This is a genomic window from Bacillus sp. FSL L8-0152, assembly GCF_038006365.1.
In the GTDB taxonomy this organism is placed as follows: Bacteria; Bacillota; Bacilli; order Bacillales; family Bacillaceae_G; genus Bacillus_A; species Bacillus_A cereus.
This window is the reverse complement of the sequence record NZ_JBBOVB010000001.1, coordinates 4162667-4278009: the sequence shown is the minus strand read 5'-3', so window position 1 is coordinate 4278009 and position 115343 is coordinate 4162667. Positions and strand designations below refer to the sequence as shown.

Below are 115343 nucleotides of genomic sequence, written 5' to 3'. Positions count from 1 at the left end.
ATGCAGAGGCTGCAGAACTTTCTGTTAAATCTGTGAGAAATGGTGAGGCAGACGTGCTTATGAAGGGTAACATCCCAACAGCGAATATTTTGAAGGCTGTGTTAAACAAAGAGTGGGGCCTACGTAAAGGTAACGTACTTTCACATGTAGCAGCATTTGAAGTTCCAAATTATGATCGTCTTATTTTCGTTACAGATGCAGCGATGAACATCGCACCTGATGTAACACAAAAAGCTGCTATTATACAAAATACTGTAGAAGTTGCCCGGGCAATAGGAATCGACTTGCCAAAAGTGGCACCAATTGCAGCAGTAGAAGTTGTGAATCCAGCGATGCAGGCGACAATTGATGCAGCGATGTTAACACAAATGAATCGCCGCGGACAAATTAAAGATTGTATCGTTGATGGACCACTTGCTTTAGATAATGCAGTATCACAAATTGCAGCAGAGCATAAAGGCATAGTAAGTGATGTAGCAGGTAAGGCAGATATTTTACTCGTCCCAACGATTGAAGCTGGAAATGTGCTATATAAATCACTCGTATACTTTGCGGATGCAAAAGTAGGAGCAATGATTGCTGGCGCAAAAGCACCGATTGTTTTAACATCTCGTGCTGATTCAGCAGAAACAAAAGTATATTCATTAGCATTGGCAGTTGCGACTGCTTCAAAATAAACCAAAAAGGGTAAAACATTAGGGGGAAACGACAATGACATTAGAAATCTTCGAATACTTAGAAAAATATGATTATGAGCAAGTGGTATTTTGTCAAGATAAAGAATCTGGTTTAAAAGCAATTATTGCAATTCATGATACAACACTTGGACCGGCTCTTGGTGGAACAAGAATGTGGACATATGATTCTGAAGAAGCGGCGATTGAAGATGCATTGCGTCTTGCAAAAGGGATGACATACAAAAACGCAGCAGCTGGTTTAAACTTAGGTGGTGCGAAAACAGTAATTATTGGTGATCCTCGTAAAGATAAGAGCGAAGCAATGTTCCGTGCACTAGGACGTTATATCCAAGGACTAAACGGACGATACATTACAGCTGAAGATGTTGGTACAACAGTAGATGATATGGATATTATCCACGAAGAAACTGACTTTGTAACAGGTATCTCACCATCATTCGGTTCTTCTGGTAACCCATCTCCAGTAACTGCATACGGTGTTTATCGTGGTATGAAAGCAGCTGCAAAAGAAGCTTTCGGTACTGACAATTTAGAAGGAAAAGTAATTGCTGTTCAAGGCGTTGGTAACGTAGCATATTATCTATGCAAACATTTACACGCTGAAGGAGCAAAATTAATCGTTACAGATATTAATAAAGAAGCTGTACAACGTGCTGTAGAAGAATTCGGTGCATCAGCAGTTGAACCAAATGAAATTTACGGTGTGGAATGCGATATTTACGCACCATGTGCATTAGGCGCAACAGTTAATGATGAAACTATTCCACAACTTAAAGCAAAAGTAATCGCAGGTTCTGCAAATAACCAATTAAAAGAAGATCGTCACGGTGACATCATTCATGAAATGGGTATTGTATACGCACCAGATTATGTAATTAATGCAGGTGGCGTAATTAACGTAGCAGACGAATTATATGGATACAATAGAGAACGTGCACTAAAACGTGTTGAGTCTATTTATGACACGATTGCAAAAGTAATCGAAATTTCAAAACGCGATGGCATAGCAACTTATGTAGCGGCAGATCGTCTAGCTGAAGAGCGCATTGCAAGCTTGAAGAATTCTCGTAGCACTTACTTACGCAACGGTCACGATATTATTAGCCGTCGCTAATCATTCATATATAACTTTTACAAAAGGTGTGGTTACCTCTTATGAGGTTTCCACTTCCTTTTGAATTTATTAGTGGAGGTAGCAACATTGTCTGTAAATCGAATTCTTGTTATTAACCCAGGTAGTACATCCACAAAAATTGGTGTTTTTGATAATGAAAGACCCGTTCTAGAAGAAACGATTCGTCATGACGTAGAACAGATTGGAAAATATAAGAGAATTATCGACCAATATGAGTTTCGAAAAGAAACGATTTTAGAAGTTCTACATTCTCATGGTATTAACATTTCAAAATTAAACGCTGTTTGTGGGCGTGGTGGATTACTTCGTCCAATCGAAGGCGGTACGTATACAGTAAACGATGCGATGTTAGAAGATTTGAAAAATGGCTTTAGCGGTCATCACGCTTCAAACCTTGGAGGCATTTTAGCATATGAAATTGCTTCTGGATTAAACATTCCTGCATTCATTGTAGATCCTGTCGTTGTAGATGAGATGGAGCCGGTTGCTCGTATAAGTGGCATTGCTGGTATGGAACGCAAAAGTATCTTCCATGCATTAAATCAAAAAGCAGTTGCTCGTAAAGTAGCTGAACAGTTAAATCACAAATACGAGGATTTAAATTTATTAGTTACACATATGGGTGGCGGTATTACAGTTGGTGCTCATAAAAAAGGAAGAGTAATCGATGTGAATAACGGTTTAAACGGAGAAGGACCATTTAGTCCAGAGCGCGCTGGTACAGTACCAGTAGGGCAACTAGTAGAAATGTGTTTCTCTGGTGAGTATTACCGTGATGAAATGATTAAAAAACTTGTCGGACAAGGTGGACTTGTAAGTTTAATCGGTACAAATGATGCGATTAAAGTAGAGCAAATGGTTGAAAAAGGTGATCCTGAAGCAACTCTTATTTATAAAGCAATGGCATATCAAGTTGCAAAAGAGATTGGCGGAGCTAGCGCTGTACTTCACGGGAAAATCGATGCAATCGTATTAACTGGTGGACTGGCATACAGTAAAATTCTTGTCGATGAAATAAAAGAGCGAGTGGACTGGATTGCAGATGTTATCGTACATCCAGGCGAAGATGAGTTAGAAGCGTTAGCAGAAGGAGCACTTCGTGTATTACGTGAAGAAGAAGCTCCAAAAGAATACGTTGTACGTGAAAAAGAAACGGTAGCTAGGGGTTGAGATAATGGCAAAAGAATATGATTTAGTCATCGTTGGCGGCGGTACTGGTGGATATGTTGCTGCAATTCGTGCATCACAATTAGGGTTAAAAACAGCACTAGTCGAAAAAGAAAATCTTGGTGGTACTTGTTTACACAAAGGATGTATTCCTAGTAAAGCTCTTTTACGTAGTGCGGAAGTATATGCAACTGCTAAAAAAAGCGAAGAGTTCGGAGTTATTGCAAGCAATGTAGAACTAAACTTTGCAAAAGTACAAGAGCGTAAAGAGAAGATTGTAACGCAGCTTCATAAAGGCGTTCAACATTTAATGAAACAAGGTAAAATTGATGTGTTTGAAGGTATTGGTCGTATTCTTGGCCCGTCTATTTTCTCTCCTATGCCAGGGACAATTTCAGTTGAACTTGCAAGTGGAGAAGAGAATGAAATGTTAATTCCAAAAAATGTACTTGTTGCAACAGGTTCTCGTCCAAATTCATTACCAGGTTTAGAATTAGATGGAGAATACGTAATGTCTTCGGATCATGCCCTAAAAATGGAAACGCTTCCTAGTTCGATTATTATCGTTGGTGGCGGTGTAATCGGTATTGAGTGGGCATCTATGCTTGCTGACTTCGGTGTAGAAGTTACAGTATTAGAGTATGCAAAAACGATATTACCACTAGAAGATCAAGACGTTTCAAAAGAAATGCAACGTCTATTCAAGAAAAAAGGTATTAAAGTGGTAACTGGTGCAAAAGTATTACCAGAAACATTGGTAAAAGATAATGGAGTAACAATCCAAGCTGAACACAACGGTGAAAATAAAGAATTTAAAGCAGAAAAAATGCTTGTATCTGTAGGAAGACAAGCGAATACGCAAAATATTGGCTTAGAGAACACAGATATCGTTGTGGAAAAAGGATACATTCAAACAAATGAGTTTTATCAAACGAAAGAATCGCATATTTATGCAATTGGAGATGTAATCGGTGGCCTGCAACTTGCTCACGTTGCTTCTCATGAAGGAATTGCTGCAGTAGAACATATTGCAGGGAAAGAAGTTACACCAATTGATTACTCTATGGTATCAAAATGCGTATATAGCAGTCCAGAAGTTGCTTCTGTCGGTTTAACAGAACAAGAAGCGAAAGAAAAAGGCTATAAGTTAAAAGTAGGTAAGTTCTCATTCCGCGCAATCGGAAAAGCACTTGTATACGGAGAATCAGATGGTTTCGTAAAACTTGTAGTTGATGAAGAGACAAATGACATTCTTGGTGTTCATATGATTGGACCGCATGTAACAGATATGATTTCTGAAGCTGGTCTTGCAAGAGTACTTGATGCAACACCTTGGGAAGTAGCACATACAATTCATCCGCATCCATCATTATCTGAGGCGATTGGTGAAGCAGCACTTGCTGTAGATGGAAGAGCGTTACACGCATAAAAATGTGGATTTAGGAGGTTATGAAAAATGGCAGAAGTAAAAGAAAAGCGCCATGAAGAGCTTGGCTTAAGTGATGAGCAAGTATTAGAAATGTTCCGTACGATGTTACTTGCACGTAAAATCGACGAACGTATGTGGTTATTAAACCGCGCTGGTAAAATTCCATTCGTAATTTCTTGTCAAGGACAAGAGGCTGCACAAGTTGGAGCGGCGTTCGCTCTTGATAGAGAGAAAGATTATGCATTACCATACTATCGTGATATGGGTGTTGTACTAGCATTTGGTATGACAGCTAAAGAGCTTATGTTGTCTGCTTTCGCGAAAGCTGGAGATCCAAACTCTGGTGGTCGTCAAATGCCTGGTCACTTCGGTCAAAAGAAAAATCGTATTGTTACAGGTTCATCTCCAGTAACAACGCAAGTACCACATGCAGTTGGTATTGCACTAGCTGGAAAAATGGAGAAGAAAGATTTAGTAACGTTCGTTACATTTGGAGAAGGTTCTTCAAACCAAGGTGACTTCCATGAAGGGGCAAACTTTGCTGGTGTACACAAACTACCTGTTATTTTTATGTGTGAAAATAACAAATATGCAATCTCTATTCCGGTTGAAAAACAATTAGCATGTAAAAACGTATCAGATCGTGCAATTGGTTATGGTATGCCTGGATATACAATAGACGGAAACGATCCGCTTGCAGTATATAAAGCTGTAAAAGAAGCAGCAGATCGCGGTCGTCGTGGTGAAGGCCCAACTTTAATTGAAACAGTATCATATCGTTTAACAGCACATTCTAGTGACGATGATGATCGTGTTTATCGTGATAAAGAAGAAGTAGAAGAAGCAAAGAAAAAAGATTCAATTATAACATTCGCGGCTTATTTAAAAGAAGCTGGTGTGTTAACTGAGGAATCGGAAAAACAAATGTTAGACGAAATTATGCATATCGTAAATGAAGCAACAGAATATGCAGAAAATGCTCCGTATGCAGCACCTGAAGATGCATTGAAGCACGTATACGCAGAATAGGGGGGAACGTTTCATGGCTGTAATGTCTTATATTGATGCTATTACATTAGCAATGCGCGAAGAAATGGAACGCGATGAGAAAGTATTCGTTTTAGGAGAAGATGTTGGTAAAAAAGGTGGCGTGTTTAAAGCGACACACGGTTTGTATGATCAATTTGGTGAAGATCGTGCGCTTGATGCACCGCTTGCAGAATCTGCAATTGCTGGGGTAGCAATTGGTGCAGCAATGTATGGTATGCGTCCAATCGCTGAAATGCAGTTTGCTGATTTCATCATGCCAGCAGTAAACCAAATTGTTTCTGAGGCAGCAAAAATTCGTTATCGTTCTAATAATGATTGGACTTGTCCAGTTACAATCCGTGCACCATTTGGTGGGGGTGTTCACGGTGCATTGTATCATTCACAATCTGTAGAAGCGATGTTTGCAAACCAACCAGGTTTAAAAATCGTTATCCCTTCTACACCATATGATGCAAAAGGCTTATTAAAAGCAGCCATTCGTGATGAAGATCCAGTATTATTCTTCGAACATAAACGTGCATATCGTTTAATTAAAGGTGAAGTGCCGGAGGATGACTACGTATTACCAATCGGAAAAGCAGATGTAAAACGTGAAGGTGATGATATTACAGTTATCACGTACGGATTATGTGTTCATTTTGCTCTTCAAGCAGCTGAAAAGTTAGCACAAGATGGCATCTCTGCACACATTCTTGATTTACGTACTGTATATCCATTAGATAAAGAAGCAATCATTGAAGCAGCTTCTAAAACAGGTAAAGTTCTTCTTGTAACAGAAGACAATAAAGAAGGAAGCATTATGAGTGAAGTGGCAGCAATTATTGCTGAAAACTGTCTATTTGATTTAGATGCGCCAATCGCACGTCTTGCAGGTCCAGACGTTCCAGCAATGCCATATGCACCAACAATGGAAAAATTCTTTATGGTAAATCCAGATAAAGTTGAAAAAGCAATGCGTGAACTTGCGGAATTTTAATCGGGGGGACTATACATGGCTGTAGAAAATATTACAATGCCTCAGCTCGGGGAGAGCGTTACAGAGGGCACAATTAGTAAATGGCTCGTTAATGTTGGCGATCACGTAAACAAGTATGATCCGCTTGCAGAAGTAATGACTGATAAAGTAAATGCTGAAGTACCATCTTCTTTCACTGGTATTGTGAAAGAGTTAATCGCTGGTGAAGGTGATACGTTAGCTGTAGGTGAAGTAGTTTGTGTGATTCAAGTAGAAGGCGCAGACGAAGTAGCAGCAACAGCTGTTGAGGAAAAAACGAAAGAAGAACCAAAGGCAGCAGCAATTACGCCTGAAAAAGCACCGAAAGTAAAACAACCAACTGATGGAAAACCACGTTTTTCACCAGCTGTGTTAAAACTTGCGGGTGAGCATAACGTTGATTTAGATCTAGTAGAGGGTACGGGAGCAAACGGCCGTATCACTCGTAAAGATATTTTAAAGCTAGTGGAATCTGGAAATATTCCGCAAGCAGGTGCGGCGAAGAAAGATGAAGCTGTAGCGGCGGTAGTAGAAGCTCGCCCAGAAGCACCAAAAGCAGCACCAGTAGCGCAAAAAGGAGAAGCTGCGAAACCAGTTTCTGTACCTACAATGCCTGGAGATATCGAAATTCCAGTCACAGGTGTGCGTAAAGCAATCGCAGCAAACATGTTACGTAGTAAACACGAAGCACCACATGCTTGGATGATGATTGAAGTAGATGTGACAAACCTTGTGTCATACCGTAACTCAATTAAAGGTGACTTTAAGAAGCGTGAAGGCTTTAACTTAACGTTCTTTGCTTTCTTCGTAAAAGCAGTGGCACAAGCGTTAAAAGAGTATCCTCAAATTAATTCAATGTGGGCTGGCGATAAAATTGTTCAGAAGAAAGATATTAACCTTTCTATCGCTGTTGCAACAGAGGAAGAACTATTTGTACCAGTAATTAAGCAAGCGGACGAGAAAACAATTAAAGGTATCGCTCGTGAAATTACAGAACTTGCAGGAAAAGTACGCACGAAATCGTTAAAAGCAGACGAAATGCAAGGTGGAACATTTACAATTAATAACACAGGATCATTCGGTTCTGTTCAATCTATGGGTATTATTAATTACCCACAAGCGGCTATTTTACAAGTTGAATCAATTGTAAAACGCCCAGTAATTATGGATAACGGTATGTTCGGTGCTCGTGACATGGTTAACTTATGTTTATCACTTGATCACCGCGTACTTGATGGTTTAATTTGTGGTAAGTTCTTAGGGCGTGTTAAAGAAATTTTAGAAAACATGTCAGAAAATAATACATCTGTATATTAATAAAAAGCTCGCTTATGCGAGCTTTTTATTATCTTATTTCTTCATCTACATCCTACTATATGTATAAATACCTTTCCCAGTAATCTTACAATAAATGATTATGTATTAGGAATTTACGAAAATACATTGCTGATATATGGTATATGGATATAAAATAAGAAAAGAATAATTTTTTTGGCAAATCTTACTGATGAAACTGTAGTATAATATATTGTATTGTATGAAAAAGAGAGTTATTCTATATAAGTGTTTTATAGATAATGTGTAATCAGTCGTCAAAACATGAAGAATGTTGACTCCTGGTTTTTTATTTTTGCCGTAACAATGTTTCAGGAGGATGTCATGAAAAGAAGTACCGAGTTTCTAAAAAGTTTAGATGTAAAATTAATTTTAATTTTGTGTGCACTATGTGTGACGAGTATAGCTGCTATATATAGCAGTCAGCAAACGGGACAGTATGGAGCTGCAAACTTTGCTATGAAACAAGGTGTTAACTACATAATTGGGGTTGTATTGTTACTTCTTGTTGCAAGCATTGATTTAGATCAGTTACAAAAATTATCTTGGCCGCTTTATATTGCCGGGTTTGCTTCACTTATTCTTTTGAAAGTATTACCACCATCAGGTTTTACACCTGAAAAGTTAGGTGCAAAAAGATGGTTTGTTTTCCCGGTATTTGGACAAATTCAGCCGTCTGAGTTTTTCAAAATTGCATTGCTACTTGTAGTAGCGAGTATAGCAGTAAAACATAATGCACAGTATATGGCAAGGACATTCCAAACAGATTTAAAGCTAGTAGGTAAAATTATGCTAGTGTCACTTCCACCTATGGCGGTTGTATATAGTCAACCGGATACAGGTATGGTGTTCTTATATGCTGCTGCTATTGCATGTATTTTATTTATGTCAGGTATTCAAAAGAAATTGATAGCATTATGTACAGTTATTCCGTTGACCATATTATCTGCTTTAATATTTATTTTCTTTAAGTATCAAGATTTTTTCTATAATAATTTAGTTACTTTACTAAAACCTCACCAACAGTCGCGTATTGTAGGTTGGTTAAATCCATTTGAAAATGCAGATCAAGGTTATCAAACGCAACAATCGATTTTAGCTGTAGGTAGTGGAGGAATGGAAGGTAAAGGGTTTGGGGGAGGAAGCGTCTATATCCCAGAGAAGCATACTGACTTTATTTTCGCTACAATTGCCGAAGAAGGTGGATTTATCGTAGCAGCGTTAGTTGTCTTCTTGTTCCTGTTGCTACTATATCGAACAATTATTATTGGTTATTCCGCTGATAATTTATTTGGTACATTATTATGCGCTGGATCTATCGGTATATTAACAGTTCAAATATTCCAAAACATCGGTATGATCGTTGGGTTAATGCCTGTAAAAGGTATTGCATTACCTTTCTTATCGTATGGGGGAAGTTCCTTATTCTCGAATATGATTATGATGGGGCTCATACTATCGGTACGGAAAACTTATAAAAAATATATGTTTTCAGTTAAGTAAAAAAAGCTGGTTCGTTTTTAAACGAACCAGCTTTTTTTACATATATGCTCATAAACGTTGCAAACTAAAACAGGATAGCAGTTTGAGACGGGTAAGGAGTGCAAAGTGATGCATATGCATATGCATATTTTTGAAGGAGCACGGCATCTTTCTAATAGTGAATGGGTTATTCGGGCTATTATAGCATACATATTTTTAATATTAGTTGCGAAAGCAATGGGGCAAAGGTCTATCGCACAACTTCGTTTTTTAGATGTTGTATTAGTGTTATTGCTTGGTGGGAATGTTTCTAACGCATTGTCTGATGAAAAAGTAGGGTTACTGGGCTCGATGATTACAACGTTCATACTCGTTGTACTTCATATTATAAGCTCAGTTTTAATGCTGAAATGGGATAGATGGAGACGCTTTTTAGAGCCAGCACCTATCATTCTTATACATAATGGTTCCATTGATTTTAGCAATTTGAAAAAGGCGAGAATTACCGTGGAATATTTGTTTTCGGAACTTCGTATGCGAAATGTGAGCGATATTCAAACGATTAAATTAGCATTATGGGAAGCGAACGGTGTCGTTTCTATATTTCGGTATCCAGAATATGAAGCAGTTTCGCGGCTTGATCTTAAAGTGGCGGGAAGAAAATCTCCAGTTTCTTTTGTATTAGTAAAGGATGGGAGGATTCAGAAAGATGTTCTTGCATTATTAGGAAAAACAGAAGCGTGGGCGAGAGAATTTCTAGAGGAGAGTACAGAAGTCGAATCCATTATGTTAGCTACAGTAGATGAATCACATAAAATAAATATTTTGTTAAAAAAATGAAAAATATACGCATTTTGTCGTTTCGTACATATGATACAATAGTGTGGACAACGAAAAAGGAGGCGATACGGTGGGATATGTAGAAGAATTACGAAAAATAGTTGGTCATCGCCCTTTAATTTTAGTTGGTGCTGTTGTACTCGTTATAGATGAAAATGGTTATGTTTTATTGCAGCAGCGGACAGAGCCGTACGGAAAATGGGGGCTACCTGGCGGGCTAATGGAGCTTAGTGAATCACCAGAAGAAACAGCTTATCGTGAAGTATATGAAGAGACAGGAATAAAAGTGAAGAACTTGCGACTAATCAATGTATTTTCTGGAGCGAACTACTTTACAAAATTAGCAAATGGTGATGAATTTCAATCTGTAACAACCGCCTATTATACGGATGAATACGAAGGGGATTTTGTTATGAATAAAGAAGAAGCTGTTCAGCTTAAATTCTTTTCAGTAACAGAACTACCTGACTATATTGTAGGATCGCATAAAAAAATGATTGTTGAATATATGAAGATTATGGAAAAAAAGATATAATAAAAGTGAAATAAATACAAAAACACAGCTCTGGTTGGTAGTCCAGACGCATGATTTCATGTCAGTAACCTTCCCCTCCGGGATGTCCCGTATTTCTAATTTTTTAAAGGAGGGGCTGTCAATGGAGTTGACAGTATATCACGATGGCCAATTTTTTGTTGGAATCATTACATGTAAAGAACAAGGGAAATTGTATGGAGCAAGGTATATTTTTGGAGCGGAACCGTCAGATGAAGAAGTGCTTATGTTTGTGAATAGTTCACTTTTAGAGCATTTTCAGCATTTTGCAAAATGTGGTGTAGAAGTTAAAGAAAAACAGCGTCCTAAAAACATAAAGCGTATCATACGACAAGCAGCAAAAGAAACAAATGTTAAACGTTTTACTAAGGCGCAAGAGGCGATTAGTTTATCTTATGAATTGCATAAACAAGAAAAGAAAGTGCAGTCTAAGGAGAAGCGAGAAGCTGAAAAAGAAAGAAGACGTTTAATTAAAGTACAAAAAGCAAAGCAAAAACATCGTGGTCATTAAAGAAAAGGTGTTAGAGCAATTGCTCTAACACCTTTTCTATACTTAAATACAAGTAAACTTACTTGTATTTCATAAACATTAACTGGTAAGATACAAATAGGTAGTTTTAGAGGAGGGAAAAGAGTGATTAATTTTAACTTTTTTATGAATGATGTTGTCCGCCAAGCGCGTGAAGAGATTGTCTCTGCTGGATATACAGAATTGACGACGCCAGAAGCGGTAGAAGAAGCGTTTAAAAGAAATGGAACAACACTTGTAATGGTAAACTCTGTATGTGGTTGTGCAGGTGGTATTGCTCGTCCTGCTGCTGCGCATTCCGTACATTATGATAAACGTCCTAACCACCTTGTAACGGTGTTTGCAGGTCAAGATAAAGAAGCGACAGCAAGAGCGCGTGAATATTTCGAAGGGTACCCACCTTCTTCTCCATCATTTGCTTTATTAAAAGATGGAAAAATTGTAACGATGGTAGAGCGTCATGAAATTGAAGGTCATGAACCGATGCAAGTTATTGCGAAACTACAATCATATTTTGAAGAGAATTGTGAAGAACTATAAAAAATAAGAGAAAAGGCGGCACGTCCACAATCAAGTGGATGTGCCGCCTTTTTTATTTATTATTAAAATTTCAGAGATATGCATAGTTATGTTATTTTATGCATTGTTTTATACATAACAAATAGCATTTATATTGTTTTATTATTTATTTTTATTTTATATATTGCATAAAAATAAAAGTGCTGATACAATACAAACATCGAATAAATATTCTATTAAACTTTTAAATATACATTATTAGGGGGAAGAAAGATGAAGAAGTTAGTATCAATATCGTTTGCACTTATTTTAATTGTAAGTATATTCAGCGCTTGTAGTAATGGGGAATCGAAAGAAACAAAAGGAAATAAGAAAGTACTCGTAATGGGGACTTCAGCAGATTATAAACCATATGAATACGTGGAAGCTTCAAAAAGTGATGAAATTATTGGTTTTGATGTTGATGTTGCTAAATATATCGGAAAAGAACTTGGGTATGAAGTGAAAGTGAAAGATATGGATTTTGGTGGTTTATTAGCATCTCTTAGTTCAGGAAAAGTTGATTTCGTAATGGCAGGCATGACGCCAACTGCAGAGCGTAAAAATAATGTTGATTTTACAGATATTTATTTTGTTGCGAAAAATATGGTTGTTTCTAAAAAGGATTCTAACATTAAATCTGTAGAGGATTTAAAAGGGAAAAAAGTAGGGGTACAAACAGGATCTATTCAAGAAGAGAAAGCGGCAGAATTTAAAAAACAAGTAGATTTCCAAGTTGAGGGACGTGACCGTATACCAGAAATCGTACAAGAAATTAAAGCTGGTCGTTTTGACGCTGCAATTATAGAAGACACAGTTGCTAAAAATTATTTAGAGAAAATGAAAGATTTACAAGGAATTGAAATTAAAGAAGCGCCAGAAGAAGTTGGAGCAGCAATTGCCCTTCCGAAAAACAGTGATAAAACAGCTGAATTTAATAAAGTAATTAAAAAAATGCAAGAAAATGGAGAAATGGATAAATTAGTGAAGAAATGGTTTGGCAGCGGAAAATAAGCTGCCTTTCACTTTTCTGTGAGGGGAATGAAAAGAATGAACTTAGATTTTTCGGCGATTACGCCTTCGATACCATATATACTAAAAGGTTTAGAGGTTACTTTGAAAATTGTAGCGGTATCAGCTTTAGCAGGATTTATTTTAGGAACGTTATTAGCACTTTGTAAAATTGCTAGAATACGAGCATTAAATATAGCAGCAGATTTTTATACATCAATTTTTCGTGGTACACCACTTGTATTGCAATTAATGATTATTTATTTCGGTGTCCCGCAAATAATTGGTTATGAAATACCAGCATTCTTAGCAGCTGTACTTGCATTTAGCTTGAATTCAGGTGCATACATGTCAGAAGTAATTCGTGCTGGTATTCAAGCAGTTGATAAAGGACAAACAGAAGCAGCAATGGCTTTAGGGATACCATACGGAAAAATGATGAGAAATATTATTTTCCCTCAAGCATTAAAAAATATATTACCAGCGCTTGTGAACGAATTTGCGACACTTACGAAAGAATCAGCTGTAGTAACAGTAATAGGCGCGACTGATTTAATGCGTCGTGCTTACATTGTAGGCGGTGAGACATTTAAATATCTTGAACCATTACTTTTTGTTGGACTGATTTATTATATGTTAGTCATTATTCTTACATTAGTCGGGAAGGCAATTGAAGGGAGAATGAAGAAAAGTGATTAAAATTGAAAACCTTCATAAATCATTTGGTAAAAACGAAGTATTAAAAGGAATTACAACAACGATTGAAAAAGGGGAAGTAGTTGCAATTATAGGACCTTCTGGATCAGGAAAATCAACATTTTTACGTTGTATGAATATGTTAGAAGCACCAACGGATGGTCACATTTGGATTGGAACGGAAGAAGTAACGAATCCGAAAACGAATGTTATGCATGTTCGTGAAAATGTCGGTATGGTATTTCAGCATTTTCACTTATTTCCTCATATGACTGTATTAGAAAATATTACGTATGCCCCTATCAATGTAAAAGGGGTAACGAAGCAAGAAGCTGAAAAGAAAGCTGAGAAACTTTTAGAAAAGGTTGGATTAGTAGATAAAAAAAATACGTATCCGAATCGTTTGTCGGGAGGACAAAAGCAACGTGTAGCAATTGCAAGAGCGTTAGCGATGGAACCGGAAGTTATGTTATTTGATGAACCGACATCGGCGCTAGATCCAGAGATGGTGAAAGAAGTGTTAGAAGTTATGAAATCGTTAGTTACGACAGGAATGACGATGGCTATTGTTACACATGAAATGGGCTTTGCAAAAGAAGTGGCAGATCGTGTTCTTTTCTTGGACGGAGGAAAGCTTGTAGAAGATAGTGCGCCAGAAGAATTTTTTGCAGCGCCGAAAAGTGAACGTGCGCAACAATTTTTACAAAAAATATTGTAATATGAAAAGGTTATGTGAATAATAAGTAGAAAAGGATGACATTGTGTCATCCTTTTTTTATACTAGCTGTAAATACGTTTATACATATAGGAGCAATGATATGTTCAAAATTGGATACCGTACAGTAAAAACAGCAATAGGGACAGGCGCGGCAGTTTTTATTGCTCAGTTATTAGGATTAGAATTTTATAGTTCAGCAGGTATTTTAGTTATTTTATGTGTACAAAATACGAAGCGCAAATCGCTTCAAGTGTCGTTACATCGTTTTCTAGCGTGTGTATTATCAATGGTATTCGCGTTTTGTATTTTTGAAACGATCGGCTATACACCACTTGCAATTAGCATATTGTTACTTACATTTATTCCGACTGCAGTAATGCTTAAAATTCAAGAAGGTATTGTCACGAGTTCAGTTATTGTTATGCATCTATATTCATTGAAGCAAATTACATGGCTTATAGTTGGAAATGAAATTGCTATATTAACAATAGGAATTAGCGTGGCGTTATTAGTAAATATGTATATGCCGAGTAGTGAAAATAAGCTAAAAGAGTATCAGGATAAAATAGAGAGTAATTTTAAAACGATTTTGTTTGAAATGGTTGTGTATTTACGAAATCGAGAAAGTAGTTGGAGTGGAGCAGAACTCATTGAAACCGAGAATATGTTAAATGAAGCAAGAGATTTATCGTTTAAAAAACTTGAGAATGCATTTATGCGAGAAGATGATTATTACTATCGTTATTTTAATATGCGTATGCAACAATTCGAAATTTTAGAGCGAATGATACCATTAGCAGCTTCTTTATCGTGGACGTATGAACAAGCTGACATGATTGCAGATGTTGTTGAAAACATTGGTAATGCTATTAGCCCTGAGAGTACAGGCGTTATTTCCTTAAGGCAGCTTCAAGAAATGAGGGAATTATTTAGAGACATGCCATTGCCAGCTACACGCGAAGAATTTGAGATACGTGCGAAACTTGTTCAACTTGTGTATGAAATGGAACAATATTTACTCATTAAAAGTCGCTTTAAGGGAAAGGATAATATAAAAGAACTTATATAGAAGGTAGGAATTATCTATGCCGTATCTTCTCTCTATCATATTATGTCTTTCTTTATCACCGATTTGGCCTCTTGGGGATAATCCACGTGCCGGAGATCCTTTTATTATTGTAAATAAAGCAACGAATAAATTAGCTTACATTGACGATGGAAAGATTCAAAAGGTTTTTCCAGTAGCGACAGGGAAAACGAATGAATTAACTCCAGAAGGAACTTTTGATGTTGTAATGAAAGCGAAGGATCCGTATTACATTGCGAAGGATATTCCAGGTGGATCGCCAAAAAATCCACTTGGATCCAGGTGGATTGGATTTAATGCAAGAGGAACTGATGGAAGTAAATATGGAATACATGGAACAAACCAACCGAGTTCAATTGGAAAGTATATTTCACAAGGATGTATAAGAATGAAGAAAAACGATGTGGAATATTTGTTTGATCGTATTCCAATTGGAACGAAAGTATGGATTGTGAAATCGAAAAAATCATTTCAGCAATTGGCAAAAGAAAAAGGAGCCGTTGCATATGAAGAAGCCAACGAAAAGGTTGGCTTTTTCTATTGTAATAAGTTGTCTTGACATGTGTACATAACCATGCGTTAATGAAAGTATAGAAAGATAAAATTAGATAAAGGGGTTGCTTATATGTACTTGAATCCAAAACTTTCGTATATGCAGTTTTTTATGGGATTTCTATTTGTTATTACATTCATATTGGCAACTTTTAATATATGTTCTTATCTTGTAGCGATTGTATGTATGGCATTACTTAATCTCACTTTTGTTATTGGGGCATTTCAGCAGAAACAATATACAAGTTTTGTAATAGCACTTGTAATGTCATTTTCCTTTAGTATTGTAGCGATTGTGTTTTATATAAAATAAACCATCTCGATGTCGAGATGGTTTATTTTGTCATGTGTAAAAAGTAAAAAAAGGACGAACACATCGCCCTTTTTACCAAAACATACTCGCGCCAGCAAGTAATGTTGTTACAAGCATAGAAATTAGCATCACATAAACCATAATTTTTTGAGCTTTTTTATGCATCGTTATACCTCCTTGCAAATCAGTACAATTTCATTGTAACGAGAAATGAAATTATGGACAAGGGGAGAGTAAGGACAAAATTCGGGAAGGGGTTGCAAAATATAACAGGAAATTTGAGTGTGTGTAGAGAATATAGTAAAAGGGTATATTGTTAATTTTTAGTTGGGCAAGCTGAAGAATGGAGATACGATGATGAAAATATACGAAACAGATCGTTTATATTTAAAGGAAATTGATGAGTCGTATGCTGAAACAGTTCTTCAATATTACGACAGAAATCGTGAGTTTTTAAAAGCTTGGGAAGAGTATAGACCGGATGATTTTTTTACGCTAGATTATCAAAAGAAAAAGTTGCAAAAGGATAGAAAAGAGTTCGAAGAAGGGAAAATCATCAGACTATGGATTTTTAAAAAGGGTGATGATACGAAAATAATTGGGTGTATTTCATTTAATTTAATCGTTCGTGGCATTTATCAATCTTGTGTACTCGGTTATAAATTAGATAAAGCAGAGTTAAACAAAGGGTATACGACAGAAGCGCTTAGAAAAGCAATTCAAGTTGCTTTTGAGGGATTTCAGTTACATCGTATAGAAGCTCCGATTATGCCTCGTAATTTAGCATCTATACAAGTAGTGACGAAGATAGGCTTTCAATATGAAGGCGTGTCTAGGAAGATGTTAATGGTAAATGGCGTGTGGGAGGATCATATGCGCTGGGTATTGTTAAATGAGTAATAGAAAGCAGATGGTTATCTAGACATGTAAACCATCTGTTTTTTGTCTTGTATTTCGAAACTTTTGCGAAATTCTGTTATAATTAATAGTGTTACATACATAATGGTAGTGCAGGAGGCGCAGTCTTATGATTAATCAAGAACGTTTAGTAAATGAATTTATGGAATTAGTACAAGTAGATTCTGAAACGAAATTTGAAGCAGAAATCTGCAAAGTATTAACGAAGAAATTTACAGATTTAGGTGTAGAAGTATTTGAAGATGACACAATGGCTGTAACTGGTCATGGTGCAGGTAACTTAATTTGTACTTTACCAGCAACAAAAGATGGTGTTGATACAATCTACTTTACTTCTCATATGGATACAGTAGTTCCTGGTAATGGAATTAAGCCTTCTATTAAAGATGGATATATCGTATCAGATGGTACAACAATTTTGGGCGCGGATGATAAAGCTGGATTAGCATCAATGTTCGAAGCAATCCGTGTTTTAAAAGAGAAAAATATCTCTCACGGTAAAATTGAATTTATTATTACAGTCGGAGAAGAATCAGGTCTTGTTGGTGCAAAAGCTTTAGATCGTGAGCGTATTACAGCGAAGTATGGCTACGCATTAGATAGCGATGGAAAAGTTGGTGAAATCGTTGTTGCAGCTCCAACACAAGCGAAAGTGAACGCAATTATTCGCGGGAAAACAGCTCACGCTGGTGTAGCACCGGAGAAAGGTGTATCTGCAATTACTATCGCAGCGAAAGCAATTGCGAAGATGCCACTTGGTCGCATTGACTCTGAAACGACTGCAAACATTGGACGTTTTGAAGGTGGTACACAAACGAATATCGTTTGCGATCATGTACAAATCTTTGCAGAAGCTCGTTCTTTAATCAATGAGAAAATGGAAGCACAAGTTGCGAAAATGAAAGAAGCATTTGAAACAACTGCAAAAGAAATGGGTGGTCATGCAGACGTTGAAGTAAACGTTATGTACCCAGGATTTAAATTTGCTGATGGCGATCACGTTGTAGAAGTTGCAAAACGTGCAGCTGAAAAAATTGGTCGTACACCTTCTCTTCACCAAAGTGGTGGCGGAAGTGATGCAAATGTAATTGCAGGACACGGTATCCCAACAGTTAACTTGGCAGTTGGTTATGAAGAAATTCATACAACAAACGAGAAGATTCCTGTTGAAGAGTTAGCAAAAACAGCAGAATTAGTTGTTGCAATTATTGAAGAAGTAGCGAAGTAATAGAATAGAAAAAGCGTGTAAATCAATTGTGATTTACACGCTTTTTATTTTGATTCGATTGTTTTTACAAGGCGTATAAGCCAATACAAGAAAAATCATAGCAGTATATAATATTAGACGAGAGAAAAATCCAAACGTATTCATGTTGAAAATTGGAAGGAGTAAATAATTATGATGATTAATATAACTACAAGGAACATATAGTTAATTTCACCATAATCAGCCTCTTTCACATGTGTATCCTCTTTATATGGATTATAAAAAAGAACAAGTAATTATTATAACTATTGTGCAAAATTTGATATAATAAAAGAACGAACGTTCTGATTAGGGAGTGAGTACTATGCGAGAAATGTATCCGAAAAATGGTCGTGTAATTTTACATGTAGATATGAATTGCTTTTTCGCATCTGTTGAAATTGCTCATGATCCATCATTACAAGGAAAGCCATTAGCGGTTGCTGGAAATGAAAAAGAGAGAAAAGGAATTATCATAACATGTAGTTATGAGGCGAGAGAATACGGAATACGTACGACGATGCCCCTTTGGGAAGCGAAAAGGTTATGCCCGCAATTAGTTGTAAGGCGTCCTAATTTCACATTATATCGCGAAGCTTCATTTCAAATGTTTCAAGTCCTTTCCCGTTTTACAGAAAAGATACAACCAGTCTCAATAGATGAAGGATATTTAGATATTACAGATTGCTACGCACTTGGTTCTCCTCTTGAAATAGCAAAGATGATTCAACAAGCACTATTAACAGAGTTGCAGCTTCCGTGTAGTATTGGAATCGCTCCAAATCTTTTCCTAGCAAAGACCGCTTCAGATATGAAAAAACCACTTGGTATTACCGTGCTTCGAAAACGCGATATTCCAGAACTGATTTGGCCACGTCCAGTTGGAGCAATGCATGGAATTGGTGAGAAAACAGCTGAAAAATTAAATGATATTCATATACAGACAATTGAACAGTTGGCAAAGGGAGACGAGCATATCATTCGCGCTAAAATTGGCAAGCACGGTGTTGATTTGCAAAGGCGTGCAAAAGGTATGGATGATAGGGAAGTGGATCCGAGTCAAATGGGACAGCATAAAAGTGTCGGTAACTCGATGACTTTTTCAAAGGATATGGATGAAGAGAAAGAATTACTTGATATGTTAGAACGTTTATCAAAGTCAGTGAGTAAAAGGTTACAAAAGCGAACCCTTGTCAGCTATAATATTCAAATTATGATTAAATACCATGATAGACGAACAGTAACACGGAGTAAGCAATTGAAAAATGCGATTTGGGAAGAACGCGATATTTTTCAAGCAGCATCCCGTTTATGGAAGCAACATTGGGATGGTGATTCCGTTCGTTTACTAGGTGTTACAGCTACTGAAATAGAGTGGAAGACAGAATCGGTGAAACAATTAGATTTGTTTTCATTTGAAGAGGATGCAAAAAAAGAACCGCTACTTGCTGTCATTGATCAAATTAATGATAAGTATGGAACACTGCTTTTACAACGAGGTAGTCAACTACTACGTAAGCAAGAGAAGTCGTTTCAACAAAAGTTAGAAAATAAATTTATGTAGAAGGTGTCATGAAGTAGTAAAAATCATGACACCTTTCCTATTTAACTCGCTTCTAAATCTAAAGAAGTCTTCCATCCAGCTCCAGTAACGCCAGATTCTAATAGCATTCTACTTACTATTTTTTCAATTAAGATAGCTGCATTTGTCTTGCAATGTAATATAGCCTGTATACAAACTTTTTGATTAGAATCTACATCTTCACTATACAACTCTTTTAAACTGAGCCCTTCTGTACTTACCATATGCATAAGTAAAAAACGAATATGTGCTTCAGTTTCTTCTGAACAAGTAAGGGAAAGTAAGTAGTTCGTTTGTTCAGGTGATTCTTCTTTTGATTTTTTATTCATAAAAAGAGCAATTGGGCGAAGAAGTATATTTGCTAGTAACACGCCGGCTGCACCTAATATAGCTGCAACGAGGAAACCGGCGCCTGTAAGAGTACCGACAGCAGCTGCACACCATAAAGTAGCTGCCGTATTTAGCCCTCTAATACTAAAACCATCGCGGATAATAACGCCACCCCCTAAAAAACCAATGCCACTAACGACTTGAGCAGCAATGCGTGAGGGGCTAGCATCATGATCAAGCATGACGGATAATAAAACAAATATACAGGCACCAAGTGATACGAGAGCATTTGTCCGTAACCCAGCCATTCGATGTCTCCATTGTCTTTCCATTCCGATGCAAGCTCCTACAATAATTGCTATAACTAATCTGAATATAATGTCGTACCATACCATCATGGTCACCTCCATATATAAATATGTGTTATGTCTTTTAGAATGAGCGGGGAATACCCACTCATTCTTATTTTTACAACCAGCTATGAAACTTTTTAATATAAAGCTTTTTCAGGAATTGTGTTAAAAAAGCGTAGCCTAATAGTATTCCTACTAACCAAGGGAAGTAGCTAAGTGGCAATGCTTGTAAACCAACGGCTGCACCAAGTGGTGAGAATGGAATATAAATCCCGATTGCCATAATAAGAGCGGTTAATAAAACGACGGGTGTTGATGCAGTGCTTTGAATAAATGGAATCTTCTGTGTTCGTATCATGTGAACAATTAAAGTTTGAGTTAACAATCCAACCACAAACCAACCGGACTGGAATAATGATTGCTCGCTCGGTGTATTTGCGCCAAATACATTCCACATGACTACGTATGTGATAATATCAAATATGGAACTAATTGGGCCGATACAAATAATGAAGTTTCGTAAGTTTGCAGTATCCCATTTTCGGGGTTTTTCTAGAAACTCTTTATCCATTTTGTCCCATGGAATAGAAAGTTGTGAAATATCATAAAGTAAGTTTTGAATTAAAAGATGAATGGCAAGCATCGGTAAAAAAGGAATGAAAGCACTTGCTACTAACACGCTAAACACATTACCGAAGTTAGAGCTAGCTGTCATCTTAATATATTTTAAAATATTTCCGAATGTAGTACGTCCTTCTACAATCCCGGCTTCTAATATAGTTAAACTTTTTTCGAGTAGAATAATATCAGAAGCTTCTTTCGCAATATCAGTAGCAGTATCAACAGATATTCCGACATCAGCTTCACGTAATGCTACAGCATCGTTAATGCCGTCTCCCATGTAACCTACAGTGTGTCTGTTTCCTTGTAATGCGTGTATAATGCGAGATTTTTGCATTGGATTAAGCTTCGCAAATACAGTCGTTTCTTCAGCAAGTTTTGCTAATGCTTTATCTGGTAAAGAATCAATCTCGTAACCGAGGATTGGTTCGCCGATATCTAATCCAACTTCTTTACAAACTTTTCGTGTAACAATTTCGTTATCGCCAGTTAAAATTTTTACTTGTACACCATGCTTTTGTAATGCTTGAATTGCAGCTGCTGCAGATGGTTTCGGTGGATCTAAAAAGCCGATATATCCAGCGAGAATCATATCAGTTTCGTCTTTTACTGCGTACTCTTTATCATTTATGTTTCTATCTTTTTTATAAGCCACAGCAATAACCCGCATACCTTCACTATTCAATGTCTCGCTTAGTTTTTTGACATTTGAGCGTATTTCCTCAGTGAGTGTAACGATTTTTTTATCCACTTCAGTGTAGTTGCAAATTGATAAAATTTCTTCTACGGCACCTTTACAAACCATTGTATGTTCACCTGAAATATCTTTTACGATGACTGACATACGCCGGCGGGCGAAATCGAATGGAATTTCATCTAGCTTTTGAAAAGCTGATGGGTCAAATGTATTGTTTTCCTCTGTATGCTTAATAACAGCTTTATCTATTAAGTTTTTCAATCCAGTTTGATAGAAACTATTTAAATAGGCAAATTGCAAGACACGATTGCATTTATTTCCACTAGAATCTAAGTGACGAACAAGGACAACTTTATCTTCTGTTAAAGTTCCGGTTTTATCTGTACAAAGAATGTTCATAGCACCTAAGTTTTGAATAGAATTTAGCTGTTTTACAATTACTTTTTGTTTAGACATGTTAACGGCACCTTTAGCTAAATTAGCAGTTACAATCATTGGTAACATTTCAGGTGTAAGACCAACAGCCACGGCAATAGCGAAGAAGAAAGCTTCTTGCCAATCTCCTTTTGTGAATCCGTTAATGAGAAGGACAATAGGCGCCATAATAAGCATGAATGTAATTAAGAGCCAGCTTACTTTGTTTACACCTTTATCAAAGCTTGTTTCTACCCGCTTTCCGATTATCTTATTTGCTAAAGAGCCGAAATACGTATCAGTACTTGTTGAGATGACAACAGCTTTTGCGCTACCACTTACAATATTTGTTCCCATGAAGCAAAGGTTTTCCATATCGAGTGGATTGTAATTTTTTTTCATGTTTTTCGGTAAGATATGCTTATTTTCTGTATGGTAGCAGTTTTCGTATTTTTCTACAGGAAGTGCTTCCCCTGTTAAAGAAGATTGATTAACAAATAAATCTTTAGCGGATACAATACGCACATCGGCTGGAACGATATCACCTGCTGAAAGGGAAATAATATCGCCAGGTACAAGTTCCTCAATTGGAATTTCTGTTGTGTAATTTCGATTTAAATTCGTTACATTTTTTATTTCATGTACAAATCCATTTATTCTAAATACGCTCGCAGTTGTTCGAACCATAGCTTTTAATTTATCGGCAGCTTTTTGAGAACGAAATTCTTGGGAAAACCGAATCGTTGCACTAAGTAGGACCATTACAGATACGACAATTGTTCCTTGCATATCATCCGTGAAAAAGGAGAGTGCTCCAAGAGCTAATAAAACGAAAATAAATGGATTTTTAAATGCTAACAGAAGCTGAATGTACCACGGTGCCATTTTATTATGAGCTATTTCGTTCGGGCCATATAAAGAAAGTCTACGAGACGATTCTTGTTTAGATAATCCATCTTGAGATGTTTCTAAAAGTTTTAACGCAGAGCTTATATCTTGTGTTGCAACCTCCACTAATAATTCGTTATTTGTTTTCATGCTATCTTGCTCATAAGCATGCTTTGTTTCTTGTCTTTGTAAATTAAACATCGGTAGTTCCTCCTCTGTCATGAAGGAGGAAACAATCTGTTACCTAACTATTTGAAATGGTGAGGAACAGTTTCTTTCCTACCTACATGATGAAATATGAATGTAAAACGTATGGGTATCTGGGCCGAATCATCAATTGCCAACTGTTCCTCACCTCCGTACAATTTAGTAGTTTCTGAATATGCTATGTTTGTTTCATAGTAAGGTGCATATAGACGTAAAAAGACCTTTACTCAAAACGAGTAAAGGTCTGAATTCGCAGTTAAAAGAGTCCACAACAAAGACTGCTAGTAGACATAAATAAAAACAGTTTTTGTGTATGACAAAATACATGCACCTCTCCCTCGTTGAGTTTTAGCACTGTATAGCATAGGTACTGAAACCAGCTACGTTAAAAAAGGCCTTCATTCCGACCTTTCCTGTTGACCCATTGGCGTCTCTCGACATTTTTGGGCAGCAGCGTTTCTCTATACAGGAGCCTCACCTAACAGAGACCATATTCAATTACATGTTGAATGTTAGCACTGTAAAATCGTAGTGTCAATATCTTTTTTATCTGTGTTTTTAAAATATTAAATGGATTTATAATAGATATATGGGATGAAATACATGATATTAATTATAAATAATGTGGAAAATAAATATTTTTATAAAAGGGGAATTTGTAATGGTACCACAAAATTTTATTATAAATATTGAGAATCAAAAGTGGTTGTTTAATGAGCAGGAAGATTTATGTTCTCACGGGGAAATTTATTTAAATGTGGATGGAACGATTATTACACAAACAGGTATGGATGAGGAATGGGGAATAAGTGAATCAGCTTTAGCTCTGTTACGAACTTTAGATAAAGAATATATTTGTGATATTGAAAATGAAGAGGGGCTTATTTTGCATGGATGTGGCACTATGCTCATGTTAGGATGCCCAATTTCAATTCATTGGACTATAAACCATATAGGTGAAAATGTGGTTTTAAAGGATTTTGTCAAAGTTATTTCTACTGATCAAAAGGCTATATACTATGAAGGGCTTCATATAGAAGTAAATGAAAATGAATATAGAAAACAAATTCTTTCTTTTGCACTACAAGCAAAAGAATTATTCAATAAATCAAATGAAAAGATAATTTTAGATGAGTTTGATCAAAGTATGTATACAGACTTTTGGACGGAATATAATCATTTGCTAAATAAGTATAAATAAAAAAGCACTGTAACCAGTGCTTTTTTATTATAGATTACGAGATTGTAGGGTTTTCAAAAATAACAATCTCTGAACTGTTTGTAGTTGAAACGCGTTGGGCGTAATATGTTAAAGCTGAAGAAATATATGCTGGTAACGTATCATTTGTATGTGATGTTGTATATTCATGGATTAATTCCTTTAAAGTTGTCCATTCTAATTGTGCTGGGTGATCAGACACGAAAGAACTTACCCAGCGATCAAATGAAGATGAAAAATCAGTTTGTAAACGAAATACTTCTTTCATAATAAAACGCTCCCTTAAAATGTAGTATAATCATTTTAACACAAAACACGAACGATCGCTAAATTTTTTGAGTATAACGTTCGTGCTATATAGTTGTCTAGATGATTGGTTATGTAAATTCAATTTGCCATTTGAAATAACATTCCGTAAGATGAGAGATAGAGTATATTTAGAGCTGGAGGAAAGAAAGTGGAATTTGTATTTTTAGGAACTGGTGCAGGTGTTCCTTCAAAAGGAAGGAACGTTTCAGCAATTGCTTTACAATTGTTAGAAGAACGAGGACAAACTTGGTTATTTGATTGTGGCGAGGCCACGCAACATCAAATATTACATACATCTGTACGTCCGCGCCGCATTGAAAAAATATTTATTACGCATTTACATGGCGATCATATTTTTGGATTGCCTGGTTTATTAGGTAGCCGTTCATTTCAAGGAGGAACTACGCCTTTAACGGTGTATGGACCGAAAGGAATTAAACAATTTATTGAAGTGGCATTATCGGTAAGTACGACACATGTGAAATATCCACTTGAAGTTGTGGAGATAACAGAAGAAGGTACCGTATTTGAAGATAATGAATTTTATGTAGAAACGAAAAGATTGTCACACGGTATAGAATGTTTTGGATATCGTATTGTAGAGAAAGATATACAAGGTGCTCTTTTAGTTAATAAGTTGCTTGAGATGGGTGTGAAACCAGGTCCAATCTTTAAACGTTTAAAGGATGGAGAAGTAGTTGAATTAGAGGATGGCACGATATTAAATGGAAATGAGTTTATCGGCCCACCTCAAAAAGGAAGAATTATTACTATCTTAGGTGATACGCGATATTGCGAAGCGAGTAGGGAGCTTGCGCAAGATGCAGATGTACTTGTCCATGAAGCGACTTTCGCAGCAGAAGATGAGCAACAAGCGCATGATTATTTTCATTCCACATCTAAGCAAGCTGCGAGCATTGCACTTCAGGCAAATGCGAAGCGATTAATCTTAACTCACATTAGTTCTCGCTATCAAGGAGATACATATAAGGAATTATTGAAAGAGGCAAGAGAGTTGTTTGCTAATACAGAAATAGCGACAGATTTGAAATCATTCCCAGTAGAAAAATAATAATTTTGTAAAAAATGGTAACGATGGGTTACCATTTTTTTATGTCTAAAAAAATTTAAAAATAAAACTGTTATTATTTTATACTTATACTTGGATGATACAGAAAATTAGAATGGTTTGAATATATACGATAAAAATACGAAATAATGATTATTTAGAAAAACTGTTATATAAGTCAGATGACATACAAGTGATACAAATAGCAGGAATGGACTTTTATTCAGAACTTTTAAAATTCAACAAAAGTAAGCGTTTTATAAAAAACAAGCTATAATGAGGGCAGATTATAATTTATGATAAGTCACATGCTTTTTAGTTATTATCGTAACAAGTGAAGTTGACTAAACCATGAGAGAGTAACATGAGAATTATAATAGGAAAGATATCGCTTGTTTATGCTATCCTTGCAATGGCTTCTGTGTTAAACTTTGGATTGCTACCAGACTTTATTGTGGATTATCTTATATCATTTTTTAATGAAAATAATGCTAAGATTCTTATGTATTATTATAACTGGTATTATTTCAGGTTATATTGGATTACTTTTATTTAAAAATTATCCAATTCATACAGCAGAACAAATTCGTGGTACAACTGGAAAAGCGACAGATGTAGCAGGTTAATAGAATAGTAGAATAAATTTTTGCATAGAGGTTTAGGGGGAGTTATGATGAAGTATCGCTCAGTATTTGATATTATCGGTCCAGTTATGATTGGACCATCAAGTTCACATACAGCAGGCGCGGCAAGAATGGGGCAAGTTGCTCGCCAGCTGTTTCGTCATGAACCAGAAAGAGTAAGCATTTCGTTATATGGATCATTTGCAAAGACGTATCGAGGGCATGGTACGGATGTAGCACTAATCGGTGGAATATTAGGATTTGAAACAGATGACTTACGTATTCCAGAGGCGCTAGAAATAGCAAAAGAGCGCGGAATTGAAGTGGAATTCATTGAAGAAGATGCCAATGCACCTCACCCAAATACAGCGAAAATTCGTTTGTATAAAGGTGAAGAAGAAATTGAAGTTGTTGCTTGCTCAATTGGTGGCGGTAAAATTGAAGTTGTAGAATTAAACGGATTCGATCTTCAATTATCAGGCACAAGTCCAGCACTACTTATTGTAAATAACGATCGCTTTGGTGCTATTGCAGCAGTAGCTTCAATCCTTGCTACAAACGAGATTAACATTAGTACAATGAGTGTTTCTCGTAAAGAAAAAGGAAGAAGAGCGCTTATGGTTATTGAAACAGATGAATTATTAGCAGATGAAGTGATTGAAGAAATAAAAGCGCAACAAAATATTTGTCAAGTAACTATTATGGATTAATTGCAGGGGGGACACACCATGTTTCGGAACGCAGCGGAACTAGTGGCGCAAGCTAAAGAACAAAATGTAAAAATCGCAGAAATTATGATTCAATGTGAAATGGAAACAAGAAGTATTTCACGTGAAGAAGTAATTGCTGGTATGGAAAAGAACTTAGTCGTGATGGAACAAGCAGTAGAACGTGGTATTCGCGGCGTGAAATCACCAACTGGTTTAACTGGTGGAGATGCTGTAAAAGTTCAAGCGTATATGAAGAGTGGAAAAGGCTTATCTGGAGATACGATTTTGGATGCAGTAAGCAAAGCTGTTGCAACAAATGAAGTAAACGCAGCGATGGGAATTATTTGTGCAACACCAACAGCAGGGTCTGCTGGAACAGTGCCAGGTGTACTATTTGCGCTAAGAGAAAAATTGCAGCCTACACGTGAAGAAATGATTGAATTCTTATTTACAGCAGGAGCTTTCGGTATGGTTGTTGCGAATAATGCTTGTATTTCTGGTGCTGCAGGAGGATGCCAAGCTGAAGTTGGTTCAGCAAGTGGAATGGCGGCTGCAGCTGCAGTTGAGATGGCTGGTGGAACACAAGATCAAGCAGCTACAGCGATGGCAATTTCATTAAAGAACATGCTTGGTTTAGTGTGTGATCCTGTTGCAGGACTTGTAGAAGTACCTTGTGTAAAACGTAATGCAGCAGGAGCTGCAAATGCGATGATTTCAGCAGATTTAGCATTAGCTGGTGTAACGAGTACAATTCCATGTGATGAAGTAATTGAGGCAATGTTTAGAATCGGACAAACGATGCCAGTAGCACTTCGTGAAACAGCGGAAGGTGGACTTGCAGCAACGCCGACTGGTCGTCGCCTGCAAGAAGAGATTTTTGGGAAGAACAATAACTAAGTGTAATTATAGAAAAAGGAGCTCAAATAAACTTGAGCTCCTTTTTTTATTTTTCTTTTGTTAGTTGTTCTAATGTTTTTCCAAGATTATGTGATCGTTCCGTTGCCTGTGTAATACAAGAAATAAGTGCTTGTTGAAATTTATGTTCTTGTAATACTTCAATACCTGCTTCGGTAGTTCCGCCAGGAGAAGTAATTTCCTTTCGCAAAATAGAAGGGTGTTTGTCACTTGCTTTTAGCATTTCAGCAGCACCAATCATCGTTTGAAGAATAAGTGATTTTGCAACATCTTCTTTTAAACCAATTTTTTTTGCAGCTTCTTCCATAGCTTCCACTACGTAATAAATATAAGCAGGTCCACTTCCGGATAATGCAGTGACAGCATGCATATCTTCTTCCTCTACAACAGAGACGAGACCAATCGTTTCAAATAAAGATGTTGCAGTGCGAATATGTTCCGCTGTTGCATGTTTCGAAGGGGAGATAGCGGTAGCTGATTTTAAAATGGCTGCGGATGTATTTGGCATTGCACGAATAATTGGAACGTCTTTTTGAAGTAGTTTTCTAATTGAGTGAGTAGAAACACCTGCTAGTAATGAAATAATAAGCACGTTATTATTTATGTATTCTTTAAAAGGGATAAGCGCCTCTGCAACATCCTTTGGTTTCATTGCTAGAAAAAGAATATTTGCATCAGTAAGTAATTCTTTTTTATTATGAGTACCTTTGACACCGTATTTTTTATGTAGCTCTTGTAATCTTGTCTCGTTAGAACGATTACTTACAGTAATTTGTTCACCTTTAACAACATTTGCATGTAACAAGCCACCAATAATAGCTTCAGCAATAGAGCCTGCACCGAGAAAGGAAATGTTTTGAATAGACATGATGTTCCTCCTTTAATTTTGGTTAGAAATTCTTATAAATGTACATACATTCGTTTTTTTATAGGAAACACCTCTTTTTATCTGAAAATAATGACAAATATATATAGAAGTTGTAAACTGAAGAAGTATTCATTTTTGAACCGGAAAGAGACAGGGGGGCTAAGCATGACGGCGATTCACCGAATGGAGATTCCTGTACCATTTGCAGTGGAAACTGTGAATGTGTTTTTAGTTGAGGGGGAGACATTAACATTAATTGATACAGGGACGAATACAGAAGAGGCAAGAAATGCGTTAGAAAGTCAATTAGGTACATTAGGACATACGATAGAAGATATTGAAACAGTAGTCATTACGCATCATCATGCAGATCATTGTGGACTTTTAAATATATTTTCTGAGAAGACGAATATTATTGGACATCCTTGGAATGAGCCTTGGATCACACAAAATCCAGAGTTTTTAAAGCGGTATCATGAATTTTTTAGAGAGACGGCCTTACAGTTTGGTGTGCCAGTAGCATTTTTGAAAGACGAGTCGTTATTGACGACGAGGACACTTAAATATTCTTGTAATAGATCGTTAACGCATACTGTGAGAGAAGGAGATCGTATTAATTCTTTGCCTGGATTTACAGTGCTTGAAACACCAGGTCATGCTTCTACTCATATTTCTTTATATAGAGAATCTGATGGAATATTAATTGGTGGAGATGCTCTCATTAGTCATATTTCTTCGAATCCAATACTAGAACCACCATATGAAGGGCAAACAGAACGGGCACGCCCATTACTACAATATAATCAAACATTACAGCGTTTAAGCGAAATGAATATTTCACGCATTTTATCAGGGCATGGGGAAGATGTTCTAAATGTGAAACAACTTATTGAAACGAGATTACAAAAGCAAGAAACACGTGCTTTTAAAGTACTTGAGTTATTAAAGGAAAAACCAATGACAGCATTTGAAGTATGTGTAAAACTATTTCCGGTATTATATAAAGAACAATTACCACTTACTATTTCAGAAACGGTTGGACAATTGGACTATTTAGCATATAATCAACAAGTGATGATTGATGAGTCATCGCAACAATTGATTTATTATGCAAAGTAGGTGACAGCAATGACAGGACGTTTACAAAATAAAGTAATCGTCATTACAGGTGCTTCTAGTGGGATTGGTGAGCAAGTTGCAATGCAAGTTGCAGCACAGGGAGCGACTCCAGTATTAATGGCTCGAACAGAAGAGAAACTACAAGCGTTAGTAGACAAAATTAAAGAAACTTATAATACGCCTTGCTATTATTATGTATTAGATGTAAGTGAAGAGATGGAAGTACAGTCTGTTTTTTCAAAGGTATTACAAGAAGTGGGACGTATTGATATATTAGTAAACAATGCGGGATTTGGTATTTTTAAAACGTTTGAAGATGCGTCAATGGGTGAAGTAAAAGATATGTTCCAAGTAAATGTATTTGGATTAGTAGCATGTACGAAAGCGGTACTACCTTATATGGTAAACAAGAATGAAGGGCATATTATTAATATTGCTTCACTTGCTGGAAAAATTGCAACTCCGAAATCGAGTGCTTATGCAGCAACGAAACATGCCGTATTAGGATTTACGAATAGTTTACGCATGGAATTAGCGAATACAGATATTTATGTTACAGCAATTAATCCAGGTCCGATAGATACAAACTTTTTTGAAATAGCGGATCAATCTGGTACATATGTAAAGAATATGGGACGTTACATGTTAAAACCAACATACGTAGCAGAACAAATCGTAAAGTCGATGCACACGAAAAAACGTGAAGTAAACTTACCGAAGTGGATGGGAATTGGCCCGAAACTTTATGCTTTATTCCCAGGTTTATTTGAACGTGTAGCAGGTAAATCATTAAGTAAAAAATAGGAGATTTCCATATGGAAATCTCCTATTTTTTATTGTTTTCCAGTTACATAATCATAAACAATATCCTCAATTTCCTCGTATAAATCAATTTCAATATTTGAATGAGTCACCGTTTGAATATGTTTCACTAGCATTTCCTGATCTTCTTTTGATATTGGACTGCATTGATATTGTTGAAAACTTTTTATAATCATTTTCTCAATTAATTTTTCGTTCATATTTTTCCCCGCCTGTATGTACGTATGTATTGTTTTATTGTACTTGAAGTGAAATAAAAAAACTACTATGCACTATTTTTGTATAAAAATTCGGTTGAGTATATTATTTTTCTAATAAAATTAAGTTTTTTTAGATTTAAAAATTTATAAATATTTAATTGACTCTATAAATATACAATATTATAATCATACTTAATTTAAAGAATCGATATGAGGAGGAACTTATGAAAGTCGCAATTATTGGAGCCACTGGATATGGGGGCATTGAGTTAATTCGTTTATTAGAACAACATCCATATTTCTCGATAGCATCTCTCCATTCTTTTTCACAAGTTGGTGAGTGTATAACAAATGTATATCCGCATCTTCGAAATGTCCTTTTTCATACGTTACAAGAAATTGATGTGGAGACGATAGGAAAAGAAGCAGAAATCGTATTTCTAGCAACCCCAGCAGGAGTATCGGCGGAGTTAACTCCCAAGTTATTAGCAGAAGGTTTAAAAGTAATTGACCTATCTGGAGACTTTCGTATGATAGATCCTTCGTCATATGAACTGTGGTATAAAAGGCCAGCAGCGAAAGAAGAAATTCTTAGAAAAGCAGTGTATGGGTTAAGTGAATGGAAAAGGACTGGGATTCAAAAGGCAAATTTAATTGCAAACCCAGGATGTTTTGCTACAGCCACATTGCTAGCGATAGCGCCGTTAATACGTAGTAGCATGATTGAAGAAGATTCGATTATTATTGATGCGAAATCAGGGGTATCAGGAGCAGGAAAAACACCAACAACAATGACTCATTTTCCTGAGCTATACGATAATTTACATATCTATAAAGTAAACCAGCATCAGCACGTTCCAGAGATTGAGCAAATGCTTACAGAATGGAATAGTGAATCACAGCCAATTACATTTAGCACACATTTAATACCGATATCACGAGGAATTATGATTACACTTTATGCAAAAGTAAAACAAAAGATGGAAATAAAGCAACTTCAAAAATTGTATGAAGAAACGTATGAACAATCGCCTTTCATCCGAATTTGTACGCAAGGGAAATTTCCAAGTCCAAAAGAAGTGAGAGGCTCAAATTATTGTGATATTGGCATAGCTTACGATGAAAGAACTGAAAGAGTTACGGTCGTTTCTGTTATAGACAATATGATGAAAGGCGCGGCTGGGCAAGCGATTCAAAATGCAAACATAATAGCGGGACTAGAAGAGACAACAGGTTTACAACATATGCCGCTTTATGTATAAGGGGGACATGATGATTAAAGTAGCGTCTATTACAAAATTAGAAAATGGTTCAATTGTAACGCCGAAAGGCTTTTCGGCAATTGGTACTGTAAATGGTCTGAAAAAGGAGAAAAAGGATTTAGGGGCAATCGTTTGTGACGTACCAGCATCATGTGCCGCTGTGTATACAATGAATCAAATACAAGCAGCCCCTTTGCAAGTAACGAAGGATAGTATAACGGCAGAAGGGAAGTTACAAGCAATTATCGTTAATAGTGGAAATGCAAATGCTTGTACTGGAATGCAAGGATTACAAGACGCATACGAGATGCGCGCGTTAGGGGCGGAACATTTTGGAGTGAAAGAAAATTACGTTGCAGTAGCTTCAACAGGTGTAATTGGTGTTCCGCTGCCGATGGATATAATCCGAAAGGGGATTGCAACTCTTATACCGACGAAGGAAGAAAGTGAAGCATATTCTTTTTCTGAAGCAATTTTAACGACGGATCTTATCACGAAAGAAACTTGCTATGAAATGATTATTGATGGGAAGAAAGTGGCGATTGCGGGTGTTGCAAAAGGTTCAGGGATGATTCATCCGAATATGGCAACGATGCTTAGTTTTATTACGACAGATGCTCATATAGAGCGTGACGTATTGCAAACAGCATTATCCCAAATTACGAATCATACATTTAATCAAATTACGGTAGATGGAGATACTTCTACGAATGATATGGTCATCGTTATGGCAAGTGGATTATCAGAAACAAGCCCTATAAATATGGAACATACAGATTGGGAAACTTTCGTATGTACTTTACAGAAGGTATGTGAAGATTTAGCAAAAAAAATTGCGCAAGATGGTGAAGGCGCTACGAAGTTAATAGAAGTAAATGTGCTAGGAGCTCAAACGAATGAAGAGGCAAAAAAAATTGCAAAGCAAATAGTCGGTTCGAGTCTTGTGAAAACAGCAATACATGGTGAAGACCCAAACTGGGGGCGAATTATTAGCAGTATTGGACAAAGTGAAGTAGTTATTAATCCGAACACAATTGACATTACTCTTCAATCTATATCGGTATTAAAAAATAGTGAGCCTCAAATATTTTCTGAAGAAGAAATGAAAGAGAGATTACAAGAAGATGAAATAGTCATTAATGTGTACTTACACTTAGGTGAAGAGACAGGATCAGCTTGGGGCTGTGACTTAAGCTATGAATATGTGAAAATAAATGCTTGTTATCGTACATAAGGAGAGAGAAGATGAGCGATTATATTGTAGTGAAATGCGGCGGTAGTATGTTGAATCAATTAAATGATGTGTTTTTTGAATGTATAAAGAAATTGCAACAGAAGTATAAAGTAGTGATTGTTCATGGTGGTGGACCAGAAATTGATGCCAAATTAAAAGATTGTAACATCAACGTAGAAAAAAGAGATGGATTACGGATAACACCAAAAGAAGTTATGGATGTTGTTCAAATGGTGCTATGCGGAAGTACGAATAAAAAATTCGTAATGAATTTACAAAAGCATAATTTACTTGCTGTAGGTTGTTCAGGGTGTGACGGCAATTTACTTCAAGTTCAACCTGTCAGCGAGGAGATAGGATATGTGGGAGAAGTAAGTTATGTAGAAACAGCCTTATTAAAAGGATTAATAAATATGGGGTATATTCCTGTTATTGCTCCAATCGGGGTAAATGGTAATGAAATTTATAACATAAATGCGGACAATGCTGCAGCTGGGATTGCGGCCGCGTTAGGGGCAAAAGAGCTGATTTTTATTACGGATGTAGATGGAATATTACATGAAGGGAATTTGGTAAAGGAAACGGATGAATCTGAAATTGCTACTTTTATAGAAACAGGTGTTATTACAGGTGGGATGATTCCGAAAGTACAGGCGGCACTAGCATCATTAAAAATGGGAGTGCAAAAGATAAGTATTGTGAATGGTACAAAAGATTTTACTGAGGTTACGGGAGAGTGTATTGGAACGACGGTAACGAAAGGGGTGAGTATTGCATGACGAGTCATCTTTTTCAAACGTATGGCAGAAGAACTATTGAGTTTGTAAAGGGAACTGGAACGAAAGTTATTGATAATAACGGTAAGGAATATTTAGATTTCACATCAGGAATTGGCGTATGTAATTTAGGACATTGTCACCCTACTGTTCTCAAAGGTGTACAAGAGCAACTTGATGATATATGGCATATATCTAACCTGTTTACAAACAGCTTACAAGAAGAAGTTGCGTCATTATTAACAGAAAATAGAGCATTAGATTATGTGTTTTTCTGTAATAGTGGGGCAGAGGCAAATGAAGCGGCTTTAAAGTTAGCACGTAAGCATACTGGAAAATCTCTCGTCGTAACATGCCAGCAGTCTTTTCACGGTAGAACATTTGGAACGATGAGTGCAACAGGCCAAGATAAGGTAAAAGAAGGATTTGGTCCATTACTTCCATCTTTTTTACATATCCCTTTTAACGATATTAAAGCATTAGAGGAAGTAATGAATGAAGAAGTTGCGGCGGTAATGGTAGAAGTAGTTCAAGGAGAGGGAGGAGTAATACCTGCTGATCTATCTTTTTTGAAAGAGATTGAAACATTATGTAATAAGTTTGGTTCCTTATTTATTATAGACGAAGTACAAACGGGGATAGGAAGAACTGGAACACTATTTGCTTATGAACAAGTGGGAATAGAGCCTGATATCGTTACCGTTGCAAAGGCACTTGGGAATGGGATTCCTGTCGGAGCGATGATTGGCGGGAAAGAGCTCGGAACGTCGTTTACTGCAGGATCACACGGTTCAACTTTTGGCGGGAATTACATCGCGATGGCTGCAGCGAAAGAAGTATTGCAAGTGAGCAAAAAACCATCGTTTTTAAAAGAAGTACAAGAAAAAGGCGAGTACGTATTAGAGAAGTTGCAAGAGGAATTACAGCATGTCGAATGTATTCAAAATATACGTGGTAAGGGGCTTATGATTGGGATTGAGTGTAAGCATGAAGTTGCAAGTTTTATAGAACAACTAGAAAACGAAGGACTTCTCGTATTACAAGCAGGCCCTAATGTTATAAGACTATTACCGCCACTCATTGTCACGAATGAAGAGTTAGAACAGGCAGTATATATAATAAAAAAAGTAGTTTGTACAAAAAACGTATCAATCATATAAGGGGGAAGTTTCATGTCAACTGTACAAGTACCGAAATTAAATACGAAAGATCTTTTAACACTAGAAGAATTAACGAAAGAAGAAGTTATTTCTTTAATTGAGTTCGCTATATATTTAAAAAAGAATAAGCAAGAGCCTTTATTACAAGGCAAAATATTAGGGCTTATTTTTGATAAGCATTCAACTCGTACTCGCGTATCTTTTGAAGCGGGAATGGTACAGCTCGGGGGACATGGTATGTTTTTAAGTGGGAAAGAGATGCAAATGGGGAGAGGAGAAACCGTTTCAGATACTGCGAAAGTATTATCGCAGTATATTGACGGGATCATGATACGTACATTCTCCCACGCGGATGTAGAAGAGCTTGCAAAAGAATCAAGTATTCCTGTTATTAACGGTTTAACGGATGATCATCATCCTTGTCAAGCATTGGCAGACCTCATGACGATATATGAAGAAACAAATACATTTAAAGGAATAAAATTGGCTTACGTAGGTGACGGAAATAATGTATGTCATTCATTGTTGCTAGCGAGTGCAAAAGTCGGAATGCATATGACTGTTGCAACGCCTGTAGGATATGAACCGAATGAAGAGATTGTAAAAAAAGCGTTAGCGATTGCCAAGGAAACAGGAGCTGAAATTGAAGTTTTGCATGATCCTGAATTAGCGGTGAATGAAGCTGATTTCATTTATACTGACGTTTGGATGAGCATGGGGCAAGAGGGCGAAGAAGAGAAATGTACTTTATTTCAGCCATACCAAATCAATAACGAACTTGCTAAGCATGCGAAGCAAACATATCGTTTCTTACACTGTTTACCTGCCCATCGTGAAGAAGAAGTAACAGGAGAAATTATAGATGGACCACATTCTATCGTCTTTGAGCAAGCTGGTAATCGATTGCATGCTCAAAAAGCGTTATTAGTGAGTTTATTTAAAAATGTAGAAGAGCCTTCCTAAAAGGGAGGTTTTTTTATATTAAAATGTCATATGTATATTTAGTTAACCATTTCGATATCATTTATAATAAAAGAGAAAACTAAATTTGTTTTTCAGAGTGTGTAAGGACATACTACATATAAAAATATAGTTAAAGAGATGATGAGGGTGAAAACAACTAAGAAAACATATTCGTTTTTTCAGCGGATGTGGAGAATATTAAAGTTTCAATATTATAAGTTGCTTCGATCGCCAGAAGGCGCAAAGAAAGTATCGTTAGGGTTTGCTATAGGATTCGGCTTAGAAATGTTAGTCATTTATACGGCATCGCTCGTATATGTAATATTTTATCCAATCGTCAGGTTAGCAAAGGGATCTTTTCCTGCGGCAGTTATTGGCAATATTATTGGGAAAATATCGTTTCTCCCAGTATTTTTATTTCCGCTTGCGTATGCGCTAGGAAAAATGATTTATCCATTTCATGTACAGAAAATTCATCATGAACCATTTACGATATCGGACTTGTTTTCAAGTCACATTTTTACGATATTAAAGAGCTTATTACAAAGTGAAGTGTATGTATTAATTGGAATGACGATTTTAGGAGTTGTGTTTGGTCTCATTTCGTATTTCGTTGTGCATTATTTATACGAAAAGAACCGTAAGTTACGCTTGAAGAAAAGGAAGAAACGAGTGAGAGAACCACTTGTACAATTATAAACAATGTCACATCCATTTTCTCCTTTGAATATGTTTAAGAAAAAGGAGGAGAGGATAATGTATTATTATTACGTACCTCAAGTATATCCATATGTAAATTATTATCCGGTTTATGATACGAGTAGACAATACGAATTATATCGGCAACAACAATTACAGCAATTATCACAAATACCACAAATACCACAACAACAGCCTACACAGGAAAAAAACCCATATTTAACAACATGGCCATATTCCAATGTATACTATGGTAACTATTACGAATCATAAAGCTGCTTCTATTTAGAAGCAGCTTTATACGTTTGTTTTCAAAATTAAATTTTGAATGGTTTGAAGAGAATGAATGAGCTTTTCGCGCTCTTCCTCAGATAATGTTTGGAAATTTTCTTTTAGTTTGTCTAAAATGAATTGCTGATACTGATTTACTAATAATTTCCCTTCAGCTGTTAGGGAAATTAAAATGACCCGTCGATCTTTTTCGCTATAATGACGCTCTATTAGTTCTTCTTGAATAAGTTTGTTTAATAGAGGTGTCATGTTAGGCCGTGAAATCGCTAGCCGCTTGCCGATTTCGGAAACTGCTAATGTGCCGTTTTCATGCAAAAGCAGTAATACTTGTGTATGTGATGGCGGCATATGTCTTTGAGAAGAGAATTCTCCAGGAAGCATAAATTTGCGATAAAAAAGAGGCACTAGCGAAAGAAGATGATCAACAATACGTTCCCACTCGCGTGATTCCATATAAAGGCCCCCTTCCACTCTCATTGTAACAAAAAAGACATGTTATAAAAATAGAATTGTTTCATGGGAATTTTAATATTTGTAGGCCAATACTTTTTTTGTAAATGAATCGGCAATAATCGTATAGCCTTTATCATTTGGGTGTACTTGGTCAAAGAGCAATTCTTTTTTATCATTCGATATTAATTTACGAATTGGCAAAACGATAGATGGTTGATTCACTTTTGCAATGGAATAAACGGATTCATTCCAGCCGTCTAAAAACATATCTGCATAACTTGCGATGGAATCATCGAGTTGTAACGGGTTATAGAGTTCAGAAAGAATGAGTAAAGCATCCGGATTTTGATCTCGGACTGTCTTTACAATATTTTTTACATCCGCTTCAAAATGAGCTTTTTCTTTATTTAACATTTTAATACCGTCTATAACACCGACATCACGATTTAAGCGAAATAAATTATTTCCCCCAATATTAATTGTAATGATATTTGCTGCTCTAATTTTTTGCTTTACATCTTCTGATTGAACTTTTTTAGCGAGACGATCTGTTGTAAGACCGTTTATCCCAAGGTTTTCTACAGTAATTGGTTTATGAATTTGTGCTTCTATTTGTTTAGAGGCTAATTCAGCAAATCCACCTTGTGTTGATCCATATCCTTTGGCGAGCGAATCACCTAGTACGAGATGATAAAAGGAATCGTTTGTTTGCTTATCAATCCAACTTGGAGTAGATGTTTTTTCTGTTTTTTCTTCAGATTCATTTGGTTTTGTCTCGTCGTTCTTTTCAAAATAAGAATAAGAAATGATCAGAAGGAGGAGACAAACAATTGTTAAGATGACTTTTTTCATAAATTCATCCTCCTTGTAATTGGTAATTGTATCATATTCAGCAGTATTAGCAATGTAAGGGCATATTATATGTTTATGAAAAGTTTATAATAACTTTACAGAAAATTTGTTGAAGTTTGTCAAAAAATATTGACGATAGGAAAGAACTTTATATATGATAATGTCAGATAAGGTGAAACTTTAATTAGTGGGAGCTTTATTTCCTATTAATTGTTAGTCTTCATCAATCGGGCGTTTAAGGGGACTACTCGTTAGCGCAGGGTGAAATGAAAATTGTGTCTCTAATAGAAGAAAAAAGGTATGTGGTTAGAGACAGATAGGGATTCATTTCATTATTTCTGGTAATTGTATAAGGGGGATTTTTTGTGAAAAAGTCAAAAAAAATGCTAGCTGGAGCAACTCTTGCGATTGGTGTTATAGCACCGCAAGTAATGCCAGCAACAGCTCATGCAGATGAGAACACTGGGGAGAGTACAGTTAAATTACGAATTCTAGAAACATCAGATATTCACGTTAACTTAATGAATTACGATTATTATCAAACGAAAACAGATAATAAAGTAGGTCTCGTACAAACGGCAACACTCGTTAATAAAGCACGTGAAGAAGTGAAGAACTCTGTCCTATTTGATGATGGGGATGCATTACAAGGGACACCGCTTGGGGATTACGTAGCGAATAAAATAAAAGATCCGAAGAATCGTGTGGATCCTAGTTATACACATCCATTATATCGTGTAATGAATTTAATGAAGTATGACGTCATCTCTCTTGGGAATCATGAATTTAACTACGGTTTAGATTATTTAAAGCAAGTGACTAGTAAAACAAAAATTCCGGTTATTAACTCGAATGTCTACAGAGATGACCATGATGGTAATGATGAGAATGACGAGCATTACTTTGATAGACCATATCATATTTTAGAGAAAGAAGTAGTGGATGAAGCAGGCCAAAAACAAATAGTGAAAATTGGTGTAATGGGATTTGTTCCACCACAAATTATGAATTGGGATAAAGCGAATTTAGAAGGACAAGTAAAAGCAAAAGATATTGTGCAAACAGCGAAAAAATTAGTTCCGGAAATGAAGGCGCAAGGTGCGGATATTATAGTTGCACTAGCGCATTCAGGTGTTGATAAGAGTGGATACAACGAAGGAATGGAAAATTCATCGTTTTATTTAGCGACAGAAGTTCCTGGCGTAAATGCAGTATTAATGGGACATTCACATACTGAAGTGAAGGATGTATTTAATGGTGTTCCAGTTGTAATGCCGGGTGTTTTTGGTAGTAACTTAGGTATTATTGATATGCAATTGAAAAAGGTAAACGGAAAATGGGAAGTGCAAAAAGATCAGTCTAAGCCGCAACTTCGTCCGATTGCTGATAGTAAAGGTAATCCATTAGTAGAATCTGATCAAAAATTAGTTAATGAAATTAAAGATGAACATGAAAAGACAATCGAATATGTAAATACACATGTAGGTGAAACGAAAGCACCAATTAATAGTTATTTTTCATTAGTACAAGATGATCCTTCCGTACAAATTGTGACAAATGCGCAAAAATGGTATGTAGAACAAGAACTTAAAAAACCAGAATACGAAAAGATTAAAGATATTCCAGTTTTATCTGCAGGAGCACCATTTAAAGCAGGTGGCCGAAACGGTGCGACATATTATACTGATATTCCAGCTGGAACGTTAGCAATTAAAAACGTTGCAGATTTATACGTGTATCCAAATACGTTATATGCTGTAAAAGTAAATGGGGCACAAGTGAAAGAATGGCTTGAAATGTCTGCAGGTCAGTTTAATCAAATTGATCCAAAGAAAACAGAAGAACAGCCGTTAGTAAATATAGGCTATCCTACATATAACTTCGATATTTTAGATGGCTTAAAATACGAAATTGATGTAACACAACCGGCGAAATACGATAAAGATGGAAAAGTTGTAAATGCAAATGCTAATCGTATTGTAAATATGACATATGAAGGTAAGCTAGTAGCTGACAAGCAAGAGTTTATCGTCGCTACAAATAACTATCGTGGAAGTAGCCAAACGTTCCCAGGTGTAAGTAAAGGGGAAGTTGTATACCAATCACAAGATGAAACACGTCAAATCATTGTGAAGTATATGCAAAAAATAAAAGATATTGATCCAGCAGCTGATCAAAATTGGACATTTAAACCGATTGTTGCAGATAAATTAAATACAACATTTGATTCTTCACCAAATGCACAAAAGTATATAAAGAAAGATGGAAAGATTTCATATGTTGGACCATCTGAAAATGAATTTGCGAAATATGCAATTGATATAACGAAGAAAAATGATGATAAAGAAACTGGTGAAGGAAATCCAACAACACCGCCAACAGGTGAAGGAAATAATGGAGGAAATCCAACAACACCACCAACGGGTGAAGGAAATAATGGAGGAAATCCAACAACACCACCAACAGGTGAAGGAAATAATGGAGGAAACCCAACAACACCACCAACAGGTGAAGGAAATAATGCTGGATCTGGACAAACTACAACAGATAATCAAAACGCAAAAGAAACAACAACTGTAAGTGAGAACAAAGATGAACGTGATTTACCGAAAACAGGTGCAAGTATTGCTTCTACAATTGGAGCTGGTCTTGCGTTTGTTGGAGCGGGATTACTTATGTTATTTAGAAGAAAGAAAGCGAATAGATAGTCGAGAAATATAAAAAGGATTACCGATTTGGTAATCCTTTTTGTTATATTATGAAACTGGTACTGCTTTTTCTTTTTTCCATGAAAGACCGAATCCAGTAAAGCCGACGATAATGGTTACGACTGGACATGCTAAACAGAAGATTGCGTATGGCAGGTAATCGAATGTTGGAACGCTAAGAACGTTTGTTAAGAATACGCCACTGACACCCCATGGTACGAGTGGATTAATTACTGTACCAGCATCTTCTAATACTCGTGATAAATTACGACGTTCTAAACCGACTTCATCGTATTTATTAGCAAATGCTTGTCCTGTTAAAACGATGGATAAGTACTGCTCACCAAGTAAGAAGTTTACACCAATTGCAGTTGAAGCAGTAGAAATAATTAAGCGTGTACTAGTTTTTACGAAGCTAGAGATAATATTCATCAGCTGCGCTATAATGCCCATTCCTTGTAATAATCCTCCCATACAAAGAGCTAGGAAAATAAGAGCAATTGACATCATCATACTTTGCAGGCCACCGCGAGATAATAAGCTATCAATATCTTTGATACCAGTTTTAGAAACGTAACCGTCTTGCATAATTTTCATTAAATCAGCTAAAGAAGTGCTAGGTTTAAAAATAAAGAGAATAATAATTCCTACCACAATTCCTGCAAGTAATGTTGGAACTGCGGGTACCTTTTTAAATGCGAATAGGAACAGTAATAAAATAGGAATAAGTGTAACGATAGAAATCGTTGCATTTTTTTCTAGTGTATTAATAAATGCTGAGAAATCAACGTTTCCACCAGATCCGCTTCCTAAAATGAAAAATGCGATAAATGCAATAATGAAAGCTGGCACTGTTGTCCAAAGCATGTTACGAATATGTTCAAATAAATCTACACCTGTTACAGCAGGCGCTAAGTTTGTTGTATCAGATAAAGGAGACATTTTATCTCCGAAGAATGCACCAGAAATAATTGCACCAGCAATAAGAGCTGGATCGTATCCAAGGGCAGTACCCATTCCCATAAAAGCAAGTCCTACAGTTGCAGCAGTTGTAAAAGCACTACCGATACTCGTTCCAACAATTGCACAAACAACAAAAACAGTTGGAACGAAAATTTTTGGAGATACAAGCTGGAAGCCGTATACCATTAAAGTCGGAATAGTTCCAGCTGCGATCCAAACGCTAATTAATACGCCTACAAGTAAGAAAATAAATATAGATGGAATACCAGCTGAAATACTACTAATCATCCCTTTCTCCATAGTAGACCAAGAGATTCTCTTCAGGAATCCAAATGCTAATAAAAGAACGATACCAAATAAAATTGGGATGTGTGGTGAAACTTCTAATTTGATAACACTAAAGCCAATGCAGAAAAAGATAAAAATTGTTAAAAGAACAGACTCAATTTTTGAAACCATTGTTTTCCCCTCCTAAGTAATGTGAAATAGCTCTTTTTATATAAAATTCGCCAATATTGTATATTCCCTTCTAAAATTTAGAATTTTGTGACAAATTACCGGTAATTGTTAGTTCTTCTATATGATGCGGAAATGATTGGATAAAAAAACGTCCCTGCATATAATTATGCAGGGACGAAGAAATCGCGGTACCACCCTAGCTTGTGAAATGAATGTATCACAAAATAAAGGGTCATATGATATGCGCTTATAAAATAAAAAACGCCCCTGCAATATATGCAGGGACGAAAAATTCGCGGTACCACCCTAAATTGTGAAACAGTGTTGTTTCACCACTCTTTAGACATAACGGTCTATAACCGTCTTTCACTACTCCTCACGTTTCGTAAAAGAAGCTCCAGGGGGTAATTCATAATTCGCTCTGTACTGGTTCGCACCGACCACCAGCTCTCTGAAATCAGAAATCGAAATACTACTAAATCCTATCAACGCCGATTCATATGATGTTAGTTAAATTTTTATCATATTTTCATCTTACATGTCAATAAAAATATTAAATGTTTTTTTAGGGAAATAAAGGATAATTGTTTTTAACGCTGTAAAAATGTACGTTATAATGAATTTGAAAGGGGGAGGAAAGAGTGAAGAAAAAAATAATTCTTTTTACCACTTTATTAGTTATTGGAGGAAGTGCTGGAATTTACACAGCTTTTGCGGCTGAATCAGAGCAGTTGAAACAAAAGCAAATACAACAGTCAGAAGTGAAGAAAGTAAAAGAAATAGAAGAGAAGAAATCAATGGAAAAAGCAGCAGAGAAACTAGGAGTTTCTACTGAGGGGAAAACAAAAGAAGAGGTTACGAAAGAAGTAAATACCGCTAGGTTTGAGAAGCGTCATGATTTATTAATTGAGCACGCTAAGCAACTTGGAATTGATACAGAGGGAAAAAAAGATGAAGAAATTATTTTAGAAATTGGAAAGATACAGCATGGAAAGTAGAACAACTTATCGTATGATAAGTTGTTCTTTTTTAAGAACTATTTGATTTTAAAATAATTGACAGTCATTCGGATTTAATGTTAACTATATTTATAAACAAGTTAACATTAGGGGTGACAATTGTGACAATAAATAGTAGAACGATTGAAAAATCATCTTATACATATGAAGAATTAGCGGAGAAAAATAAAGCTTACGTATGGCACCCATTTACACAAATGAAAGATTATTTAGAAGAAGATCCTGTCATTATTGAACGTGGAGAGGGAAGAAAGCTATACGATGTAAATGGTAATGAATATTGGGATGGTGTTTCATCTATATGGTTAAATGTTCACGGACATCAAGTACCGGAATTAGATGAAGCAATTCGTGAGCAATTAAATAAAATTGCTCATTCTACTATGTTAGGACTTGCTAACGTTCCATCTATTTTATTAGCAGAAAAAATTATTGAGGTTGTACCAGATGGATTGAAGAAGGTATTCTATTCTGATTCAGGTTCTACCGCTGTTGAAATTGCAATTAAGATGGCTTTCCAATATTGGCAGCATAAAGGGAAACCAAAGAAACAAAGATTCGTTACATTAAAAGAAGCATATCACGGTGATACAATTGGAGCTGTTTCGGTAGGAGCAATAGACTTGTTTCACCAAGTGTATAGTTCGCTCTTATTTGATGCGATTAAAATGCCGTATCCATATACATATCGTTCTCCTTACGGAAATAATAAGGAGGAAATTGTAAAAAGCCATTTAGAAGAAATGGAAGAATTGTTGAAAGAAAAGCATGAAGAAGTAGCTGCCATCATTGTAGAGCCATTAATGCAAGGTGCTGGCGGGATGATTACAATGCCAAAAGGATATTTAAAAGGACTGCGCGATTTATGTACTAAGTACAATGTATTATTTATTACAGATGAGGTAGCGACTGGATTTGGGCGTACAGGGAAAATGTTTGCTTGTGAACATGAAAATGTGACGCCAGACATTTTAACTGCTGGGAAAGGTTTAACAGGTGGATATTTACCAATTGCAGTTACGGTAACAACAGATGAAATATATAATGCCTTCTTAGGAGAATATGAAGAACAAAAAACATTTTTCCATGGACATAGCTACACAGGTAATCCGTTAGGGTGTGCCGTAGCAATCGCGAATCTAGAACTATATGAAAAAACAAATTTAATAGAAGACGTGACACGTAAAACGGATTATGTGACAGCGCAATTAGAAAAGCTCTTTGCGTATAAACATGTAGGTGATATTCGTCAGTGCGGATTAATGGTTGGTATTGAGCTTGTGAAGAATAAGGAAACGAAAGAAGCGTTTGACTGGACAGAAAGAGTCGGTGTTCAAGTATGTAAACGCTCAAGAGAGCTGGGTATGATTTTACGACCGCTAGGTAACACGATTGTATTTATGCCACCACTTGCTTCTACTTTTGAAGAGATTGATGATATGTTACGCATTTTATATAAGGCAATCTCAGATGTTACGGAGGGAGAATAATGAGTGGTTTTTTCATAACAGCAACTGATACTGAAGTTGGAAAAACAGTAGTTGCAGGTGCTATAGCAGGTGTATTTAGAGAATTAGGATATAACGTAGGGGTATATAAACCGTTACAAAGTGGGCATGTTGCATCAAACCCTGAGGGAGATGCGGCAAGGTTAAAAGTACTATCAGGTGTACCGACACAAGAAAATGAAATTTGCCCTTATTCTATTGAAGAATCACTTGCTCCGAGACTTGCCATGAAAAGAGCTGGAAGAGTAGTAAAGTTAAAAGAAATTACTGATTGCTATAATGAACTATTAAAAGAGTTTAATAGCTTATTTGTAGAAGGAGCAGGTGGGCTTGCTGTCCCATATACAGAAGATGCTTTAGTAATTGATTTTGCAAAAGAATTACAGTTGCCTCTTATTGTAGTAGCTCGTCCTACATTAGGAACAGTAAATCATACAGTGTTAACGATTGCTTACGCAAAGGCGCATGGCTTAACCGTAGCGGGTGTCATTTTATCAGGTTGCAAAGAATGTGAAATGGAAAGAGTGCAAGAAAATAAAGAGATGATTGAAGAGCTGAGCGGGGTACCAGTTTTAGGATTATTACCATTCTTTGAAGGTGAGTTTACGAAAGAAGAAGTATTGGAATCTGCAAAAGAACATATTATGATTTCAAAATTAGAGGAGTTTATCCAAAATGAATCAAACGTGGCGGGCGCATCTTCAATCTAAATTACAACAATTACATGAGCAAGGGCAGTATCGAAATTTATATGTAACAGAGAAGGCAGAAGAGACTTGGCTTATTCGAGATAAAAAAAGGATGTTAAATTTAGCGTCAAATAATTATTTAGGGTTAGCTGGAGATGAAAGGTTAAAAGAAGCTGCTATTGCCTGTACAAAAAGATGTGGAACTGGAGCGACTGCCTCTCGTCTCGTTGTAGGAAATCATCCATTATATGAAGAGGTTGAGAGAAGCATATGTGACTGGAAAGGTACTGAAAGAGCTTTAATTGTAAATAGTGGGTATACGGCAAATATAGGTGCCATATCTTCTTTAGCCTCTCGGCACGATATTGTTTTTAGTGATAAGTTAAATCACGCAAGTATTGTTGATGGAATCATATTAAGCGGGGCAGAGCATAAAAGGTATCGTCATAATGATTTGGATCATTTAGAGAAGCTGTTGAAAACAGCGTCACCTGAAAAGCGGAAATTAATCGTAACTGATACCATTTTTAGTATGGATGGTGATACTGCTTATTTGAGAGATTTAGTACAGCTGAAAGAGAAATACGGGGCAATCATTATAGTCGATGAAGCACATGCGAGTGGAATATATGGAATCGGCGGAGCTGGGTTATCTCATATAGAAAAAAATCTTGCTCAAAAAATTGATATACATATGGGGACGTTTAGCAAGGCTTTAGGGTGTTATGGTGCGTATTTGACAGGTGATGAAATTTATATAGAGTATTTACAAAATATGATGAGAAGCTTTATTTTTACTACAGCTTTACCACCAAGTACGTTAGGAGCAGTGCAAAAAGCAATTGAAATTGTAAAAGAAGATAATGAAAGAAGAGAGAACCTTATAGCAAACGGAGAATACTTCAGAACTAAATTAAGGGATGCTGGTTTTGATATTGGGAATAGTTCAACTCATATTGTACCGATTGTAGTCGGTTCAAATGAACATGCTTTACGATTTAGTAAAAGGTTGCAAGAGGCAGGGATTGCGGCTATTGCAATTCGTCCGCCAACTGTGCCGGTTCATAGCTCTCGAATTCGCTTTGCAGTTACATCGCAACATACAATAGATGATTTAAAATGGGCTATTGACCGAATTATTCACATTGCGAAAGAAGAGGAGATTTTCGTATGAACGAGCTAAAGATTATTTTTATCCCAGGATGGGGAATGGAAGAGAATATTTGGGATTTAGTATTTCCGTATTTTAAAGGATACCCTGTTCAAAGCATAGATTGGCGTAATGTGAAAGAACGAAGTGAATTTGCGGAACGAATTGTAGATGTAGCGCATAATGACAACGTAATTTTAGTTGGATGGTCACTAGGAGCGTTAGCAGCAGTTGAAGCTTATAAAAAGATTCAGGCAAAAGGCATCGTATTAATTGGTGGTACTGCTAAATTTACAAATACGAGCGACTACAGTAACGGATGGAATGCTTTGCATGTAGAACGGCTGAAAAGGAATTTGGCGAGAAGGAAAGAAGATACGCTCAAGCGGTTTTATGAAAATATGTTTACGAAAGATGAGCTAAAAGAGAATAAAAACTTTGAAGACATTGTAAACCGTTTTAAAGGTGATTCTATTCAGTCTTTACAACTAGGTTTGGATTATTTAATAGAAACAGATATGAGAGAAGAACTAAAAGAAATTAAAGTACCTATACTACTTATTCACGGAGAACAGGATGTAATATGCCCATTGTCTGCGGCACGTAGTATGACGGAGAATAGCAGCAGCGAGCTGAAAGTAGTAAGTGATGCAGGGCATGCGTTATGTGTGACGAATTTTGAATATTGCGCAAATGAGATAATTCAATTTATAGAGGGGATACGACATGATCAACAAAACGTTACTACAAAAACGGTTTAATGGGGCAGCCGTATCTTACGATCGATATGCAAATGTACAAAAAAAGATGGCACATTCATTACTTTCAATCTTAAAGGAACGATATAGTGAAACGGCATCAATACGTATTTTAGAACTGGGGTGCGGGACGGGGTATGTAACAGAGCAATTATCAAAGTTATTTCCGAAAGCACATATTACAGCAGTTGATTTTGCTGAAAGTATGATTGCAATTGCGCAAACTAGACAAAATGTAAAAAATGTAACGTTTCACTGTGAAGATATTGAGCGATTACGATTAGAAGAATCATATGATGTCATTATTTCAAATGCTACATTTCAATGGTTAAATAATTTACAACAAGTGTTAAGAAATTTATTTCAACATTTGTCTATAGATGGGATATTACTCTTTTCAACGTTTGGACATGAAACATTTCAAGAATTGCATGCTTCGTTCCAACGTGCGAAAGAAGAAAGAAATATAAAAAATGAAACATCGATTGGTCAACGTTTTTATTCGAAAGATCAGTTGCTTCATATATGCAAGATAGAAACAGGGGATGTGCATGTTTCTGAAACATGTTACATAGAGAGTTTTACAGAAGTTAAGGAATTTCTACATTCTATTCGAAAAGTAGGAGCGACTAATAGCAATGAAGGATCATATTGTCAAAGTCCCTCACTCTTTCGTGCGATGCTGCGCATATACGAAAGAGACTTCACGGGAAATGAAGGGATAATGGCAACGTATCATGCTTTATTTATGCATATAACAAAAGAGGGGAAGAGATGAAATGAAACAAGTACAAACAAAAAGGGATTGGAAAAAACTTGCATACGACGTAGTGGAAGAGCAGATGATTACGAAAGAAGATGCAATAGCGATATTAGAAGCTGATGATACAGAAGTTCTAGAAATTATGAATGCAGCTTACATCATTCGTCATCATCACTTTGGTAAGAAAGTAAAATTGAATATGATTATTAATACGAAATCTGGATTATGTCCTGAAGATTGTGGATATTGCTCACAGTCTATTATTTCAGAAGCACCGATTGATAAATATGCATGGTTAACGCAGGAGAAGATTGTAGAAGGGGCACATGAAGCAATACGCCGTAAAGCAGGTACATATTGTATTGTAGCGTCTGGTCGTCGTCCGACGGATAAAGAGGTAAATCACGTAATTGGAGCAGTTAAGGAAATTCGTGAAACGACAGACTTGAAGATTTGTTGTTGTTTAGGTTTCTTAAATGAAGATCAAGCAGGACGTTTAGCGGAAGCGGGCGTGCATCGTTATAACCACAACTTAAATACACATGAAAATAATTACGATAGTATTTGTTCAACTCATACGTATGATGATCGTGTTGATACAGTTCAAAAAGCGAAACAAGCGGGCATTTCTCCATGCTCTGGAGCGATTTTTGGCATGGGAGAAACAATTGAAGAGCGTGCTGAAATTGCATTTGAATTACAACGTATAGATGCAGATTCTATCCCTTGTAATTTCCTTGTTGCTGTAAAGGGAACACCTCTTGAAGGGCAAAAAGAGTTAACGCCAGTAGAATGTTTAAAAGTACTGGCAATGATGCGTTTTGTAAACCCGACAAAAGAAATTCGTATTTCAGGAGGACGTGAAATCAATTTACGTTCTGTACAGCCAATCGGTTTATTTGCAGCAAATTCTATTTTTGTCGGGGACTACTTAACGACAGCTGGACAAGAGCCGACTGCAGACTGGGGTATGATTGCAGATTTAGGATTTGAGATTGAAGAGTGTGCATTATAAGATAGATGAAAAAGCAAACTTGTAAAAGGGTTTGCTTTTTTTGTAAATAAAATGTAATAAATAGTTGTGAACGCTTGATATTATTGGTTTTTGAGCGGAAAAAAGAATTTTTGTGGACGAATTTTCCAAGCCCTAGTTGTACATAGTAAATATGTAATTTATATTGGGTTGGAGGATTTTACATGTACAAATACATATTAGCGATTATGACTTGTTTAATTTTAATAAAAGCAATAAGTTCTGATCCAGTTAAGGCTGCTGAAAATCCTGAACAAAAAGAGATGCAACAAAGAATCGAACAACACTTTCGAACGAAAGCTGAACATTTTGGATTGAAAACGGAAGGAAAAGATTTAAAGGAAGTTAGAAAAGAAATTACTATTATAGAAGAAGCGAAAAAAAGAGAGAATGTATGGAGAACAGCACAAGCTCTTCATATAAAAACAGAAGGAAAAACGACGAATGAATTAATAAAAGATGTACAAAAAAAGGTGAAAAAATAAAAAGAGGCCGAAGCCTCTTTTTTTATGCCCATTGTTTTGATAAGTGAGCCATTTCAATTGCAGCAACAGCTGATTCATATCCTTTATTACCAGCTTTCGTACCTGCGCGTTCAATCGCTTGTTCAATTGTTTCTGTCGTTAATACGCCGAAAATAACTGGGATGTCCATTTGTAGTGATAAAGACGCAACACCTTTTGCTACTTCATTACAAACGTAATCGTAGTGAGTTGTAGCACCTCGGATTACAGTACCTAATGTAATAACAGCATCATACTTTCCGCTACTAGCCATCTTTTTAGCGATTAAAGGAATTTCAAATGCACCAGGAACCCAAGCAACATCAATATCATTTTCTTCTACACCGTGACGCTTTAATCCGTCTAAAGCGCCGCCAAGTAACTTACTTGTAATAAATTCGTTAAAACGTCCAACAACAACTCCAACTTTTAATCCTGTACCAACTAAATGACCTTCGAATACCATAATAAATCTCTCCTTTAATTATAAGTTTAGTAAGTGTCCTAATTTGTTTACTTTCGTTTGTAAATACGATTTATTCTCTTCTTTTGCTGGCATTTGCAACGGTACACGCTCGACTACTTCTAAATCGTAACCTTGTAAGCCAGCAATTTTTCTTGGGTTATTCGTTAATAATCGTAAACTTTGTAAACCTAAATCTTTTAATATTTGTGCTCCGATACCGTAATCACGAAGATCAGCAGGGAAGCCGAGTTTTTCATTTGCTTCTACAGTATCGAATCCTTCTTCTTGTAATTTATAAGCACGAAGCTTATTAAGAAGCCCAATGCCTCTTCCTTCTTGTCTCATATAAAGAAGAACACCTTTTCCTTCACGCTCAATTTGAGCAAGTGCTGCATGGAGTTGTGGTCCGCAATCGCAGCGATGTGAACCGAATACATCTCCTGTTAAGCATTCAGAATGAACACGCACAAGTACCGGTTCACCTATTGAAATATCACCTTTTACAAGTGCGATATGTTCTTTCGTATCTAATGAGTTAGAATAGCCAATTGCGTGGAAAGTACCGAAATCTGTAGGTAATGTAATTTCCACCTCTCTCGTCACAAGTGTTTCATGATGGCGGCGGTAAGCAATTAAATCTTCTATTGTAATCATTTTTATATCAAATTGTTTTGCGCATTCTATTAAATCAGGTACACGTGCCATCGTGCCGTCCTCATTTATAATCTCGCAAATAACTCCAGCTGGTTCGGCACCGCATAGCTTCGCTAAATCAACAGCAGCTTCTGTATGACCTGCACGACGCAGGACACCGCCTTCTTTCGCAATTAATGGAAAGATATGTCCAGGTCGATTGAAATCAGCGCCTTTTGATGCGGGGTTTAACAATTCTTGTATCGTAGTTGCACGTTCGTGAGCGCTAATGCCTGTTGTTGTAGAAACATGGTCAATGCTCACTGTAAACGCAGTATGATGTGAATCTGTATTATGAGATACCATTGGTTCTAATTGTAGACGTTCTGCGTACCCGGCTGTAATCGGTACACAAACGAGACCACGGCCATGTGTAATCATAAAATTAATTGTTTCTGGTGTAATGTACTCTGCTAAAGCAATAAAATCGCCTTCATTTTCTCGGTTTTCATCATCACATACGATAACGACTTTACCTTGTTTTAAATCTTCTAGAGCTTCTTCAATACGATGAAACATTGTGCTTCCCCCTTATAGAAATCCGTTTTCTTGTAAAAAGCTTTCAGTCATTGAACCTACTCGTTTTGTAGGTTTAGTAATAAAGCGTTCGATATATTTACCAATCATGTCACACTCAATGTTTACGATATCTCCGGCATTTTTTTCTCCAATGACAGATTCGCTTACTGTGTGCGGGATGAGTGAAATCGTTATGGAAGATTCGTCTATATCAAATATCGTTAAACTCGTTCCATCAACAGCAATGGATCCTTTATGCAAACAATAGCGCAGCAGTTCATCAGAAATTGCTATTTTGTAATAGACGGCATTGTAATGTTGTTTTTTATTTAAAATCGTTCCGATGCCATCAATATGTCCTGAAACGAAATGTCCACCGAATCGTCCGTTTGCAGCCATTGCTCGCTCTAAATTTACTTTAGAGTGCGGTTTAAGCATGCGAAGTGATGTCGACTGCATCGTTTCAGGCATTGCATCAACTGTAAATGAAGTAGTTGTAAAGCTTGTTATAGTTAAGCAAATACCGTTCACCGCGATACTATCACCTAAGTGAACATCTGATAAAATTTTCTTTGCATGAATCGTTAATTTCATCGCTTCTCCGCTTTGTTGCATGTTTGCTATCGTTCCTAATTCTTCTACAATTCCTGTAAACATTTCGTCACCTCGTTTCGGGCATTCGCAACGATTTTTATATCATCACCAATTTGTTTCATCTCTTGAATTTTCAAGGAAAGCGCATCTTGTAATTTTGAAAAACCATTTCCTCCAAATAAAGTAGGAGCATCTTTCCCACCAATTAATTTCGGGCTTATATAGGTTACAATTTCATTAAAATTGTTTGTTTTTAAGAAACTTGCATGAATCGATTGGCCACCTTCAACGAATAGAGAAAGAATTTGTTTCTCTCCAAGAAAGGAAAGAAGGTCCTCGATTTCTATATGCTTCGTTTCCATTTGGAATATAGCTATATTTTTAGATTCATAAGAAGATATCTTCTCTTTCTTTACATCCTTACCGACAATAATCCATGTCGGTGCTAAACCATCTGTTATAACATGAGAAGATGGTGGCGTTCGTAAATGGGTATCTAAAACAACGCGAATAGGATGTTTCCCACCATTTGGAATTCTTGTTGTTAAATGAGGATTATCAGCTATAACTGTATTCACTCCAACAAGAATTGCATCATGTGTATGGCGATATTGGTGAACATCAGCACGTGCTTCTTCACCTGTAATCCACTTACTTTCACCAGTTACAGTTGCTGTTTTTCCATCTAAGCTCATCGCTGTTTTGATTGTTACAAAAGGGCGTTTCGTTTTCATGTAGTGAAAAAAGTAGCGATTTAATAAAACTGCTTCTGCTTCAAGAACACCAGTAGTTACTTCAATTCTAGCTTCCTCTAATCTTCTTTTTCCGTTACCAGAAACGAGCGGATTACAATCGAGAGTAGCAATTACAACACGCTTAACTCCTTTTTCGATGAGCAATTCACAGCAAGGTGGTGTTTTTCCAAAGTGGCTACACGGTTCCAGTGTTACATAAACGGTAGCGTCTTTGGCGTTCTGACCAGCCATTTGAAGGGCATGAACTTCTGCGTGTTCTTCACCAGCTCGTAAATGAGCGCCCATACCAACGATGTTTCCATCTTTTACAACAACAGCACCAACCATAGGATTTGGACTTGTTTGTCCTGATGTTCCTTCTGCTAACTGCAGGGCAATCCTCATATATTCTTGATCTGTCATTTTCTTCACCTCTCCAAAAAAAATCAAAAAACCCCAAGGATTTAATATCCTTGGGGTTTGGGAGACGTGATTTCTAGAAATATAGTTTGAATACGAAAGCATAGGAAAGAAACCTAACGATAATTGATATTTTTGCATAAGGAAAAAACCTAGCAAAATATCGAATTTTTAAACGCTAGTTGTCTCTTTTTATTTCAGTATAAAAAATAAGTATAGAAAATTAAACATATATAAAGAATCAAAATGAATCTTTAAAAATATGCATACTGAAATAAAAGTGTATTCACTATATAAAAAACTAGAAACATATCCTTCTCCCATCCAGACTATACTGTCGGCCCTAGAGTTTCACTAGATCCACCGTTTTCGAGTTGAAAACGGGTCACGGACTTAGAAGTTTTCACTTCATCACCGCCGGTTGGGAATTTCACCCGACCCCGAAGGATGCTGTTTGCTCAAATTATAGCACAAAAAAAATAAAAGGCTAGTAAAAAATATTCGAATGTGAAGAATTGTGTGAAAATATATGCAGGCTGGAATGGAAATAAAAGTATTAGAAATGTTGTAAAGAGAAGGGATATAACGGAGTTGCTAAAAAGAAAAAACATGCACAAAAAAATGTGCATGTCACATGTAAAATTATTCTGCCTCTGGTGCTCTAACAACAGACTCGAATTTACCTTTATGCGAAGCGTCGCAATAAGGCATATTTTTTGATAAACCACAACGGCATAAAGAAAATGCCGGTTTTGCTGGGAATGCATTCCCTTGTGAGTCGACTAATTCCACGTCCCCTGTAACGCGAAAAGAGCCATTATCATTTACTTTAATTTGTACTTTTGCCAACGTTATCCCTCCTTCCCAAACGCTTAATTTCATCATATAATCAAGGGAAGTGCTTGGCAATATAAAGTGAAACTTTAATTAGTGAGGGAGGCATCCCCCACTAATTATTAGTTGAACCAATCGGGCTTTTAGGGGCAGTTAATCTCCCGCCTAACTTCTTTGTTTCAGCCGAATTTTGAGGTGGGAGTTTTACTGCCCACAAATAGCGGGGAAAAAAGAGCACTTTGTTTGAGAAAGAAGAGAGTGTTATAATAGTTTTCATAACTGACTAGAGTAAGGTGACGAGAGATGGATAAACAATTACATACATTACGAAACATTGCAAATGAGCGCACGTGGGCATCATTTTTGAATGATAATCATCCATATAGTTTGTTACATTGGTCCATTGCAGGTGTAGGGCAAGAGGCAAAGGATGTTTGGTTACTTCAAGATGAAGTAACATTTCAAACGACAGAATTTCCAACGTTAGATGATGCAATGCAATGGATTTCTGAAAATATGGAACAAGTTACAGACGTTTTAGCGCAATAAAAAAACAGGCTTATGCAAGCCTGTTTTTTGTTTCTTTCACATATGTGTTTAAAAATTGATCGATGGCTGCTTCGTACTCTTCTTTATTTTCGTTATAAGAGCAAGCGTGTGCACCGTGTTCTGCAATATAAAGTTGCTTATTATTTTCTTTCGCTTCATATAACGCTTTTGTCATATCAGCTAAAATATAGTCGTCATCTTTACTATGAATAAAGAGAACGGGATTGTTAATGTTTTTTATACAGTCGATTGGTGAAACTTCACGAATTGTATAACCGTCACGAACTTTTAAAAATGCGTTTGCTAAAGGTAATAAAGGCCATTTTGGTAAATGGAATTCAACCTTTAAACGGTGCTGTAATTGTCCGTGAAAATCAGAGAAAGGACAATCTGCAATATAGAAATCAGCGCCATCTTCTACAAGTCCTGCGTATTGAAGAATTGTTGCGGCTCCCATAGATTCACCATGAATACCAAGTGTAATATTGGTTCCAAAACGGTTTTTTAGCCAGTCAACTACGGATTTCAAATCATGCTTTTCATAGTATCCATAGCTTGTTGTTTTTCCGCCAGTTTTACCATGACGACGATGATCGTAAATGAGGACATTATATCCCCTTTTTAAGAATAAGTTTGCATATTTTACAGAGTTTATTTTATTTACAGTTACACCGTGGCAAAAAACCATAAACTTATTGGAATGACCAGCAGGAATGTAATATCCGTGAAGGTCGTATCCGAATTGTGAAGGGATATGAATTTCTTCTTTATGAAGAGCATCAAAATCCTCTATACGAAAATGTTTTTTCGTTTCTCTTTCGAGTACTTCTTCCTCTGTTTTTTTCTTTAAGTACATCACTTTATTTGTAAAGAAAATCCCAAGGGCAGTTATTGCACCTAGTATAGTAAACAATGCTGCAAAAAAACGTTTCATACTTTACCTCATCCTCCAAATACCGTTACATGTGATACACTTATATTGTATCACAATGATATAAAAGGGGAGAAATAGGAAATGCTGCATATACAAAAAATTACGCCAGCGATGAAAGAAACAATCCGAATGTTCATGTGTGAGAACTGGGGAAGTTCATTGATGGTTTCACGTGGTAAGGGACATCAGTTAGAAGAGTTGCCAGGATTTGTTGTGCTCTTAGATGACAGAATAATCGGAATTATAACGTATGAAGTGACCGGGAATATGTGCGAAATTGTATCGCTAGATAGCTTTGAAGAAAGAAAAGGAATAGGGACGAAACTTGTGGATTGTGTATTACAAGTTGCAGAAGAAGAACGGTGCAGACAGGTTTGGCTTATTACAACAAATGATAATATGAATGCGTTACGATTTTACCAAAAACGTAATTTTGTAATGACTAATTTATATGTGAATGCGGTAGAGGAGGCACGAAAAATAAAGAAAGAAATTCCACGTATTGGATATGATAATATCCCAATTTTACATGAAATTCAGTTGGAGTATCGTTTAGTGAAATGATGTAACAATTTTCAGAAATGTGAGTTATTAATCTTGACGGATAGTGTAATTTAGGTTACCGTAAATTTGTAATCTATTACCATATTAAGGGGTGACGATGTGGCAACTATACGTGATGTTGCAAAATTGGCAGGTGTTTCAGTCGCAACCGTTTCACGAGTTATTAATGAAAAAGGATACGTTCATGAGGACACAGTAAAACAAGTAAAGGAAGCAATTGAAGAATTACGTTATAGGCCAAACAGTGCAGCGAAGCCACTATTTAAAGAGAATTCAACGATAATTGCATTACTTGTAGATAATTTATGTAACCAATCAAACATCACTTTGCTACATTGTATTGAGGAAATAGCATATAAAGAAGGTTATCAAATCATTATTTGTAATATAGAGAATAAAGATAGATACATACATATGCTGAAGCAAAATAACATTGCAGGTGTTATTTTGACAAGAGCAGTTTTTAAAAGTGTAGGAAAAATTCCATTTCCGTTTGTTGTGATCGATGAGCAACAATCACATGGAAATTATTATGAAAGTGGACAGAGAGCTGTTTCTTTATTAAAAGAGAAAGGGTGTCACTTTCTTGCATATTTCGGTGAGGGAGAAGAAAGTGAAGAAATGGAAGATCATATAGCAGGGTTTTTAGACGCTGTTTGGGATGAAGGAATCTCTTATCGAGAAGAATGTGTACAAGGGTATACAAATAAACAATTTATTACATTATTGCAAAACAATCCGTATGTAGATGGAATTGTAGCCTCAAGTGATCAGATTGCTATTGAGTTAATTCGGTCAGCGAGATTTCTAAATATACATATACCAGATAAATTAAAAATTGTTGGACCGAACGGGAGTATAGAGTGTGAATGGATAGGTTCATCACTACCGACAATTGAAAGCTATGTCAAAGATAACGGAAAAGTAGCTTTTCAACAATTAAAAGGAAAAATAAAAAAGTAAAAGGTGCGTTTTATACGCACCTTTTTATAATGTAATTGCGGCAATAAAGCCAAATATAAGTAACGGTATATTGTAATGTAGAAAAGTGGGTACACATGTATCCCATATATGATGGTGCTGACCATCAGCATTTAAACCGGATGTTGGTCCAAGGGTACTATCCGATGCTGGAGATCCTGCGTCACCTAGCGCTCCGGCTGTACCGATAATAGCAATTGTGGCCATTGGACTAAATCCAAGCTGAATGCAAAGAGGTACAAAAATGGTTGTTAAGATAGGGATGGTTGAAAAGGATGAACCAATTCCCATCGTAACGAGAAGTCCAATAACGAGCATAAGAAATGCAGCGAGTGGTTTATTATTTCCGATTATATGTGCACTCGTTTGCACCAGAGATTCAACATGTCCTGTTTTTCGAAGAACAGCGCCGAATCCAGCGGCAGCAATCATAACAAAGCCAATAAAGGACATCATACGCATTCCGCTTGTTAATATCGCATCTGCTTCTTTAAGTGGTAGACTGCCGCTAACCGATAAGACGATAATACCTGCTAAAGCACCAAAAATCATTGATTCTGTTGTTAATTGAACAGTTAATGTAGCAATGATAGATAATAACCCGAAAGTAATGCTACGTTTTGTATAGGGAACGATTTCATTTTCGGTAGTATGAATTTGTTCTGTTTCATACGTACGAGGTTTTCGGTACGTAATGAATACCGCTACACATAATCCAATAATCATACCAATTGCTGGAATAGTCATTGCTTTTGGAATAAGTGTGACATCAAATGTAAGGCCGCTTTGCGCAGCGTTGGTTTGTAATACGTCATGATAAATTTTTCCGAATCCTGCCGGGATCCACATATAAGGAGTAATCAATCCAAATGTAATAATACATGTGACAAGTCTGCGATCCACTTTCAGCTCATTTAATACTTTTAAAAGTGCTGGAATTAAGATGGGGATGAAAGCAATGTGAACAGGAATCACATTTTGTGAGAAACAAGCCATCGTTAAAATAATGAATAAAATAAGTATTTTAGAATAAACTTGTTTTTTCGTGTCTTGTTCATTGCCAATCCATTTTAATGCAGTTTGAATCAGAGCATCTGGAAGTCCTGTTTTGGAAAGGGAAATAGCGAAACCACCAAGCATTGCATAACTTAAAGCGATTGGAGCACTGTTTCCAAGACCAGTTGTAAAAGTGTTAATCGTTTCTGAAATACCGAGTCCGCCGATAATTCCGCCTGTTAAAGCTCCAACAATGATGGCGACAATGACCTGGACACGTAACAAACTAAGCAATAGCATAATTGCTACTGCGACGAGTACAGCGTTCATAATAAATGTAATCTCCCTAAATTTTTATTCTGTTAAGACAAGTAAATATGAAACATTTTGCGATGTTTATACATACTTGCGACATATTATTATAAAATGTTTTCTATGAAATGTAAAAGAGCCTTTTGTTACTAATGCTGAAAAGCTAGCTCTTGTTTAATTGATTGCAAAGAATTAGCGAATAATTCTGGTTCTTCTAAATCAGGAGAATGTGCTGAATTTGGGAACCAAATCATCTTTTTTATAGGCGCTTCAATAATATCGCAATATTCCTGAACGAGTGCATAAGGAGTTTGATAATCATAGCGACCAGAACAAAAATAAACTGGGATAGATAAACTTGAGATAGAAGAAAAGAAATCGATTGTCAGCATTTCTTCCCATAAAACGCCAGATTTTAAATTTCCTGCGAGAAACTTGAACCAATCTAATAGCGTATACTCAGGAGAAAAGAAACCTTTTCGTATGAAAGAAAAGGAAGATCCGTTTTGGATTGCGCCTCCAAATGTGCCAAGCCACTTTCTTTGAATAATGAGACGTCTCGTATCTAAAAATGGTGGTTTGCCTAATTTTAAAAGGGAAGCTAATGCTTTTTTATGATCATGTTTTTTTGCAGAATGAATTAAATGTTGATATAGCAATTCTTCATTTTGTTTCATATGTACAATTTGCCCAATACCGATGTAAGCCTCGATATACTTTGGATATTGATGTGCTATGTTAAGCCCAATAATACTTCCCCAAGAATGACCAGCGAGAAATAGTTTTTGTTTGTTGAACCTTTTAAGTACATATTGAATCACTTCTTTTGCATCGGAAACGAATTGTTCAATTGTGAAATTTGCTCCGAAATCTTTCATTGAAAAGGATTTACCAGCCCCGCGCTGATCCCAATTAATAACAATAAATTGCTTCTCTAATTCTTTTTGAAAATGGCGAATAAATCCGATTTGTGCCATCCCAGGTCCGCCGTGACAGCATAATAAAATAGGTTGCTCTACGTTTTGTCCACGCATAAGGAGAGTTTGTTTTCGATTATTTATCATAACGCTTTCTATCGTAGCGATACTATTAGGAATGAGTTGTTTGTTTTCGTTATAGAACTGAGGGGTGTAGCTACGAAAAAGCATATTGAAAACCTCCTTTTGTGAAATCGTATGAATCGCACAGGCTATTCATTTTGCATATACTGTTAGAAAATCATTGTAACATACCATACTAGTGTCATTTCAACACGGGAGGAGGGAAATTGTGACGATTGGAGAAATTATAGATGGTTTAAACAGACGTGAATCCATCGCTATTATAGCAAAACGTCTTGAAATAAGCCCGTATACATTATCGAAGAAATTAAGATTGATTGGATACGAATATGATGGAGAGCAGAAGAAACGTATTTTTGTAGGAGATGGAGAAGAACCACGTCACTTACAACTCCAAGAAGCGACCGCCCTTCAATATGAGAAAACAGATTATCAATTATTAATTTACGAGCAATTACAAAGCATTTATGAGTTACTAAGAAAAAGAGGCGAAGTAATTGCACCAATTATGAGTAAGAGTACAGAGAAAAAGAGACGAACCTTTTCTATTAATACAGAAATATTAGCAAGATTGGACCTTATATCAGAATCGAAAGGAATTCAAAAGTCTAAACTTGTAGAAGAGGCGTTGCACCAATTTTTACAGCAATATGAAGTTGACAAAACATCACATTTTGATAACTAAAGAAAAGGATACTATGTTCATTGGAAGAACGAGTATCCTTTTTATGATGTATATTACGTATAAAATAGAGGATCAGTACAAATCCTTTATGGCGTGAAAAATAAAATTTATTATTAGAGAAACACTTAATTTACTTTTTGAATTCTTCCATCAATAACTGGCTGAATTGGTTCTTTTAATTGTTTTACGTAATCGACTAACGCTTCAAAGTCGTTTGGACCAGTTTCTGCATTTTTACCATTTTTAAATGATACGAATCCGTCACCGCCAGAAGCTAAGAAGGCATTTGCAACTACGCTATACGTTTTAGATGGAGATAATTCTTCTCCGTTTGTTAAACGTATATTTGTAACTTTTTCACCGTTTGTTTTATTTGCATCCCACGTATATTGAATACCTGAAATTTGAAGCATTCTTGTTGTTCCTTTTTGCCATTGCTGATTTAAAATATCGCGAATGTCTTGACCTGTTAAATCTACTTTAATCAATTGATTTCCAAAAGGTTGAATGCCGTATAACTCACCCCACGTAATATCACCAGCATCTAAGTCATTACGAATGCCACCAGGATTCATGAGGGCGATTTGAGTTTGCATCGTTTGACGCTGAGCATCGGCAACTAAATTTCCAAGAGTGGACTCACCAGCATCATTTTGTTTACGGTCGATAGGTGCTGTAGATTTTCCGACCACTTCATTTACAAGTGGTGCGATTTTTTCTTTATATTGATCTAGTTTTTTCTTTACTTGTTTATCAGGTTCTACACCTTCATGATACGTTGTAACAACTTCAGCTTTTTTCTTTACAATATCCTTTGTTTTACGATCAATTGTTACATCCACGTCTGAGAAAGCCGTTCCGTATGAATTTGCTTGGACAATTAGTTTATTATTTACTGTACCATTTACATACGTATGACTATGTCCACCGAAAATAACATCAACTTCTGGGTCTGTTTCATTTGCAATTCGAGTAAGATCGCCATTTGTTACCCCAGACTCATCGGTTGTTCCACCGACATGAGCAAGAACGACGATCGATTTAACGCCGAGGCGTTTTAATTGTTGTGTTGATTTATTAATTGCTTCTACTTCATCAGTAATTTGTACATTTTTAAGCATCGTAGGCATAACAACATTTGGTGTATCAGTTGTAACAACACCAATGAATCCAACAGGAACACCATCTACCATTTTTACAGTAAATGGTGGTAAAAATAAGCGGCCAGTTGATTTGTTATAGAAGTTAGCAGCTACATAGAGGAAGTTAGCCCCTTTGAAATTCCCTGTTTTTTCATGATATCCACCGTAAATGAGGCGTTTCATTTCATCAATGCCTTCATCAAATTCATGGTTTCCGATTGTACCAACATCAAATTTTAAATCATTTAAAAATTCAATCGTCGGTTCATCTTGTAATAATGCTGAAACCGGTGGACTAGCTCCGACGATATCACCAGCATGTACAAGAAGTGTATTAGGGTTTTGTTTTTTATGTTCTTTTAAATAAGTAGCTAAGTAATCAGCGCCACCAGCTTCTTTATTATTGATTTTTTTAACAGTATCTAGTTGTCCATGGAGATCATTAATACCAAGCATTTGTACGTCTATGTAGCGGTTTTGTTCAGCTGGATTCTGAGATGGGGGAGCGGCAAATACGCTTGAAAAAGTAATGGTGCTTAAAACAGCAACGGCAGGAATAATTTTTTTCCACATAATATAATTCTCCTTTTTTTATAATCTGACATCATACGACATAATTTTAATAGATTCATAGGATTATAGCTACATAAAAATTTAGTCTTTTCGAAAAATTAACATATTTACAAAAAGTGAATAATAGAGTAAAGACCCTTTTTTATTGTCGATTTCATTGTGTATCTACTATAATGGAGAAAAAAGTAAAAGGTGAGTAGCATGAAGAAAAAGAAACAAAGACAAATGCAAAGACAATCACAAGTGAATCAACCAAAGAAAGAAACACTTACATTAGGCGATCAATTAAATGATTCACTCATGCAACAATTAAAGAGTAAGAAGAAAGAGTTGCAAGTGAGGGAAGAGGAAAAAGAGGCAGCTGAACTGGAAAGAAAGCGCCAAGAACAAAAAGAACGTGAAAAGAATAAATCATTTGAAGAACTGCTAAGTGAAAGTAACCTTACTTGGAAAGACTTTAAATAATAAAAAAATGATCAGTGAAATACCACTGGTCATTTTTTGACGAGCTTGTAAGAAAAGGGGAGTTCGAATGAGAAAAATTGTCGTTGTTCCACATGAAAACCATTGGAGTGAAAAATTTCAAATGGAGGCTAAAAGATTAAAATCAGCGATGCCAGAAACGGTAAAAATTCATCATATTGGAAGTACGTCAGTTCCCGGACTGGCAGCTAAACCTATTATTGATATGATCATGGAAGTAGAAAATATCGAAAGAGTAGATGGGTGGAATGAACGATTTATAGAGCTTGGTTACATCGTAAAAGGGGAAAATGGTATTTCAAGACGCCGATATTTTATTCATGGAACTGAAGAAAAACGCTCGTATCATTTACACGTGTTTGAAAAAGGAAATCCAGAGATAGTAAGGCATTTAGCATTTCGTGATTATATGATGGCTCATTGTGAAGAAGCAGAGGCATATGCAACCTTAAAGAAAGAATTAGCCGAAAAGTATACATATGATGGCGCGTTATATACGGAAGGAAAAAATGAGTTTGTGCGCAATGTGGATGAAAAAGCGAAAGAATGGAGAAAAAATAACGTGAATGAATGAGTTCACGCTATTTTTTAGCTATATAAAAGTGTTATGTAAACTGTACGTATGTTTTGACTTTTGGGATGAATCTTGTTGAAATAAAATTGTGGCTTATAAAAAATGTAACAATGAAAGGGAGACGACTGTGCATATTCCAACAACTACACTTCATAATGGCGTGAAAATGCCGATGATTGGTCTAGGCGTATATAAAGCGAAAGAAGGAGACGAAGTAAAGCAAGCAGTAAAAACAGCGTTAGAAGTTGGATACCGTTCGATTGATACAGCAACTGTATATGAAAATGAAAGCGGTGTCGGAGAGGCGATACGTGAATCAGGAATTCCAAGAGAAGATATATTTATTACAACAAAAGTATGGAACGACGATCAAGGATATGAGGAGACACTCGAGGCGTTTGAAAAGAGTTTGAAAAAATTACAAATGGACTATGTAGATTTATATTTAATACATTGGCCAGTAAGAGGGAAGTATGTTGATACGTACCGAGCTTTAGAGAAATTGTATGAAGAAGGTAAAGTGCGTGCGATTGGTGTTTCTAATTTTCATAAACATCATTTAGAACTATTATTACCAAATTGCAAAGTGAAGCCGATGGTAAACCAAGTGGAACTTCATCCGATGTTGACGCAATTTGAGTTGCGTAATTTCTGTCAAGGTGAGCAGATTCAAATGGAAGCATGGAGTCCATTAATGAGAGGCGGAGAAGTATTTCAGCACCCGATTATTCAGGCTATTGCTACTAAATATGAAAAAACACCTGCGCAAGTTATATTAAGGTGGGATATTCAAAGCGGGATTGTGACGATTCCTAAATCTGTTACACCATCTCGCATTAAAGAAAACTTTACTATTTTTGATTTTGCACTAAATGAAGAAGAGATACGTCAAATTAACACGTTGAATCGTGATTTACATGTAGGAACGAATCCTGATAAATATGATACGTTATAAAAAAGACTGTCTCCTAATACTGGAGGCAGTCTTCTGTTTTATCGGTAATTCGATATTTTTAACGATGCAAAGCATATGTGTCATATTTAACAATCTTTTGAAGTTGTATATATTCTTCTTTTGTTAAAGGTAACTGTTGGCTAGCTCGTATATTTTCCTGTAATTGTTGAAGAGAGCTTGCACCAGGTATAACAGCTGCAACAGTCTTATTATGTAAGCAATATTGAATAGCTGTTCCTGTTAAAGAGCGTTCTCCAATCATTTCTTTTACACTTGCTAGAGTTGCATGTAATTCATCGTAAGAATAAGAGAGATAATCCTTTTCCTTTACTCTTTCTATCTTTCTTGCATTATTGTCAGTTAAAATTCCTTTTGCAAGTGGCCCGCGGGCAATGACGCTAATTTGGTGTTCATTTAGAAGGGGGAACCATTCTTCTGGACGACGATTTAAAAGGTTATATTCCATTAGTACACTAACGATGTTTGAGCGTTTTGCATATTCACGAACGACATTTGGGCGTATAGAAGAAATACCGTAATGGCGAATAATACCTTCCTTTTTCAATTCTTCAAAAGCTTCAATTGTTTCATCTATTGGATCTTCAATTGTTCCGCCATGAAGTTGGTAAAGGTCAATATAATCAGTTTGAAGTCTACGTAAACTTTCCTTTACTTCAGTCTTTATGTAAGCTTTAGAAGGATCCCAAGACCAGCCATTTTTTTCTTCTGTCCAACGATTTCCAACCTTCGTTGTAAGTAAAATTTGGTCTCTTCTTCCCTTCAAGGCTTTTCCAACAAATTCTTCATTTAATCCGTAATCATATAAATCTGCTGTATCAAAAAAATTAATTCCTAAATCGATCGCTTCATCGATAATATGCATAGCTTCTGTTTCAGATGTACCGAGAGACATACAGCCAAGGCCCATTTCTGTAACAAACAAATCTGAGTTTCCTAATTGACGTTTTTTCATAGGTCAACCTCCTTACCTTTATTGTACGAGAGGGAAAAGAGGTTGACAAACGTTTACTTTTCGCTTCGCATTAACTGCCCGTAAAAGCATGATTAATGTTTCACTTTATTTGCTGTAATCCACTCTTGTACAGTTGTATACTCTTTGCTATATTGCTTTAGCTTATGGCGAATTTGCCATGCTTTTCCGACTAAAGTGACGCGATTTGGTAAAATATAAACTTTCATTTCTATCACGCTCCTTTCAATGTGGTAAAATGTATGAGGAAAGAATAGGAAATAGAACAGGGAGATGAAGTAGTGTGAGTAATCTTGCAGAGAGAACAGTAAAAACTGAGCCGATTTTTGATGGTAGAGTTATAAAAGTTCGGGTTGATGATGTAGTATTACCAAATGGAGCAATGAGTAAACGTGAAATTGTAAATCACCCTGGTGCAGTTGCTATTATTGCTATTACTGATGAGGGGAAAATTGTGCTTGTTGAGCAGTATCGTAAAGCACTTGAAAAGGCGATTATAGAAATTCCGGCTGGCAAGTTAGAACCTGGTGAAAAACCTGAGGTAACAGCAGTTCGTGAATTAGAAGAGGAAACAGGATATGTATGTGAAAATATGGAGCTCATTACTTCTTTCTATACATCTCCAGGATTCGCAGATGAAATTTTATATGTATATAAAGCGACAGGTTTGACAAGAAAAGAAAATAAAGCTGAGTTAGATGAAGATGAGTTTGTGGAATTAATGGAAGTATCGTTAGAAGAAGCGATTACTCTTATGAAAGATCTTCGTATTCATGATGCGAAGACGATGTTTGCAGTACAATATTTACAACTACAAAAATAAACACTCGCCAAAGGCGAGTGTTTTTTAATTGATTTTTGCATATACACGTGCATCACGTAAGCTACCATCTGGTGCTAGGAAATCATTTTCCATTGTACCTTCTAGAATGAATTCTAGACGTTCTGCTAAGCTACATGCATTTATATTTGTTGCATCAGTACGAATTTCAATTCTTCTAGCGCCTAGTTTATCAAAGGCGAACTGAATTGCACCTTTAACAGCTTCGGTCATATAGCCTTGTTTTGTATACGCACTATGTAGCCAGAAGTGAAGTGAAAACTTTGGAATATCCCAGTTTTCAGGCTTTAGTGTAATTGCTCCGATGAATGTACCAGATACTTTATCGTATAAGTGAAAATCAAGTGTTTCACGAAGTAAAAACTGTCCGTGAGCTTCGCGAACAATTTCTTCAGCACTCTCTTCTGTTTCAGCGTTAATTGGTATCCACGGTACTAAGTCTTCTAGAGAAGCTTGGATTGCTTCATATACTTCTGCACCATCACCTGGAAATGGTTTACGAACTTGCAAGCGTTCAGTTTGAAATAATGTTGGAAAATCTAATAATAATGGTTTCAAGAGAAATCCCTCCTATTCTCTACTTTTTAGTTTAGCAAAGTAGAGCGGAATTTCAATGTTAATTCGTCATACTTTTTTCTTTCTTTCATACATTTTTAATAAGAGTGTGAACGGAGGGAAGAAAAATGTGGCGAAAAAATTGGCAAGACCGTGTAATGTCTCACATACAGGAAAACTCTTCATTATATATATTTAACGCCGTTTTATTATTGATGGGAGTAATATTCGGAGCCATTCTGGTGAATAGTTTACAAATCAATCAAAAACAAGATTTATCATTTTATTTACAACGTTTTTTTGGACAAGTCTCTAAAGGAGAATTTGCTATTGCGGGCGAAATGTTTCGAGAAAGTTACTTTTCGCAATTAAAATACATCGGGTTTATTTGGATTTTAGGGATTTCAATTATTGGATTACCACTTATTTTTATTTTATTATTTGTAAAAGGAGTTGTCGTTGGATTTACAGTTGGTTTTTTAGTAAGTCAGCATGGATGGAATGGACTATTATTAGCATTTGTATCTGTTTTGCCACAAAATTTAATTATCATTCCAGTCTTTCTCGTTATGACAACTATTGCTGCAAGTTTTTCTTTACGGATGATTAGGCATCAATTTATTAGAAAAATAACCGAGCCACTATTACCATTATTAATCCGTTATACATGCTTCTTTCTCGTAATTGGAGTAGTGTTAGCACTTGCTTCTAGTGTGGAGGCTTACGCATCACCAGTTTTAATGAAAGAAGTCGTTGAGGCTATTAATAAAAAATAAATACTTTTTGAGAATAATTATCAATTTGTTTTTATTGTTTTTTCTTTTGACAGAAGCCCTTCTTCTGATATAATGGTGTAAGAGTGGCGAGGAGGGAGTAGTACCGAATGGAAGAAAGAATTGAACGAATTAAGAAGCAATTACATGCAGCGAGCTACAAATTAACACCGCAACGTGAAGCAACAGTTCGTGTGCTGCTAGAAAATGAAGAAGATCATTTAAGCGCAGAAGATGTTTACCTCCTTGTAAAAGAAAAGTCGCCAGAGATCGGATTAGCAACCGTCTATCGAACTTTAGAACTATTATCTGAGTTAAAAGTTGTCGATAAGATTAACTTCGGAGACGGTGTTTCACGCTATGACTTACGCCAAGAAGGTGCGCAGCGTTTCCACCATCATTTGATTTGTACACAATGTGGTGCTGTACAAGAAATACAAGAAGATTTACTTGGTGAAGTGGAAAGGAAAGTAGAACGAGACTGGAGCTTTAAGGTGAAAGATCATCGTTTAACATTCCATGGGATTTGTAAAAATTGTCAAGAAAATGAAACGGATGAAAAATAACCTTTTCCTATTTATCTAGGAAGAGGTTTTTTATTTGAATAAGGTATAAATTGGTGAAAGCTTGGCATATGTTGTAATAACTTATATTTTGGAGGAATTTACAATGCGCCGAGCTTTAAAATTAACTTTTGATGGAATAAAAGTATTTTTATTATTTACAAGTTGTACGATTTTGTTTTATTTCGCTATACTATGGATAAATGAAGAATATGAAAGCTATCATCGTTATGAAAAACCTAAAGAAGAGACTGTAGAAAAAGTATCAGGGAATGAAGAACCGGCAAAGGATGCTTTCGTAAATAGAATGATGTTTTTCTATGAAAATGGGGAGTAGTGTAGAGTGGAAGATCAATTAAAAGATTTTATTCATTATATGGTTGTCGAAAAAGGATTAGCAAAGAATACAGTAGTATCTTATGAACGGGATTTAAAAAGCTACGTAAAGTATTTGCAAAATGTGGAACAGACGAAAACTTTTCATGAAGTGACCCGTTTACACATTGTTAACTTTTTGCAGTATTTAAAAGAAAACGGAAAATCTTCGAAAACATTGGCGCGTCATATCGCATCAATTCGTTCGTTCCACCAATTTTTACTTCGTGAACGAGCGGTAGAACACGACCCATCCGTACATATTGAAACGCCACAAGGGGAACGGAAATTACCAAAAGTATTATCAGTTGATGAAGTAGAGGCGTTACTTCAAACACCAAAAATGACAAGTGCTTTTGGGATTCGTGATAAGGCGATGCTAGAGTTACTGTATGCGACAGGACTTCGTGTTTCAGAATTGATTGCACTCAATTTAGAAGATGTACATTTAACGATGGGATTTGTTCGTTGCATAGGGAAAGGGAATAAAGAAAGAATTATTCCACTAGGAAGTTTAGCAACGGAAGCGATTCAAAAGTATATTGAAAAAGGAAGAAGAGAATTAATGGGGAAAAAAGTAGTAGATGCACTCTTTTTAAACCATCATGGTAATCGATTATCAAGACAAGGATTTTGGAAAATATTAAAACGATTAGCGAAAGAAGCAAATATTGAAAAAGAGCTTACACCTCATACGTTGCGTCACTCGTTTGCTACGCACTTATTAGAAAATGGAGCAGATTTACGTGCTGTACAAGAAATGCTTGGACATGCAGATATTTCAACGACGCAAATCTATACGCACGTTTCAAAAACTAGATTAAAAGATGTATATAAACAGTTTCATCCGAGAGCATAGTTACTATGCTCTTTTTTTCATAGATTAAGAGGGGAAGAGCGTTTCACAGAAACTTCACAAACATTTCGTATATTGTTTTCAGCAGAAGACTGGAATATTACAATGTATTTCCTCTATACTAAATAAAGTATAAAGGAGGAAATGATGATGAAAAAACTGATTATAACTTTATTTATCGCGATGCTAGCGTTGGCTGGCTGTAATACAAACAAAGAAGAACCGAAAAAAGAACAGAAACTTGAAGCTATAAAAGTAGCAGTCCAAACAAATCCGAAAGAAATTAAACCAGGTGAAAAAACAGAAGTACAAGCACTTGTTACACAAGGAAAAGAAAGAGTAACGGATGCTGATGACGTAAAGTTTGAAATTTGGAAAGATGGCGACGAGAAACACGAGATGTTAGATGGTAAACATAAAGGAAAAGGTGTTTATGCAGTCGAGAAAACATTTGAAACTGATGGAGTATATCATATTATTCCTCATACAAATGCACGTGAAATGCACGTTATGCCAGAAGTGAAAGTTGCTGTAGGAAATGCGAAAGTAGAAGATGCGAAAAAAGAAAATAGTGATCACAGTGCAGGACATGGAGATCATAAAAGTGACACAATGATCCATCTTATGGCTGGAGACATAAAGGCAAATGCTGAATCTACAATGAAAGTTCATTTAAAGCAAAAAGAAGAAGCATTAACTGGTGCTGAAGTACAACTAGAGATTTGGAAAGATGGTGTTGAAAAACACGAATTTATTCCAGCGAAAGAAGGGAATAAAGGAGAGTATGAAACGAAACATACTTTCAAAGAGAACGGTGCTTACAAAGTGAAAGTACATGTAAGAAAAGGCGAATTGCATGAACATAAAGAAGAAACAATAGAAGTAAAATAAAAAGTAGCTCTTTAGAGCTACTTTTTATTTTTAATATGAAGAAATAAATCATAAAAAAATTAGCACTTCGTTGCAGAATGGATTACAATAGAAGTGTGAAGAAAATGAGAAATTCTACGAAAATGTATTAAAAAGAAAGCGTAAACATGTTATGATATCAGTATCAGATGTCTGACATCTGACTTAGAAAAAACTAGAAATGTTTTTGAATCGTTTCAAGTAAACGAAATAGGTTAGAAAATGATTTAAAGAAGTACTGTTTGACAATGAGAATTCTTTTGGATAACAGTTTCACTTTATAGCGTTTTGAACATACTACAAGAAGTAGAACTGAACTTATAGGAGGTCGCAGTTATGAATAAATATAAACGTATATTCCTAGTCGTAATGGACTCTGTGGGAATCGGTGAAGCACCAGATGCTGAGCAATTTGGTGATTTAGGATCTGACACAATTGGTCACATTGCTGAACATATGAATGGGTTACAAATGCCTAACATGGTGAAATTAGGTCTTGGTAACATTCGAGAAATGAAAGGTATCTCTAAAGTAGAGAAACCACTTGGATATTACACAAAAATGCAAGAGAAATCTACTGGTAAAGATACAATGACAGGTCACTGGGAAATCATGGGCCTTTACATTGATACACCATTCCAAGTGTTCCCAGAAGGATTCCCGAAAGAATTACTTGATGAATTAGAAGAAAAAACAGGCCGTAAAATTATCGGTAATAAGCCAGCTTCTGGAACTGAGATTCTTGATGAACTTGGTCAAGAGCAAATGGAAACAGGCTCTTTAATCGTTTATACTTCTGCTGATAGCGTATTGCAAATTGCAGCACACGAAGAAGTAGTGCCACTTGATGAATTATATAAAATTTGTAAAATTGCACGTGAATTAACATTAGATGAGAAATACATGGTAGGTCGTGTTATTGCTCGTCCATTCGTTGGTGAACCTGGAAACTTTACACGTACACCAAACCGTCATGACTATGCATTAAAACCATTCGGTCGTACAGTAATGAATGAATTAAAAGATAGTGACTACGATGTAATTGCTATCGGTAAAATCTCTGATATTTATGATGGCGAAGGGGTAACTGAATCACTTCGTACGAAGTCTAACATGGATGGAATGGATAAGCTTGTAGATACATTAAATATGGACTTTACAGGTCTTAGCTTCTTAAACTTAGTTGACTTTGATGCATTATTCGGCCACCGCCGTGATCCACAAGGATACGGAGAAGCTCTGCAAGAATATGATGCACGTCTTCCAGAAGTATTCGCAAAACTAAAAGAAGATGATCTATTATTAATTACAGCAGACCACGGTAATGATCCAATTCACCCTGGTACTGACCATACACGTGAATATGTACCATTATTAGCATATAGCCCAAGCATGAAAGAAGGCGGACAAGAGTTACCACTTCGTCAAACATTTGCTGATATTGGTGCAACAGTAGCAGAAAACTTCGGTGTGAAAATGCCAGAATACGGAACAAGCTTCTTAAACGAGCTAAAGAAATAGGGGGATAAACAAATGAATCGTGAACTTATTACAAAATCAGCTTCATACTTAAAAGAGAAATTTCAAGAGACACCACAAGTAGGACTAATCCTTGGATCAGGACTAGGTGTATTAGCAGACGAAATTGAGAACGCAGTAACAGTACCTTACAGTGAAATCCCTGAATTCCCAGTATCAACTGTAGAAGGCCATGCAGGTCAACTAGTATTTGGTACACTTCAAGGTGTAACAGTAGTAGCAATGCAAGGACGTTTCCACTTCTATGAAGGATACGACATGCAAAAAGTAACATTCCCAGTTCGTGTTATGAAAGAACTAGGTGTAGAAACAGTAGTTGTAACAAACGCAGCTGGTGGTGTAAATACATCATTTGAGCCAGGCGATCTTATGTTAATTTCAGACCACATTAACTTCATGGGTACGAATCCATTAATCGGACCGAATGATTCTGAAATGGGCGTACGTTTCCCTGATATGTCTACATCATATACAGTAGAACTTCGCGAAATGGCGAAACAAGTTGCAGCAGACTTAAATATTAAAGTACAAGAAGGTGTATACGTAGGAATGACAGGTCCTGTATATGAAACACCTGCTGAAATTCGTATGCTTCGTACACTTGGCGGAGATGCAGTTGGTATGTCAACAGTACCTGAAGTAATTGTAGCGCGTCATGCTGGTATGAAAGTATTAGGTATTTCTTGTATTTCAAATATGGCAGCTGGTATTTTAGATCAGCCACTTCACCACGATGAAGTAATTGAAACGACAGAACGTGTTAAAGCTAACTTCTTAGCATTAGTAAAAGCAATCGTAAAACAAATGAAGGGGTGACTTCACAATGAGAATGGTGGACCTAATTGCAAAAAAACGTGACGGACATGCATTAACGACAGAAGAAATTAACTTTATTGTTGAAGGATATACAAATGGTGATATTCCTGATTATCAAGTAAGTTCACTTGCAATGGCAATTTTCTTCCAAGATATGAACGATCAAGAGCGTGCTGATTTAACGATGGCAATGGTAAATAGCGGTGATACAATCGACTTATCAGCTATTGAAGGTGTAAAAGTAGATAAGCATTCGACAGGTGGTGTTGGTGATACAACGACACTTGTATTAGGTCCATTAGTAGCTGCTTTAGGTGTACCAGTAGCGAAAATGTCTGGACGCGGTTTAGGACATACTGGTGGTACAATTGATAAATTAGAAGCAGTTCCAGGATTCCATGTGGAAATTGAAAACGATGAATTCATGCGTCTTGTAAATGAAAACAAAATCGCTGTTATCGGCCAAAGTGGTAACTTAACACCTGCTGATAAAAAGTTATATGCACTTCGTGATGTAACAGCAACAGTAAACTCAATTCCGCTTATTGCAAGTTCGATTATGAGTAAAAAAATTGCTGCTGGTGCAGATGCAATTGTTCTTGATGTAAAAACTGGAGCAGGTGCATTTATGAAAACGGATGAAGATGCAAAACGTTTAGCAGAAGCAATGGTACGCATCGGTAATAACGTTGGTCGTAATACGATGGCAGTTATTTCTGATATGAGTCAACCACTCGGTGAAGCTATCGGTAACGCATTAGAAGTACAAGAAGCAATTGATACATTACAAGGTAAAGGGCCGAAAGATTTAGAAGAGCTATGTTTAACACTTGGAAGTCAAATGGTGTACCTTGCTGGACAAGCTTCATCTTTAGAAGATGCACGTGAAAAGCTAATTGAAGTAATGAACAACGGAAAAGCGCTAGAATCATTTAAAACGTTCTTATCAGCGCAAGGCGGCGACGCATCTGTTGTTGATGACCCTTCTAAATTGCCACAAGCACAATTTAAAATTGAAGTGGAAGCGAAAGAAGACGGATATGTATCAGAAATCGTTGCAGACGAAATCGGAACAGCAGCAATGCTTTTAGGAGCAGGACGTGCAACGAAAGAGTCTGAAATTGATTTAGCAGTTGGTCTAATGCTGCGCAAAAAAGTAGGCGATGGCGTGAAGCAAGGTGAATCCCTTGTTACAATTTACGCAAACCGCGAAAATGTTGAAGATGTAAAAGCGAAAATTTATGAGAACATGAAGATCTCTAAAGAACACGTAGATGCACCAACTTTAGTACACGGTATCGTAACGAAGTAATAAAAAAAAGCTGAGGAGATTTCTCCTTGGCTTTTTTTACTATTTTTTGTTTATAATAATAATGGGTGAAATTATGATTAGAATTTGTGCAGTAACAAAAACAGATGAAGTATTATATGATGTTTCTCTAGAAGAAACAAAGAAAGACCATATTGTATGGTATTGGCTAGATTTATATAAGCCAACGAAAGAAGAGTATACATATATTTTGCAAGACCATTTTAAGTTCCATCCCCTTGCAATTGAAGACTGTCTAGAATATGTACAGAGGCCAAAAGTTGATTTTTATGATGGATATAACTTTTTAGTTCTTCACGCGTTTGGAGAAGATGGGCTAGAACCACATGAAATTGATTTGTTTGTTAGTGATCGCTATATTGTTTCTTTCCATTTTTCTCATAATAATGCAATTGAAAGAGTATGGAAAACACTTGGTGAGAAGAGGCGGATTAAGAAAGGGCCTTTACATGTAGCACATACGATCACTGATCAAATTGTAGATGATTATTTCGCACCTGTATATTACATTGAAGACCATTTAAATGCGATTGATGATAATTTAACAGGTGAGACAGCAGGAGCCGTGCTAGAAGAAGTATTTGATATTAGGGCAGATTTATCTAAGTTAAGACGTACAATTATTCCAATGCGTGATTTATTGTATCGTATTTTGAATTCCACTCGTTTTTACGGTATAAGTGATCATGAGATTTATTTTAAAGATATACATGATCATTTACTTAAACTTACGGAAATGATTGAGGCAAGTCGAGAGTTAACGGCGGATATTCGGGATAGTTATTTTTCATTAAACTCACATCATATGAATAACATTATGAAAACATTAACTGTATTCTCGACTATTTTCATGCCATTAACATTTATTGCGGGAGTATATGGAATGAACTTTACGCATATGCCAGAGCTTGGTGGACAATATAGTTATTTTATTTGTCTTCTTCTAATGGCATTAATTGGCGGCGGAATGATGGCCTGGTTTTATAAAAAAGGATGGTTTAAGTAAAAAACACCGAGGATTTCCCCGGTGTTTTTTCTTAACCAATAGCATGTAATACAAACATAGCTAAGAATAAGCATGTAATGATATACATAGATGGTGCGACTTCTTTACGCTTTCCAAGAGCAACTTTTAAGATAGGGTAAGCAATAAATCCGAACGCAATGCCATCAGCGATACTATATGTGAGCGGGATCATGACGATAATTAAGAACGCTGGAAATCCTTCTGAAAAATCGTTCAGAGGAATTTGCTGAATGCTTGTAATCATCAGGCCGCCAATAATAATTAAGATTGGTGCAATGGCACTATCAGGAATTAGTTTGACAAACGGAAGTGCAAACAATGATGCAAAGAATAACAACCCCGTAACGATAGACGTCAGACCTGTCTTTCCGCCTGCAGTAATACCTGCGGCACTCTCTACTGTTGATACGGTAGGGCTTGTGCCAAATAGACCACATGTCATTGCTGAAATTGCATTGGCTTGGTAAGCACGTGGGAATTTACGGTCATCTTCTAATAAACCGTGCAGAAGTCCCATGTTCTCAAAAATAAGCACCATGCTTAAGGAGAATGTTGCAATCCAAAACGGTAAGGAAGAAAGTTTGCCAAATGACATAGCTCCAAAGACATCGCCGTAATTAGCGAATGAGAATGAACTATTTCCGATTTGACTTGTATCAACAAGGCCAAATAGCCATGCAATACCAGTTCCTATTGCAATCGTCCATAAAAAGTTTCCACGTACGTTACGAATAAATAGTACAAGTGCAACGATAAGAGTAAGCACGGTCGCAAGAACGACAGGGTTACTTAATTTACCCATTGCAACAGCAGTATTTGGGTTCGAAACGACTAAACCACCTTTTTGCAATCCGATAAACGCTAAAAATAATCCGATGCCGACAGTAATCGCTTCCTTTAATGACTTTGGAATTGATACTGATAGCACGCGAGTGATTGGTGTAAAAGCGGCAATTGCAAAAATAATACCAGAGATAAAGACAGCAGCCAATGCTTCTTGCCAAGTTAGTCCAAGCGTATGCACAGCTGTGTACGTGAAGAATGCATTTACACCCATACCAGGGACAAGAATAGCAGGTGCATTTGCCCAAAATGCCATGAGTAGACATCCGACAAATGAACTGAAAACAGTTGCTAAAATTCCAGCTTCAAGAGGAATGCCAGCATCGGATAAAATTGACGCATTTACAATCATAATATATACGATCGTGAAAAATGACGTAACTCCAGCTAAAACTTCTTGTTTTGGTGATGTTTCGTGTAAACCTAATTTAAATGTTCTTTCAAGTATTCCTTTCATGTTAAACCTTCTTTTTCATATCCCTCTCCCACCCGTGATATCTCTTTCGTAAGAGCTCACCGTCCTTTATTATATCAGAACATCATGTTTTTACAACAAGGAAAATGATAACGTTTACTTATAAATGAAATTATTTATAAATACGTAAAAATTGCCCGTATTGTTGAAATAATTTCTAATTCTCCCGATTGAATAGGTGGAGCTGCTTGCGCATGTAAAGTAGCATAAGACGTAACCTCCCTTGGTAATTGGGCAGATTCTTCAACGAATGAGAGGGGAACAGGATTAATATTTAAATTATATGTACTCGCAATAGCACGAGCTTTTTCTACTGCCTGGTGCAGAGCTTGAATGAGAGCTTGCTCATAATATTTATTTGGATGAGATACTCGGAAACGTAACCCTTTTGCTACATTTGCGCCATTTGAAACGGCTATATCATATACTTCCCCAGCTTTTTGTACATTTAAAACGGTAATTTCATACAAATGCTCTACACGGTATCCTTGTAGCAATGCTTTATCATTTACATATTCGTATTGAGGAGTAATTGTATAAGAAATCGTCTCTATATCTTTATCGGCAATACCAAGCTGTTTAAGTGCATCCAGCAATTGTTTGGATTGCACTGCATTTTCTTCTTGAGCCTGTTTTACATTTTTATCATCTGTTCGAATGCCGAGTGTTAATATAACAACATTCGGTTTTGCTTTTACAACACCTTCTCCTTGTACAGTAATAGTAGCTTCTTTACCAGTATTAGCAGTGCGTACGTTGTGTAAATAAGGATTCATTCCACCCTGCATTTTCCATCACCATCCTTTTTATATGTATATGTGTGAACAAAAAAGAAATTTATATGAAAAAAGTTACATAAATGAGAATGTTGAGGAAAGAAAGCATATACAACATAGGTATTTATAGATTATAATATGTGTAAATATGATAAAAAAGGGACGAGGCTATTGAACGAAAAAAGAGAAACGCTGATTTTAGATTTATCTGCATCATTTCGAAAAATGATACGTTTATTACAAAATGATATTAATACACGTTTTGCAGAACATATGCCATATAATGAATTTTCTGTATTACGTGCGTTATTTTTAAACAGTCCACAGATGGCTTCGCAAATTGCGAGTGAAGTAAACGTAACCTCCAGTCATATTACAGCTGTTACAGATCGTCTCGTACGAAAAGGATTAGTAGAAAGAAAACGTTCTAATTCAGATCGTCGAATCGTGTACTTAGAAATTACAGAGCACGGAAGAGAAGTAACTGAAAAACTTGAAGCTGTGCGTAAAGAATATTATAAAGAGAGATTTAAAGGTTGGAGCGACCAAGAAATAGAAATGGTCTTAGAACTATTTGGCCGCGTATTATAATAAATGAGGATAGGAAGCGAAAGCATTCCTATCCTTTTTCTTTTGAATAAAAATATTTTGAAACTCCGATACTTTAATTAAAAGATCGGAGGAAAGATTATGAAATATATTGCTGCACTTACCATTTTATTTGGTAGTTTTTTCTGTTTTCAAACATTCACGTACGCAGATACGCCTATCCAAGTGGTGCGAAAAGAAGTGAAGTACATCGAAAACGATAATACAGTCTTATATTCGAAATTATGGGTTCGTTCTATGCAAAACGCAGTATTATTCCACCATAGCGATAATATTCGTAATCGGGACACATTACGTAATGTAACAAGTTCATCGCTTGTTAAAGCGAAGCAACTATCTTTTCAGAAAGCGACCCTCTATATACCGAGATTATCGCAATACGTATCAAAAATAGGAAAAGAAAATATTCAAGTGTACTACATTGCGATTCACTATAATGTGAAAAAAGAAAATGCATATCAACTAGATGGCATGAATTATTTTCTACAAGTATTCGTAAAAGAGCGTGGGGAATGGAAAATTGCTGAAAGTATAGTTGCCCCGACAGAGCAAATTGTGCAAAATGGTGATGGATTTGGGATGAAAGAAGAGATGGTGTATGGGGATAGGAGAGAGAATGTGAAATAACCTCTTTATTTAGATCGGGATATATAATAAAAAAGCATTGCTCTTGTGCAATGCCTTTTTTATTTAGTTCATATAAGAGTTAAATAATTCATAACATATTTCTTTTGTCATTATATACCTTTTTCGTCAGCTTCTATTTAATGTCATTGTTCCGTGTTTATAGTTTCACATCTAAGATGCTTTTGGAAACATGTATCCACCACCTTAATGCATATTTATTTCCCTACAAAAGCAAACTTCAATTTTAATAGACGTGTAAAAATGAAGTAACTTATGGTAGCGAATAGGAAAAATCCAACATAATAAGACAGAAGTGCATCTCGTCCGCCTAATATTCTACCACCAAGTAGTCCGAAGCATAGAACAGTGCAAATTATGAACCATTTTTGCAAGTTAGGAAACAATAGTATTTTTCCACTTTGTTCGTTCGGTGTACGTGTATATAGAAAGGTTGCTATTGATAAAAAGGTAATGATGTAAGAAAATGGTGTTAATAGTGTCCAAGGAGAAGGTACAGAAATACGCTCCGTAGGATTGTCCTGTGATACACTGGGAAGTTTATTGCCATAGTCATCAAATGTTTCTATCGGGTGGTAATCATAAGTAATAGAAAAATATTCTAATGGTGAAATGATACCTATATGTTGTAAGTACTCATGAGTATGGAGCTCTATTTCTCCGATTGCATCTACAGACCATTGTGCGTGTGAATAAATGAATCCGGAAATTAACCATCCAAAACCGTATGGTAAAAATAATAGAATGATAGTTAAAATACTTTGAGAAAATATATGTCCAGTAAAAGTCCCGATAAATAAGGTGAATGTATAAATAGCGATAAGTACAACGGTAGCATATAGAAAGTAACTATAGAACGGAGCAAAGGTTTGATACTCATTGTGAAACGACATGTTCTTTATTCCGTACATGCTAATCCAGCAAACAATTTGTACTATAATAATATTCAAAACACCAAGCCACCATTTTGTTAAAAAAATATCCTTTCGTTTAAAAGGCATCGAGAATAGAAAATCAGTTGATTGATTATTACGTTCCCATCCAATTAAAAGACAAGCGAGTGCAATTAGAGTAGCTCCTTGAAAGAAGACGGCACCATCAGATGTCTGAAAATAGTAGGAGTAGTAATATGCATAGTCACCAAACTTCATTTTTGATAGTTTTAGTTGCATTTGCGCTTCTTGATAATATTTATAAGGTAGTTGATATAAACTAGTTAACCAGAATAATAGAATTATATATTTTCCTTGCTTCCATTGCCTCATCCATAAAGCTTTATGAAACATGTGAATCCTCCTCAAATGTAGTGATAAAAATATCTTCAAGTGACATTGTTAATTCTTCAATGAGTATAGGTTGCTCTTTATAAAACTTCTCAAGCGTTACAGCTACATTTCCTTCAATTAAAATCGTATATACTTTTCCCGTTTGATTTAATATTTTAATATTGCTTAAGTTTTCTAGTTTTTGAGGTAATGATCGTTCATAAGCAACTTGAATTTTAGCAAATTGTGATTTTGCATCGTCTAGTGATGTAATAGAAGATACGGTATGTCCTTTTAATATGATGATTGTATCTGCAATTTGTTCAACTTCATCTAAATGATGGGTAGATATGAAAATGGTAATCTCTTTTTCTGCAACTTCTCCAACGAGAAACTGTAAAATCTGTCTTTTAACGATAGGATCAAGTCCGTTTGTTGGTTCATCTAAAATAATATATTCTGCCTGTGCAGCAACAGCTAAAATGATGGCAAGCAGTGCCTTCATTCCTTTTGAATAACTACGAATTCGTTTGTTTGGTAAGTTGAAACGTTCTAGTAGTTCGTAGAAATATGGTTCATCAAATGCGGTATAAACTGCTTTATAAAACTTCACGATTTCTTTTACTGTATAACCGTTCAGTATGTTAGTAGAATCCGGGACATATACGATTTTTTGTTTCGTTTCAGGATTCTTATGAATGTCGATATCCTCATATGTAACAGTTCCCTCATCGGGGTCTAAAATGCCGACTATCGTTCGTAATAAAGTTGTTTTCCCCGCACCATTTCTTCCAAGTAATCCGACGATACTACCTTTTTGTAATGTGAAAGAAACATCGTCTAAAATTGTTTGATTATCAATTGTTTTCTTCAAGCTTGTCACTTTCAACATTCGTATTCCCTCCAATCTCTTTATAGTATGAATCTATCCAATCATGAATTTTATCTTTCGTAATACCAAGATAAGAGGCTTCTAATAGTAATTGATGAAATTGCTTTTCAACCATAGCGATTTTCCTTTCGTCTAATGTTGGGGTAATCGATTGGGATACAAATGTTCCTTTTCCTCGTAACGTTTCAATAATTCCTTGTCGCTCTAACTCTTGATACGCTTTACTCACTGTATTTGGATTTATAACGAGTAAAGAAGCGAGTTCGCGTACAGAAGGAAGTTTATCACTTGGAGCCAACATGTTTTTCAATACGAGTTCTTTTATATTTTGAACAATTTGTTCCCATATCGGAGTGTTGCTTCTTGGGTCAAGTTGAATATGCAAGAGCAATGTCTCCTTCCTCATATGTATTAAGTGTACTACTATGTGTAATACACTTAATACAATATAGGGGACGAATGTATTTGTCAACTGAAAATAATAGAAAAAATTGGTATTAAAAAAAGGAGAATTGGAAAAAATAGGTCTGATATAGAATGGAGGGTTAGTCATGAAGCGAGTTTTTGGAATACTTGTTTGTTTCATATTATTGCTTTCTGGAACTTCAGTGAGTTTTGCGCAATCTGAAAAAACGAAGCAGGAGAAAACAGAAGAAACAACGCCGAAGTTAGCGGAACAAGCGTCGTCAGCAATCGTAATTGAGCAAGATACAGGTAAAGTTTTATTTGATAAAAACCCAAATGAAAAATTACCACCTGCTAGTATGACAAAGATTATGACAATGCTTTTAATTATGGAACAAGTTGAAAAAGGAAAACTAAAACTGACCGATAAAGTTAGAGCAAGCGAACATGCAGCTTCAATGGGTGGATCGCAAATCTTTTTAGAACCTGGGGAAGAGATGACTGTAAATGAGATGTTAAAGGGTATTGCAATTGCATCTGGAAATGACGCATCTGTTGCAGTAGCCGAGCACATCGCAGGTTCAGAAGAAGGATTTGTAAATATGATGAACAAAAAGGCGAAAGATTTAGGGCTGAAAAATACACATTTTCAAAATCCAACAGGTCTTCCGGCCAAAGACCATTATTCGACAGCAAATGATATGGCTATAATGGCGAGAGAATTGATGAAGTATCCACTTATTCGTAAATACACAGGTAAGTACGAAGATTATTTACGTGAAGATACGGATAAAAAGTTTTGGCTCGTTAATACGAATAAACTAGTACGTTTTTATCCTGGCGTAGATGGAGTAAAAACAGGTTTTACGACAGAAGCGAAATATTGTTTAACAGCATCGGCTGAAAAAAATGGTATGCGTGTCATTTCAGTTGTCATGGGAGCACCAACATCAAAAGAACGGAACAACCAAGTGACAAAGCTTCTTGACTATGCATTTGGACAATATATGACAAAGAAATTGTATACGCGCGGCGAAAAAATTAAGACAGTTCAAGTAGGAAAAGGGAAAAAAGAAAAAGTAGATTTAGTTGCGTCAGATAATGTTTCTCTTCTTATGAAGAAGGGCGAGAATATGGACAAGGTAAAACAAGAAGTAATTGCTGAAAAGAAAGTAAAAGCACCGATTAAAAAAGGTGACGCGCTTGGCACCCTTGTTATAAAAAAAGATAAAGATGTTTTATTAAAACAAACAATTATAGCAAAAGAAGATGTTGCTGCAGCGAGCTGGTGGGAGTTATTTAAAAGAAGTTTTGGGATGTTTTCAACATCAAAATAGCGGCAAATATTTTGCCGCTTTTCTATTCGTATGTAAGTGAATAATGCTGAAAGGTTTCACTTTATGACGAAATAGTTCTTCTTTTGTCAGCAGGAAGGATTCTTATTTTATATCACGAAAATCTTTATGTATGTGAATAAGTAAAGTTTGAGCATAAGGAGGAAATCGTGTGAGTCTTTCCATGCAATTAGAAGTAAAACGTGACGTCCTATGTGTGAGACTAGAGGGTGAATTAGATCATCATACGGCTGAAGAGTTGCGAACGAAAGTAACAGATATGATTGAGACACATGGTGTTCATCATATTGTTTTGAGCCTAGAGAACTTATCGTTTATGGATAGTTCTGGTCTAGGTGTTATATTAGGCCGATATAAACACGTAAAGGGATTAGGTGGAGAAATGGTTGTTTGTGCAATTTCACCGCCTGTTAAGCGTTTATTTGAAATGTCGGGCTTATTCAAAATCGTTCGCTTAGAAGAAAGTGAAGCGCACGCGCTCGCGACGTTGGGGGTGGCATAGATGAGAAATGAAATGAACCTTCAATTTTCAGCATTAAGTCAAAATGAATCATTCGCTCGCGTTACAGTGGCGGCTTTCATTGCACAACTAGATCCAACGATGGAAGAATTAACGGAGATTAAAACAGTTGTGTCAGAAGCGGTTACAAATGCAATTATTCATGGATACGAAGGAAATGCAGAAGGTATTGTTTATATTTCTGTAATTTTGGAAGAAGCAATGGTGAAACTCACGATTCGAGATGAAGGGATTGGAATCTTTAACTTAGATGAAGCGAGACAACCCCTTTTTACAACTAAACCTGAATTAGAGCGTTCCGGAATGGGATTTACTATCATGGAAAATTTTATGGATGAAGTAGAAGTTATTTCAAACGAATCTTTCGGGACAACAATCCATTTGACAAAATACTTATCAAATAGTAACGCTCTATGCAATTAAGGAGAATAGCCTATGGACATAGAGGTCAAAAATGAGAAGAAGAAACCTCAGTTAAAGGACCACGAGCTAAAAGCGTTAATTCAAAAAAGTCAAGATGGAGATCAACAAGCGAGAGATACAATCGTTCAAAGTAATATGCGCCTCGTTTGGTCGGTTGTACAGCGGTTTCTTAATCGAGGATACGAACCAGACGACCTATTTCAAATTGGATGTATTGGGCTCTTGAAATCGGTAGATAAATTTGATTTATCTTTCGACGTGAAATTTTCAACATATGCAGTTCCAATGATTATTGGTGAAATACAACGTTTCTTACGCGATGATGGATCAGTGAAAGTTAGTAGGTCTTTAAAAGAAACGGGAAACAAAATTCGAAAGATGAGAGATGAGCTTTCGAAAGAATTCGGAAGGGCTCCAACGATTAATGAAGTGGCAGAGGCACTAGAACTAACGCCAGAGGAAGTTGTTCTAGCACAAGAAGCGAGCCGGGCCCCTTCATCTATACATGAAACTGTATATGAAAACGATGGAGATCCAATCACTATTTTAGATCAAATTGCAGATCAATCTGAAACGAAATGGTTTGATAAAATTGCTTTAAAAGAAGCGATTAGAGAACTAGATGAACGAGAGCGCTTAATTGTATACTTGCGTTACTATAAAGATCAAACACAGTCAGAAGTAGCCGAGCGCATAGGCATTTCGCAAGTACAAGTTTCAAGACTTGAAAAGAAAATATTAAAACAGATGAAAGATCGAATAGACGAATAATTGTCTATTCGATCTTTTTATGCCGTTAATAGGAGAGAGATGTTAATTTTCGCAAAAATTAACAGAATTTATTGATAATTTAGTCAATTTAAAATATAATCCAAGTATGAACTTGTCATAAAGGGGGAAGGAAACATGGAAACGAGGCAACAATGGGGAACGAGGGCTGGATTTATTTTCGCAGCGGTCGGATCTGCCGTTGGATTAGGAAACATATGGCGTTTTCCTTATACAGCGTATGAAAATGGAGGAGGAGCATTCTTTTTACCGTATTTATTTGCATTATTAACGACTGGTATTTCATTGTTAGCGTTTGAGTTTGCCCTTGGTCATCGTCATCGTGGCTCAGCACCACTTACATTTTTCCGTATTAGCCCGCGTGCAGAATTTATTGGATGGTGGCAAATGTGCGTAACATTTATCGTTTCAACATATTATGCAGTGATTATTGCTTGGTCTATATCGTATACATACTTTGCAATTACTGGAGCATGGGGAAAAGACACGCAATCATTTTTATTTAAAGAGTACTTACATGTTGCAGATAAGCCAGGACAATTTGGAGGACTTGTACCAGAAGTATTAATTCCGTTAGCTCTCGTTTGGATTATTGTGCTTGGCGTTGCATTTAAAGGAGTTAAAAAAGGAATCGAAGTTGTTAACCGTATATTTATTCCTTTATTAGTTGTTATGTTCCTTATTATCGTTGTTCGTGCAGTGACGATGGAAGGTGCTATGCAAGGACTAGATGCATTCTTTAAACCAGATTGGAGTCGTATTTTTGATGGGAAAGTATGGCTTGCTGCTTACGGTCAAATATTCTTTAGTTTATCTTTAGCATTTGGAATTATGATTACGTATTCTAGTTATTTACCGAAAAACTCGGATACAACAAATAATGCCTTTATTACTGGATTTGCAAACTCAGGATTTGAATTATTAGCAGGTATTGGGGTCTTTGCAGCTCTTGGATTTATGGCAAATAATATGGGAGTACCGGTTGATAAAGTAGCAAGTGCTGGCGTTGGGCTTGCGTTCGTAGTATTTCCCAAAATTATTAATGAATTGCCGATGTCACCGTTGTTTGGTGTTTTATTTTTCTTATCGTTAACGGTTGCTGGAATTACATCACTTATTTCACTCGCGGAAGTATGCTTTGCCGCTGTATCTGAAAAATTCAGTTTAAGTCGGGAAAAAACTATTGGAATTATGGGAACCCTTCTCGTGTTAGTTTCTCTTGTTTTTGCAACACGTGGTGGACTTATGTTCTTAGATGTTGTCGACTATTTCGCTAATAATTTCGGATTAATTACAATTGCACTTGCGGAAGTAGTTACGATAGGGCTCATTTTACGCCGTTTACCAGTTTATCAAAATCATGCAAACTTTGTATCTGATATTAAATTAGGAACGTTTTGGAGAGTGAGTTTACTCGTTATTACTCCGCTTATGTTAGGGTATATGCTAATTGATGGTACAATCCAAAATATTAAAAAGAACTACGGAGATTATCCGACTGAGTTTGTTGTAACGTATGGTTGGTCGATAGCAGCAGCATTCCTCATAGTTGCAATAATCATTGGCCTGAAAAAATGGGATGCACAAATTCATTCGGATTCTGCCAAGCTTGAAAAAGAATGGAAAGATCGAGGTGTTTCATAATGAGTGGATCAGCGATTATGATGATGGTTATTGGAATAGTAGTCATTTGGGGAGGGCTTGCATTAAGTATTGCAAACTTATTTAAGAAAAAGGCATAAGTAAAAAACATCTGTACCAAAATGGTGCAGATGTTTTTTTATGAAAAAATTGTATTAGAAAAAAATTCAATAACCATACTACAACTACGAGGAAGAGTGAAGGGGTGAATGAAAGTTGGAACAAACGATTTATATTAAAATGCGCAATCGTTTAAAAGTTTCTCCTTCGTATGAAGTGAAGCTAGGTGATGTTGCTCAGCTTGCTGGAGATGCTTTCGTAGTTGAAGCGTTACAAAATGAGATTGTTTACAAAATAACAGCACACGATAAGACGCATGTTGTAATTGATGTTATGAAGATAATTGAGATCATTAGGCGAAAAGCGGCTCACATACAAATTAATTTACTCGGTTCTGGACAAACTCTTGTTGAAATTATTTATGAAAAAAAGAAAGTGCACCCAGTTTTCTTTGGACTTGTATGGTTATTACTTTTTATTGGAGCAGCTCTTGCAATCATTTATTTCCATGAGGATGTAAGTATGCAACAAGTACATCAACGGTTATATTACATGATTACTGGAGAATTCAATGCACAACCACTTTTATTTCAAATTCCTTATTCTTTAGGTCTTGGTTTAGGGATGGTTCTATTCTTTAATCATGTATTTCAAAAACGAATTAATGAAGAGCCGAGTCCGTTAGAAGTTGAGATGTTTCAATACCAACAGTCACTTGATCAGTATGTAATCGTTAATGAAAACAAGGATAATATGAAACAACTTGCCGATGATTGAGTCTGGGTTTGTTATTTTAATTGGTTTAGCTGGAGGGATAGCGGTAGGTAGTGGATATGTCGCATTTTTAGCTGTACTTGGTATAATCCCCCGTTTAGCCCAATTAACGAGAAGTGGAAAGCATATTCAATATTTTGAGTGGGCAGTCATTGCAGGTACTTTAACAGGGGCTTGGTGCAGTTTGAAAAACATTACACTTCAAACGTCGCAATATTGGCTCGTTATATTAGGGCTATTTTGTGGTACGTTCATTGGAATGCTCGCTGCGGCATTAACAGAGGTGTTAAATGTTCTACCTATTTTAGCTAAACGAGTAGGGGTAGAGGGGAAGATTATTGTTTTACTCGTTGCTCTTGTACTTGGGAAAGTAATAGGGTCGTTGTTTCACTGGATTTATTTCGTAAAGTAGGAGGCAATATATAAATGACAAGTCAGAAGTTGAAGGATGATTACATAAATAAAGTGAAGGAGTATCATCCAAAGCCAAACTATTTACTAAATTGTATCAAAGCATTTCTTGTAGGTGGACTCATTTGTACAGTTGGAGAAGTATTGATGAAATTTTATATACATTATTTTCACTTCAGTGAACAAGAGGCAGGAAACCCAACTGTTGCAACGCTTGTTTTATTATCCGCGATTTTAACGGGGTGTGGTGTATATGATAAAATCGGTCAATTTGCTGGAGCAGGATCAGCGGTACCGGTAACAGGATTTGCAAATTCTATGGCAAGCGCTGCTTTAGAACATAAGAGTGAAGGGATTGTTCTAGGGATTGCGACAAATATGTTTAAACTGGCAGGAAGTGTGATTGTATTTGGGGTTGTTGGTGCATATATCATTGGGTTAATAAGGTATACCTTTAAAATTTTTATGTCTTAAAGGAGGGGCTAGTATGAGGTTGACCGGAAAACAAACGTGGGTATTTCAAAACGATATATATGTGAATGCAACGGGTACTGCTGTCGGTCCGAAAGAAGCTGAGGGCCCTCTTGGAAAAGATTTTGATATTTCATATGATGACTTGCATTGTGGAGAGGAAAATTGGGAGCTCGCCGAACGAAGATTAATGTCAGACTCAATTCAACAAGCAGTGCAAAAAGGGAATATAAAAACATCGCAAATTGATTTCTTTTTAGCGGGAGATTTATTAAATCAAACAGTGACAGCAAATTATGTTGCGCGTCAGTGGGGCATTCCTTTTTTAGGAATGTTTAGCGCCTGTGCGACGTCTATGGAGACTTTAGCAGTTGGCTCAGCTTTTATAGACGGTGGATTTGCAAATCGTGTCTTAGCTACAGTAAGTAGTCATAATGCAACGGCTGAAAGACAATTTCGCTATCCAACAGAGTACGGTGGGCAAAAACCAGGGACAGCAAATTCAACTGTGACTGGTGCAGGATCTATATTAATTAGCAATGAAAAAAGTGCAATTAAAATTACGGCGGCTACAATCGGAAAAGTGCAAGATTTAGGAATCACAAATCCTTTGGATATGGGGGCAGCGATGGCTCCAGCAGCAGCTCATACAATTCAACAGCATTTTGAAGATTTAAGAAGAAGTGCCGATGACTATGATTTGATTGTTACGGGTGATTTATCAGCTGTTGGGACACCGATTGCAAAACAACTTTTACTTGAGGAAGGTTACGATCTTGGACATATATACAATGATTGCGGATTAATGATTTATGAATCAAGTCAAGAAGAAGTATTTGCAGGTGGTAGTGGTTGCGCTTGTTCAGCAGTTGTCACATATGGCCATTTATTACACGAGATGCAAAAAGGGAATTTACAACGAATTTTTGTCGTTGCCACTGGCGCATTATTAAGCCCGATAATGATGCAACAGAAAGAAACGATTCCAACAATTGCACATGGTGTCGTATTTGAGAGAGTTAAAGGAGAGTGAATTGTGGATTTTATATATGCATTTCTTGTAGGTGGAGCTATTTGTGTAATTGGGCAACTATTGTTAGATTTCGCAAAGTTAACACCAGCTCATTTAATGGCAACTTTTGTAGTCATCGGAGCAATTTTAGATGGATTTGGATTGTACGATAAACTAATAAAGTTTGCAGGTGCTGGAGCAACAGTCCCTATTACAAGTTTTGGACATTCACTATTGCACGGAGCAATGCATGCAGCAGAAAAACATGGATATTTAGGAATTGGTATTGGCATGTTTAGTTTAACGTCTGCGGGCATTTCCGCAGCGATATTGTTTTCGTTTTTTATAGCACTTATATGTAAACCGAAAGGATAAATCAAATGAGACGAAGGGTTGTTTTGGTCACAGATGGAGATGAATATGCAAAGCGGACAATTGAGCTTTTAACAAAGGAATTTGGGGGAAGGTGTATTTCAGCATCACAAAGTAATCCAACCAAATTGACAGGGAAAAAAGTTGTTGAGCTTATTATGCAAACGCCATATGACCCTGTATTTGTCATGTTTGATGACAGTGGATTTATTGGAGAAGGATCTGGTGAAAAGGCTTTAAAATATGTAGCTACCCATAAACAAATTGATGTGCTCGGTATTTTAGCGGTAGCGTCTAATACGCATCATTGGGAATGGGCACGTGTAGATGTAAGTGTAGATCGGAACGGAAATTTAACCGAATACGGTGTTGATAAATTTGGACTTCCAGATGGTGAAATTGGCAGAATTAGCGGAGATACAATTTATTGTTTAGATGACTTGAATGTTCCTGTCATCGTTGGAGTCGGTGACATTGGTAAGATGTGCGGGAATGATGAATGGGAGAGGGGATCACCTATTACTAGAAAAGCGATTCAATTAATTTTGGAAAGGAGTGGTTTTTATGACGAAGCCTAAAAAAGTGGATATCCCTATATCAACTTTCATAAGTGATAATGAAAATTATTTAAAGCAGACAGTTGGACTAGGCGTTACATACGATGTTGGCATTCGTAAATTTCAAATTTTGAATAAAGAAATCGGTGTGTTATTTGTAAACGGACTTTGTGATACAAATTATATTATCCCTATTTTAGAAGAAGCGGTGGATACAAATGAGATAAGGGATGTAGAAGAAGATACAGTGAAGCTTTTAGAGAATCGCTTAATCCATCAACAAGTAAGCAAAGTGAAAACGATGGATGAGGTAATGCTCCAAGTATTATCAGGGCTCATTGTGATATTTGTGGAAGGTGAAACGGAAGCGTTCGCGATTGATGTTCGTAGTTATCCAGGGCGAACACCGACAGAACCAGATACCGAAAAGGTAGTACGCGGTGCGAGGGATGGATTTGTTGAAAATATCGTTGTAAATACAGCGTTAATTCGTAGGAGAATTCGAGATCCACGACTTCGAAATGAAATGGTTCGAGTAGGAGATAGATCACAAACGGATATTTGTATTACATACGTTCAAGATGTTGCAAATCCAGATTTAGTAAAGATTATAAAACAAGAATTAAATAACATTGATGTAGATGGAATTACGATGGCGGATAAAACAGTAGAAGAATTTGTTGTAAAGCAAAGCTATAACCCATTCCCGCTTATTCGATATACAGAAAGGCCAGATGTAGCAGCAAATCATCTACTAGAAGGACATGTGTTAGTACTTGTTGACACATCGCCAAGTGCCATGATTACACCGACAACATATTTTCACCATTTACAGCATGCAGAAGAGTTTAGACAAAATCCAGCTGTCGGTACATTTTTACGCTGGGTGCGCTTTTTAGGTGTTATATTCTCGTTATTTTTATTACCATTTTGGTTAGTGTTTGTATTTGATCCAACTCTTTTACCAGCAAATCTTGCTTTTATTGGACCGACTAAGATGACGCATTTACCAATCCTATTACAGGTGTTAATGGCAGAGGTCGGACTTGAGTTTTTAAGGATGGCTGCTATTCATACTCCAACCCCATTATCGTCTGCAGCAGGGTTGATTTCCGCCATATTAATTGGTCAAATTGCAATTGATGTAGGTTTGTTTGTGCCAGAAGTAATTTTGTATGTAGCGGTTTCGATGATTGGTGCATATGCAACACCGAGTTATGAATTAGGATTAGGAAATAAGGTTGGGAAATTGTTTGTTATTATTTTAACAGGTCTCTTCCATGAGATGGGATTTGTAATTGGTATGACGATATTAATTTTATTTTTAACGTCTATAAAAAGTTTACAAACACCTTATTTATGGCCGTTTTTACCATTTGATTGGGGCGCGTTAACAAAAATTTTACTCCGCCCAACGATGTCTAGTTTAAAAGTACGACCAAGTATTGTAAGACCTCAAAATGTAAAAAGACAAAAATAAACGGGATTATACACCCGTTTATTTTTTTTAGTAAAAATTTATTGTTTTTTAACAAAAATCAAACATTTTTTGTGTACACTTAGAGTAGATATTGTGTATGGAAGGGGAAGAGGACATGATTAAATTATTTGTAAGTGATTTAGATGACACGCTCGTTTACGATGTGAATCATATGCAAAAAGAAGATGAACGTGCGCTGTGTTGGTTAGCTGAGAAAGGGACAAATATTTGTTTTGCCTCTGGCCGCTTTACACACAGAATTGATGAAGTTGTAAAAAGGTTTTCATTCCCATATTACACAACTGGCTTAAATGGAGCGACAATGTTACTTCCAGATGGGAATTTATTTCATGAATCGAGTTTTGAAAATACGGTTGCCCAGGAAATATATCGATATATACATAAAAAAGGACTAGCGGATATTGTTTGTGCAAATGAGCAACGATATACAAAAAGGAAAAATGAACATCACCATAATTTTGAAGCGTATATGGGCGTGCATATCGCTGAAATTGAAGCGTTAGAAGAAGAGTTTGGTAAGACTGTACACCCTGCAAAATTGTTTGTTTTTGGAGAAGAAGAGAAAATTGTGACGTTAGATCAAGAGCTACGAGATATGTTTCAAGGCGAAGCGGAAGTTTTTATATCAGGTAAACGCTATGTTGATATTATGCCAAGAGGCGTGAGTAAGGGGAGTGCTCTAAAGCGACTAATGGACCATTTGCAAATTGAAGCAAATGAAGTTGCTTGTATTGGAGATTCCTTCAATGATATTTCTATGTTTGAAGTAACCCCGCATTCATTTACTCTTCATCATGCCCATCCATATGTAAAGGAGAAAGCAAATCATATAGTGCGTTCGGTTGAAGAGGCTGTTATGAAATTACCGTTACTTGTATAAAAAAGAAGCCCGTCACTGGCGGGCTTCTTTTTTACTTGAATAAAGATTTAACAAAATCAATGATACTTGAGAAGAAATCTTTCACTTTATCTAGAAAACTTTGTCCTTCTTCAGATCCTAAAAAGGCAGAAACGTGTTCTTTTGCTTTGTTTAATTGACTACCAACTTGATTCCAATCGATATTAAGATTCTTCATTTTATCAAATAACGCTACTAGGTTATCTAATTGTTCATCTGTTAATGTAATGCCGAGTTGATCAGCAATTTTTTTAATTAATGAACGTAAATCTTCTGTTGTTTTTGGCTGTTCTTTTGCAATTTCTTCTTTAATTTTTGCAACAAGTTGAACTGCTTTTTCTTCACCAATTTTATCACCAAGCTGGGCTGTTTGTACCATTTCTTCATTCGCTACTTTTTTAACTTCTTCCGGAATTGGTTTATTGGACGCAGTTTCATATGCTTTCATTAATCCAGTTAAAGCTGCAGTTCCTGAAACTTTAAAAGGTGCAGTAATTTGAATTTCTGCATCTTTTACACCTGCTGTAATCAAAGCGTTAGTGTACATTGCATCTGTTACCCAGTTAATGTTCTTTGATCGCACAATAAGACCAGATCCTGGTTTTGTGTATGTAATCATAGAAGAAGAAATTGCTCTCGTACCAATTTGTGCTTTTGGAACAATGCCTTCTAGAAATTTATGTTCTTCCGCATTAGATACAGTAATAATTGTAGCATCTTTCGGTGCTTTCATTTCTTTTAACAGATCTTGTTTTTGTTGTTCGGATAAGTTCTCTCCTAGTGTAACAATTGATTCTCCCTCGATGATGTCTGCAAATGAAGCTGTTGGCATCATAAATACCGTTACAGCTAATAGCAGAGCTAATAATTTCGTTTTCACGAAAAACCGCTCCCTTTCTCTTTCTAAAATTTTCGGGCAACAAAGTTATTATAGTATATATTTCTTATTTGTCACCTAGCTTTTTCCACATTTTAAAAAAGAAGTATCTAGATTGTCGGATTCTTTTTGTTTCTAGTCATGAATGTGGTAATATAATGCTGAGATAGTTGAAAGGAGACATATACATATGAAAACTTTAGGATACATATTAATGGAAAACGGTGAAAAAATCGAATTGGAATTTTTCCCAGAAGAAGCGCCAAAAACAGTAGAAAACTTTAAAAAATTAGCAGAGCAAGGATTTTATGACGGTGTTACATTCCACCGTGTTATTCCTGGCTTCGTAAGCCAAGGTGGAGACCCAACAGGTACAGGTGCTGGTGGTCCAGGTTACTCTATTCCATGTGAAACTGATGGAAACCCTCATAAACACCTTGTAGGATCACTTTCTATGGCTCACGCTGGCCGTAACACAGGCGGTAGCCAATTCTTTGTTGTTCATGAGCCACAGCCACATTTAGATGGCGTTCATACTGTATTTGGTAAAGCAACAAGCGGTATTGAAACAGTATTAAAAATGCGTCAAGGCGATGTAATGAAAGAAGTTAAAGTTTGGGAAGAATAAGGTAAGGGAAAAGAGAGCTTTTGCTCTCTTTTTTATTTTTAATGAGATTGAGTACTTCTTCTACAGCATCATACAAGTAGTATTGTTGCTAAAATATATTGCTTGTGAGAACAAACCTTTAACAAATTACATAGAATACATTACATTATATGTTTCCACAAATACTTTTTGTTATATTAATTTTGCTAGAATTGTGCTGCTTTAGGGTAACTATGAATGAAGTGATGTTGAATGATATGTTTCTTTTCATTCTATATAAAATTTTCTTTTTTTCACTCTATTTATTAAAGGAATAGTGCTGAAACATAGATTTGACTTTCTTCTTTTCGCTTTGTATGATTATCAAGTTGTTTTAGACTCTTCTCACTCTGTTGAAAATATTGTAAAATGAATGTGATATGAAAAGAGTGATTGAGGGGATTACTAGTTTGTAACTTTTGTGAGAAGGGATAAGGGTTATGTTAATTCGTTTTAAAAAAAGTTATGAAAAAATCGCAATGGGGCTTCTTTCGTTTATGCCAACTGAAAAAGATTTGAAAACATTACAATTGACAATGAAAGAATATGAAGCAAAAGATGATTGGCAATTGTATTTGTGGAAAGAAAATGAAGATTTTGTTGGAATAATGGGGATTGTAAAAAAAGAGAATCAAGTATTAGAAATTCAGCATTTAAGTGTAAATCCGTCTCACCGTCATGTGGGGATTGGAACGAAGATGGTTCAAGAGTTAAAGAGTAAATTTCTTGAGTTTACAATTTGCGGAAATGAGCAAACAGCAAATTTTTGCGAAAAATGTAAAGGGCTAGAACAAAATATACATTCGTGAAAGCAGGGATAAGTAGTTTATTATCTCTGCTTTCTTTTTTGTAATTGTTCGTTTCGTTCAGTAATGACCTCTGTGCGATCACGCAAAGTGTGCTTGTGTATAATATATTCACTTGGAATAGCATTCAAGTCTTTCCAAGAGAGGTTTTGTTTTTTGCATAACTCTATGCACTGCTTCTCTAACAATGGATCTGATAAGGGTAAAAATAAAGGTACAAAACGTTCTTTTTTATGGATAGATTGCAATCTTTCATTGAGCAAGGAAAGAAGTTGTACTTGATTAATTCCTAAACGTTGTAAAGACACACCGCTTTTTTCTAAAATTGTGATTGCGCTTTTCATCATTTTTGTGGAACCATTCCAGTTAGCACGTCTTTGGTGGTATAAAGAAACTGCAATTTGAATGAGACCAACTAAGTAATGATCACGATTTCCTCTTGGTTTTGTCTTCCAGTACTCTTCTAGTATTTCGTGGCATTCAAAATAGTCGTAATCTCCTTGGAAATGAATTAAAAATTGTATGTATTCGGTAGGATACATGTTTTCTCGCCCCTATCTAACGGTTATACATATAAGTGTATCATAGAAATATGAACAATAAACGACTAGGAGATTTCCCCCTAGCCGTTATTGTTCATATTAGCAGAAGCAAGCTGCTCCTACAATAATTAGCAAAATAAACAGTACAACAAGTAATGCGAACCCACCGCTAAAACCACAATCAACGTGACCCATAGTTTTTTGACCTCCTACATTGTTCTTACTACACTGTTATCATATGAAGTGGTGGGCATGATGACATAGGCATCGGTCTATTTTTAATTAAATTTCTTAAAAAGGTTGGATAGAACATGAGTATGCTCTATACTTATGTTGTTATAGAAAAAATGTGGTGGGATGCTTTGTGCAATATAATTTTAAAGTAGAGGCTTTTGAAGGGCCTTTAGATCTATTGTTACATTTAATACATCGTTATGAAATTGATATATATAATATTCCTGTAGCAGATATTACAGAGCAATATTTATCTTATGTGCATACGATGAAAGAACTGCAATTAGATGTTGCAAGTGAGTATTTAGTAATGGCCGCAACGTTATTACAAATTAAAAGTAAAATGTTGTTGCCGAAACATGAAGAAGATGTACTTGATAACGGTGATGATTTTATAGATGATCCTCGTCAAGAATTGATGGAGAGGTTAATTGAATATAAGAAATATAAGCAAGTTGCTACTGAGTTAAAAGAAAGAGAACAAGAAAGAGCACAGCTATATACACGTCCACCAATTGACTTTACATCGTTGCAACAAGAAGAAGAGACAAGCTTGCCTCTTGATGTTACGTTATATGATATGCTAGCGGCATTTCAAAAATTAATGCGCCGTAAAAAGGCAAAAAAACCTGTAACAACACGTATTACTCGTCAAGAAATACCAATTGAACAGCGAATGACTGATATTTTAAAGCAATTAAAAATAAAGGGTGGTCGCCAAAGTTTTCATGATTTGTTTGTTGATGATGAACGTGAAATAATGGTTGTAACATTTTTAGCAGTTCTGGAACTTATGAAAAATCAACAAATCATAATTGAGCAAGAACATAATTTTGATGAAATTTTCGTATCAAGCTCTAATAAATCTGCATAGAGCAAGTATATGAAATTGGGATAGAAACACTTTATCTCATGTTATGTTTTAATGTATCGTTTGGAACAAGAGAAGAAATATTGAACCGAACGCATTGATTGTGATTCGGTTTTTTGATGTGTATTTTTATGGGAAAATAGAAGGAAGGAGCTCGTGAAATGGATAGGAAAGAACAAAAGTCAATTATTGAAGGCCTTTTATTTGTTTCTGGTGATGAAGGGATTTATCCAGAACAAATAGCGAAAGTTCTTGAAATTGAAATGAATGAAGTAATTAATATTTTAGAAGAAATGCAACAAGAATGTGAAGGTACAAACCGTGGTTTGCAAATTGTACAGTATGCAAAAGTATATCGTTTTGCTACAAAGAAAGAACATGCTTCATATTATCAAAAATTAATAGATACACCAACAGCAGCTTCACTCTCACAAGCTGCCCTTGAAACGTTAGCGATTGTTGCATATCGTCAACCAATCACAAGGACTGAAATGGAAGAGATTAGAGGAGTTAAAACCGATAAGGCGTTACAAACGTTGGTTTCACATTTACTTATAAAAGAAATGGGAAGAGCAGAAGGACCAGGGCGTCCTATTTTATACGGAACAACAAAAGAATTTTTGGACACATTTGGATTGAAAACATTAGATGATTTACCGCCGCTTTCTGAAGAGAATGAACAAATGAATGAAGCGGATTTATTCTTCGGTTCCTTACAAGAGATATCGAAATAAAAGCTTAGCATTTTGCTAAGCTTTTTTTTGTATATCAATTATTTACAGTGCCATACTAAATGAAAAAAGGAGACGAGTTATGAGAGGTATGCGGATTATTCTATTATTAGTTTCTGTTTTATTATGTTTTTCTTTAAATAGCGCATCAGCTAAAAGGTATATGATGTCTATTCATACTACGTCTCCTTTACATATGCATCGGCAACATCTTAGTAAAATGAAAGTGAGCTTTTTAAAAGTGGGGCAAGGTGATGCAACACTTATCATAATGCCAAACGGACAAACAATGTTAATTGATGGAGGACCTTATGAAGCAGGAGAGGTTATTATTCAGAAATTAATTGAGAAAGGGATTAATCATTTAGATGTAATTGTCAGTACTCATCCTGATATGGATCATATAGGGGGGCTAATTCCAATTGTAGAGCAAATGCCGGTATCGCTTATATTAGATAGCGGAAAAACATATAGTTCTCTTACTTATCATACATATCGGAATAATATTAAAAAAAGAGGGATACCTTTCGTTTCAGTAAAGGAAGGGCAATATATACCGCTGGATCCACATGTTTCTATACAAGTATTAAACAATGGGAAATCAAAAGATGAAAATAATGAATCCTCAATTGTTTTAAAGGTGCGATATGGAAAAGCGGATTTTTTATTAATGGGTGACGCGGATGTACGGACAGAACATGAAATATTAAAACAATTTGATGTACATGCAGATGTTTTAAAAGTGGGGCATCACGGCTCGTATACTTCAACAAGTGAAACGTTTATAAAAAAAGTGGAACCGCAGTTTGCTATTCTGTCTTACGGGAGTAGTAATCCGTATGGACATCCTCATCAAAGTGTAGTAAAACGCTTAAAAAGGCACGGTATAATGGTATATAGAACGAATAAACGTACAGTAGAAATAGAAACAGATGGTGAACATGTTATGTTAGAGTCTAGCGGGTTAATGCCATTGTTGAAGTGATTTCTATATTAGGGGTGGATACTGTCCCTTTTTGGAAAAATGAATAATATATATTATAATTATAAGGGACGTAAGAAATTTCCTTTTTTGTTGAATAAAAAGGAAATTTCATTAGAATGTATAGACAACTACTCGTGCATATATTAAGATGGAACTAGGCGAATAAGGTAATAATAACAAGTAGGTATTTCATGGGAAAGGATCGATGAAAATGAAAACGCAAATTGTCATCAATGCCAAAATTTACACAGGTCAAGAAATAGTGGAAAACGGATTTATCCGTTACGCAGAAACCATTAAAGAAATTGGTTTGATGGCTCAATATGTACCACAAGAAAATGAAACTGTTTTTGATGCTACAGGGAAGATTGTAATTCCAGGTATGATCGATGTTCATATTCATGGTGGATACGATATTGATGCGATGGATGCAAATAGCGATGGGTTAGTAACTCTAGGTAAAGAAATGTTAAAAGAAGGGGTTACAACTTACTTCCCGACAACAATGACACAAGCTCCAGAGGCAATTGAAGCAGCGCTAACTGCTGCGAAAGAAGCAAAAGAAAAAGGAGCGCATTTCGAATATATTCACTTAGAAGGACCTTATGTTTCAAAGAAACGTGCAGGTGCACAACCACTTGAACATATCGTTCCTGCAAATATTGAGCAATTTAAACAATGGCAAGAAGCAAGTGGGAATTTAATTAAATTAGTAACATATGCACCAGAAGAAGAGGGAGCATTAGAGTTTGAACAATATCTTGCTGAAACTGGTGTAGTGGGCACAATGGGGCATACAGATGCAATTGATGCGCAACTAAAAAATAGAAAGATTACACATGCGACACATTTATACAATCAAATGCGTGGATTACATCACCGTGAACCAGGAGTTGTTGGTCATGTGTTATTAAATCCAGATGTAATGGTTGAAGTAATTACAGATGGTATTCATATTCACCCTGATATGGTGAAATTAGCATATAAGTTAAAAGGACCGAAAAAAGTAAGTGTTATTACTGACGCAATGCGCGCAAAAGGTCTTGAAGATGGATTATATGAGCTTGGCGGACAGCCAGTACATGTAAAAGATGGTAGTGCTCGATTAGAAGATGGAACGTTAGCTGGTAGTATTCTAAAAATGGATCAAGCTTTCCGAAATGTAATTGAATTTACGGGTTGTTCAATCGAAGATGCAGTACTGATGACATCAGTTAACCAAGCAGAAGAGTTTGGATTAAATAATAAAGGTGCATTAGCAGTAGGAAAAGATGCAGACTTTGTTGTGATGAATGAAGATTTACATGTATATGATACGGTTCGTTTAGGAATTCATATGAAGGAAGGGAAGTAATTAAATGAATATTCTTGTTGTAAAAACTCCAGAAGAACTAGCCGAAGCAGGTTATAAATTAATTGAAGAAGTTGTAAAAACAAAAGAAAATCCAACATTAGGAATGGCTACAGGAAGCTCTCCATTAGGTATTTATGCAGAAATGCGAAAAAATAAACTTGATACAAGCCGTGTAACCACTGTAAACTTAGATGAGTACGTAAATTTACCACATGAAGATAAAAACAGCTATCACTATTTCATGCAAGAACAGTTGTTTGATCATCTTCCATTTAAACAAACTTATGTACCAAACGGGATGGCAAGTGATTTAGAGGAAGAGTGCAAACGTTACGAGGGCATTCTAACTGCTAACCCAGTTGACCTACAGATTCTTGGAATCGGTGAAAACGGTCACATCGGATTTAATGAGCCAGGAACACCGTTTAATTCTCCAACGAACATTGTTGAATTAACAGAATCTACACGCCAAGCAAACCTTCGCTTCTTCGAAAAAGAAGAAGATGTGCCAACTCATGCGATTACAATGGGAATTGGAAGCATTATGAAAGCGAAACAAGTTCTACTTGTTGCTATGGGTTCTAAAAAGGCAGAAGCTGTTAAAGAATTATTGCAAGGTGAATATAGTGAAGAGTGTCCGGCTACAGTTTTACAACGTCATCCGAATGTAACCGTAATCGCAGATCAAGAAGCTCTATCTTTATGCAGTGAGGCGATTGCTGATGAACATCGACAAGTATTCACCATTTCCGATCTATTATCAGATTCAAGAGTGGGTGAAACAGCTAATTGAGGACGGCGAATGGAAGCCGGGAGATAAAATCCCATCTGAGAATGAACTTTGTGATAAGTTCGAAGTGAGTCGTATGACAATCAGACAGGCGATTAATAATTTAGTGGAACAAGGCTATTTATATCGGAAGCGTGGAATTGGAACATTTGTCCAACTTCCGAAAGTGGAACAAAAATTGCAAGGAATGACGGGCTTCACAGAAGATATGATTTCTCGTGGAATGAACCCAAGTAGTCAATTACTTAGTTTCCGCCTAGTTCCAGCTACTGCTAAAATAGCAGACCGGTTGAGAATACAGGAGGGGGAATCGGTTTATGAAGTGAGGCGTATTCGCTTAGCTGATGATGAACCGATTGCTTTTGAGACGACATATTTGTCGCCAGCTCTTGTAAAAGATATTAACGAAGAGATATTGCAACAATCTTTATATGAACATTTAGAGAAAAAACTGGGCTTTAAACTTGTTAGCGCTACTCAGTCAATTGAAGCTTCTGTTGCGACGGAAAATGAAGCTGAACATCTGCATATTCCTAAAAAGGCGCCTGTACTTGTAATGCGTCAATGGTCATATTCAGAAGGTGAGATACCGCTAGAGTACGTGAAATGTATTTATCGTGGAGATCGTTATAAATTTATTACGAATATCGCACGTAACAAATAGTATATTTCAGTTTGTGAAGTACAGTCGAAATGAAAATGGATAACATGTAAAGAAATAAAAATACGACTCATCCTTATAAGGAATGAGTCGTATTTTTATTATGAGCAATTACGTGGTTAACAGCATCTTTGACGTGATTTACTACATAGTGAGCGTGTTTTTTTACTGCATCATCTGCTTGCGACATAGCAAAACTGTGAGGAGTTAAAGAAAACATAGGAATATCATTGTAAGAATCCCCTATACAAGCAATTTCCTCAGGTTTTATTTGAAACTCATTTAATAAAACAGAAATGGCAGAGCCTTTACTAACATTCGGTGGCATTACATCTAAACATTGTTCTGCTGAGATGAAAGTGCTAACTTTCCCGTGGAATTTTTCATCAATTTTTTTTTGAAGGAGTTGTAAGCTCTCCTTTGTTCCACCGACGGAAATTTTATTTGGGAAAATTGTATCATCAATCTTCTGTAGTAAGTTTGGTTCTTCAACAGAAGTCATTGTTACTTGTTGTTCAAGTTCTTGAATAAAAGGTGTTTTCTCTTCAATGTAATAATTATGCTCATCACTTACATAACGGAAATAAGGATTTTCATTCGTCATAGCTAACAAATCGGGAAGTATGCTGGAATCAAAAGTTGCAGATAATAGTTGTTTATTTTCATGTGTATATACAAAAACACCATTTACACTAATACGATGAAAATTTGTATTTACAGCTTTCATTAAGTCTGCAATTTCATTATCAAGTCTTCCGGAAGCGAAGCAAAGAATAACATTTTGCTCGGCGAGGCTGCGTAGTGCCGCAACATCTTGTTCATCAATAAGACCTCCGTGTTGCATCATTGTACCATCGATATCACTTACAAACATTTTAATCATGCTGTTATCTCCTTTCTATGTACAGGTGCTCTTACATTATACGCATCATATATAAACATGTCTAAAAAATGAATTTTTATTAAATGGCAGATGTTTTACATTGACGACAAAGAAGAATATTCTGTAACATAAAAGTAGGCTATTTAAGTACGAGGGTGGTGTTATATGAATAATTATCTAGAAATTAAAAAAGTTTTAAATAATAATGTCATCATTGCTAGCCATCCTGAACACGAGGAAGTAGTAGTGATTGGTAAAGGAATTGGATTTGGGAAAAAAGCGAAAGATGTATTGGAGCAAGAACAAATCGAAAAAATGTTTGTCTTAAAAAATGAACGTGATCGTGAACAATATAAATTATTAGTGCCGCATGTTAGTGAAAAATTAATTGAATTGATGAACGATATTATGCTGTACATTCAAGAAAAAGCGAAATCTCCACTAAATGAACATATTCATATTGCGTTAACAGATCATATTTCATTTGCAATTAAAAGGTTAAAACAAGGACTTACAATTGATAATCCTTTTTTAGTTGAAACAAAAATGCTCTATCCAGAGGAATATGAAATTGCGGAAGGTGTTGTAGAACTTTTAAATTCTCGTTTGCAAATTACATTGCCAGAAGGAGAAATTGGTTTTATTGCACTTCACATTTACAGTTCGCTTACAAATTCTGATTTATCTTCAGTTAATCAAAACTCCCGTCTCATTGCACAACTTGTATCTTTAATTGAGACAAACTTAGAAATTACATTAGATCAAGAGAGCATTCATTATTTACGCCTTATTCGTCATCTTCAATATGCTATTGAGAGGGTGAAAAAGGGAGAAAAAGTAGAAGAATCGCAAAGTTTTGCCGATTTATTAAAGGCGGAGTATCCAGTTTGCTATAACGTAGCTTGGAAGCTAGTTAAGGTCATGCAAAAAGAGTTGCAACTACCTGTATATGAAGCTGAAAGTATTTATTTAACGATGCACTTGCAACGCTTAGTCAAGGCAGAGCATGTGTAATAAGTCATATATTTTTGTCTAAAATGAAAACGTTAAAAAAAATGATTGAATCGCTTACAATAGTTATGTATAATAACTATTGCAAAGTTATACAAATTTCGACAAACACATTAAGGTGAGTAACGAAAACGTTTGCCTTAATTATAGTGAACTTATACGTAAACCTATTTTTGACACGTGTTACTGATTCGATCAGGCATGAGTGGAGAAAAGTAAGGAATGTAAGCTAGAGAAAGGGATATACTACCCTTTGTATAGCTATCGTTCTATCTTTTTTTCCTCATGTCTTTTTGGCGTTTGTCGGAAGGTATCAATATAGATAAGAGAGGAAGGGTTTCCATGTTTAAGAAGATCTTTGGTGTTCTTCAAAAAGTCGGAAAAGCGTTAATGCTTCCAGTAGCGATTTTACCGGCAGCAGGTATTTTACTTGGATTTGGTAATGCATTTCAAAATCCACAGTTAACAAATGTTATTCCTGCTTTAAAGGCAGATTGGTTCGTAATGGTTGCAAAAATTATGGAACAATCTGGTGATATTATTTTCGCTAACCTTGCATTATTATTCGCAGTTGGGGTAGCAATTGGTTTAGCTGGTGGAGATGGAGTAGCTGGTTTAGCAGCATTCGTCGGCTACTTAATTATGAACAAAACGATGAGTGTGTTCTTAGAAGTAGATAAGCTAGTGAAAGTAACAAGTTCTGGAGCAGACCCAGTAAAAATTGGATTTGCAGATCCAGCGTATGCAAACGTATTAGGTATTCCAACGCTACAAACAGGGGTATTTGGTGGTATTATCGTCGGTATAGTAGCGGCATATTGCTATAATAAATACTTCAACATTGAATTACCATCATACTTAGGTTTCTTTGCAGGTAAGCGTTTCGTACCGATCGCAACTGCAACATTCTCTTTAATAGTAGGTATTATCATGTGCTTCGTTTGGCCATACATTCAAGGTGGCTTAAACACGTTCTCACATCAAATGATTGATGCAAATAGAACAATCGCAGCATTTATATTCGGTTTAATTGAACGTTCATTAATTCCATTTGGACTACATCACATTTTCTATTCACCGTTCTGGTTCGAATTCGGTCAGTATACAAATGCAGCTGGCGAATTAATCCGTGGTGACCAAAAAATCTTTATGGCACAGTTAAAAGACGGTGTAGAATTAACAGCAGGTACATTTACAACTGGTAAGTATCCGTTCATGATGTTCGGTCTTCCAGCAGCAGCTTTAGCAATGTACCATGAAGCACGTCCAGAAAATAAAAAATTAGCAGCAGGTATTTTAGGTTCTGCAGCATTAACATCTTTCTTAACAGGTATTACAGAGCCACTTGAATTTTCATTCTTATTCGTAGCGCCAGTATTATTCGGAATTCACGCTGTATTTGCTGGTCTATCATTTATGACAATGCAAATTTTAGGTGTTAAAATTGGTATGACATTCTCTGGTGGTTTAATTGACTTCCTATTATTCGGTGTATTACCAGGCCGTACAGCATGGTGGTGGGTAATTATTGTTGGTCTTGTACTAGCAGTTATTTACTACTTCGGATTCCGCTTTGCAATCCGTAAATGGAATCTAAAAACACCTGGTCGTGAAGAGGCAAATGCGAATGACGGGGCAGGAAAAACAGAGGCAGGCGAACTTCCTCGTGAAGTATTAGTAGCACTTGGTGGTAAAGAAAACATTGCTTCTTTAGATGCTTGTATTACTCGTTTACGTGTTCAAGTTAACGAACAAAAGAATGTAAACAAAGACCGCTTAAAAGAACTTGGAGCAGCTGGTGTACTTGAAGTTGGAAATAACATTCAAGCTATTTTCGGACCGAAATCTGACACGTTAAAATCACAAATTCATGATATAATGTCAGGTCGTACACCTCATGTTGAAAAAGAAGAACCTGTAAAAGTGGAAGAAACTCCTCAAAAAGTTGATGAAAATGAAACAATTGTATCACCAATCGAAGGGAAAATCTTACCAATTACAGAAGTGCCTGACCAAGTATTCTCAGGAAAAATGATGGGAGACGGATTTGCAATTGAGCCAACTGAAGGAACAGTAGTTTCTCCAGTTAACGGTGAAATTGTCAATGTATTCCCTACAAAACATGCGATTGGTATTCAATCTGAAGGCGGAAAAGAAATTTTAATCCACTTTGGTATTGATACTGTAAAATTAAATGGTGAAGGATTCGAGGCACTTGTAGCACAAGGTGATAAAGTGAAGCAAGGCCAACCATTATTAAAAGTAGATCTTGCATTTGTAAAAGAAAATGCACCATCTATCATTACACCAATTGTATTTACAAACTTACAACAAGGGCAACAAGTCGAATTGAAAAAAGATGGAAATGTTAAGAAGGGCGAAACCGCTATTATTGACATTCAGTAGGAATTTGACGCAAAATGTTTATAATTATAATAGGCGATGTGGTTGACCGAACATCGCCTATTATATACAATAGATGATGTAGTACTCACGTCTATACAACTAAAAAAAACTGTAATTTAAAGGAGATAAATAATCATGGAAAAAATCTTTAAAGTAACTAGCGACTCAGGAATTCATGCTCGTCCAGCAACTCTACTTGTAAACACTGCAAGCAAATTCGGTTCTGACATTAACTTAGAGTATAACGGAAAGAACGTTAACTTAAAATCAATCATGGGCGTTATGTCTTTAGGCATTCAACAAAACGCAGAAATTAAAATCACTGCAAATGGTGATGATGCAGCTCAAGCACTAGCAGCTATCGAAGAAACTATGAAAAACGAAGGATTAGGAGAATAATGACTCTTAACATTCAAGGGATCGCTGCATCAAGTGGGATTGCTATTGCAAAGGCTTTCAGACTTGAAAATCCTGAATTTAACATCGAAAAGAAATCAATTACAAACGAAGCTGCAGAAATTGCACGCTTAGACGCTGTGCTTGAGAAAGCAAAAACTGAATTAGAAGCTATTAAGGACCACGCATTTGCTGAGCTAGGTGCTGACAAAGCTGCGATCTTTGAAGCACATTTATTAGTGTTAAATGATCCAGAACTAGTAAACCCAGTAAAAGATAAAGTAAATAGCGAAAAAGTAAATGCTGAATTTGCAATGGATGAAGTTGCATCAATGTTTATTTCTATGTTTGAAAACATGGATAATGAATATATGAAAGAACGTGCTGCGGACATTCGTGACGTAACAAAACGCGTTCTTGCACATTTACTAGGAATTAACTTCTCAAATCCTGGTACAATTTCTGAAGAGGTAATCATTATTGCTGAAGATTTAACACCATCTGATACAGCTCAGTTAAACCGTAAGTATGCAAAAGGTTTCACTACTGATATCGGTGGACGTACATCTCACTCTGCAATTATGGCTCGTTCTATGGAAATTCCAGCTGTTGTTGGTACGAAAGTTGTTATGGAGAAAATCCAAAACGGCGATATCGTTATCATTGACGGTTTAGATGGAGAAGTAATTGTAAACCCATCAGAAGAAACTCTTCGTTCGTTTGAAGAAAAGAAAGCGAAATTTGAAGAGCAAAAAACTGAATGGGCAAAATTAAAAGACCAAGCTACTGTAACAAGTGATGGACATCACGTTGAGCTTGTTGCAAATATCGGAACACCAAATGATGTACAAGGTATTATTGATAATGGCGGAGAAGGCGTTGGCTTATACCGTACAGAATTCTTATACATGGGTCGTGACAATCTTCCAACAGAAGAAGAGCAGTTCGAAGCGTATAAAGCAGTTCTTGAAGGTGTAAAAGAAGGTCAACCAGTCGTTGTTCGTACACTTGACATCGGTGGAGATAAAGAGCTTCCATACTTACATTTACCAAAAGAAATGAACCCATTCTTAGGATACCGTGCAATTCGCTTATGTCTTGATGAGCAAGATGTGTTCCGTACACAACTTCGTGCATTACTTCGTGCTAGCGTATACGGTAACTTAAAAATTATGTTCCCAATGATTGCAACTCTTGATGAGTTCCGTCAAGCAAAAGCAATTTTATTAGAAGAGAAAGCGAAACTTGTAGAAGCGGGTACAACTGTTTCTGATTCTATTGAAGTTGGTATGATGGTTGAAATCCCAGCTTCAGCAGTATTAGCAGATCAATTCGCGAAAGAAGTTGACTTCTTCTCTATCGGAACAAATGATTTAATCCAATACACAATGGCTGCAGACCGTATGAACGAACAAGTATCATACTTATACCAACCATATAACCCATCTATTTTACGTCTTGTAAAAATGGTTATCGATGCTGCTCATAAAGAAGGCAAATGGGCTGGTATGTGTGGTGAGATGGCAGGCGATTCACTTGCTATCCCATTATTATTAGGATTAGGTTTAGATGAGTTCAGTATGAGTGCAACATCTATTCTTCCTGCAAGAACACAACTAAGCAAGTTGTCAAAAGCAGAAATGGAAACATTAGCAGAAAAAGCATTAATGATGTCAACTGCTGAAGAAGTTGTTGAACTAGTTAAAAGCATATAACCAATAAAAAAACCTGAGTCGATTTGAAATCGGTCTCAGGTTTTTTCTATGAGAAAAATAAATCTTATTTTCTTACTATAGAGGATAAGGAACGGAATTAGATAGCGATAGCAACGATATCAGTTGGGCATACACGTAAAATACCAGTAAAAGTATTTCGATTTTGATTGTTCTTATCGTCTTTATTGTTATCTTTGTCGTCTTTGTTATTACGAGCTAAAGCAGAGAAAAGAGCAACACCGTTAGCGAAACCTTCAAAAATTACATTGTTGAAAGTGCCATTACCTCTAATGCTTAAAAGAGAAAGTTCTGTTCCAACTGAAATGCTAGCAAGTACGTTACATACAGCTGGTTGTTGTGGTCTAACTACTTCTCTCTCTTTCTCTTTCTCATGATGTCTGCACTCTCTTTCATGATGATGACAGTCTCTAAAGTTATCACAGCATCCAAATGATCCAAACATAATCCTCATCACCCCCTTCACACTTATAATCTATGTAAGTTCGGTAGTGAGTGACTGGACAGAGAGTGGAATTTTTTCTAGGGGATTTTCTCATTTTAAATGACTAGCTGGGTGTTTAGTATGGAATGATGTTTAAAACAGGGGAAATATAACAAAAAATGTAAAAACCACCGAAATAAATGAAATAGGTAGCCTTTACACTTTTTTACTTTTATATAAAACGATGATATATACAGGAAGAGCTAGGAGTAGTGGTACAATGGATCGTGCAGTATGTTTTTCTGATTCTAATTGGAATGCTTCTTCTTTTGGGAATTGTAAAATGGAGATGTTTGCGGCATCACCAATAAAATATAGAAGCAGTACAGTTACTATGTAACATAAAAGTGCGATAAAGCTTCCGTATGAACTCAATGAAAATCCCTCTCTTGTTATCTATTTGTTATCATTGTATCACAATTGTAACAAAAATACACGGGTATATTTCAACACCTAAACAAAATTCGACACAAAACGTCAAGTTTATTTATGATAAGGGAATAGAATATACTTTTCCCTTATCATAAATGTCGAATGATTTGTAGTAATATTACAAAAGTATGACAGGGAATAAAAAAACGAAGGCAATGTAGTTACCTTCGTTTTTTATTATTTTGCCCACTCACTCACTTGCTCTACGCTCATACGAGGTGCAGGGTGTCCTTTTAAAGTTGATTCACCAATTGTAATAAGCATAATTGGAACGTAACGAGATGAAACGTTAAATTCGTCTGTCAGTGCTTGTGGATTGAAGCCACCAATAGCACAAGTATCCCAACCAGTTGCTTTAGCTGCAAGCATAAGTTGCATTGCTGCTAAAGATGCATTTGAAAAGGCAGCATCTCTTGGGAATTGTTCACGAGCATATGCAGATTCAATATTTTTAGCTAAGCGTTCTTTTGCTTCTTCTTTCATAAATCCTTGTTCTACAATTGGACCATATACTGGCTCAACATTTTTATAAGCTTCTAAATCACCTAAAATAGCGACTACTGCAGAAGCATCAAGAATTTGTTGCTGGTTATAAGCTATTGGGTGTAATCGTTTTTGTACATCTTCACCTTGAAAAACAAGGAATTTCCAGTGTTGCAAGTTCCAAGCGGAAGGTGCTTGTGCTGCGGCTTTTAAAATCTCATGTAATTCTGTAGATGAGATTTCTTTATTTGGGTTGAATGCACGTGTAGATGTGCGTTCATATAGAACGTTAAAAAAGTTGTCGTTTGTCATTGTATATCCTCCAAATTGTATATCGAATTATTTTCAAAAAAATAATATACACTACTTACATTTTGTAAGTTATCGAATTTAAGAATATAATATCTTTATTTTAATTGTCAAGTTTTAAAAATAAGCTAGGGCATTCATACAAACGATACAATTCCTACAATCATACACTAAAAAAGGAATTTATAGAGTGAAAAGCGAAGATAACATTCTCAATTAGCTTGTTAATATGTATCTCTCACAAATTAAAGTTTATTGGAGAACAGTCTTTTAAAAAAGTTTGTGAGGAATTCAGTAGAACAAGATATATGAAGTGAGTGAAGACTAGTGATGAACATACTACATTTTTTATTAGAGAATACGGTTTTCCAAAATGTGTTACAAGATCTGCAGTTAAATGTCCTTTATATAGAAAATGGATGTAAGCATCAACAAACGGTAGAAAATATCCATCCAAAATGTATGTTTATAGCAAATAGTTTTGAAGAGGGCGAACTATTATTTCAAAGAACGAAACCACACATTATCATTACGTATGTAACAGATTATTCTCAAATAAAATATATAAAGAATATGTATACTCCGCACAGTACATTCATTGTCATTTGGGATCAACAAATAACAAAAGAATTCACAGATGTACTTGCATTAGGAATACGTAATATTGTAATAGCTCCTGTAACTCCGCAAGCAGTGTTAGAGGAAGTGAATAAGAGTTTGTATCAACTTTCTTTAGTAAGGCAAGTCGGTTTGCAGCAGGAATTGCTTCAAACGATGTTTGATTTTCAAAATGATCTATTATTTATAGTAGAAGATGATGAGATTGTTGATTGTAATACAAATTTTTTAGCTTTTTTTGGATATGAAAATCTGTTTGCCTATCGTGAGCAACATTTAGTATTTGCTGAACATTTTATTAGAGAAAGTGGATACTATTCGACGACGCATGATATCACATGGTTAGACGATACTTTATCAAGTGGTAGAAGAATTAAGATGCTAAATTATGAAGGGGTAGTATCCACTTTTTTATTACGTGCGACACCATTGCCAGAAGATTTATCAAGATTTATTGTAAAGTGCACGGAATTTACAGAATTAGATGAAATCTATCAAGAGCAAGAAAGACTTGCTATGGTAGATTCATTGACAGAGATTTATAATCGTTTAAAGTTTCAACAAATACTAGAGGTAGAGTGGGAAAAGGTAATACGTAGTGATGAGAAAATAGCTATCATTTTATTTGATATAGATAATTTTAAAACGGTTAATGACACATATGGTCATGATTTTGGTGATTTGGCATTAATACAACTTGCAGAGCTTATGAAATCTAAAGTGGAGCAACAACATGTATTTGCAAGATGGGGAGGAGAAGAATTCATTATATTAGTGACAAATACAGTAGAAAAGGAAGCATTTCAAGTTGCGGAGTCATTACGATTCTTCATTGAAACAAAGCAATTCACTGGAATTTCGAAGCTAACAGCTAGCTTTGGAGTTGCGTTATATGAACAAGGAACTACAAGAGAAGAATTAATGCAACGAGCGGACATTGCATTATATGAAGCGAAAAAAAATGGGAAGAATCAAGTATGTGTGTATAGAAAAGAAAAAATGTAATTTTTCGCAACAAATTGTTGCGATTTTTTTTTATTGTTTGATAATAGAATAGGGGGACAATTTTTAGTGAAGGAATTATGGAGGATCAATATGATAAAAAAAGTAATGGTGATGGCTTCACTGTCTGCTATAGTTGGCGGCGGAGTATACTATTTTCTTGTTAGCCCCAATATAAAGGAAAACACTGTATTAACAACTAAAGTGAATCCTACTATTGAATCAGAAGTACAAGGGAATATAGAAGAAAAAGAAGAGCAACAAATTGATTATGCTAGCATATCTCAAAAATTAGATCAATATTTAGTCGGAAAGCAATTTAATGGAACAGTTTTGGTAACAGATAAAGAGCGTGTTATATTGAATAAAGGATATGGGTATGCTGATGTTCAAAATAAAATAGAAAATACGCCTCAAACAAAATATCGTATTGGTTCTATTACGAAAACAGTTGTTGCCACATCTATTTTACAGTTGCAAGAACAAGGTAAATTGAATATTCAAGATAATGTAAATAAATATATTCCTTCATTTCCGGAGAATAAAAATATTACACTATATCATTTGTTAACCCATACCTCTGGTTTACCTGAACATGCGAAAGGAAATGTGAATGCTGCTTCCCGTTTACAGTTAGTTAATTGGATTGGACGTCAAAATTTAGAATTTCCTGCAGGAACAGGTTGGAGATATACAGATTATAATTATATGGTTCTTGCTTATATAATAGAACATATCTCGAAAAAACCTTTAGGAGATTACATAAAAGAAAACATATTTGTAAAAGCAGATATGCATGAATCCGGTATGGGAAATATGGTACCTGGAGATAAAAATTTTACAAAGGGTTATGTGAAAAAAATCAAGAGCTTGTACCAGCGCAGAAGTTAGGCATGAATTGGCTATATGGTTGTGGTGAGATGTATACGACAGTTGGAGATATGAAGAAGTTAGACGAAGCAATTATAAATGGAAAACTTCTTTCTGAACAAAGTATACAAGCAATGTTTTCGCCTTCAGCAGAACGGAAATATGCATTTAGTTTTTATATATATCCAGATTATTTTCATAATCATGGTGTATTATCTGGTTGGAACACTTTCAATAATTTTAATAAAGAAAAAGGAATTTTTGTTATGTTATTTTCAAATGTAAAAAATAGTATGGATGATGACTTTAATAAAGAGTTCCGAAAGATGGTAAATGATTTATTAGAACAAAGGGGATGAGAAAATGGAACATAAAACTTTATCAATAGGTTTCATTGGTATTGGCGTAATGGGAAAAAGTATGGTTTATCACTTAATGCAAGATGGTCATAAAGTATATGTATATAATAGAACGAAAGCAAAAACAGATTCTTTAGTGCAAGATGGTGCACAATGGTGTGATACGCCAAAAGAGTTAGTGAAGCAAGTTGATATTGTAATGACAATGGTTGGATATCCACATGATGTAGAAGAAGTGTATTTTGGTATAGAAGGAATTATAGAACATGCAAAAGAAGGTACGATAGCAATTGACTTTACGACATCTACACCTACTTTAGCAAAACGTATTAATGAAGTTGCAAAAAGCAAAAATATATATACGTTAGATGCACCTGTCTCAGGAGGAGATGTTGGTGCGAAAGAAGCAAAACTCGCAATTATGGTAGGTGGAGAGAAAGAAATATATGATAGATGCTTACCTTTACTTGAAAAGTTAGGAACAAACATTCAATTACAAGGACCAGCTGGGAGTGGACAACATACAAAAATGTGCAATCAAATTGCGATTGCTTCCAATATGATTGGAGTATGTGAGGCTGTTGCTTACGCGAAGAAGGCTGGATTGAATCCAGATAAAGTGTTAGAGAGTATTTCAACAGGGGCAGCAGGTAGTTGGTCATTAAGTAATTTAGCTCCTCGAATGTTAAAAGGAGACTTTGAGCCAGGATTTTATGTAAAGCATTTTATGAAAGATATGAAGATTGCTTTAGAGGAAGCAGAAAAATTACAATTACCAGTCCCAGGCTTAAGTTTGGCGAAAGAATTGTATGAAGAGTTAATTAAGGATGGCGAAGAAAATAGTGGAACACAAGTATTATATAAAAAATATATAAGGGGGTAAACGAGGTGGACCTTCAAAAGTTTGATGAGATGATTGATACTGTACAGCGAGCTACTTGTATGCAAATTAATGAAAAACAAAAAGAAGCTTTTAAACAAAAATATGATTTTGAACCAGACTTTGAATATGGAAGAGATGAGAAGGGGCATTATGTAATTCGAACCTCTAAAAAGATGTTAGAAGAAATGGAGTTTTATTTGGCATTGAAATATGATCGTGATGGAGTGGATCTTTATATGCAAGCTGAGATTGACGGTATATTTCATGTATCTGTTAGCTATGGTGAAGATGCCCTACATCTACAAGAATTGTTTGAATTTCTAGAAGAAAATAAATAAAAGTCCTCATTTGAGGACTTTTATTTATTTAGTCATTATAAGTTAGAAGCTCGGCGACATCGTTCAACTGGGAATGGGATAATTTGTGCGATGTGATTAGGACCAAATTGTTTTGTACGAGCATGGCGTATTATATAAAAAGCACACAGAATTGAAACAGGAATAGCGCCGAATAAACCAAATAATAAAGCGCTTACACAAGATGCGACAAATCCTAAAACACCAATTTCTAACTCTTCCATAATAGCTCCTAAAATAACAGGAAATGCCCCACATGTAACTCCAAGTATAAGTGCGATAAGTAAGCTCATGATTATCCCCCTCTGTTTGCGATATTATTTTCCTTCTTAGTTAATTGTAGTATATCACATGCAAAACAGAATTTTCAGAAAAATTTCAATAAATGTTCAATAAATGTTCAAAAAATACACTTGAAAAATCAAGGCGTTAAATTTGTGATGAAATGGTACTTTTGAGTAAATAAAAAATCAGGCTTATTTCAAAAGTGAAATAAGCCTGTTCCATAGGAGGATGTATATATGTAGAGTGAATAAAAGTTTGGAAAAGGGGATCCAAGTCCTTTTATTCAACTAACTACCTTAATAGATTGGAACCCAGCCTTCAGTTGTCACAAAAATACGAATAGCTACAACTTGACGATCATCTTGCAAGGTGAAATAATGTCTTGCATTTTCTGGAACAGATATTAGATCGCCTGGCTCAAGTTCAACATCAAAGAATTTCCCATCTTTGCCTTCAATAGCGAAAATGCCATGACCACTGACGATAAAGCGGACTTCGTCGTCTGTATGATGATGTTCTTTTTGGAAATTAATTAATAATTCGTCAAGGTTAGGTGTGCTATTTGAAAGTGAAATTACATCATGTGCTTTATAACCTCGACGTGCTGAAACATCAGCGATTTCTTTTGAAAAAACAGCTAATATTTCAGCTTTGTTTTCATCTGTTAAAGAATAATTTTCATTTAAATGAGTAGGAAGTTTAGAAATATTCCATTTCTCATATAAAACGCCTTCCTCTTGTAGAAATTTAGATACTTCCACTTCATTTTCAATACGAGTATTTACTTCATGAATACGAATTTGCGCCATTAGAAACGCCTCCTTGAATTGATAGTAGTTTTATATGAAATTGGAATAAAAACTCATAAGCTTCTAATCTCTTCTTTGCATCAAAGCTATCTCGGCCCCATACGGTAATACCGTGGTTACGGATTAATACCGCTCCCGAATCACCTTGTATATGCTTTCGAAAGTTTTCTCCAAGCGTTGGGATATGGGCATGGTTTTCGATAATAGGAATGTGAATTGTTGCACCTTCTTCCCAAATATCGAGAGCTTTAATAATTTCTTGATTTTGAAGGGTAACTGCATCACTATATAAATTTGTGATGACATTATTATCAGTTGTATGAACATGAAGTACGCACCCGGCATTCGTATTGTTATAAATATGTGTATGCAATATTGTTTCTGCTGAAGGGCGTAATTCAGTCTCTAAAACAGGAACTCCTACATGATCTACTAATAGAAAATCATCTGGAGTGGTTTTTGTTTTATCTTTACCGCTTGCTGTAATGAGAAAAGTAAGTGGCTCATGACTAACTTTTATAGAAATATTACCACTTGTTGCTGGGAACCAATTTCGAGTTGTTAATTCTTTTTTTATCTCGCTTAAGTCATACCATTGACGAAAAAGTTGTTTCATGATTTCACCTCCAACAAATGTTTTAATTCATTTTGAATATCATGGAATGTTTCAAACGGTGTATAAGCAATATAATTCTCTGCACACTTTGTAATAAGGAAGTCACGAGCAAATACTTTATCTGCTTGTTTCGCAGCTTGTAAATCAGTAATTGAATCTCCAATCACAATATGGAAGTCATTCGTATCACTCAATTTACGGATGAGAGATGATTTACATAATCCGCAATGATTTTGACAATGATGATCACAAGGATGAGGCCAATTCACCGTAATGTATTCATTTGAAAAATCTGTTTCATTACAGTAAATTTGCTCTTTTGGAATGAGTCCTTGTAAGAGTGGATAGACGAAGAAATCCATTCCACCTGATATAACGTAAAAAGAAATGTTATTTTCATTTACAAATTGTATAAATTCATGAAAACCATTACGAAGTTCAGCAGTTTCTATTAAAAATTGAATAATTTCATCGTGCAGATGAGTAGGTATTAATCGAAATAATTGAGAAACACCTTCTTGAATAGATAGCTCTTGTGATAAAATTCTATTCTTTACTTCTTCAGCTTCTGGTGGTGCGAATTTTTCCATAATGGACATAATGTTATCATTATTTGTAATCGTGCCATCGAAATCACAAAATACTTGAATACTCATAATTTCACCTCATGAGAGGGATTTCCCCATATTTGTAGTGCACTATGCAAATTTATGTCATCTACTTCATGGAGTGGTTTATTTTGCAAAGTAGCCTCAATTGCAGTACGGAATGCTTTACCACCGCCTTGCGCTCCATTTGGATGTCCATGTATCCCGCCGCCAGCATTAATAACAACATCTTTACCGAAATCTCGTACAATAAAGGGAACGAAACCAGGGTGAATACCAGCAGATGGAACAGAAAAGCTCTTCTTGAAAAATGCATCGTCTTCAGTTAAATATTTTGAGATAGCAAGAGCTTCCTCTTTTTCTAGCGCAACACTTCCGTATGGAGATGGGAATAATGAAAAGTCAGCCCCAGCATAGCGTAGTAGCTTTCCGAGTAATAATGGAGATGAAATTCCATATAACTTA

Annotated in this window: 130 protein-coding genes, 1 pseudogene, 2 riboswitches and 1 other annotated feature (2 of these 134 running past the window's edge); of the genes and pseudogenes, 93 read left to right on the top strand and 38 right to left on the bottom strand. The window is 35.9% G+C overall.

What is annotated here, in order from left to right; translation table 11 throughout:
* The 18 genes from yqiS to MHH27_RS21365 all read left to right on the top strand — a co-directional run.
* Positions 1-677 carry the 3' portion of a phosphate butyryltransferase gene (gene yqiS, locus MHH27_RS21450; protein ID WP_340944018.1) on the top strand. It extends 223 nt beyond the left edge of the window, so the window shows 677 of its 900 coding nt (coding positions 224-900); the start codon falls outside the window, past its left edge; it ends in the stop codon at positions 675-677.
* A gap of 34 nt (positions 678-711) precedes the next feature.
* Positions 712-1812: a leucine dehydrogenase gene (locus tag MHH27_RS21445; protein WP_340944015.1), complete on the top strand. Its 1101-nt coding sequence runs from the start codon at positions 712-714 to the stop codon at positions 1810-1812.
* Positions 1813-1899: 87 nt separating this feature from the next.
* Positions 1900-3003, top strand: coding sequence for a butyrate kinase (gene buk, locus MHH27_RS21440; protein ID WP_000115781.1), 1104 nt, complete (start codon positions 1900-1902; stop codon positions 3001-3003).
* Between the two features lie 4 nt (positions 3004-3007).
* A complete protein-coding gene (gene lpdA / locus MHH27_RS21435) occupies positions 3008-4429 on the top strand; it encodes a dihydrolipoyl dehydrogenase (protein WP_001051295.1) in 1422 nt (473 codons plus the stop codon).
* Positions 4430-4456: 27 nt separating this feature from the next.
* The gene (gene bfmBAA / locus MHH27_RS21430) at positions 4457-5458 is read left to right on the top strand and encodes a 3-methyl-2-oxobutanoate dehydrogenase subunit alpha (protein ID WP_000852551.1); all 1002 of its coding nucleotides are present in this window, start codon (positions 4457-4459) and stop codon (positions 5456-5458) included.
* 13 nt (positions 5459-5471) lie between these two features.
* A complete protein-coding gene (bfmBAB, locus tag MHH27_RS21425; protein ID WP_000290071.1) occupies positions 5472-6455 on the top strand; it encodes a 3-methyl-2-oxobutanoate dehydrogenase subunit beta in 984 nt (327 codons plus the stop codon).
* Positions 6456-6470: 15 nt separating this feature from the next.
* Positions 6471-7790, top strand: coding sequence for a dihydrolipoamide acetyltransferase family protein (locus MHH27_RS21420; RefSeq protein WP_078400969.1), 1320 nt, complete (start codon positions 6471-6473; stop codon positions 7788-7790).
* Between the two features lie 342 nt (positions 7791-8132).
* Positions 8133-9311, top strand: coding sequence for an FtsW/RodA/SpoVE family cell cycle protein (locus tag MHH27_RS21415; protein ID WP_000831181.1), 1179 nt, complete (start codon positions 8133-8135; stop codon positions 9309-9311).
* 114 nt (positions 9312-9425) lie between these two features.
* The gene (locus tag MHH27_RS21410) at positions 9426-10130 is read left to right on the top strand and encodes a DUF421 domain-containing protein (protein WP_340944872.1); all 705 of its coding nucleotides are present in this window, start codon (positions 9426-9428) and stop codon (positions 10128-10130) included.
* 70 nt (positions 10131-10200) lie between these two features.
* The gene (locus tag MHH27_RS21405) at positions 10201-10665 is read left to right on the top strand and encodes an NUDIX hydrolase (protein ID WP_065229330.1); all 465 of its coding nucleotides are present in this window, start codon (positions 10201-10203) and stop codon (positions 10663-10665) included.
* 121 nt (positions 10666-10786) lie between these two features.
* Positions 10787-11194 (top strand): YjdF family protein, encoded by a 408-nt coding sequence (locus MHH27_RS21400; RefSeq protein ID WP_000424203.1) that lies wholly within the window; start codon positions 10787-10789, stop codon positions 11192-11194.
* Between the two features lie 144 nt (positions 11195-11338).
* Positions 11339-11752, top strand: a complete 414-nt coding sequence (locus MHH27_RS21395; RefSeq protein ID WP_001979317.1) for a BrxA/BrxB family bacilliredoxin — start codon at positions 11339-11341, stop codon at positions 11750-11752.
* A 252-nt stretch (positions 11753-12004) separates the two neighbouring features.
* Positions 12005-12784, top strand: a complete 780-nt coding sequence (locus MHH27_RS21390) for a transporter substrate-binding domain-containing protein (protein ID WP_000737678.1) — start codon at positions 12005-12007, stop codon at positions 12782-12784.
* 36 nt (positions 12785-12820) lie between these two features.
* Complete coding sequence (locus MHH27_RS21385; protein WP_001046915.1) at positions 12821-13480, top strand: amino acid ABC transporter permease; 660 nt, start codon at positions 12821-12823, stop codon at positions 13478-13480.
* On the top strand, positions 13473-14195 hold the full coding sequence (locus MHH27_RS21380; RefSeq protein ID WP_000590203.1) for an amino acid ABC transporter ATP-binding protein: 723 nt from the start codon (positions 13473-13475) through the stop codon (positions 14193-14195). The genes MHH27_RS21385 and MHH27_RS21380 overlap by 8 nt, the downstream gene beginning before the upstream one ends.
* A gap of 100 nt (positions 14196-14295) precedes the next feature.
* Entirely contained in the window at positions 14296-15264 is a 969-nt protein-coding gene (locus MHH27_RS21375; RefSeq protein WP_000472671.1) for an aromatic acid exporter family protein, read from the top strand.
* A 16-nt stretch (positions 15265-15280) separates the two neighbouring features.
* Entirely contained in the window at positions 15281-15841 is a 561-nt protein-coding gene (locus MHH27_RS21370; RefSeq protein WP_001146564.1) for a L,D-transpeptidase, read from the top strand.
* Between the two features lie 66 nt (positions 15842-15907).
* Entirely contained in the window at positions 15908-16147 is a 240-nt protein-coding gene (locus MHH27_RS21365; protein ID WP_000281167.1) for a DUF3894 domain-containing protein, read from the top strand.
* A gap of 72 nt (positions 16148-16219) precedes the next feature.
* On the opposite strand, the gene prli42 is transcribed toward MHH27_RS21365, so the two are convergent.
* Positions 16220-16312 (bottom strand): stressosome-associated protein Prli42, encoded by a 93-nt coding sequence (gene prli42, locus MHH27_RS21360; protein WP_000549037.1) that lies wholly within the window; start codon positions 16310-16312, stop codon positions 16220-16222.
* A gap of 189 nt (positions 16313-16501) precedes the next feature.
* Between prli42 and MHH27_RS21355 the strand changes: the two genes are divergently transcribed.
* From MHH27_RS21355 to MHH27_RS21345, 3 genes are all read left to right on the top strand, one after another.
* Positions 16502-17047 (top strand): GNAT family N-acetyltransferase, encoded by a 546-nt coding sequence (locus tag MHH27_RS21355; protein ID WP_025118231.1) that lies wholly within the window; start codon positions 16502-16504, stop codon positions 17045-17047.
* A gap of 127 nt (positions 17048-17174) precedes the next feature.
* A complete protein-coding gene (locus MHH27_RS21350; RefSeq protein WP_000609816.1) occupies positions 17175-18293 on the top strand; it encodes a tripeptidase T in 1119 nt (372 codons plus the stop codon).
* A gap of 343 nt (positions 18294-18636) precedes the next feature.
* Complete coding sequence (locus tag MHH27_RS21345; RefSeq protein ID WP_025118230.1) at positions 18637-19875, top strand: DNA polymerase IV; 1239 nt, start codon at positions 18637-18639, stop codon at positions 19873-19875.
* A 41-nt stretch (positions 19876-19916) separates the two neighbouring features.
* Here the strand turns inward: MHH27_RS21345 and MHH27_RS21340 are convergent, their stop codons facing one another.
* The gene (locus MHH27_RS21340) at positions 19917-20618 is read right to left on the bottom strand and encodes an MgtC/SapB family protein (protein ID WP_000262339.1); all 702 of its coding nucleotides are present in this window, start codon (positions 20616-20618) and stop codon (positions 19917-19919) included.
* Positions 20619-20691: 73 nt separating this feature from the next.
* Positions 20692-23397: a magnesium-translocating P-type ATPase gene (gene mgtA / locus MHH27_RS21335; protein ID WP_340944005.1), complete on the bottom strand. Its 2706-nt coding sequence runs from the start codon at positions 23395-23397 to the stop codon at positions 20692-20694.
* A 331-nt stretch (positions 23398-23728) separates the two neighbouring features.
* A riboswitch (M-box (ykoK) riboswitch) is annotated at positions 23729-23896 on the bottom strand.
* Between the two features lie 168 nt (positions 23897-24064).
* Between mgtA and MHH27_RS21330 the strand changes: the two genes are divergently transcribed.
* Complete coding sequence (locus tag MHH27_RS21330; protein ID WP_090977103.1) at positions 24065-24604, top strand: hypothetical protein; 540 nt, start codon at positions 24065-24067, stop codon at positions 24602-24604.
* 34 nt (positions 24605-24638) lie between these two features.
* On the opposite strand, the gene MHH27_RS21325 is transcribed toward MHH27_RS21330, so the two are convergent.
* Complete coding sequence (locus MHH27_RS21325; RefSeq protein WP_000665709.1) at positions 24639-24890, bottom strand: DUF3932 family protein; 252 nt, start codon at positions 24888-24890, stop codon at positions 24639-24641.
* A gap of 189 nt (positions 24891-25079) precedes the next feature.
* Here MHH27_RS21325 and rnz point away from each other — a divergent pair, with 189 nt between their 5' ends.
* From rnz to sdaAA, 4 genes are all read left to right on the top strand, one after another.
* Positions 25080-26003, top strand: coding sequence for a ribonuclease Z (gene rnz, locus MHH27_RS21320; protein ID WP_090977105.1), 924 nt, complete (start codon positions 25080-25082; stop codon positions 26001-26003).
* Between the two features lie 476 nt (positions 26004-26479).
* Positions 26480-26626: a hypothetical protein gene (locus MHH27_RS21315; RefSeq protein WP_000699983.1), complete on the top strand. Its 147-nt coding sequence runs from the start codon at positions 26480-26482 to the stop codon at positions 26624-26626.
* Positions 26627-26673: 47 nt separating this feature from the next.
* Positions 26674-27333 carry an L-serine ammonia-lyase, iron-sulfur-dependent subunit beta gene (sdaAB, locus tag MHH27_RS21310; protein WP_000877449.1) on the top strand — a complete coding sequence of 220 codons (660 nt, stop codon included), beginning with the start codon at positions 26674-26676 and terminating at the stop codon, positions 27331-27333.
* Positions 27334-27351: 18 nt separating this feature from the next.
* Complete coding sequence (gene sdaAA / locus MHH27_RS21305; RefSeq protein ID WP_000489461.1) at positions 27352-28230, top strand: L-serine ammonia-lyase, iron-sulfur-dependent, subunit alpha; 879 nt, start codon at positions 27352-27354, stop codon at positions 28228-28230.
* A gap of 46 nt (positions 28231-28276) precedes the next feature.
* Here the strand turns inward: sdaAA and proI are convergent, their stop codons facing one another.
* The gene (gene proI, locus MHH27_RS21300; RefSeq protein ID WP_053563686.1) at positions 28277-29116 is read right to left on the bottom strand and encodes a pyrroline-5-carboxylate reductase ProI; all 840 of its coding nucleotides are present in this window, start codon (positions 29114-29116) and stop codon (positions 28277-28279) included.
* Positions 29117-29281: 165 nt separating this feature from the next.
* Between proI and MHH27_RS21295 the strand changes: the two genes are divergently transcribed.
* Together MHH27_RS21295 and MHH27_RS21290 are read left to right on the top strand one after the other, a co-directional pair.
* A complete protein-coding gene (locus MHH27_RS21295; RefSeq protein ID WP_000125135.1) occupies positions 29282-30235 on the top strand; it encodes an MBL fold metallo-hydrolase in 954 nt (317 codons plus the stop codon).
* A gap of 9 nt (positions 30236-30244) precedes the next feature.
* Positions 30245-31039: an SDR family NAD(P)-dependent oxidoreductase gene (locus MHH27_RS21290; RefSeq protein ID WP_000147794.1), complete on the top strand. Its 795-nt coding sequence runs from the start codon at positions 30245-30247 to the stop codon at positions 31037-31039.
* A 29-nt stretch (positions 31040-31068) separates the two neighbouring features.
* Here MHH27_RS21290 and MHH27_RS21285 read toward each other — a convergent pair whose 3' ends face one another.
* Positions 31069-31257: a YqzH family protein gene (locus tag MHH27_RS21285; protein WP_001003222.1), complete on the bottom strand. Its 189-nt coding sequence runs from the start codon at positions 31255-31257 to the stop codon at positions 31069-31071.
* A gap of 224 nt (positions 31258-31481) precedes the next feature.
* On the opposite strand from MHH27_RS21285, the gene argC reads away from it, so the two are divergent.
* From argC to MHH27_RS21250, 7 genes are all read left to right on the top strand, one after another.
* Positions 31482-32519, top strand: a complete 1038-nt coding sequence (gene argC, locus MHH27_RS21280; RefSeq protein ID WP_340943998.1) for an N-acetyl-gamma-glutamyl-phosphate reductase — start codon at positions 31482-31484, stop codon at positions 32517-32519.
* Between the two features lie 10 nt (positions 32520-32529).
* Positions 32530-33753 (top strand): bifunctional glutamate N-acetyltransferase/amino-acid acetyltransferase ArgJ, encoded by a 1224-nt coding sequence (gene argJ / locus MHH27_RS21275; RefSeq protein WP_141541670.1) that lies wholly within the window; start codon positions 32530-32532, stop codon positions 33751-33753.
* Between the two features lie 11 nt (positions 33754-33764).
* The gene (gene argB / locus MHH27_RS21270) at positions 33765-34532 is read left to right on the top strand and encodes an acetylglutamate kinase (protein WP_001286796.1); all 768 of its coding nucleotides are present in this window, start codon (positions 33765-33767) and stop codon (positions 34530-34532) included.
* Positions 34529-35689, top strand: coding sequence for an acetylornithine transaminase (locus tag MHH27_RS21265; RefSeq protein WP_000200552.1), 1161 nt, complete (start codon positions 34529-34531; stop codon positions 35687-35689). The genes argB and MHH27_RS21265 overlap by 4 nt, the downstream gene beginning before the upstream one ends.
* A 12-nt stretch (positions 35690-35701) precedes the next feature.
* Entirely contained in the window at positions 35702-36652 is a 951-nt protein-coding gene (gene argF, locus MHH27_RS21260) for an ornithine carbamoyltransferase (protein WP_340943993.1), read from the top strand.
* 138 nt (positions 36653-36790) lie between these two features.
* Complete coding sequence (locus MHH27_RS21255) at positions 36791-37351, top strand: DUF2062 domain-containing protein (RefSeq protein ID WP_002005691.1); 561 nt, start codon at positions 36791-36793, stop codon at positions 37349-37351.
* A gap of 57 nt (positions 37352-37408) precedes the next feature.
* Positions 37409-37624: a hypothetical protein gene (locus MHH27_RS21250; RefSeq protein ID WP_340943990.1), complete on the top strand. Its 216-nt coding sequence runs from the start codon at positions 37409-37411 to the stop codon at positions 37622-37624.
* A gap of 24 nt (positions 37625-37648) precedes the next feature.
* Here the strand turns inward: MHH27_RS21250 and MHH27_RS21245 are convergent, their stop codons facing one another.
* Together MHH27_RS21245 and MHH27_RS21240 are read right to left on the bottom strand one after the other, a co-directional pair.
* On the bottom strand, positions 37649-38095 hold the full coding sequence (locus tag MHH27_RS21245) for a MarR family winged helix-turn-helix transcriptional regulator (protein WP_000445819.1): 447 nt from the start codon (positions 38093-38095) through the stop codon (positions 37649-37651).
* A gap of 72 nt (positions 38096-38167) precedes the next feature.
* Positions 38168-38947: a GDSL-type esterase/lipase family protein gene (locus MHH27_RS21240; RefSeq protein WP_065222895.1), complete on the bottom strand. Its 780-nt coding sequence runs from the start codon at positions 38945-38947 to the stop codon at positions 38168-38170.
* 365 nt (positions 38948-39312) lie between these two features.
* Here MHH27_RS21240 and cpdB point away from each other — a divergent pair, with 365 nt between their 5' ends.
* A complete protein-coding gene (gene cpdB, locus MHH27_RS21235) occupies positions 39313-41655 on the top strand; it encodes a bifunctional 2',3'-cyclic-nucleotide 2'-phosphodiesterase/3'-nucleotidase (protein WP_097924735.1) in 2343 nt (780 codons plus the stop codon).
* Positions 41656-41703: 48 nt separating this feature from the next.
* Here cpdB and nhaC read toward each other — a convergent pair whose 3' ends face one another.
* Positions 41704-43077 carry a Na+/H+ antiporter NhaC gene (nhaC, locus tag MHH27_RS21230; protein ID WP_016080358.1) on the bottom strand — a complete coding sequence of 458 codons (1374 nt, stop codon included), beginning with the start codon at positions 43075-43077 and terminating at the stop codon, positions 41704-41706.
* A gap of 277 nt (positions 43078-43354) precedes the next feature.
* Positions 43355-43575: a binding site (T-box leader), on the bottom strand.
* Between the two features lie 143 nt (positions 43576-43718).
* Here nhaC and MHH27_RS21225 point away from each other — a divergent pair.
* From MHH27_RS21225 to MHH27_RS21190, 8 genes are all read left to right on the top strand, one after another.
* Entirely contained in the window at positions 43719-44075 is a 357-nt protein-coding gene (locus MHH27_RS21225; protein WP_000726902.1) for a hypothetical protein, read from the top strand.
* A 77-nt stretch (positions 44076-44152) separates the two neighbouring features.
* Positions 44153-45586, top strand: coding sequence for an adenosylmethionine--8-amino-7-oxononanoate transaminase (gene bioA, locus MHH27_RS21220; RefSeq protein ID WP_340943985.1), 1434 nt, complete (start codon positions 44153-44155; stop codon positions 45584-45586).
* Entirely contained in the window at positions 45586-46314 is a 729-nt protein-coding gene (gene bioD, locus MHH27_RS21215) for a dethiobiotin synthase (protein WP_340943983.1), read from the top strand. The genes bioA and bioD overlap by 1 nt, the downstream gene beginning before the upstream one ends.
* Complete coding sequence (bioF, locus tag MHH27_RS21210; RefSeq protein ID WP_001077298.1) at positions 46280-47467, top strand: 8-amino-7-oxononanoate synthase; 1188 nt, start codon at positions 46280-46282, stop codon at positions 47465-47467. Before bioD ends, bioF begins: the two co-directional genes overlap by 35 nt.
* Complete coding sequence (locus MHH27_RS21205) at positions 47464-48204, top strand: alpha/beta fold hydrolase (protein ID WP_090977115.1); 741 nt, start codon at positions 47464-47466, stop codon at positions 48202-48204. Before bioF ends, MHH27_RS21205 begins: the two co-directional genes overlap by 4 nt.
* Positions 48170-48979 (top strand): malonyl-ACP O-methyltransferase BioC, encoded by an 810-nt coding sequence (gene bioC, locus MHH27_RS21200; protein ID WP_000608912.1) that lies wholly within the window; start codon positions 48170-48172, stop codon positions 48977-48979. The genes MHH27_RS21205 and bioC overlap by 35 nt, the downstream gene beginning before the upstream one ends.
* Position 48980: 1 nt before the next feature.
* Positions 48981-49979 carry a biotin synthase gene (gene bioB, locus MHH27_RS21195; RefSeq protein WP_098867463.1) on the top strand — a complete coding sequence of 333 codons (999 nt, stop codon included), beginning with the start codon at positions 48981-48983 and terminating at the stop codon, positions 49977-49979.
* 182 nt (positions 49980-50161) lie between these two features.
* A complete protein-coding gene (locus MHH27_RS21190) occupies positions 50162-50482 on the top strand; it encodes a hypothetical protein (RefSeq protein ID WP_340943977.1) in 321 nt (106 codons plus the stop codon).
* Positions 50483-50504: 22 nt separating this feature from the next.
* Here MHH27_RS21190 and ribH read toward each other — a convergent pair whose 3' ends face one another.
* From ribH to MHH27_RS21165, 5 genes are all read right to left on the bottom strand, one after another.
* Complete coding sequence (gene ribH / locus MHH27_RS21185) at positions 50505-50966, bottom strand: 6,7-dimethyl-8-ribityllumazine synthase (protein ID WP_000230895.1); 462 nt, start codon at positions 50964-50966, stop codon at positions 50505-50507.
* Positions 50967-50984: 18 nt separating this feature from the next.
* Positions 50985-52178 carry a bifunctional 3,4-dihydroxy-2-butanone 4-phosphate synthase/GTP cyclohydrolase II gene (gene ribBA, locus MHH27_RS21180; protein WP_000468981.1) on the bottom strand — a complete coding sequence of 398 codons (1194 nt, stop codon included), beginning with the start codon at positions 52176-52178 and terminating at the stop codon, positions 50985-50987.
* Positions 52179-52190: 12 nt separating this feature from the next.
* Positions 52191-52835 carry a riboflavin synthase subunit alpha gene (gene ribE, locus MHH27_RS21175; protein ID WP_340943975.1) on the bottom strand — a complete coding sequence of 215 codons (645 nt, stop codon included), beginning with the start codon at positions 52833-52835 and terminating at the stop codon, positions 52191-52193.
* Positions 52817-53929, bottom strand: a complete 1113-nt coding sequence (ribD, locus tag MHH27_RS21170; RefSeq protein ID WP_000131988.1) for a bifunctional diaminohydroxyphosphoribosylaminopyrimidine deaminase/5-amino-6-(5-phosphoribosylamino)uracil reductase RibD — start codon at positions 53927-53929, stop codon at positions 52817-52819. Before ribD ends, ribE begins: the two co-directional genes overlap by 19 nt.
* A 305-nt stretch (positions 53930-54234) precedes the next feature.
* A riboswitch (FMN riboswitch) is annotated at positions 54235-54378 on the bottom strand.
* A gap of 190 nt (positions 54379-54568) precedes the next feature.
* Complete coding sequence (locus MHH27_RS21165) at positions 54569-54775, bottom strand: CDGSH iron-sulfur domain-containing protein (protein ID WP_001151579.1); 207 nt, start codon at positions 54773-54775, stop codon at positions 54569-54571.
* A gap of 288 nt (positions 54776-55063) precedes the next feature.
* On the opposite strand from MHH27_RS21165, the gene MHH27_RS21160 reads away from it, so the two are divergent.
* A complete protein-coding gene (locus MHH27_RS21160; protein WP_000360793.1) occupies positions 55064-55309 on the top strand; it encodes a DUF2552 family protein in 246 nt (81 codons plus the stop codon).
* A 10-nt stretch (positions 55310-55319) separates the two neighbouring features.
* Here MHH27_RS21160 and MHH27_RS21155 read toward each other — a convergent pair whose 3' ends face one another.
* Positions 55320-56243, bottom strand: a complete 924-nt coding sequence (locus MHH27_RS21155; RefSeq protein ID WP_000819228.1) for an alpha/beta hydrolase — start codon at positions 56241-56243, stop codon at positions 55320-55322.
* A gap of 81 nt (positions 56244-56324) precedes the next feature.
* Between MHH27_RS21155 and MHH27_RS21150 the strand changes: the two genes are divergently transcribed.
* Both MHH27_RS21150 and MHH27_RS21145 read left to right on the top strand, forming a co-directional pair.
* Positions 56325-56807, top strand: coding sequence for a GNAT family N-acetyltransferase (locus MHH27_RS21150; RefSeq protein WP_340943971.1), 483 nt, complete (start codon positions 56325-56327; stop codon positions 56805-56807).
* A 99-nt stretch (positions 56808-56906) separates the two neighbouring features.
* The gene (locus tag MHH27_RS21145; protein WP_000201351.1) at positions 56907-57770 is read left to right on the top strand and encodes a LacI family DNA-binding transcriptional regulator; all 864 of its coding nucleotides are present in this window, start codon (positions 56907-56909) and stop codon (positions 57768-57770) included.
* A gap of 24 nt (positions 57771-57794) precedes the next feature.
* On the opposite strand, the gene MHH27_RS21140 is transcribed toward MHH27_RS21145, so the two are convergent.
* Both MHH27_RS21140 and MHH27_RS21135 read right to left on the bottom strand, forming a co-directional pair.
* Positions 57795-59114: a Na+/H+ antiporter family protein gene (locus MHH27_RS21140; protein ID WP_258131285.1), complete on the bottom strand. Its 1320-nt coding sequence runs from the start codon at positions 59112-59114 to the stop codon at positions 57795-57797.
* Between the two features lie 131 nt (positions 59115-59245).
* Positions 59246-60244, bottom strand: coding sequence for an alpha/beta fold hydrolase (locus MHH27_RS21135; RefSeq protein WP_000898973.1), 999 nt, complete (start codon positions 60242-60244; stop codon positions 59246-59248).
* Between the two features lie 121 nt (positions 60245-60365).
* On the opposite strand from MHH27_RS21135, the gene MHH27_RS21130 reads away from it, so the two are divergent.
* Complete coding sequence (locus MHH27_RS21130) at positions 60366-60842, top strand: ribbon-helix-helix domain-containing protein (RefSeq protein WP_000151932.1); 477 nt, start codon at positions 60366-60368, stop codon at positions 60840-60842.
* A gap of 125 nt (positions 60843-60967) precedes the next feature.
* Here the strand turns inward: MHH27_RS21130 and MHH27_RS21125 are convergent, their stop codons facing one another.
* Positions 60968-62557, bottom strand: a complete 1590-nt coding sequence (locus MHH27_RS21125) for a bifunctional metallophosphatase/5'-nucleotidase (protein WP_340943966.1) — start codon at positions 62555-62557, stop codon at positions 60968-60970.
* A gap of 201 nt (positions 62558-62758) precedes the next feature.
* Between MHH27_RS21125 and MHH27_RS21120 the strand changes: the two genes are divergently transcribed.
* The 3 genes from MHH27_RS21120 (at position 62759) to MHH27_RS21110 (ending at position 64569) form a co-directional block, all read left to right on the top strand.
* On the top strand, positions 62759-63022 hold the full coding sequence (locus MHH27_RS21120) for a YqkE family protein (RefSeq protein WP_000727561.1): 264 nt from the start codon (positions 62759-62761) through the stop codon (positions 63020-63022).
* A gap of 67 nt (positions 63023-63089) precedes the next feature.
* A complete protein-coding gene (locus MHH27_RS21115) occupies positions 63090-63614 on the top strand; it encodes a GrpB family protein (RefSeq protein WP_001227186.1) in 525 nt (174 codons plus the stop codon).
* A gap of 127 nt (positions 63615-63741) precedes the next feature.
* Complete coding sequence (locus MHH27_RS21110; RefSeq protein ID WP_000547989.1) at positions 63742-64569, top strand: aldo/keto reductase; 828 nt, start codon at positions 63742-63744, stop codon at positions 64567-64569.
* Positions 64570-64627: 58 nt separating this feature from the next.
* On the opposite strand, the gene MHH27_RS21105 is transcribed toward MHH27_RS21110, so the two are convergent.
* Positions 64628-65542 (bottom strand): aldo/keto reductase, encoded by a 915-nt coding sequence (locus tag MHH27_RS21105; RefSeq protein WP_098566556.1) that lies wholly within the window; start codon positions 65540-65542, stop codon positions 64628-64630.
* A 92-nt stretch (positions 65543-65634) separates the two neighbouring features.
* Positions 65635-65769 carry a Z-ring formation inhibitor MciZ gene (mciZ, locus tag MHH27_RS21100; RefSeq protein WP_000870302.1) on the bottom strand — a complete coding sequence of 45 codons (135 nt, stop codon included), beginning with the start codon at positions 65767-65769 and terminating at the stop codon, positions 65635-65637.
* Positions 65770-65843: 74 nt separating this feature from the next.
* On the opposite strand from mciZ, the gene MHH27_RS21095 reads away from it, so the two are divergent.
* Complete coding sequence (locus MHH27_RS21095) at positions 65844-66383, top strand: NUDIX hydrolase (RefSeq protein WP_000067042.1); 540 nt, start codon at positions 65844-65846, stop codon at positions 66381-66383.
* 24 nt (positions 66384-66407) lie between these two features.
* Here the strand turns inward: MHH27_RS21095 and MHH27_RS21090 are convergent, their stop codons facing one another.
* Positions 66408-66959 (bottom strand): GNAT family N-acetyltransferase, encoded by a 552-nt coding sequence (locus tag MHH27_RS21090; protein ID WP_000803479.1) that lies wholly within the window; start codon positions 66957-66959, stop codon positions 66408-66410.
* Between the two features lie 155 nt (positions 66960-67114).
* On the opposite strand from MHH27_RS21090, the gene spoIIM reads away from it, so the two are divergent.
* From spoIIM to corA, 9 genes are all read left to right on the top strand, one after another.
* Positions 67115-67732, top strand: coding sequence for a stage II sporulation protein M (spoIIM, locus tag MHH27_RS21085; RefSeq protein WP_013142149.1), 618 nt, complete (start codon positions 67115-67117; stop codon positions 67730-67732).
* A gap of 107 nt (positions 67733-67839) precedes the next feature.
* Positions 67840-68295, top strand: coding sequence for a ferric iron uptake transcriptional regulator (fur, locus tag MHH27_RS21080; protein ID WP_000392657.1), 456 nt, complete (start codon positions 67840-67842; stop codon positions 68293-68295).
* 103 nt (positions 68296-68398) lie between these two features.
* Positions 68399-68629, top strand: coding sequence for a YqzK family protein (locus MHH27_RS21075; protein WP_001250432.1), 231 nt, complete (start codon positions 68399-68401; stop codon positions 68627-68629).
* Between the two features lie 6 nt (positions 68630-68635).
* Entirely contained in the window at positions 68636-69526 is an 891-nt protein-coding gene (xerD, locus tag MHH27_RS21070) for a site-specific tyrosine recombinase XerD (protein WP_000390088.1), read from the top strand.
* A gap of 144 nt (positions 69527-69670) precedes the next feature.
* Positions 69671-70414 carry a FixH family protein gene (locus MHH27_RS21065; protein WP_002183918.1) on the top strand — a complete coding sequence of 248 codons (744 nt, stop codon included), beginning with the start codon at positions 69671-69673 and terminating at the stop codon, positions 70412-70414.
* Positions 70415-70768: 354 nt separating this feature from the next.
* Entirely contained in the window at positions 70769-71953 is a 1185-nt protein-coding gene (deoB, locus tag MHH27_RS21060) for a phosphopentomutase (RefSeq protein WP_001046079.1), read from the top strand.
* 12 nt (positions 71954-71965) lie between these two features.
* Entirely contained in the window at positions 71966-72787 is an 822-nt protein-coding gene (locus MHH27_RS21055) for a purine-nucleoside phosphorylase (RefSeq protein ID WP_001078446.1), read from the top strand.
* Between the two features lie 7 nt (positions 72788-72794).
* Positions 72795-74099, top strand: coding sequence for a pyrimidine-nucleoside phosphorylase (locus MHH27_RS21050; protein ID WP_069356161.1), 1305 nt, complete (start codon positions 72795-72797; stop codon positions 74097-74099).
* A gap of 61 nt (positions 74100-74160) precedes the next feature.
* On the top strand, positions 74161-75123 hold the full coding sequence (gene corA / locus MHH27_RS21045) for a magnesium/cobalt transporter CorA (RefSeq protein ID WP_002026281.1): 963 nt from the start codon (positions 74161-74163) through the stop codon (positions 75121-75123).
* 31 nt (positions 75124-75154) lie between these two features.
* On the opposite strand, the gene MHH27_RS21040 is transcribed toward corA, so the two are convergent.
* Both MHH27_RS21040 and MHH27_RS21035 read right to left on the bottom strand, forming a co-directional pair.
* A complete protein-coding gene (locus MHH27_RS21040; RefSeq protein ID WP_340943959.1) occupies positions 75155-76444 on the bottom strand; it encodes an NCS2 family permease in 1290 nt (429 codons plus the stop codon).
* Positions 76445-76578: 134 nt separating this feature from the next.
* A complete protein-coding gene (locus MHH27_RS21035) occupies positions 76579-77250 on the bottom strand; it encodes an SIMPL domain-containing protein (protein ID WP_001161449.1) in 672 nt (223 codons plus the stop codon).
* A 159-nt stretch (positions 77251-77409) separates the two neighbouring features.
* Here MHH27_RS21035 and MHH27_RS21030 point away from each other — a divergent pair, with 159 nt between their 5' ends.
* Positions 77410-77829, top strand: a complete 420-nt coding sequence (locus MHH27_RS21030; protein WP_001003307.1) for a MarR family winged helix-turn-helix transcriptional regulator — start codon at positions 77410-77412, stop codon at positions 77827-77829.
* Between the two features lie 99 nt (positions 77830-77928).
* Positions 77929-78474, top strand: a complete 546-nt coding sequence (locus tag MHH27_RS21025; protein ID WP_069604579.1) for a hypothetical protein — start codon at positions 77929-77931, stop codon at positions 78472-78474.
* Between the two features lie 215 nt (positions 78475-78689).
* Here MHH27_RS21025 and MHH27_RS21020 read toward each other — a convergent pair whose 3' ends face one another.
* From MHH27_RS21020 to MHH27_RS21010, 3 genes are read right to left on the bottom strand one after another with little or no spacing between them, the layout of a single operon-like run.
* The gene (locus MHH27_RS21020) at positions 78690-79778 is read right to left on the bottom strand and encodes an ABC-2 transporter permease (RefSeq protein ID WP_000468508.1); all 1089 of its coding nucleotides are present in this window, start codon (positions 79776-79778) and stop codon (positions 78690-78692) included.
* A complete protein-coding gene (locus MHH27_RS21015; protein ID WP_000922125.1) occupies positions 79768-80649 on the bottom strand; it encodes an ABC transporter ATP-binding protein in 882 nt (293 codons plus the stop codon). Before MHH27_RS21015 ends, MHH27_RS21020 begins: the two co-directional genes overlap by 11 nt.
* On the bottom strand, positions 80615-81034 hold the full coding sequence (locus MHH27_RS21010) for a GntR family transcriptional regulator (protein ID WP_000548028.1): 420 nt from the start codon (positions 81032-81034) through the stop codon (positions 80615-80617). Before MHH27_RS21010 ends, MHH27_RS21015 begins: the two co-directional genes overlap by 35 nt.
* Positions 81035-81200: 166 nt before the next feature.
* On the opposite strand from MHH27_RS21010, the gene dacF reads away from it, so the two are divergent.
* The 14 genes from dacF (at position 81201) to MHH27_RS20940 (ending at position 91820) form a co-directional block, all read left to right on the top strand.
* Positions 81201-82391, top strand: a complete 1191-nt coding sequence (dacF, locus tag MHH27_RS21005; protein ID WP_000831976.1) for a serine-type D-Ala-D-Ala carboxypeptidase DacF — start codon at positions 81201-81203, stop codon at positions 82389-82391.
* Between the two features lie 169 nt (positions 82392-82560).
* Positions 82561-82911, top strand: coding sequence for an anti-sigma F factor antagonist (spoIIAA, locus tag MHH27_RS21000; RefSeq protein WP_000059135.1), 351 nt, complete (start codon positions 82561-82563; stop codon positions 82909-82911).
* Entirely contained in the window at positions 82912-83352 is a 441-nt protein-coding gene (spoIIAB, locus tag MHH27_RS20995) for an anti-sigma F factor (RefSeq protein WP_001243398.1), read from the top strand.
* Between the two features lie 12 nt (positions 83353-83364).
* On the top strand, positions 83365-84123 hold the full coding sequence (sigF, locus tag MHH27_RS20990) for an RNA polymerase sporulation sigma factor SigF (RefSeq protein ID WP_000350729.1): 759 nt from the start codon (positions 83365-83367) through the stop codon (positions 84121-84123).
* Positions 84124-84258: 135 nt separating this feature from the next.
* Positions 84259-85785 (top strand): sodium-dependent transporter, encoded by a 1527-nt coding sequence (locus tag MHH27_RS20985; RefSeq protein WP_090977125.1) that lies wholly within the window; start codon positions 84259-84261, stop codon positions 85783-85785.
* Positions 85785-85883, top strand: a complete 99-nt coding sequence (locus MHH27_RS20980; RefSeq protein WP_000016826.1) for a methionine/alanine import family NSS transporter small subunit — start codon at positions 85785-85787, stop codon at positions 85881-85883. The genes MHH27_RS20985 and MHH27_RS20980 overlap by 1 nt, the downstream gene beginning before the upstream one ends.
* A gap of 115 nt (positions 85884-85998) precedes the next feature.
* On the top strand, positions 85999-86619 hold the full coding sequence (locus tag MHH27_RS20975; protein WP_098841881.1) for a stage V sporulation protein AA: 621 nt from the start codon (positions 85999-86001) through the stop codon (positions 86617-86619).
* Positions 86612-87028: a stage V sporulation protein SpoVAB gene (gene spoVAB, locus MHH27_RS20970; protein WP_000572941.1), complete on the top strand. Its 417-nt coding sequence runs from the start codon at positions 86612-86614 to the stop codon at positions 87026-87028. Before MHH27_RS20975 ends, spoVAB begins: the two co-directional genes overlap by 8 nt.
* Positions 87029-87042: 14 nt before the next feature.
* Positions 87043-87501, top strand: coding sequence for a stage V sporulation protein AC (gene spoVAC / locus MHH27_RS20965; RefSeq protein WP_000203808.1), 459 nt, complete (start codon positions 87043-87045; stop codon positions 87499-87501).
* 13 nt (positions 87502-87514) lie between these two features.
* Positions 87515-88531, top strand: a complete 1017-nt coding sequence (gene spoVAD, locus MHH27_RS20960; RefSeq protein ID WP_001241140.1) for a stage V sporulation protein AD — start codon at positions 87515-87517, stop codon at positions 88529-88531.
* 3 nt (positions 88532-88534) lie between these two features.
* Positions 88535-88885, top strand: coding sequence for a stage V sporulation protein AE (gene spoVAE, locus MHH27_RS20955; protein ID WP_000345907.1), 351 nt, complete (start codon positions 88535-88537; stop codon positions 88883-88885).
* 5 nt (positions 88886-88890) lie between these two features.
* The gene (locus tag MHH27_RS20950) at positions 88891-89460 is read left to right on the top strand and encodes a stage V sporulation protein AE (protein WP_001254416.1); all 570 of its coding nucleotides are present in this window, start codon (positions 88891-88893) and stop codon (positions 89458-89460) included.
* On the top strand, positions 89447-90919 hold the full coding sequence (gene spoVAF, locus MHH27_RS20945; RefSeq protein WP_000165595.1) for a spore germination protein SpoVAF: 1473 nt from the start codon (positions 89447-89449) through the stop codon (positions 90917-90919). Before MHH27_RS20950 ends, spoVAF begins: the two co-directional genes overlap by 14 nt.
* A 97-nt stretch (positions 90920-91016) precedes the next feature.
* A complete protein-coding gene (locus MHH27_RS20940; RefSeq protein ID WP_003271593.1) occupies positions 91017-91820 on the top strand; it encodes a Cof-type HAD-IIB family hydrolase in 804 nt (267 codons plus the stop codon).
* A 31-nt stretch (positions 91821-91851) separates the two neighbouring features.
* Here the strand turns inward: MHH27_RS20940 and MHH27_RS20935 are convergent, their stop codons facing one another.
* Positions 91852-92718 carry a DUF1002 domain-containing protein gene (locus MHH27_RS20935; RefSeq protein WP_000850513.1) on the bottom strand — a complete coding sequence of 289 codons (867 nt, stop codon included), beginning with the start codon at positions 92716-92718 and terminating at the stop codon, positions 91852-91854.
* Between the two features lie 187 nt (positions 92719-92905).
* On the opposite strand from MHH27_RS20935, the gene MHH27_RS20930 reads away from it, so the two are divergent.
* Together MHH27_RS20930 and ribT are read left to right on the top strand one after the other, a co-directional pair.
* Positions 92906-93343, top strand: coding sequence for a peptidylprolyl isomerase (locus tag MHH27_RS20930; RefSeq protein WP_000853788.1), 438 nt, complete (start codon positions 92906-92908; stop codon positions 93341-93343).
* A 458-nt stretch (positions 93344-93801) separates the two neighbouring features.
* Positions 93802-94170 carry a GNAT family N-acetyltransferase RibT gene (ribT, locus tag MHH27_RS20925; protein ID WP_090977129.1) on the top strand — a complete coding sequence of 123 codons (369 nt, stop codon included), beginning with the start codon at positions 93802-93804 and terminating at the stop codon, positions 94168-94170.
* Between the two features lie 20 nt (positions 94171-94190).
* Here ribT and MHH27_RS20920 read toward each other — a convergent pair whose 3' ends face one another.
* Positions 94191-94709, bottom strand: coding sequence for a DUF309 domain-containing protein (locus MHH27_RS20920; protein ID WP_000283610.1), 519 nt, complete (start codon positions 94707-94709; stop codon positions 94191-94193).
* Between the two features lie 99 nt (positions 94710-94808).
* Positions 94809-94904: a YjcZ family sporulation protein gene (locus tag MHH27_RS20915; RefSeq protein ID WP_000510194.1), complete on the bottom strand. Its 96-nt coding sequence runs from the start codon at positions 94902-94904 to the stop codon at positions 94809-94811.
* A gap of 169 nt (positions 94905-95073) precedes the next feature.
* Between MHH27_RS20915 and scpA the strand changes: the two genes are divergently transcribed.
* The 6 genes from scpA (at position 95074) to MHH27_RS20885 (ending at position 100338) form a co-directional block, all read left to right on the top strand.
* On the top strand, positions 95074-95817 hold the full coding sequence (gene scpA, locus MHH27_RS20910) for a segregation/condensation protein A (RefSeq protein ID WP_001199751.1): 744 nt from the start codon (positions 95074-95076) through the stop codon (positions 95815-95817).
* A gap of 158 nt (positions 95818-95975) precedes the next feature.
* Positions 95976-96548, top strand: coding sequence for a segregation/condensation protein ScpB (scpB, locus tag MHH27_RS20905; RefSeq protein WP_025118451.1), 573 nt, complete (start codon positions 95976-95978; stop codon positions 96546-96548).
* 79 nt (positions 96549-96627) lie between these two features.
* Positions 96628-97530, top strand: coding sequence for a ComEC/Rec2 family competence protein (locus MHH27_RS20900; protein ID WP_001214828.1), 903 nt, complete (start codon positions 96628-96630; stop codon positions 97528-97530).
* 211 nt (positions 97531-97741) lie between these two features.
* Positions 97742-98884: an N-acetylglucosamine-6-phosphate deacetylase gene (gene nagA / locus MHH27_RS20895; protein ID WP_001987227.1), complete on the top strand. Its 1143-nt coding sequence runs from the start codon at positions 97742-97744 to the stop codon at positions 98882-98884.
* A gap of 4 nt (positions 98885-98888) precedes the next feature.
* Positions 98889-99677 carry a glucosamine-6-phosphate deaminase gene (nagB, locus tag MHH27_RS20890; protein ID WP_001024208.1) on the top strand — a complete coding sequence of 263 codons (789 nt, stop codon included), beginning with the start codon at positions 98889-98891 and terminating at the stop codon, positions 99675-99677.
* Positions 99607-100338, top strand: a complete 732-nt coding sequence (locus MHH27_RS20885; RefSeq protein WP_014894892.1) for a GntR family transcriptional regulator — start codon at positions 99607-99609, stop codon at positions 100336-100338. The genes nagB and MHH27_RS20885 overlap by 71 nt, the downstream gene beginning before the upstream one ends.
* 73 nt (positions 100339-100411) lie before the next feature.
* Here the strand turns inward: MHH27_RS20885 and MHH27_RS20880 are convergent, their stop codons facing one another.
* Positions 100412-101218: a Cof-type HAD-IIB family hydrolase gene (locus tag MHH27_RS20880; RefSeq protein WP_000594250.1), complete on the bottom strand. Its 807-nt coding sequence runs from the start codon at positions 101216-101218 to the stop codon at positions 100412-100414.
* Positions 101219-101383: 165 nt separating this feature from the next.
* Here MHH27_RS20880 and glcT point away from each other — a divergent pair, with 165 nt between their 5' ends.
* The 4 genes from glcT (at position 101384) to ptsP (ending at position 106746) form a co-directional block, all read left to right on the top strand.
* Positions 101384-102232, top strand: coding sequence for a glucose PTS transporter transcription antiterminator GlcT (glcT, locus tag MHH27_RS20875; RefSeq protein WP_001067322.1), 849 nt, complete (start codon positions 101384-101386; stop codon positions 102230-102232).
* Between the two features lie 339 nt (positions 102233-102571).
* A complete protein-coding gene (gene ptsG, locus MHH27_RS20870) occupies positions 102572-104635 on the top strand; it encodes a PTS glucose transporter subunit IIABC (RefSeq protein WP_061659903.1) in 2064 nt (687 codons plus the stop codon).
* A 135-nt stretch (positions 104636-104770) separates the two neighbouring features.
* Positions 104771-105034 carry a phosphocarrier protein HPr gene (ptsH, locus tag MHH27_RS20865; protein ID WP_000411080.1) on the top strand — a complete coding sequence of 88 codons (264 nt, stop codon included), beginning with the start codon at positions 104771-104773 and terminating at the stop codon, positions 105032-105034.
* Positions 105034-106746, top strand: a complete 1713-nt coding sequence (ptsP, locus tag MHH27_RS20860) for a phosphoenolpyruvate--protein phosphotransferase (protein WP_340943945.1) — start codon at positions 105034-105036, stop codon at positions 106744-106746. Before ptsH ends, ptsP begins: the two co-directional genes overlap by 1 nt.
* A 97-nt stretch (positions 106747-106843) precedes the next feature.
* On the opposite strand, the gene MHH27_RS20855 is transcribed toward ptsP, so the two are convergent.
* From MHH27_RS20855 to MHH27_RS20845, 3 genes are all read right to left on the bottom strand, one after another.
* A complete protein-coding gene (locus MHH27_RS20855) occupies positions 106844-107209 on the bottom strand; it encodes a DUF3915 domain-containing protein (protein ID WP_000468017.1) in 366 nt (121 codons plus the stop codon).
* A 195-nt stretch (positions 107210-107404) separates the two neighbouring features.
* The gene (locus tag MHH27_RS20850) at positions 107405-107623 is read right to left on the bottom strand and encodes a hypothetical protein (RefSeq protein ID WP_000100485.1); all 219 of its coding nucleotides are present in this window, start codon (positions 107621-107623) and stop codon (positions 107405-107407) included.
* A 234-nt stretch (positions 107624-107857) separates the two neighbouring features.
* Positions 107858-108475 (bottom strand): nitroreductase family protein, encoded by a 618-nt coding sequence (locus tag MHH27_RS20845; protein ID WP_000180387.1) that lies wholly within the window; start codon positions 108473-108475, stop codon positions 107858-107860.
* A gap of 327 nt (positions 108476-108802) precedes the next feature.
* Between MHH27_RS20845 and MHH27_RS20840 the strand changes: the two genes are divergently transcribed.
* From MHH27_RS20840 to MHH27_RS20825, 4 genes and pseudogenes are all read left to right on the top strand, one after another.
* On the top strand, positions 108803-110095 hold the full coding sequence (locus MHH27_RS20840; RefSeq protein WP_340943940.1) for a GGDEF domain-containing protein: 1293 nt from the start codon (positions 108803-108805) through the stop codon (positions 110093-110095).
* A 90-nt stretch (positions 110096-110185) separates the two neighbouring features.
* Positions 110186-111321 (top strand): annotated as a pseudogene (locus MHH27_RS20835) (serine hydrolase).
* A 4-nt stretch (positions 111322-111325) separates the two neighbouring features.
* Complete coding sequence (locus MHH27_RS20830; RefSeq protein WP_000400437.1) at positions 111326-112204, top strand: NAD(P)-dependent oxidoreductase; 879 nt, start codon at positions 111326-111328, stop codon at positions 112202-112204.
* Positions 112205-112209: 5 nt separating this feature from the next.
* Positions 112210-112542, top strand: a complete 333-nt coding sequence (locus MHH27_RS20825) for a DUF3909 family protein (RefSeq protein WP_340943936.1) — start codon at positions 112210-112212, stop codon at positions 112540-112542.
* A 35-nt stretch (positions 112543-112577) separates the two neighbouring features.
* On the opposite strand, the gene MHH27_RS20820 is transcribed toward MHH27_RS20825, so the two are convergent.
* The 5 genes from MHH27_RS20820 to mtnW form a co-directional block, all read right to left on the bottom strand.
* Positions 112578-112853, bottom strand: a complete 276-nt coding sequence (locus MHH27_RS20820; protein WP_000054659.1) for a hypothetical protein — start codon at positions 112851-112853, stop codon at positions 112578-112580.
* A gap of 288 nt (positions 112854-113141) precedes the next feature.
* A complete protein-coding gene (locus tag MHH27_RS20815; RefSeq protein ID WP_000057317.1) occupies positions 113142-113654 on the bottom strand; it encodes a 1,2-dihydroxy-3-keto-5-methylthiopentene dioxygenase in 513 nt (170 codons plus the stop codon).
* The gene (locus MHH27_RS20810) at positions 113632-114270 is read right to left on the bottom strand and encodes a methylthioribulose 1-phosphate dehydratase (RefSeq protein ID WP_000811341.1); all 639 of its coding nucleotides are present in this window, start codon (positions 114268-114270) and stop codon (positions 113632-113634) included. The genes MHH27_RS20815 and MHH27_RS20810 overlap by 23 nt, the downstream gene beginning before the upstream one ends.
* Positions 114267-114926 (bottom strand): 2-hydroxy-3-keto-5-methylthiopentenyl-1-phosphate phosphatase, encoded by a 660-nt coding sequence (mtnX, locus tag MHH27_RS20805; RefSeq protein ID WP_000027488.1) that lies wholly within the window; start codon positions 114924-114926, stop codon positions 114267-114269. The genes MHH27_RS20810 and mtnX overlap by 4 nt, the downstream gene beginning before the upstream one ends.
* On the bottom strand, positions 114923-115343 hold the end of the coding sequence (gene mtnW / locus MHH27_RS20800) for a 2,3-diketo-5-methylthiopentyl-1-phosphate enolase (protein ID WP_340943932.1). It continues 824 nt past the right edge of the window; 421 of the gene's 1245 nt are visible here — the last part of the coding sequence; the start codon falls outside the window, past its right edge; its stop codon occupies positions 114923-114925. Before mtnW ends, mtnX begins: the two co-directional genes overlap by 4 nt.

Bases quoted from the DNA above. Each gene is read 5' to 3' on its own strand.
- MHH27_RS21445 (WP_340944015.1), top strand. From the start codon at position 712: ATGACATTAGAAATCTTCGAATACTTAGAAAAATATGATTATGAGCAA.
- lpdA (WP_001051295.1), top strand. From the start codon at position 3,008: ATGGCAAAAGAATATGATTTAGTCATCGTTGGCGGCGGTACTGGTGGA.
- bfmBAA (WP_000852551.1), top strand. From the start codon at position 4,457: ATGGCAGAAGTAAAAGAAAAGCGCCATGAAGAGCTTGGCTTAAGTGAT.
- bfmBAB (WP_000290071.1), top strand. From the start codon at position 5,472: ATGGCTGTAATGTCTTATATTGATGCTATTACATTAGCAATGCGCGAA.
- MHH27_RS21420 (WP_078400969.1), top strand. From the start codon at position 6,471: ATGGCTGTAGAAAATATTACAATGCCTCAGCTCGGGGAGAGCGTTACA.
- MHH27_RS21415 (WP_000831181.1), top strand. From the start codon at position 8,133: ATGAAAAGAAGTACCGAGTTTCTAAAAAGTTTAGATGTAAAATTAATT.
- MHH27_RS21410 (WP_340944872.1), top strand. From the start codon at position 9,426: ATGCATATGCATATTTTTGAAGGAGCACGGCATCTTTCTAATAGTGAA.
- MHH27_RS21400 (WP_000424203.1), top strand. From the start codon at position 10,787: ATGGAGTTGACAGTATATCACGATGGCCAATTTTTTGTTGGAATCATT.
- MHH27_RS21395 (WP_001979317.1), top strand. From the start codon at position 11,339: ATGAATGATGTTGTCCGCCAAGCGCGTGAAGAGATTGTCTCTGCTGGA.
- MHH27_RS21390 (WP_000737678.1), top strand. From the start codon at position 12,005: ATGAAGAAGTTAGTATCAATATCGTTTGCACTTATTTTAATTGTAAGT.
- MHH27_RS21385 (WP_001046915.1), top strand. From the start codon at position 12,821: ATGAACTTAGATTTTTCGGCGATTACGCCTTCGATACCATATATACTA.
- MHH27_RS21375 (WP_000472671.1), top strand. From the start codon at position 14,296: ATGTTCAAAATTGGATACCGTACAGTAAAAACAGCAATAGGGACAGGC.
- MHH27_RS21370 (WP_001146564.1), top strand. From the start codon at position 15,281: ATGCCGTATCTTCTCTCTATCATATTATGTCTTTCTTTATCACCGATT.
- MHH27_RS21365 (WP_000281167.1), top strand. From the start codon at position 15,908: ATGTACTTGAATCCAAAACTTTCGTATATGCAGTTTTTTATGGGATTT.
- prli42 (WP_000549037.1), bottom strand. From the start codon at position 16,312: ATGCATAAAAAAGCTCAAAAAATTATGGTTTATGTGATGCTAATTTCT.
- MHH27_RS21355 (WP_025118231.1), top strand. From the start codon at position 16,502: ATGATGAAAATATACGAAACAGATCGTTTATATTTAAAGGAAATTGAT.
- MHH27_RS21350 (WP_000609816.1), top strand. From the start codon at position 17,175: ATGATTAATCAAGAACGTTTAGTAAATGAATTTATGGAATTAGTACAA.
- MHH27_RS21345 (WP_025118230.1), top strand. From the start codon at position 18,637: ATGCGAGAAATGTATCCGAAAAATGGTCGTGTAATTTTACATGTAGAT.
- MHH27_RS21340 (WP_000262339.1), bottom strand. From the start codon at position 20,618: ATGGTATGGTACGACATTATATTCAGATTAGTTATAGCAATTATTGTA.
- mgtA (WP_340944005.1), bottom strand. From the start codon at position 23,397: ATGTTTAATTTACAAAGACAAGAAACAAAGCATGCTTATGAGCAAGAT.
- MHH27_RS21330 (WP_090977103.1), top strand. From the start codon at position 24,065: ATGGTACCACAAAATTTTATTATAAATATTGAGAATCAAAAGTGGTTG.
- MHH27_RS21325 (WP_000665709.1), bottom strand. From the start codon at position 24,890: ATGAAAGAAGTATTTCGTTTACAAACTGATTTTTCATCTTCATTTGAT.
- MHH27_RS21315 (WP_000699983.1), top strand. From the start codon at position 26,480: ATGAAAATAATGCTAAGATTCTTATGTATTATTATAACTGGTATTATT.
- sdaAB (WP_000877449.1), top strand. From the start codon at position 26,674: ATGAAGTATCGCTCAGTATTTGATATTATCGGTCCAGTTATGATTGGA.
- sdaAA (WP_000489461.1), top strand. From the start codon at position 27,352: ATGTTTCGGAACGCAGCGGAACTAGTGGCGCAAGCTAAAGAACAAAAT.
- proI (WP_053563686.1), bottom strand. From the start codon at position 29,116: ATGTCTATTCAAAACATTTCCTTTCTCGGTGCAGGCTCTATTGCTGAA.
- MHH27_RS21295 (WP_000125135.1), top strand. From the start codon at position 29,282: ATGACGGCGATTCACCGAATGGAGATTCCTGTACCATTTGCAGTGGAA.
- MHH27_RS21290 (WP_000147794.1), top strand. From the start codon at position 30,245: ATGACAGGACGTTTACAAAATAAAGTAATCGTCATTACAGGTGCTTCT.
- MHH27_RS21285 (WP_001003222.1), bottom strand. From the start codon at position 31,257: ATGAACGAAAAATTAATTGAGAAAATGATTATAAAAAGTTTTCAACAA.
- argC (WP_340943998.1), top strand. From the start codon at position 31,482: ATGAAAGTCGCAATTATTGGAGCCACTGGATATGGGGGCATTGAGTTA.
- argJ (WP_141541670.1), top strand. From the start codon at position 32,530: ATGATTAAAGTAGCGTCTATTACAAAATTAGAAAATGGTTCAATTGTA.
- argB (WP_001286796.1), top strand. From the start codon at position 33,765: ATGAGCGATTATATTGTAGTGAAATGCGGCGGTAGTATGTTGAATCAA.
- MHH27_RS21265 (WP_000200552.1), top strand. From the start codon at position 34,529: ATGACGAGTCATCTTTTTCAAACGTATGGCAGAAGAACTATTGAGTTT.
- argF (WP_340943993.1), top strand. From the start codon at position 35,702: ATGTCAACTGTACAAGTACCGAAATTAAATACGAAAGATCTTTTAACA.
- MHH27_RS21255 (WP_002005691.1), top strand. From the start codon at position 36,791: ATGATGAGGGTGAAAACAACTAAGAAAACATATTCGTTTTTTCAGCGG.
- MHH27_RS21250 (WP_340943990.1), top strand. From the start codon at position 37,409: ATGTATTATTATTACGTACCTCAAGTATATCCATATGTAAATTATTAT.
- MHH27_RS21245 (WP_000445819.1), bottom strand. From the start codon at position 38,095: ATGGAATCACGCGAGTGGGAACGTATTGTTGATCATCTTCTTTCGCTA.
- MHH27_RS21240 (WP_065222895.1), bottom strand. From the start codon at position 38,947: ATGAAAAAAGTCATCTTAACAATTGTTTGTCTCCTCCTTCTGATCATT.
- nhaC (WP_016080358.1), bottom strand. From the start codon at position 43,077: ATGGTTTCAAAAATTGAGTCTGTTCTTTTAACAATTTTTATCTTTTTC.
- bioA (WP_340943985.1), top strand. From the start codon at position 44,153: ATGTTAACTATATTTATAAACAAGTTAACATTAGGGGTGACAATTGTG.
- bioD (WP_340943983.1), top strand. From the start codon at position 45,586: ATGAGTGGTTTTTTCATAACAGCAACTGATACTGAAGTTGGAAAAACA.
- bioF (WP_001077298.1), top strand. From the start codon at position 46,280: ATGAATCAAACGTGGCGGGCGCATCTTCAATCTAAATTACAACAATTA.
- MHH27_RS21205 (WP_090977115.1), top strand. From the start codon at position 47,464: ATGAACGAGCTAAAGATTATTTTTATCCCAGGATGGGGAATGGAAGAG.
- bioC (WP_000608912.1), top strand. From the start codon at position 48,170: ATGATCAACAAAACGTTACTACAAAAACGGTTTAATGGGGCAGCCGTA.
- bioB (WP_098867463.1), top strand. From the start codon at position 48,981: ATGAAACAAGTACAAACAAAAAGGGATTGGAAAAAACTTGCATACGAC.
- MHH27_RS21190 (WP_340943977.1), top strand. From the start codon at position 50,162: ATGTACAAATACATATTAGCGATTATGACTTGTTTAATTTTAATAAAA.
- ribH (WP_000230895.1), bottom strand. From the start codon at position 50,966: ATGGTATTCGAAGGTCATTTAGTTGGTACAGGATTAAAAGTTGGAGTT.
- ribBA (WP_000468981.1), bottom strand. From the start codon at position 52,178: ATGTTTCATCGTATTGAAGAAGCTCTAGAAGATTTAAAACAAGGTAAA.
- ribE (WP_340943975.1), bottom strand. From the start codon at position 52,835: ATGTTTACAGGAATTGTAGAAGAATTAGGAACGATAGCAAACATGCAA.
- ribD (WP_000131988.1), bottom strand. From the start codon at position 53,929: ATGACAGATCAAGAATATATGAGGATTGCCCTGCAGTTAGCAGAAGGA.
- MHH27_RS21160 (WP_000360793.1), top strand. From the start codon at position 55,064: ATGGATAAACAATTACATACATTACGAAACATTGCAAATGAGCGCACG.
- MHH27_RS21155 (WP_000819228.1), bottom strand. From the start codon at position 56,243: ATGAAACGTTTTTTTGCAGCATTGTTTACTATACTAGGTGCAATAACT.
- MHH27_RS21150 (WP_340943971.1), top strand. From the start codon at position 56,325: ATGCTGCATATACAAAAAATTACGCCAGCGATGAAAGAAACAATCCGA.
- MHH27_RS21140 (WP_258131285.1), bottom strand. From the start codon at position 59,114: ATGAACGCTGTACTCGTCGCAGTAGCAATTATGCTATTGCTTAGTTTG.
- MHH27_RS21135 (WP_000898973.1), bottom strand. From the start codon at position 60,244: ATGCTTTTTCGTAGCTACACCCCTCAGTTCTATAACGAAAACAAACAA.
- MHH27_RS21125 (WP_340943966.1), bottom strand. From the start codon at position 62,557: ATGTGGAAAAAAATTATTCCTGCCGTTGCTGTTTTAAGCACCATTACT.
- MHH27_RS21120 (WP_000727561.1), top strand. From the start codon at position 62,759: ATGAAGAAAAAGAAACAAAGACAAATGCAAAGACAATCACAAGTGAAT.
- MHH27_RS21115 (WP_001227186.1), top strand. From the start codon at position 63,090: ATGAGAAAAATTGTCGTTGTTCCACATGAAAACCATTGGAGTGAAAAA.
- MHH27_RS21105 (WP_098566556.1), bottom strand. From the start codon at position 65,542: ATGAAAAAACGTCAATTAGGAAACTCAGATTTGTTTGTTACAGAAATG.
- mciZ (WP_000870302.1), bottom strand. From the start codon at position 65,769: ATGAAAGTTTATATTTTACCAAATCGCGTCACTTTAGTCGGAAAAGCA.
- spoIIM (WP_013142149.1), top strand. From the start codon at position 67,115: ATGTCTCACATACAGGAAAACTCTTCATTATATATATTTAACGCCGTT.
- fur (WP_000392657.1), top strand. From the start codon at position 67,840: ATGGAAGAAAGAATTGAACGAATTAAGAAGCAATTACATGCAGCGAGC.
- MHH27_RS21075 (WP_001250432.1), top strand. From the start codon at position 68,399: ATGCGCCGAGCTTTAAAATTAACTTTTGATGGAATAAAAGTATTTTTA.
- MHH27_RS21065 (WP_002183918.1), top strand. From the start codon at position 69,671: ATGATGAAAAAACTGATTATAACTTTATTTATCGCGATGCTAGCGTTG.
- deoB (WP_001046079.1), top strand. From the start codon at position 70,769: ATGAATAAATATAAACGTATATTCCTAGTCGTAATGGACTCTGTGGGA.
- MHH27_RS21055 (WP_001078446.1), top strand. From the start codon at position 71,966: ATGAATCGTGAACTTATTACAAAATCAGCTTCATACTTAAAAGAGAAA.
- MHH27_RS21050 (WP_069356161.1), top strand. From the start codon at position 72,795: ATGAGAATGGTGGACCTAATTGCAAAAAAACGTGACGGACATGCATTA.
- corA (WP_002026281.1), top strand. From the start codon at position 74,161: ATGGGTGAAATTATGATTAGAATTTGTGCAGTAACAAAAACAGATGAA.
- MHH27_RS21040 (WP_340943959.1), bottom strand. From the start codon at position 76,444: ATGAAAGGAATACTTGAAAGAACATTTAAATTAGGTTTACACGAAACA.
- MHH27_RS21035 (WP_001161449.1), bottom strand. From the start codon at position 77,250: ATGCAGGGTGGAATGAATCCTTATTTACACAACGTACGCACTGCTAAT.
- MHH27_RS21025 (WP_069604579.1), top strand. From the start codon at position 77,929: ATGAAATATATTGCTGCACTTACCATTTTATTTGGTAGTTTTTTCTGT.
- MHH27_RS21020 (WP_000468508.1), bottom strand. From the start codon at position 79,778: ATGTTTCATAAAGCTTTATGGATGAGGCAATGGAAGCAAGGAAAATAT.
- MHH27_RS21015 (WP_000922125.1), bottom strand. From the start codon at position 80,649: ATGTTGAAAGTGACAAGCTTGAAGAAAACAATTGATAATCAAACAATT.
- dacF (WP_000831976.1), top strand. From the start codon at position 81,201: ATGAAGCGAGTTTTTGGAATACTTGTTTGTTTCATATTATTGCTTTCT.
- spoIIAB (WP_001243398.1), top strand. From the start codon at position 82,912: ATGAGAAATGAAATGAACCTTCAATTTTCAGCATTAAGTCAAAATGAA.
- sigF (WP_000350729.1), top strand. From the start codon at position 83,365: ATGGACATAGAGGTCAAAAATGAGAAGAAGAAACCTCAGTTAAAGGAC.
- MHH27_RS20985 (WP_090977125.1), top strand. From the start codon at position 84,259: ATGGAAACGAGGCAACAATGGGGAACGAGGGCTGGATTTATTTTCGCA.
- MHH27_RS20980 (WP_000016826.1), top strand. From the start codon at position 85,785: ATGAGTGGATCAGCGATTATGATGATGGTTATTGGAATAGTAGTCATT.
- spoVAB (WP_000572941.1), top strand. From the start codon at position 86,612: ATGATTGAGTCTGGGTTTGTTATTTTAATTGGTTTAGCTGGAGGGATA.
- spoVAC (WP_000203808.1), top strand. From the start codon at position 87,043: ATGACAAGTCAGAAGTTGAAGGATGATTACATAAATAAAGTGAAGGAG.
- spoVAD (WP_001241140.1), top strand. From the start codon at position 87,515: ATGAGGTTGACCGGAAAACAAACGTGGGTATTTCAAAACGATATATAT.
- MHH27_RS20950 (WP_001254416.1), top strand. From the start codon at position 88,891: ATGAGACGAAGGGTTGTTTTGGTCACAGATGGAGATGAATATGCAAAG.
- spoVAF (WP_000165595.1), top strand. From the start codon at position 89,447: ATGACGAAGCCTAAAAAAGTGGATATCCCTATATCAACTTTCATAAGT.
- MHH27_RS20940 (WP_003271593.1), top strand. From the start codon at position 91,017: ATGGAAGGGGAAGAGGACATGATTAAATTATTTGTAAGTGATTTAGAT.
- MHH27_RS20930 (WP_000853788.1), top strand. From the start codon at position 92,906: ATGAAAACTTTAGGATACATATTAATGGAAAACGGTGAAAAAATCGAA.
- ribT (WP_090977129.1), top strand. From the start codon at position 93,802: ATGTTAATTCGTTTTAAAAAAAGTTATGAAAAAATCGCAATGGGGCTT.
- MHH27_RS20920 (WP_000283610.1), bottom strand. From the start codon at position 94,709: ATGTATCCTACCGAATACATACAATTTTTAATTCATTTCCAAGGAGAT.
- MHH27_RS20915 (WP_000510194.1), bottom strand. From the start codon at position 94,904: ATGGGTCACGTTGATTGTGGTTTTAGCGGTGGGTTCGCATTACTTGTT.
- scpB (WP_025118451.1), top strand. From the start codon at position 95,976: ATGGATAGGAAAGAACAAAAGTCAATTATTGAAGGCCTTTTATTTGTT.
- MHH27_RS20900 (WP_001214828.1), top strand. From the start codon at position 96,628: ATGAGAGGTATGCGGATTATTCTATTATTAGTTTCTGTTTTATTATGT.
- nagA (WP_001987227.1), top strand. From the start codon at position 97,742: ATGAAAACGCAAATTGTCATCAATGCCAAAATTTACACAGGTCAAGAA.
- nagB (WP_001024208.1), top strand. From the start codon at position 98,889: ATGAATATTCTTGTTGTAAAAACTCCAGAAGAACTAGCCGAAGCAGGT.
- MHH27_RS20885 (WP_014894892.1), top strand. From the start codon at position 99,607: ATGAACATCGACAAGTATTCACCATTTCCGATCTATTATCAGATTCAA.
- MHH27_RS20880 (WP_000594250.1), bottom strand. From the start codon at position 101,218: ATGATTAAAATGTTTGTAAGTGATATCGATGGTACAATGATGCAACAC.
- glcT (WP_001067322.1), top strand. From the start codon at position 101,384: ATGAATAATTATCTAGAAATTAAAAAAGTTTTAAATAATAATGTCATC.
- ptsG (WP_061659903.1), top strand. From the start codon at position 102,572: ATGTTTAAGAAGATCTTTGGTGTTCTTCAAAAAGTCGGAAAAGCGTTA.
- ptsH (WP_000411080.1), top strand. From the start codon at position 104,771: ATGGAAAAAATCTTTAAAGTAACTAGCGACTCAGGAATTCATGCTCGT.
- ptsP (WP_340943945.1), top strand. From the start codon at position 105,034: ATGACTCTTAACATTCAAGGGATCGCTGCATCAAGTGGGATTGCTATT.
- MHH27_RS20855 (WP_000468017.1), bottom strand. From the start codon at position 107,209: ATGTTTGGATCATTTGGATGCTGTGATAACTTTAGAGACTGTCATCAT.
- MHH27_RS20845 (WP_000180387.1), bottom strand. From the start codon at position 108,475: ATGACAAACGACAACTTTTTTAACGTTCTATATGAACGCACATCTACA.
- MHH27_RS20840 (WP_340943940.1), top strand. From the start codon at position 108,803: ATGAACATACTACATTTTTTATTAGAGAATACGGTTTTCCAAAATGTG.
- MHH27_RS20830 (WP_000400437.1), top strand. From the start codon at position 111,326: ATGGAACATAAAACTTTATCAATAGGTTTCATTGGTATTGGCGTAATG.
- MHH27_RS20820 (WP_000054659.1), bottom strand. From the start codon at position 112,853: ATGAGCTTACTTATCGCACTTATACTTGGAGTTACATGTGGGGCATTT.
- MHH27_RS20815 (WP_000057317.1), bottom strand. From the start codon at position 113,654: ATGGCGCAAATTCGTATTCATGAAGTAAATACTCGTATTGAAAATGAA.
- MHH27_RS20810 (WP_000811341.1), bottom strand. From the start codon at position 114,270: ATGAAACAACTTTTTCGTCAATGGTATGACTTAAGCGAGATAAAAAAA.
- mtnX (WP_000027488.1), bottom strand. From the start codon at position 114,926: ATGAGTATTCAAGTATTTTGTGATTTCGATGGCACGATTACAAATAAT.